We start from the raw sequence: 113719 nt of genomic DNA, 5'->3' as shown, positions 1-113719 counted from the left end.
GAGCACGCGACCGTGCAGGTCGAGGGAACGGTCGACGGCCGGCGCTGTGAGCAGGACGTGACCTGGTAGCGATTCATCCCAACCGCAGGTTCCAGCGACCGTCCCTCCCGTCGAGGCGGGTTACAGCGAGGGGACGGACATCGACGCGCCAGAACGCCGACGCGGGCGCACCGAGCGCGCACAGCGTCGCTGCCCGCACCACAGCGGCGTGCGTCACCGCGACGATGCGTTCCGGTGAATCCATGAGTGACGTGAGCCAGGTGCCGACACGCACGATCAGGTCGTGGATGGACTCTCCTCCGTGCGGGGCGGATTCCGGATCGCCGAGCCATACAGCGAGACCCGATTCGGAGACCTCGTCCATCGTCCTGCCGGTCCACCGCCCGAAATCCAGGTCGCGTAGTAGTGGTTCCACGGCTGCGGACAGGCCCAGTGCTGCCGCCGTTTCGATTGTCCGTAGTTCCGGCGCAGTGAGTGCGCGGTCGGTGACCGGCGCAGTTGACCTCGTCAGTTCCCGTCGTCCTCGGTCGGAGACGGGCGCGTCGCTGGGAAAGGCAACGACGCGTTGCGCCTCGGTGGACGCATGGGAGATCAGAAACAGGCGGGGCACGAGAGCCATTCTCGCGCACTCTTGACAGGATGTGTCGGTGATGCCAAGGTACCCCGGTACGCATGTGCCGAGGTGTAGGCAATCCGGTGGGATACCGGAGCGGTCGCGCCACTGTAACCGAGAGCATTACCTCTTTCGGAAGCCAGAAAACTCCCTCGGCGCATGGCTTTCGGATGGGACGCGAAATCCCAGGAGGTTGCCGTGGTTGTTCTTACCCATGCCCGGGTGACATGTTGAACTCGCGTTCTCGTGCGGTCACCGCGATCATCGTGGTCACGCTCCGGACGGCACTCGGACGGGTTTTCACGTTCCTGACCGAGCGCGCGCCGCGCCGCCTCGTGGTCACGGCGTGGTGAGCACGGCGTACGGCCTGCTGGTGGCCGGGACCACCTCGGACGCCGGAAAGTCGGTGGTCACCGCCGGGATCTGCCGGGCACTGTCGCGGCGCGGTCTGACGGTCGCGCCGTACAAAGCGCAGAACATGTCCAACAACTCCATGGTGACGATCGATCCCGACACCGGTGCGGGTGCCGAAATCGGCCGCGCGCAATGGGTTCAGGCGATCGCCGCCCGCGCGACTCCGGAACCGGCCATGAATCCGGTACTCCTCAAACCCGGCAGCGACCGTCGCAGCCACGTAGTGGTGCTGGGACAACCGGCGGGGACTCTCGAAGCCGGTGAATTCGCTGGTGGCCGTCAACACCTCGCCGATGCGGCATTCTCGGCACTGGACGACCTCCGCGCCAGGTTCGACGTGGTCGTGTGCGAGGGTGCGGGCAGTGCCGCCGAGATCAATCTCCGTGCGCACGATTACGTCAATATGGGTCTGGCGCAACACGGCTCACTTCCGACGATTCTCGTCGGTGACATCGACCGCGGTGGGGTCTTCGCGTCGATGTACGGCACGCTCGCGCTCCTCGATGCCGCCGATCAGCAGCTGGTACGCGGCTTCGTGATCAATAAGTTCCGCGGCGATGCCGCTCTGCTGAAACCGGGCCTGGACTCGTTGTCGGCGCTGACCGGGCGCCCGGTGCTCGGGGTGCTGCCGTGGCAGCGCGATCTGTGGCTGGACTCCGAAGATTCCCTCGCATTGACATCGCGTCCGAGCCACCCCGGCGACGGTGCGCTCACCATCGCTGTCGTGATGTTGCCGCGCATCAGTAATTTCACCGATGTCGACGCCTTGTGCCTCGAACCGGATGTACGAGTGCGGTTCGTCGACGATCCGCGCACGCTCGCGGGCGCGGACGTCGTGATCGTGCCCGGTACTCGCGCGACACTCGCCGATCTTGCCTGGCTGCGTGCGCGTGGCCTCGGCAGGGCCATCGTGGACCATGCGCAGCGGGGCGGCTCGGTCCTGGGCATCTGTGGGGGATTCCAGATGCTGGGCGATGACATCGTCGACCCGCACGGCATCGAAGGAACGCCGGGTGCGCGGGCCCGAGGACTCGGACTACTCGCTGCGAGCACGGAATTCGGCCGCCGTAAAGTGCTGCGGCTACCGGCCGGCTCGGCGCTCGGAGCAGAGGCGACAGGCTACGAGATCCATCACGGACGCATCTGTGCCGGTGGCGACGACGAGTTCCTCGGTGGTGCCCGGCGAGGCAACGTGTTCGGCACCATGTGGCACGGCACCATGGAGGGCGACGCACTGCGCGCGGCGTGGTTACGGGAGGTTGCCTGCGCGGCCGGCCGCGAGGTTAACACCGGCACAGTGAATTTCGCCGCACAACGCGAGGCGCGGCTCGACCTCCTCGCCGACATGATCGATGAGCACATCGACGTCGACGTGCTGCTCTCGATGATGGGGGACCGCCCCACGCTGCCGACCCTGACGGGAGCATTGGCATGACCGTGCTGGTCCTCGGCGGCACCGGCGAGGCGCGTGCACTCGCACAACTGTTGTGCGACAACGGAGTCGATGTCGTGTCCTCGCTCGCCGGGCGAGTGCGCAACCCGCGCCTGCCGGTCGGAGCAGTGCGTATCGGCGGGTTCGGCGGGGCCTCCGGGCTCGAAGCGTACCTGCGCACCCGCGGTGTCGACGCGGTCGTCGACGCGACCCATCCTTTCGCGGAGGGCATCAGCGCCAACGCGGCCGAAGCCTGCCGCGCAGCGAGAATCCCGTTGGTGCGCTTGCAGCGTCCGGGATGGACCGACAACACCGGTGGATGGATCCGGGTGGCCTGCCACGACGAGGCCGCTCGAGTCGCGGCAGGTGGATCCGGTGTCTTTCTGAGTACGGGCCGTCAGACGCTCGATCGTTTCGTCGAACCGCTCGGGAAGCATCGGGTGGTGGCGCGGATCGTCGACCCGCTCGACGGCGAGTTCCCTCCCGGCTGGACGGTGGTGCACGCCCGCGGCCCCTACACCTTCGACAGTGAACGCACGCTGATGCGGGAATACGACGTGGATACGCTGGTCACCAAGGATTCCGGGGGCGATCTCACGCGAGCGAAGCTCGACGCAGCTGCTGACCTCGGCGCGCGGGTGATCATGGTGAACCGGCCCGTGGGGCCGCCCGGCGTGCGCACCGTGGCGACCGTGGGCGACGCGGTCGCTTGGGTCCTCGAACCGGCGGTCTCTCGGATCTGAGTTCCCGGACTTTTCTTCCCCTTCCGCGGCGTGGCTCCCGTCGAGTGTGTGGGCCTGTTGCCGTGGCGTGCACCGCTGCGAAATGCCGCTGCCCGGAACGTCCTGTGGGACGAGTTCCGGCCGCGACCGTCAACGACGTCTGCGCACCGCGACCCGCACGGCGACGGACGGTGCAACGGTCGAGACGAGTGCTCCCGCACCTACCCGTGCTGCGAGACGCGCGGTTCTCGCGATATCCGCCGAGGCGGGTGCCGGGCCGTCGCCCAGGGTCCCGCGATCCTCGACGACCCCGTGATAGACGTTCGCTCTCCTCGAGTGTGAGGCGCGCCACAACGGGCAATGCATGATCTTGCTCCTGGCATGCGGCGCGCTGCCTGCCGTCGGTTCAGAGGGGGCGTGACGGTTCGGAACCGGCAGCCACACGGTTCTGCAGGTCGCCGAGGATGTGCTTGGTCCACCCTTGCGAGCACGCGTCGTAGCACTCGAAACGGGGAACCAAGCCTGCGTGCGTGAATTGCACTCGGGTGCCGCCGTTTTCCTCCGTGATATCGAAGTCGACGGTGGTTCCCGTCCACTCGTCTGTGCTGTCGACGAACGAAAGGTGACTGTCGAGGACGAGCCAGGCCACCTTGTACGCCGGAGTCAGTTCGGTGATTCCGAACTTCGAGTAGTGGGCATCTGCCACGCTGTGGGTGAATTCGGCGCCGAGTCGGTCGGTCGTACCCTCGGTCTCACCCGGCCACCAACCCCGTACGTCGTTGATTGCCGCGAATACCTGCTCGGGTGTGCGGTCCGTCGAAAAGGTCAGTGTGAAATCGCCGTCCATGATCGCTCCTCCTGTTGTGCCGGTCGGATGATTTGCCCGGCCGGGCCAGCGAACTTGCGTGATGCAAGTCACGGTACGCACGGAACTATCATGATGCAATCCCCCTGAGTAGACTTTCGGCATGCTCGGCAGGACATACGACACCCAGGTCTGTTCGATAGCGCGCGCCCTCGAAATCGTGGGTGAACGCTGGAGTCTTCTCATCGTTCGCGATGCGCTGTTCGCCGGCGTCACGCGGTTCACCGACCATCAGCACAACCTCGGGATCGCGCCGAACGTTCTCAAATCCCGCCTCGATACCCTCCTCGATGCCGGACTCATGGAGCGCCGGCTGTACTCCGAGAATCCGGAACAGTACGAATACCTGCTGACTGCCAAAGGTCGCGACCTCGCTCCCGCGCTGATCGCGCTCACGGAATGGGGAGACCGGTGGGCGAGTCCGGGTGAGCCGCCGATCCTGTACCGCCACAACGCGTGTGGCGCGGAGGTTCATCAGGAACTCGTCTGCGACGAATGCGGCCGCATCGGCCCAGGCGACGTCGCGGTCCGGCCCGGCGGCGGTATGCCCGCGGAGTATCTCGCGAATCGCAGACCGCGGCGCACTGCCTGAAGGTCGCGTCCTCGCGGCTTCTCGGCACTTCTGCACGGTTGCACCCGCACGGTTTGACATCCGAGGGGTGAACACCGTTCACTCACCGGGGTGAACAATGTTCACCCCGGTGGAAGGAGACGGATGGACGGCGTGGAGACAGAGCGGCGGAGGAAACCTGCGTCGAGCGGCACGATCACAGCGCTGCTGAGCCTGGCGGGACTCGTTGCGGCACTCCAGACCACACTGGTCATCCCGTTGTTGCCCGACTTTCCGGAACTTCTCGACGTCTCCGGTGGCGACGCGACCTGGCTGGTCACCATCACTCTGCTGACCGGCGCCGTGGCCACACCGATCGTCTCCCGGCTGGCCGACATGTACGGCAAGCGGCGAATGATGGTGCTGGCACTGTCGATGATGGTCGTGGGATCCTTGATCGCCGCGCTCGGCGGGAGCTATCTCGCCGTGCTCATCGGCCGTGCCCTGCAGGGATTCTCGTCCGCGTTGATTCCTGTCGCGATGGCCGTGCTCCGCGATGTGCTTCCGCGTGAGAAGGTTGCCGGCGCGGTCGCGCTGACGAGTTCGACGATGGGAATCGGTGGCGCACTGGGACTTCCTGCGGCGGGCGTACTGTACGACGCCTTCGGCTGGGCGTCGGTCTTCTGGGTGTCGGCAACCAGCGGTTGCCTGCTCCTGCTCGGAATCCTTTTCGTCGTCCCTGCGTCGGCCACCGGTACCCGCAAACGCTTCGACATCGTCGGCGCGATCCTGCTCTCTGCGGCGCTGACAGCATTTCTGCTCGGGATCTCCAAGGGCCCGGCCTGGGGGTGGTCGAGCCCGCAGACCGCCGCGAGTCTCGTCGTCGCTGTTGCCGTTCTGGCTCTCTGGGTACCGCACGAATTGCGCGTTCCCGCACCGATGGTCGACCTCCGGGTTTCCATGTATCGCCCCGTGCTGCTGACCAACATCGCCGGGTTGTTCGTCGGGTTCGCGGCCTACGCGAACACGCTGTCGACGACCCAGCAGTTGCAACTTCCCGAGATTACCGGCTTCGGATTCGGGCTCAGTGCGGCAGCGGCCGGGCTGTGTATGGTGCCGGGAGGTATCGCGATGCTGATCTTCTCGCCGCTGTCGGCGAGGATGACCACCCGGTTCGGTGGGCGCGCCACCCTTGTCACCGCGACTCTCGTCATGACGGCGTCCTACGCATTCCGTATCGCGTTCGACGACACGGTGTTTCTGATCATCGTCGGTTCCGTCCTGGTCAGCATCGGCAACGCCATGGCCTACGCGACAATGCCGGCGCTGATCATGGCGGCGGTTCCTCTGACGGAGACGGCCGCAGCCAACGGTCTCAACAGTCTGCTCCGGACGATCGGATCGTCGGGTATGAGTGCGGTGGTCGCCGCGCTGCTGACCGGGCTCACCGTCGAACTGGCGGGACGGTCCTTCCCCTCGCACGGTGCCATTGTGGCGATGTTCGTGATCGCCGGTGGCTCGACGTTCTTGGCTACGCTGGCTGCTGTGTTCCTTCCGAAGCAGCGATCCGCGCGCCCCACACCGGTGGAGCCTGTGCCGACCTCGGCCGGATCATGACTTCCGGGCACATCGGAGTTCCCCGCCCGGGATCCGGCACCGGTGAACGAAGCACCCGTGAGGTCATCCTCGATACCGCCAGAACCTTGTTCGCGGAACGTGGTTTCAGTGGAACCACGATCAGAGATGTTGCCCAAGCTTCGGGCGTCTCACCGGCGCTCGTGATGAAGCTGACCGGCAGCAAGGCCGAACTGTTCCAGGCTGCTGCGCCGGACACGCCGGGCCTCGGGGATCTCGCACATCCGGACGAATCGCTCGGCTGCAGTATGGTGCGTGCCCTCGTCGAGCGACGCGACTCCGGGGACTACGAATTCTGGGCAGTGGCAACGTCTCTCGTTCAGGAAGCACCGGATCCGGAGGTCGCCCGTCGAGAACTGGTAGCGCGCGTCGTGCCGCGGATCGCGAAGACGATCGGCGAGCATTCGGAGGGGCTGGTGCGGTCGCGGCTCATCGTGACGCTTCTGCTCGGACTTGCCAACGGACTGCGCACCTTCGAGGTGCTCACCGCGGATGTGATGGGCAGCGAAGAACTCATCGAGACCTACGGTGCACTCGTCCAGGAAGTCATCGACTCCGTCCGGTGAGCCGCAGCAGTAACGACGAGATGGGCTCGAGCACTTCTTCGCCCGACCCCACCGCCCAATCCACATCGGTGGCAACGAGCCGATAGCCCTTCAGCTTTCGCTTCGCATGGAACGGGAAGCCCATCGACCAGACGTGGTCGGCGCCGGCACGTGCCGCGCCGACGGGCATCGGGTGATCGATGCCGAGTGGTATCGCGATGTCCTGTTCGTGTACCAGGACATCGACGAGGGTGTTCCGGTGATCGGTGAATGCGGGCAGTCGGTGCGAGTCGGCATGCTCGCGTAGTTCCGTCACGAGCTGAGCGTTTGTGCGGTTCTCGGCGTAACGCACCGCCAGGTCGTGATTCATCCGATCGAAACTGCCCCGCGCACGGATTCCTTCTCGGAACATCGTGGGAACGGAAGGCGGTTGCGGTGCCAGGGCGAGATGTGCCGCGACATCCCGGATGCGCCACCCGTCGGCGAGAGACGATGTTCTCCATTGTTCTTCGGTGAGTGTTGCGAGCATATCCGCGGTTGCGCGGCGTTCGTCGGCGATGACGTTCCAAGATTGTTCGGCGTCCATGACACACCTCGAATTGGTAAGATTCTCATACTATTGTGCGTCTGCCGTAATGGTGCGTCAAGGGGTTCCATGAACGAAAAGAAAGCCGGGAGAGCACCCGCCGACAATCTGGGACTGCTGCTCTTCATTCCGTACCGGGCGCTCGAGAACCGCGTCCTCGCTGCTCTTCGGGACGGGGGCTTCGACGATCTCTCCCTGGCCCAGGCGCGCGTGTTCCAGCGCCTGCAACCCGAGGGCTCACGCATCACCGAGTTGGCGGTCGCAGCGCAGATCACCAAGCAGACCGCCGGATTTCTCGTGGACGGACTCGAACGGGCGGGTTATGTCACGCGGGTGCCCGACCCGCGGGATGCCCGGGCCAAACTCGTCCGGATCGCCGAACGGGGACACCGTGCCGTCGTCGTCGCGTCGCGCGCGGTCGCCGACGTCGAGGAGGAATGGAAAACCCACCTCGGCGAAGACCGCACAGCCCGACTACGCGAAATCCTGACGGACCTCCGGGAGATCACCGACCTCCGAGGGCGGTGACGCACCGACCGCCGCGACGAACCGACCGCCGCGACGAACCACGTGCAGGTGCTGTCAGGGTGCGCTCGGCGACTGGGCGGCCCTGGCGCGGCCCGTCAGATCCGCGAGCGTCAAACGGTGCCGCGGTTCCTGCTCGGCGATCATCGTTCGAGACACCTCCTGATGGGGGCCGACGTGCAGGAGTTCTCCCGACGCCAGCGATTCCCACCCGGGGTCCTCGTCCATCCGCTCGGTGGCGACCACGACCGCGGGTGCGGACGACAGGTCGCCCGACCGGGCGCGCACGGTCCCGGCGGCACTCGCGTGCTCGAGATGACGACCTCCGCTCGGGCCGCCCGACTGCCGCTGCAGAACCAGCAGGTCGTGGGTGTCGGGATACCGGAACGCCCACATCTCCTCTGCGCTGACCAGCACGAAGTTCAGCGACAGGATCCGCAGCCGGTCCGCCATCCATCCGACCGCCGAGGCGATCCCCGCGCCGACATCACCGTCGTGTTCGTCGATGTGCCGGGTGATCAGCGCGAAGTACCGTTCCGAATCGGTGTCACCGTGCACGAGTTGCCGGTAGTCGCCGAGTTCGGCCTCCAACACCGGCAGGTCTTCGATCACCCCGTTGTGAGCGAACAGCCGGCCGTTCTGCTCGAACGGATGAGTATTGGCCGGAACTGTCCCGCCGGTCGTCGCATACCGGACGTGGGCGACGAACGTCCGGGACACCCGTTCCTTGGCTTCGAGGGCGAACTGCCGGTCTTCGTAGGCGGCGATCGGTTGTTTCTCGACCAGCGGTGTGTCGTCGTCCGTGAAGCTACCGAGACCGGTTCCGTCGGGCATTCGGCGACTCTGCTGGGCCAGACTGTCCTCGGCGTCGATGAGCCAGAAAGTGGCGTGCACGCGGTGCGGCGCTGCGGACATCCCGAACAGTCGGCACATGCCGTCGTCCTCTCCCTCGAGGCAGGATCCTCACCCAGTATGACCACGACGAGAGCGCTCCCGGGCTCGTTCCACGCCGAAAAACCGGGGGTGCCGACGTAGGACCGCGCGTCCGGAACCGCGCCTCGCAGCCCGACGGGACTTCGGGATCGGGGCTACCGTGAGAGAAACGAAGGGGAGCAAATGCGTATACGCGACAAGGTATTCGTCGTCACCGGTGGCGGCAACGGAATCGGACGAGACGTCGTCCTCGAGCTTCTGGTGCGCGGGGCGCGAGTCGCGGCGGTCGATCTTCGCAGCGAGGGCCTCGACGGCACCCGGGTCCTCGCACCCGCGGCCGGCGACCGGCTGACCACGCACACGGTGGACGTGTCGGACCGGAACGCCGTCGAAGCGCTCGTCGGCGAGGTCACCGCCGCCCACGGGCAGGTGGACGGGATCGCCAATGTCGCCGGAATCATCCAGCACTTCGTGCCCTTCGCCGAACTGTCCTACGACGAGATGGCCAAGGTGATGGACGTGAACTACTGGGGTGTCGTGCACACCTGCAATGCGTTCCTCCCCGCGCTGCTGGAACGCCCCGAGGCAAGCGTGCTCAACGTGTCGAGCATGGGAGGTCTCGCACCGGTTCCGGGGCAGTCCGTGTACGGGGCCAGCAAAGCTGCGGTCAAGCTCCTGACGGAGGGGTTGTATGCCGAGCTTCGCACCACGAATGTGGCAGTGACTCTGGTCTTTCCGGGCGCGGTCCGTACCGGCATCGCCGAGAACTCGGGTGCGGCCATCCCCGGCCGCGACACCGATTCGGAGGCCGCAAAGATCACCACGTCCGCCGCGGCGGCGCTGCGCATCGCCGATGCCATCGAAAAGGGCACATTCCGCGTGTGCATCGGCAAGGACGCGACGATGATCGACTTGCTGTCCCGGCTGATGCCGCGCCGCACGATCGAAATGGTGGCGAAAAGAATGGCGTCGCTCGTCGATCACTGACCCAGTGGTCGCGGCGGGCCGGTCCCCGGAGTGCCGGTCCTAGGACTCTTCCTTGCCGGATTTTTCGGTCTCCGTGGCCGGACCCGCAGGCGTAGCCCCACCCTCGGTGGTCCACTCCGTCGACTCGCCCTCCGTGGAGCGCGCGGGATCGGACACGACGTCTGGCGCCGCGTCGTCACTGCCGTGTTCGGTCGACGTGGTTTCGGGGTCCTTGTGGTCGGCCACTGCATGCTCCTTCGTCGGGATGTTCGCGACGGGTACCCACATCGGTGGTGCTCAATCGCCGGTGTGGAACACGGCCGTGCCGGGTATCGAAGACAAGAGCCCGACGACGGACGGAGGCAACCGTGTCCGACCAGGACCCGAACCGGATGCAGCATCCCGGAGAACTACACCCGATTCCCCCGCTCGAGCAACAGCCCGAGGTCGGTTACCCCGGCGCCACCGACGAACTCGTGGCTGCTCCCGACCACGGTGAACAGAGCTACCGGGGTGCCGGAAAACTGCTCGGCCGCCGCGCATTGATCACCGGCGGGGACTCGGGTATCGGGCGCGCCGTAGCTCTCGCCTTCGCGCGAGAAGGCGCGGACGTCGTTTTCTGTCATCTCCCTGAAGAGGCTCAGGACGGCCGGGACACCGCCGACCTCATCGAAGCAGCGGGGCGGCGCTCCGTGGCTGTACCAGGGGACATCCGGGAAGAAGGCTTCTGCCGCCGACTTGTCGAGACGACCGTCTCCGAGTTCGGCGGGATCGACATCCTCGTCAACAATGCCGCATACCAGCACCTGGTGCCCGGGGGGATCGCGGACATCACCACGGAGCAGTTCGACCGGGTGATGAAGACGAACCTGTACGCACTGTTCTGGTTGTCGAAATACGCTGTGGCAGAGATGGATCCGGGATCGACGATCGTCAACACCACATCGATTCAGGCCGTCAATCCCTCGCCCGGCCTGCTCGACTACGCCACCACGAAAGCCGGCATCGTCGACTTCACCAAAGGTCTCGCGTCGGATGTCGCGAGCAAGGGAATTCGGGTCAATGCTGTTGCGCCCGGTCCCATCTGGACACCGCTGATTCCGGCGACCATGCCGAAGGGCGCTTACGCGCAGTTCGGCAAGGATGTTCCGCTGGGCCGTCCGGGACAGCCCGCGGAACTGGCTCCCGCATACGTCTTCCTCGCCTCGCAGGACTCGAGTTACATCACGGGCGAGACCATCGCGGTTACCGGAGGGGTGCCGTTCACCTGAGAAGAGGTACCCCGGCGTGCCGGGGTACCTCGCCTCCTGTTCGGTGAGACTGCCTATTCGGTGACACTGCGAGTTGGTGGCTGAGCATCGTCGTTGTGCAACTCCCCGACTTCCGATTTGAGGATCCGCAGCGACCTGCCGAGGCCCCGAGCCGCGTCGGGGAGTTTTTTCGATCCGAAGAGAACAAGCAGGACCACGGCCACGATCGCCCAGTGCGCCGGGCTCATCGCACCCATCAGCGAGCCGTCCCGTCTTCCGGGTACACCGCGTCGACCTCGACCTCGACGAGCCAGCCCGGAACGGGAAGGCTGCCGACCTCGAGCGCGAATCTCGTCGGCCGGGCCGCGTTCCGTTCGAGCGGCGCCGCCGGTTCGGCGGTTCCCAGCGGCACCAGTTCGGTGTCGCCCGTCTCCAGGTTGGTGTTCGCGAAGAACTGCCGGTAGGCACGATTCCAACCGGCGTAGTCCGCTCGGTCGGTTCCGGGAGCATTATCGAGGAACACCCGCATCGTCGTCACGTCCGCGAGGGTGAGGCCCTGAGCCTCCAGGTTGGCACGGATGTTCCGCAACACGTTGACTCCCTGAGCTTCCGTGAGAGTCACGCCCTCCGGCAAGACACCCTCGGAGAACTGCGAGTCGATATACGACTCGGGACTTCCCTGCGGTGCGGCCATGTTCGCCGCTGTCGGGCCCAGACCGCTGGACTTGTACATCGTCGCACCGGATCTGATGGTGACGCCTTGGGCGATCATGGGATTGGCTTCGCCCGGCTCGAGCACTGCCTGTGCGACAGCGGCCGGCTCGGTGGACGCTGCGGCCTCGTCGCCGCCGGACGAGCAGCCGGTAAGGACAGTCGCGGTGGTCGCCAGACTCGCGGCCAGCGCCGCGGCTCGGAAGGTGGTGCGTTTCATGACTGCTCCTGGTCGTGGGTGGGTCAGGCTGTGGCGACGCGCTGGTGCAGCGCGGTGACGACGTTGCGGGCGGACGTGAAGGCCCCGTGCTGCCATGCGATCGCATTCGACAGGTGGTCTCCTGCGAAGTAGATGCGGTCCACCGGTTCGAGTAGCAATTCGTATTCGGGTGTGGCGGAGCCGCCGTGGGAATCACCGGCACCACTCCAGTTGGTCCAGGCACCCTCGGAGTACTTCATCCGGCGCCAGCTACCGGAGAAGGACGAGGCGATATCGCGACCGTACTTCTCGCCGTGGATGGACATGCCCTCGGCCACCGCCTTGTCGAGACGTTGTTTGGGGGTAAGGGACTCGAAGGCGAGGTGCTTCCTGCCGCTCGTGTAGTACCCGACGACGACACCCCGGTCCGAGCCGTAATGGTCGTACGGGAACATGATCTGCGTGATGTCCTTGTCGGTGTTCGAGGCGCCGCCGTAGATGCGATCCTCGGTCTCCCACCAGCGTCGCGTGTACTCGATGCCGAGCTTGCCTGCCGACGCGGGGACGGCTGCCGACAGCGCTTTCAGGACCTCGGCGGGAAGATTGTTGTCGAATCGTCCGATCAGGTTGGGCGGGACGGTGCAGATGCAGTAGTCGGCGGTGATCGACTTCCGTGCGCCGTCCTGCGTGTATTCGACGGTGACTCCGTCGGGGACGTTCTTCATCGCCGTCACCTCGGCACCGAACTTGATCTTGTCGGTACCGATCTTGTCTCGGAAGGCGTAGTAGATCCGGTCCATACCGCCCACCGGGGTCATCATCATCGTCGCCTGGTCGTAGCCGAACTCGAAACTGAAGTTGCGCCCGAGTCCGGACCGGATGACGTCCGTCATTGCGAAAGGCTCGGTCTCGGTACCGAAATCCAGACCGCCGCCGGGTTCGGAGGAGTATCCCCGCCGGGACGAGCCGAGGTAGCGGCCGTCGCTGGACAGATCGCCGAAATCGCTCAGGAACTCGGACAGGGCAGCCTTGTCGTCGGGTGAGAGCACATCGTCGAGTGCTCCTCGCGACGCTGCCTTTTGGAGCAGTTCCGACATGTAGCCGTAGGTGTCTGCCTTCGCCGCCCGATACGTCACCGATTGCCCGGAGATCGGGGTGTCGCTCGTGTAGTTGACGAGGGTGTTCGCATTCTGGTTGCCGAACGGCTGGATCTCGACCCCGAGTTCACGGCAGTAGTCGAGGGTGATGTGACTCTGCGGGATGCGGGTGGCGCCCAGGTTGTAGTAGTGACCATCGGCGAACGTGCAGGTCTGAGGGTCTCCGCCGATCTCGATTTCCGTCGTGCCGCCGCGGATCGAGTAGACACGTCCACCCGGTCGGGTCCGCGCCTCGAGCACCGTGACGTTGTACCCACCCTTACCCAGCTCGTAGGCCGCACACAGACCCGCAGGCCCACCACCGAGCACCACCACCGACTGGTCACCAGGCGCTTTTCCGATGAGGTCGCCCATCGCCGGTGCCTGGAAACGGGTGGGTGTGGAGGCCACGGCGGGAGCCAGGCCGATCGTGGACATCGCTCCGTATGCCAGACCGACGCCACCGGTCATACCCAGACCTCGCATGAACGATCTTCTGGTGACGCTCAATTCACTGCTCCCCTCGCACTCGCGACCCGTCCTCCGGTTGCCGGGCGTCCTGTGCCCGCCGTCGTCGCTCGAGGAAATCGTGAAGTCGCCGTGCTTCCCCGTGGATACGGTTGGGCAAACGGTTCGGCTTCCACGAGTGAGAACGCCCGAACCGGGTTCTCTCACTCGATGAGACGGTGCGCGACCCGTGGCCGAAATATCCGGTTAACAGAGTGCGGGTACGGTCCTGCGCGGCCGGTCCGAGCGCGCCGGCGGGGTGGGAGGCATGATGGGGGAGACGTCGGCACTGGCGGATGCGATTGCGCGGTCGTTCGCGCACGGAGAGCCGGAACGCTCTGTGGTGTCGCCGCTTCGCGCGTTGGGTCGGAGACAACTCTCCGGGTGGGAGGTGCTCGCACAATCGGTTGCCACGACCGCTCCGGCGGCGTCGATGGTGTTGCTACCCGCGGCGATGCTGACTCATCATGCGCTCGTATCGGGTTTGGTCGCAGTGGTGGCCGCGACTGTCTTCATCACGATGATCGCTTGGTGCACCACGCAATTCACTCGGCGGATGGTTGCGTCGGGTGGGCTGTACGCGTTCGTCGCGAAAGGGCTCGGCCCGCGTGCCGCCCTCACCACAGGTGTCGCGATGGCGGTGAAATACCTCGGCAGCGGGGCATTGACCTTGTACCACGGAGGTCACGCGGTGATCGCGATCGCCGAACAATGCGGCGTCGAGATACGAGGTCCCGCGACCGCGGTCGTGTACCTCGGGATTGCCGCTGTCATCCTTGTGGCGTTGCTGCGAAGTGTCCGGTTCGCCGCCGTGGCGATTCTTGTGATCGAGGCGTCGTCACTGGTGTTCATCCTCGGAGTGATGACGATTCCCGGATCGGAAACTGTTTCCTTGGAACCGATTTCCGCAGGAGATGCCGGACTTCTCCTACCAATGGTCCTGTCTGCGCTCTTCGCGCTTGCCGGATTCGAGAGCGCCACCTTCGTCGCACCCGAGGCTCGGCGTCCAATGATCACCGTCACGCGCACGGTGATTGCGACGCCCGCGATCTGCGGAAGCTTGTTCGTCTTCGCGGGCTGGGCAGCGTGGAGCGGACACGCAGACACACTGGTCGGGGCCTACCTGCACGGAACCTCGACCGGGGTGAGCCCCGCAGTGGTTGCATTGCTGCACGTCGGGATGGCCTGCTCGTGGCTCGCATCCGCGATGGCGTCCTCGAATGCCGCATCGCGACTGCTGTATTCGATGGGCGTCGAAGGAGTACTCCCCCGTGCTCTCGGGGCGGTCCACCGACGGCACAGGACGCCGTGGCTGGCGCTGGGTACCACAGTCTCGGCCCTGGCTGTCGGCGCCGTGATCCTGGCGTTGCTGGGTGCAGTGCCTCACTGGGCAGGTGTCACCCTGCGTGTCGCTCTCCTCGTCGCCTACGTCATGGTTGCGGTGGCAGTCGTGGCGTTCCTCGCGCGCATTCGTGAGGCGACGGCCGCGGTCGCCTGGACGGCTCGGGTCGCGACCGTGCTCGGCACAGCGGTGACCGGATACATCGTGATCGGGCATGCTTTCGACGGACGGTTCGGGGCGGCGGGGGCACTGGTGGTCGTGCTCACCGTTCCGGCGTTCTGGTACCGGCATCTGCGCCGAAAGCGGCCGGCCAACCTCGCCGACGTCGGTCTGTTCGACAGTCCCGAATCGGAAGATGTGCTTCCCGGCGCGGGTGCGTTCGCCGAAACCGGCAGCGGGAGGGTTGCCCTTGTCGGATCAAATCACCCGAATGCGGTTCGGCGGTGAGCGGCCGCCCGGGCGTGCAGGGTGGGCACGAGCCCAGGGCCGTGCAGCGTGCCCTCGCCCTTCTCGAAGCCGTCGCAACTCTCGGTGCAGGTGCCTCGGCGCGGGATATCGCGGCGATGACCAAGACGCCGCCCGCGACCGCGTACCGCCTGCTCAATCTTCTCGTTGCCGACGGTTACCTCGTTCGGGTCGAGGATCTCTCGGGCTTCGCCCTCGGCCGGCGCACGCGTGAACTCGCATCGGCCGCGCCGGCGCCGGCCGAGAACGTCGATCCCGGCCCGGTTCTGGAAGAACTACGGGCGCAGGTCCGTTACGGCATCTACCTCGCGTCGTACACGGGTGGCCGAGTCCGCCTCGTCGACCGCGATCCCGACCACGAACTGTCCGGGGAGTCGACGTGGACGATGCACTTGCATGCCTCGGCGGTCGGCAAACTGCTCCTGGTCCAGCGACCCGAACTGATCGGAGATGGACCACTACGACGCATCACCGAGCGGACCAAGACAGAACCCGCCGAACTCATGGCGGAACTGGAAGAGGTGCGCGATGCCGATGCCGCCTGTGAGGTCGACGAAAGTCGAATAGGCCGGACGGCGCTCGCGGTTCCCCTACGTTCCGGGGACGGCCGACTGGCCGGTGCCCTGGTCGCGATCGGGCGCACCGGTCGACTCGGCGTGAACGATGCGACCGTCTGGGATCTTCTGCGGTCGTACGCCTCCCTGTTGCGGGCACCGCGGACGACCCCCTGAGATCCCGGCCGGGTGCCCGGACCTGCAATACCGCAGGCGCATTCTTGCTCCGTTCTGTGGGCCACGCTCACGTCGGGGGCGGGCCGGGGGAGTAGGGAACATTTCCCGCGCTGTTCTCGTCGATTCGGATGGCTCGACCGAGTTGCGGGAACGCGCGCTGCGCGCACGACGGCCGTTCGCAGACCTTGCACCCCGCCCCGATCGGCACAGTCGTGTCCGGGTCGTCGAGTCGAAGGCCGCGCGAATAGATCAGTTTGTCCGCATATGCGATGTCGCACCCGAGACCGATCGCGAAATCCCGCTTGGGTGCGAGATAGCCGGGAGTGCCCTCCTGTGTGGTGCGTGCGAGCCACAGGTACGTGCGTCCGTCCGGCATCTGCGCGACCTGCGTCATGATCCGTCCCGGCGCGGAGAACGCGTCGTGCACAACCCACAGGGGGCAACTTCCGCCGACACGTGAGAAGTGGAACGCGGTGGCGGACTGGCGTTTCGAGATGTTTCCGGCGCGGTCGGTGCGGACGAAGAAGAACGGGACGCCACGTCGGCCCGGCCGTTGGAGTGTCGAAAGCCGATGGCACACAGTTTCGAACCCCACCTCGAAGGTGGTGCCGAGCAGGTCGATGTCGTAGCGCAGCGATTCTGCGGCTTCCAGGAACGGTGTGTACGGCAGGATCAGGGCGCCTGCGAAGTAGTTCGCGAGCCCGATGCGGGCCAGGGCCCGGGACTGCTCGGGCAGTGAATCGGATTCCGCAACGATCGAGTCGATCGTCTCGGACTGGGTGAGGAATGCGAGTTGGGTGGCCAGTTGAAACGCGCGCCGGCCGGGGGACAAGCGGCGCGCCACCGTGAGAGTCCGTGTACCCGCGTCGAAGGAACGTTTCGGGCCGAGAAGATCGGGGGCGTCGGTTCGGATGTGGACGTCGATGCCGTGCTCGTCCCGCAGCAGTGCGGCGAGTTGCCGATCCAGGCTGCCGATGGTCAGGCGTCTCGACGTGAAGAGGTGCTCGGCGGCGTCGTCGAGTTGCGGGATGTGGTTGCGGCGATCGTAGAAGAAGTCGCGGACGTCCTCGTACGGCGTGCCGGAAGACGCCTCGGCGATGCCGCGGGAGGTGCCGGAGCCGAATTGTTCGAGTTGCTCGGTCACGCCGCGCAGTCGACGGTGCAAACCCACCAGCGTGCGCGCCGCCGCAGGATTTCGCGACAGCAACTCGTCGATCTCGGCTGCGGAAATGTCGGTGGTTTCAGGATTTTCGGTGAAGACCTCCTGGAGATCGGCGAGCAGGCGGGCGTCGCTGTCGGCGGCGAAGAACGCCATGTCGAGATCGAATGTGGCATTCAGGCGGAGCAGTACCGGAACGGTGAGCGGCCGTTGGTCGTTCTCGAGCTGGTTGACGTAGCTGGTCGACAGCCCGAGTGTCTTCGCGAGTGCAGTCTGGGTCAGGCTGCGTTCCTCCCGCAACCGTCGCAGACGGGCACCGGCGTACATCTTCTGCATGGCTGCAATGTAACAGCCGGACGTGTACGCAATTTACGCAAGTTTGCAACTTCGATTACGCAAAAGTATTCCTCTGCAAGGCATTTCGATTTTCCCCAACCGTGTGTAGCGTGCGAATAAACCAGCTCGCCACCGCTCGGAGGAAACACCGTGAAGTCTCATCTCGTACGCACCCACCGCTCGGCCGAAGACTTTCCGAAGGACCAGCACCTCGCGTGGAAGATCGCCGAAGTGGCCACCGATCCGGTGGAGGTGCCCGACGACACGACCGAGATGATCGTCAACCGGATCATCGACAACGCGGCCGTCGCGGCGGCGTCGGTCACTCGTCGTCCGGTCGCGAACGCTCGCGCGCAGGCGCTCGCCCATCCCTACTCGCCGGGCTCGACGGTATTCGGCGTCGGTACCAGTGTGTCGCCGGAGTGGGCGGCGTGGGCGAACGGTGTCGCCGTCCGTGAACTCGACTTTCACGACACGTTCCTGGCCGCCGAATACTCGCATCCCGGCGACAACATCCCGTCGATTCTCGCGGTTGCGCAGCACACCGGCAGGGGAGGCGCCGACCTGATCCGCGGCCTGGCGACCGGCTACGAGATCCAGGTGAACCTGGTGCGCGCAATCTGCCTGCACGAGCACAAGATCGACCACGTCGCACATCTCGGCCCGTCTGCGGCCGCAGGCATCGGTACGGTGCTCGGGCTGGGCACCGAGACCGTCTACCAGGCCATCGGACAGGCGTTGCACACCACGACTGCGACCCGCCAGTCCCGCAAGGGAGAGATCTCGAGCTGGAAGGCGTACGCACCCGCGTTCGCCGGCAAGATGGCGGTCGAAGCCGTCGACCGAGCCCTCCGCGGTGAGGGGGCCCCGGCACCGGTCTGGGAGGGTGAGGACGGCGTCATCGCGTGGTTGCTCGGCGGACCGGATGCCGAGTACCAGGTGCCGCTGCCGGGACCGGGCGAAGCCAAACGCGCGATCCTCGACACCTACACCAAGGAGCACTCCGCCGAGTATCAGAGCCAGGCGCCGATCGATCTCGCCCGCCGGATGCGGGACCGCATCGGCGATCTGGACCAGATCGCGTCGATCGTGCTGCATACGAGCCGCCACACGCACGTGGTGATCGGCACGGGTTCGGGTGATCCCCAGAAGTTCGATCCCGGTGCGAGCCGTGAGACCCTCGACCACTCGGTGATGTACATCTTCGCTGTCGCATTGCAGGACGGCACCTGGCACCACGAGCATTCCTATGCGGCCGAACGGGCGCAGCGTCCCGACACGGTCGAGCTGTGGAAGAAGATTTCGACAGCCGAGGACCCGGAGTGGACCCGGCGCTACCATTCCACGGATCCGAACGAGAAAGCGTTCGGTGCTCGTGCCGAGGTCACGCTGAAGAGCGGCGAAACGATTGTTGACGAACTCGCGATCGCGGACGCGCATCCGCTCGGCGCACGTCCCTTCGCGCGTGACCGATACATCGAGAAGTTCCGCACCCTCGCCGACGGCATCGTCGCGCCGGCAGAGCAGGAGCGCTTCCTCGAGGCCGCCCAGCGCACTCCCGAGCTGGCACCGGGAGAACTGGGCCGGCTCACCTTCACCGTCTCCCAGGATGTCCTCGCCCGCGCACCGAAGACGCCGAAGGGACTGTTCTGACATGACCGGACTCATCGCTGCGTCGACCTCGGCAGCCGACAAACGCGTCGCCCTTCGTGCCGCCCTGGAGTCGGACGCCATCACGCGACTCCCGGGTGCGGTCAACCCGCTGAGCGCCAAGCTGATCCAGGAGATCGGCTTCGAGGGTGTGTACGTCTCCGGCGGCGCGTTCGCTGCGGGACTCGGCCTGCCCGACATCGGGCTCACCACTCTCACCGAGGTCGTCGAACACGGCCGCCTGATCGCAGGTGTCACCGATCTGCCTGTGCTGATCGACGCCGACACCGGGTTCGGTGAACCCATGTCGGCGGCCCGCACCGTCCTTGCCGCCGAGGACGCCGGTCTCGCCGGACTGCATCTCGAGGACCAGGTCAACCCGAAACGCTGTGGGCATCTCGACGGCAAGGCCGTCGTGCCGACCGAAGAGATGGTGCGGCGCCTCCGCGCAGCGGTATCCGCGCGGCGAGACCCGAACTTCGTGATCTGTGCCCGCACGGACGCCGCAGGTATCGGGTTCGACGACGCCACCGGCAGGTCCGGCATCGATGCCGCGATCGAGCGAGCCGAGGCATACGCCGACGCCGGGGCGGACCTGATCTTCACCGAAGCCCTGCACAACGAAGGAGACTTCGCCAGATTCCGCGCCGCCGTGGATGTACCGCTGCTGGCCAACATGACGGAGTTCGGTAAGTCCGAACTGGTCCCGGCGCAGACCCTCGAGGATATCGGCTACAACGCCGTCATCTATCCCGTCACCACGCTGCGTCTGGCGATGGGGGCGATAGAAGCGGGCTTGCGCGAAATTCACGACAAGGGAACGCAGGAAGGGTTGCTCGACCGGATGCAGACCCGGTCCCGTCTGTACGAGGTGCTCGAGTATCAGCGCTACAACGAGTTCGATGCCGGAGTCTTCAGCTTCGCCCTGGGCAGGAGCCAATGATGTCCGAAACCGTAATCCCCACCATCCGCAAGGGTTTGGCGGGTGTCGTCGTCGACACCACGGCGATCTCCAAAGTTGTCCCGGAAACGAACTCGCTGACCTATCGCGGCTACGCAGTGCAGGATCTAGCGCAGCACTGCACGTTCGAGCAGGTCGCATATCTGCTGTGGAACGGGGAACTGCCCACTGACGCACAGCTCGAGCTGTTCAGTCAGCGCGAGCGCGCCAACCGCCGCGCGGATCGCTCCCTACTGTCGCTGGTGGCGAAGATGCCCGACAACTGTCACCCGATGGATGTGGTCCGCACCGCCATCAGCTGGCTGGGTGCGGAAGACCCCCAGGAGTGGGACAACGACCCGAAGGCCAATCGCGAGAAGGCACTTCGGATGATGGCACTGCTCCCGACCATCGTCGCGGCAGATCACCGGCGTCGCCGCGGCATGGACCCGATCATGCCGCACAGCCACCTCGGCTTCGCCGAGAACTTCCTGAACATGTGTTTCGGGAGAATTCCGGACCCGGAGATCGTGAAAGCGTTCGAGGTGTCCCTGATCCTCTACGCGGAGCACAGCTTCAACGCCTCGACGTTCGCGGCCCGCGTGGTCACCTCCACCCTGTCCGATATCTACAGCGCCGTCACCGCCGCGATCGGCACCCTCAAGGGCCCGCTGCACGGTGGTGCGAACGAAGCCGTCATGCACGACATGCTCGATATCGGTGAACCCGAGCGTGCCGAAGAGTGGCTGCGGGGCAAACTCGCCCGCAGGGAGAAGGCGATGGGTTTCGGCCACCGCGTGTACAAGAACGGTGATTCCAGGGTGCCGACGATGAAACAGGCATTCCTGGGCGTCGCGGGCAGGACCGGGGGTGAGAAGTGGGTGCGGATGTACGACGTCTTGGAGAAAACGATGGCCGACGCCACCGGCATCGAACCGAACCTCGACTTCCCCACCGGACCCACCTACTACCTCATGGGTTTCGACATCGAGATGTTCACGCCGATCTTCGTCATGAGCCGGATCACCGGATGGACCGCACACATCATCGAGCAGGGCCAGTCCAACGCTCTGATCCGGCCGCTCAGTGAATACACCGGCGTGCCACAACGCTCGGTGGTGGCCTGAGCTACTCCGTCTGGCGGGGACACTGCGTTTTCCGTCCCAGCATCAGTGCAGCCGGGGTGACGGCCCGGTCCGGTTCACGGACAGGAGCCGTCACCCCGCACGCAGGCTACGAATCCAGTTGGGTGCGTACCGAGACCGCCGCAGCGACGAGATTCCGCAGGGACGCGGTGACCTCCTCGTTGCGTCGAGTCTTGAGACCACAGTCCGGATTGACCCACAGGCGTTCTGCCGGAACAGCATCCAATGCCTCGCGCAGCGACCTCGTGATCTCGTCGACGGTCGGCACCCGCGGTGAGTGGATGTCGTACACACCCGGGCCGACACCGAGATCGAATCCGACCGCATCGAGGTCGTCGAGGATCTCCATGTGCGACCGCGCCGCCTCGATGGAGGTGACATCGGCATCGAGTTCGGCGATGGCACCGATCACCTCGCCGAACTCCGAATAGCACAGGTGCGTGTGGATCTGCGTGGAATCCGCGACCCCGGACGTGGCCAGACGGAACGCACCCACCGCCCAGTCCAGGTATTCCTTCTGCGCCGCGGCGCGTAGCGGCAGCAACTCGTGCAGTGCCGGCTCGTCGACCTGGATGATGCGGATGCCCGCTCTTTGGAGATCGACGGTTTCGTTGCGGATGGCGAGCGCGACCTGGTCTGCGGTGTCGGCGAGGGGCTGATCGTCGCGTACGAACGACCACGCCAGAATCGTCACCGGGCCGGTGAGCATGCCCTTGACCGGCTTGTCGGTCAGAGTCTGCGCGTACGTGATCCAGTCGACGGTCATCGGTGCCGGTCGGGCGACGTCTCCGTACAGGATCGGCGGGCGCACGCACCGGGATCCGTACGACTGCACCCAGCCCTGATCGGTGGCGAAGAATCCGTCGAGTTGCTCGGCGAAGTACTGCACCATGTCGTTTCGCTCGGGCTCGCCGTGTACCAGCACGTCGAGACCGAGTTCTTCTTGCAGAGTCACCACTTCGACGATTTCCTCACGCATCCGCCGAACGTATTCGGCACGGTCGATCTCGTCGTTGCGGAAAGCGGCGCGTGCCAGCCGGATTCTGCTCGTCTGCGGATACGACCCGATCGTGGTGGTCGGCAACAGCGGCAGGTCGAGGTGGGCGCGCTGGATCTCGCGCCGTCGGGCGGCAGGCGTGGTGCGCGCACGGTGTTCGGTGAGTGCGGACAGTGCGCCACGGCCGGCGTTGTTGTGCAGCCGTGGATCGGCACGGCGAGTGGCGGCGGCCGTACGGGACGCGGCGAGTTCGTCGGCGACGGCGCCGTGTCCCTCGCGCAGTGCTCGGGCGAGTGTTGCTACTTCACGCACCTTTTCGGTACCGAATGCCAGCCAGGACCGTAGGGCGTCGTCGAGGTGGGTCTCGGCGTCGACGGTGTACGGAACGTGGAGCAACGAACACGATGTGGACACCGCCAGTGCTCTCGCCGAGCCGAGCAGCGTGGCAAGCGTCGCGAGTGCTCCTTCGAGGTCGGTGCGCCACACGTTGCGGCCGTCGACGACACCGGCGACGAGCAACTTGTTCGCGAGACTCGGTAGTCCCGCGACCCCGGTCGCGGAACCGGCGACGAGATCGATGCCGATCCCCTCGACACCGGTGGCGGCCAGTCGGCCGAGAGCAGGACCGAGGTCCCCGAAGTAGGAGGCGACGAGAATTGCCGGGCGCTCTTCCGCAGCCGACAACGTGTCGTAGACGCGGGTTACGGCGCCGAGTGTTGCTTGATCGAGATCGCGCACGAGTGCGGGCTCGTCGAACTGCACCCACTCGACACCTGCCTCCGAGAGTTCTTCCAGCAGTCGGCGATACAGCGGAATCAACTCGTCCACCCGGTCGAGCAGTGGGCCCTGACCGTCGACAGGCTTCGAGAGAAGCAGGAACGTCAGCGGGCCGACGATCACGGGGCGTGCTGCGACGCCGAGGGCTGTCGCCTCGGCGACTTCACCGAGCACCTTGGATGGCTCGAGGGTGAAGGTGGTGCCGGGACCGATCTCCGGCACCAGGTAGTGGTAGTTGGTGTCGAACCACTTGGTCATCTCGAGGGGTACGACGTCATCGGTGCCGCGTGCGGCAGCGAAGTACCGATCGAGATCGTCGGTGATGTGCGCGGTTCGCGAGGGAAGTGCTCCCAGCATCGCTGCGGTATCGAGCACCTGATCGTAGAAAGAAAAGGTGTTGACGGGGATCGAGTCCAGCCCGGCGTCGCGTTGCGCGAGCCAGGTGGCGGAGCGCAATTGCTTTGCCACGCGCTCGAGTTCGGTTCGATCCGTCCGGCCGGACCAGAACGATTCCACGGCTTTCTTCAGCTCGCGTCGTGGGCCGATGCGCGCGGAACCGAGAACGGTGGCGGTGAAGGGGGATGCACTGTGTGTAGACACTGGGTACTCCGGTGGTGGTCGTGGATGGCCTACCGCCCAGTGGTGCACTAATCCGAGACGAGCCCCGTCGTCCCCGGCGCTGCCAGGGCGAATCGATGCCATCCGGGTTCGCGCGCCCAATCCTCGAGGCGGCATACCGCCGGGCGCGGTGCACCCGGCACAGATGGCAGGTCTTCGGACTCCCAGGCGCCCGAACCGTTCCGGTTCGTACCTACCGGCCGTCGCTTCCCGGAATCGCTTCCAGTGCTGGTGACGGCTTTCGTTCCTGTTTACCGCTGCGGGACAGTCCCGGATTCTCACCGGGTTCCCTCTTCACATTCCCTCGGCAGGAATGCGTCGACGCCGGATGCGGTCTTCGGGGCTCCTCACGACCGCGCCTGGCGAACCAACTGCACCGCGAAGTATAGCCTCGAAGTTCACCGTTGCGTAGCCGTCACATACCGGTATTCGCCCGGCGCCTGACGTTCGTTCTCCTCCGGTGCCGGCGGTCGCCGAATCGAAAGCTGTTGTCAGCGCGGACGATGCGGCGAATCCATCGGAGGGCTCGGGAACGGACAGTCGCCACACACTCCGCCGCCCGGCGTGCGGTAGAACAGGCAGCAACTACGACGCCGGCCTGTGGACGGGTCCAGAGCCGAACGAAGCCGCGGCTCGGCGAGCAGTGCCTCGACGTGCGATCGCGCCGGCTCCCCGGCGACCTGAGTGACACCGATCAGGGCGGACGCGGTGTTGCCCCACATCGCGCCGGGGGCGACGACGCTCCGCCACGACGCGATGAGTGGTTCGACCTGCCCGTCGAGCACCTCCGCGACGGGCGACGATCCGAATTGCGGATCGGCAAGATGCAGGAGCAGCGTGCCGCCCTCGGCCCGCCACAGCAGTCGTTCCGGATCCAGCCCGACGCATCGACCCGAGACGACAACCGAACCGACCGCGACGGACCACAGTCGCGCGGCATAACCGAAGTACACGGTCGACGCCGCGACCCGTGCCTCGGTGATCCCCATCCGTTCGGCGGTCTCGGCGATCAGAGCGTCGCGCGTGAGGGGATCGCGCAGTGTGGCCGTCGGTTGCCAGCGTTCGTCCGGAACAGGGCCGGTTCCGACGGCGAAGTACGGACTCAGGGCTGCGATCTGTCCGAGTACCCCGGCTGCGTCGGTCACGACGGTCTTCTCCTGGCTCACGGGTCCTCGCTCGTCGTCTTGCCGTCGGGAAGGTAGCACACGGTCCGAGCGCCGAAGCGTGGTCGTCACGAGGCCGACTATCGTGGATTCCACGGCAACCGATCGGAAGGACTGGCATGGGTGTGAGTTTGGCCAAGGGCGGAAATGTCTCGTTGTCGAAGGAGGCGCCGAACCTCACGGCGGTCACCATCGGCCTGGGCTGGGATGTCCGGGCGACGACAGGCGCCGATTTCGACCTCGACGCCAGCGCGCTCATGACGGGCGCGAACGGCAAGGTGCTCTCGGACCAGCACTTCGTCTTCTACAACAACCTGCGGTCGCCGGACGGGTCCGTCGAACACACCGGTGACAACCTGACCGGCGAGGGTGACGGTGACGACGAGTCGATCAATGTCGACCTCGTGGCGGTGCCCGCCGAAGTGCAGTCCGTCGTGTTTCCGGTGTCGATCCACGATGCCGATGCTCGTGGGCAGTCGTTCGGTCAGGTCCGCAACGCGTTCATCCGGGTGGTCGACCGCTCCGACGATCGTGAACTTGCGCGCTACGACCTGAGCGAGGATGCGTCGTCGGAGACGGCGATGGTGTTCGGCGAGCTGTACCGGCGCGGCACCGAATGGAAGTTCCGGGCGATCGGCCAGGGTTACGCGTCCGGTCTCGCCGGCATCGCTCGCGATTACGGGGTCAGCGTCGGCTGAGCCGGCCGCGCGCTGCGCGCCGCGGGTCCGGGATGACCGGGCCCGCGGCGCGCCCGCCTGATCTGCGCCGATCGTCTCCCGCCGGCCGACTCGCGGTGCGACACTGATGGAATGTGTAGATGGATGGCCTACTCCGGCGATCCGATCCTTGCCGAAGACTTGTTGTTCAGGCCGGAACATTCGTTGATCGATCAGAGCCTGCACTCTCATCTCGGTGCCACTACCACCAACGGCGACGGTTTCGGAATCGGCTGGTACGGACTGGGCGACGTGCCCGCAGTGTTCAAGGGCATCGACCCGGCGTGGAACGACGAAAATCTGCGCGAGATCGCCTCGCAGGTCAGTACCCCCCTTCTCTTCGCGCACATCCGGGCGTCGACCGGAAGCGCCGTCCAACGAAGTAACAGCCACCCGTTCCGACACGAGAACTGGCTGTGGATGCACAACGGATGCATCGAGGGGTTCGAGCGGATCAAGCGAGATCTGATGTTCGCCATCGACCCGGACCTCTATTCCGCCATCGAAGGATCCACCGACTCGGAGGTCCTCTTCTTCCTCGCACTGACGTTCGGTTTGCAGGAAGATCCGCTCGGCGCGGTGGGGCGGGCAGTCGGGTTGGTCGAACGCCTCGCCCGGCAATACGGCATCGAGGATCCGGTGCAGATGAGTGCGGCCACCACAGACGGCACCACGGTGTGGGCGTTCCGGTACTCGAGCGAGGGGAGAACGCGCTCGCTGTTCTATTCCACCGAGATCTCACGGCTGCGTTCGCTGCACCCGGAGGTCGAGGCGCTCCAGCGCTTCGGCATGACCGCGAGATTGGTCGTCTCGGAACCGATACGAGCGTTGCCCGGCGCGTGGAACGAAATGCCCGAAGGGTCTGCGGCCGTGGTCCGCGAAGGCCGCGACGACATCGTTCCTTTCGTCCCACTGGGCGTCGCATAACCCGCGCCTACGACATGACGATCGCGTCGAAAGCCCCGGCGTCCGGAACTCTCGGCGGTTCACGTGACTGACCGGGTAGCCCCCGGCGGGCGGGCCTCCCGCCGGTTGCTGTGGTGGGCCGCCGCGAGGCCGCTGCTGACTGCTGTCGTACTGCTGATCGTGTATTTCCTTGTGCCCCTTGACGGTATCGGCGACCTCAGGACAGTGACCCTGCTGATCGCCGGAGTTGTCGTCCTGGTCGCGGTGGCCGTCTGGCAGATCAGGAAGGTCATCGCGGCGCAGTACCCGGCCGTGCAAGCCCTCGAGGCGGCCTCCGCCACCGTCGCGCTGTATCTCGTCGGGTACTCCGCCCTCTACTACGTGCTCTCCGGAGCGGACGAGCAGAGCTTCAGTGAGGTGCTCTCCCGGGTCGATGCACTGTACTTCTGCCTCACCGTGTTCGCCACGGTCGGATTCGGCGACATCGTGGCCACCACCGATACGACACGGGCGGTCGTATCGATCCAGATCGTCGGCAATTTGATTCTCCTCGCGGTCGGCATCCGTGTACTGACCGGAGTGGTGCAGTGGCGTCGGAAGCAACGGGAGAGCTCTCCCGATACACCCTCGGGTTAGAACGGCAAGTTGGAAGGACCATGATCGTGGCTGAACCCGATTTCCCGACCGACAACAACGCGATGTACCTCGACAAGCCGGCACGGCGAGCGCGCGGTGAACGTGCGCGCCGCGCGGTGCCTCTCGAATCACTCGCCGAATGCGACAGTGCACCGGACCGCTCCCCCATCGACCTGCTCCTGAAACAAGCTGCGACCCGGGTGCCCCAACTCGTTCCGGTTCGGCACGGTCGTATGGCCGGGTCACCGTTCGCGTTCTTCCGCGGAGCCGCCCTGGTGATGGCCGACGATCTGTTCCGCGCTCCGTCCAGCGGGTTGATCACCCAACTGTGCGGTGATGCGCACCTGTCCAATTTCGGCATCTTCGCAACGCCCGAGCGGAAGCTCGCCTTCGACATCAACGATTTCGACGAGACCTACCCCGGCCCGTTCGAGTGGGACGTCAAGCGACTGGCAGCAAGCCTGGCGGTCGCCGCCCGGGACAACGAGTTCACGTCGCGGGAGCACCGGCGAATGACGAAGGAGTGCGCTTCCGAGTATCGGGAAGCGATGCTGCAACAGGCCGAGCAGGGCAACCTGGCTGTCTGGTATTCCCATATCGAGCCGACCACCGAGATGGTGGAACTGCGCGACGAACTCGACTCCTCGATGAAGAAACGCGTCCGCAAGTTGCTCGGCAAATCGGCACGCAACGACAGCCTGCAGGCGGCCGGAAAGCTCACGGCGGTCGTGGACGGCCGTCGCACGTTCATCAGCCGGCCACCGCTGATCGTGCCGATCGAAGAAGTGTTCGCCGACGCCGATGCCGCCGAGTTGTACGGCGAATTGCGCCGCCGCATCCGCGAATACGCTGCGACGTTGCAGTCGGATCGTCGCGTTCTGCTCGCGCAGTTCGAGTTCGTCCAGGCAGCCCGGAAAGTGGTCGGTGTCGGCAGCGTCGGTACCCGCGCATGGATCGTCCTGATGCGCGGCGCGGACGACGATCCGTTGATCCTGCAGGCAAAGGAGGCACAGAAATCGGTTCTCGCCGATTACGTCGACGGGCCGGTGTACGGGAACGAAGGCGAACGGGTGGTGCACGGTCAGCGGCTGATGCAGGCTGCCAGCGACATCTTCCTCGGATGGCAGCAGGGCCCCGGCGTCGACGGCGTCCGTCGGGACTTCTACGTCCGGCAACTGCGTGACGGCAAGGGTTCCGCAGTGGTGGAGGCGATGACTCCCACGGGAATGACCCTGTACGGACGGCTCTGCGCCCGAGCACTCGCGTACGCGCACGCACGCGCCGGCGACCGCACCGCGATCGCGGCGTATCTGGGATCCGGTACCGAATTCGACGACGCTATCGCCGAATTCGCGGAGGCATACGCGAAGAGGAACGTCCGGGATCACCAGGCGTTGCTCGACGCGATCGATTCCGGGCGCGTCGAGGCTCGGACGGGTCTGTGAGACGGAGGAAGGACCTAACGCACCAGCAGCCACTTCTTGTCGTGCCGATAGAACGTGGAACGCTTGAGTGCACGCGGATTGGCGACACCGTCGCGGGTGACGGTCGCGGCAGGGGAACCCAGTTGCATCGCGCGTCCCGCCAGCCACTTGTAGCCGCCGAACCAGCGCGGCCGGTCGACTGCGGCGCGCAGTCCGGGCATTGCCGGAGTCGGCTCGACGCGGATTCCCGGCACCGTGCCGGAGAACAAGCGGGTGTCGTCGACGTATGCCTCACCGACGAGGCCGGACTCGTCGCCGCAGATCAGCGCTCTGCCGACGATCGCGATACCGGCGTCGTCGCGGATGAGGGGGATCGCCGTCGCCTTGCCCTGGAGTGCGACGGACGCTGCCTTGGATCCGCTGCGCAGTCCGTAGGCCTCGGTGGCCGGGGTGCGCGATTCCGGCACGTAGGCGAGTTCGATGTCGAGGCGGTCGAGCCGCATCAGCCGGGTGAGTGTCGCGGCGAAGGCAGCATCGTTGCCGACGACGATGAGCCGGGGATTCTCCACCGAATCGACCTGGGCCAGGACGTCCTCGAAGTCGTCCTTTTCCGGAAGGGCGGGAGCAGACAGTGTCGTCTCCGGGGTGAGAGTCAGTGGCAGGGGTACCTCGCCACATCTGAACACTACCGGGGTCAACAGATCTCCTCGCGGATGTCGGGTTCGTGCGGTCTCGGCTCGGCTCCACTCTAAACGGAAGGGGGCCGGTGAGGGTGGACCAGCCGGGCCACCGCGCGCCCCTCCGGTTCGTGTCCGGTTCCGGCGAGAACGGTGCCGGGCCCGTCGGCGCGAGGGAAGTGGACTACACTGTGGTCCCGGCTGCTGTCCGGTTCGAGGGCAGGACCCTGCAGGGCGAGACCGCCCGCACGTACCACCTGCCTGAGGAGAGCGCGACATGCCGGCAATCGTCCTGATCGGAGCCCAGTGGGGCGACGAGGGTAAGGGCAAAGCTACGGACCTGTTCGGCGGACGTCTGCAATGGGTGGTGCGTTACCAGGGCGGAAACAACGCCGGGCACACGGTCGTGCTCCCCAACGGCGACAAGTTCGCCCTGCATCTGATTCCGTCGGGCATCCTGACGCCGGGTGTCACCAACGTCATCGGTAACGGTGTCGTCGTCGACCCGGGTGTGCTCCTCACTGAGCTCGCCGGTCTCGAAGAGCGCGATGTGGATACGTCCCGTCTGCTGCTCTCGGCCGACGCGCACCTGATCATGCCGTACCACGTGGCCATCGACAAGGTCACCGAACGCTTCCTCGGCAAGAGCAAGATCGGCACCACCGGCCGTGGAATCGGGCCGTGCTACCAGGACAAACTCGCTCGTGTGGGTGTCCGCGTCGCCGACGTTCTCGACGAGAAGATCTTCACCCAGAAGGTGGAGGCGGCGCTCGAGTTCAAGAACCAGGTGCTTGTCAAGATCTACAACCGCAAGGCGCTCGATCCCGAGCAGGTCGTCGAGGAAGTCCTCACCCAGGCCGAGGGATTCAAGCACCGCATCACCGACACCCGCCTCGAGTTGAACAACGCGCTCGATCGCGGCGAGACCGTCCTCCTCGAGGGGTCGCAGGGCACGTTGCTCGACGTCGACCATGGCACCTACCCGTACGTCACGTCGTCCAACCCGACCGCCGGCGGCGCGGCTGTCGGATCGGGCATCGGCCCGACGAAGATCACGACCGTCCTCGGAATCCTCAAGGCGTACACGACGCGCGTCGGATCGGGTCCGTTCCCGACCGAACTGTTCGACAACTACGGCGAATACCTGGCGAAGAAGGGCGGCGAGGTCGGTGTCACCACCGGTCGCGCGCGCCGCACCGGCTGGTTCGACGCCGTGATCGCCCGGTACGCCACCCGGGTCAACGGCATCACCGACTACTTCCTCACCAAGCTCGACGTGCTGTCCGGTCTCGACACCGTGCCGATCTGCGTCGGATACGACGTCGACGGGGTCCGTGTCGACGAGATGCCGATGACGCAGACCGACGTGCACCACGCCAAGCCGATCTACGAAGAGATGCCGGGCTGGTGGGAGGACATCTCCCACGCCCGCACCTTCGAGGAGCTTCCGAAGAACGCGCAGGATTACGTGCTGCGTCTCGAAGAGCTTTCCGGAGCGTTCATCTCGTGCATCGGTGTCGGTCCCGGCCGCGACGAGACGATCGTGCGCCGCGACGTCATTCGCTGACATAGGTCGGGCCGCAACTGAAGCCGGTTGCGCGGCTGAGCCTTGACGGTCCTCGGCGGACGTGCGGCTCGCAAGCGTCGGTGTGCAGCGGCCACCATGTGGTGCGGAACCGGATCAGGTCGTCGGTGGCGCGACAATGCGCACCGACCGCGGCGGGCTGGCAACCGTGAAGTCGCACCGTCGTGCAGCGGCCACGAACGGCTCGGGACTCGGATCGGTCGGCCAGTCGGCCTCTCCCGCGTTCCCGAACAGGCTGACCGCGTTGGGGTTCGGCCCGGTGGTGAACCGGGTTTGATACTGCAGCCCGGCGAAGGTGGTGGCGTCAAACTTCGCCGCCCACTCCTGAGGCACCGCGTATGGGGTCATGGTGACAAGTTCCCTGGTCAAACCGAAGTCCGCTGCCGTGTCCGCGCAGGTGTCGGCGAGCCGATGGTTGCGTGGCACGGTCAGGGTGGAGAGCTGGCGTTCGGCGGCGAATTCGTCGCTGATGATCCCGGTTGCCGCCAGCGCCTGGCCGACGGTCTCCCGGATCGCTGTGAGCTCGTCGTACGCGAGATAGCAGGTACCGCGTGGCGGGGTCAGATCGAAGCGGCCGCCGCCGTCGGAGGAGAACCACCAAGGGCCGTTCCCGGCGCGATGCCCGCGGTGCAGCGGCTGCGCCGCGGTGAGTTCGCAGGCGGGGAAGTTGCGCAGCGGCCGGGTCGGCGGCCCCAGAGCGACAGTGTCACGGCTGCTCACGCGGCCCACCGCTGCGCGTCGGCGCGGGCCAGATCCAGTGCCGCGTCCAGGGGATGACCGTCCACGATCCAGTCGGCTGCAGTGCGGTCATCGAGCTCAGGCTGAGGGCTGCGAAGCCAGACTGCGCAGGTCCACGGGTCGGCAGCGTCGCGCAGGGTCCTCCACAGAGTGAGCAGGTGTGGATGCACCGTTCCTGTGTCGGTGAACTGCCAGGTGGGGTAGACCCACCCGCCGCCGTCGAGTTGGCAGGCGATCACACTGCCCGTGGCTACAGCCTTGTTGACGGCTTGGCGGCTCACACCCCACCACTGTGTCAGCCCCGCGGTGTCGTAGAACGGGCCGATGAGCTGGTCGTAGACGTGGGGGAGTGCTGCAGTCATCGCGCGAGCGATCGACTTGACGTCTGCAAAGGCAGCGGGGGAGACGTGGGCTTCGCGTGCGCGGTCGAAGGTGTCCTGGACGCGGCGGGTGAGCTCGTCCATGAGCTCACGTTGTTGCTCGGCGAGGGTAACCATGCGAAAGCCTCCTGGTCGTCAACCGTGTCAACCCCAGCGTCCTCTTCTGCGTCAACCGTGTCAACGAACGAGGGTGGGTATTCTCATTCCACGCGCAGTGCTGAGGTTCGCCCCTGCGGGCCTGCCTCACTGACTGGCCTGCCTCGATCGGTCCACTTTCGGCGATACTGGACCGGTGATCACGCGTGCGATAGGGGCCGGTTCGCTTGTCCGGGATCTGGGCAACTGGCAGGACGCCGGGGACCGCAGGCCGGCATACCGTGCGCTCGCCGACGGCATCCGCCTGCTCGTGCACGACGGTCGGGTACCACTCGGGGTGGCGCTGCCCAGCGAACGCGAACTTGCGTCGGCCCTGTCGCTGAGCCGCACCACTGTCACCGCCGCGTACACCGCGCTCCGCGAGGCGGGGTACCTCCGCAGTCGGCAGGGAGCACGCAGCACGGTGGCGATGCCTGCCGAACGAACCACGGTCCCGGCGTCGGCGTCGGCGTCGGCGCCGGTTCTCGGTGAGGCGATCGACCTCCGAAACGCGTCGCTCGCGGCCCCGGCGGCAGCCATCGAAGCGGCGTACAGCGCGGCACTGGGATCGATGTCCGCGTATCTGGGCTCCCACGGCATGGAACCCGTGGGCGTCATGGCGCTCCGCGACGTGATCGCACGCCGGTACCGGGATCGTGGGCTGCCCACCACGCCCGATCAGATCATGGTGACTTCCGGTGCGCAGCACGCGATGCGATTACTGCTCGGCGTGCTCACCGATCCCGGCGACCGGGTGATCGTCGACCACCCCACCTATCCGAATGCGCTCGAAGCGATCCGTCGTCACGGCACCCGTCCGGTGCCGGTCCCGGTGCGACCGGAAGACGGACCCGCCGGCGGCTGGGATCTCGACGGACTCGCCGGTGCCGCCCGCCAGACCGGCGCGCGCACCGCGTTCCTGGTGCCGGACTTCCACAATCCGACCGGGCTGTGTCTCGACGCGGACGGGCGGGCAGAACTGACCCGCATCATGCGTGAAGCCCGGGTGACGCTCGTCGTGGACGAGACGATGGTGGACCTGTGGCTGGACTCCCCGCCACCGCCGCCCGTCGCCGCGACCTCGTTCGGAGGGCAGGTCGTCACCGTCGGGTCGACCGGCAAGTCGTTGTGGGGTGGGCTGCGAGTGGGGTGGATCCGTGCCGACCGGGACCTGATCGTGCGTCTCACCGGAGCGCGTATGGCAGTGGACCTCGGCACGCCGGTCATGGAACAACTTGCCGCCGCGCACCTGCTGTCGGATGTCGAGGATCTGCTCGATGCCCGCCGCCACGTGTTGCGGGAGCGCCGCGCCGCACTCGTCGACGCGCTCGCGGACCGGCTACCGGCGTGGCAGTACACGCTCGGGCAGGGCGGCATGTCGTTGTGGGCGCGGATGCCCGAACCGGTGTCGACGGCCCTCGCCGCGACCGGACCAGGTCACGGGGTGCTGCTGGCCGCCGGTCCCCGATTCGGAGTGCAGGGTGCGTTCGAACGATTCGTGCGACTGCCCTACACCCAGGAACCGGACACCCTGCGGCGTGGAATCGCCTCGGTCGCCGCGGCCTACAGCGCCGTCACCGCGGGATCGCCCATAGACGAGACCAGGATCGTCGTCTGAGAGACCACGAAAGCCGCTGCCCCGCCGGAAGATCCGTCGGGGCAGCGGTCGAGCTCTGAAAGAGTCAGACCCAGAGCGCGTCGATATCGGTCGCCTCACCGGCCGGCGCTGCGGGCTCACCCGACGGCGTACGCGAGAAGCGCGGAGCGGGCGCGTGCTGGACGACACCGTCGACCTCGATCAGCGATCCCCGAGCGGCGAGATGCGCGTTCTGCGGCGCCTCCGCGAAAGTGAGGACCGGCGTCACGCACGCATCGGTACCGAGGAACACCTCGGTCCACTCGTCGCGGGTCCTGCTGAGGAACTTCTCCGCGAACACCTTCTTCATCTCCGGCCACGAGGCCTTGTCGAGCTGGTGCGGCAGATCGGCCGGATCGAGTTCGAGACCCTTCAGCAGGAGCGCGTAGAACTGCGGTTCGATCGCACCGACGGCCATGTACTTGCCGTCCGAGGTCTCGTACACCTCGTAGAAGTGTGCACCGGTATCGAGCATGTTCACACCGCGCTCGTCGGACCACAGGCCGTTGCCGCGGAACGACCACATCATGTGCGACAGGGCGAGAGCACCGTCGACCATCGCCGTGTCGACGACCTGGCCGCGACCGGATGTCTGACGTTCGACCAGCGCCGCGAGAATGCCGAAGACTAGGAACATCGAACCGCCGCCGAAGTCACCGACCATGTTGAGCGGCGGGACGGGCCGCTCGCCCTCCCGGCCGATCGCGTGGAGCACACCGGTCAGCGAGATGTAGTTGATGTCGTGGCCGGCGGCGTTGGCGAGAGGACCGTCCTGTCCCCAGCCGGTCATGCGGCCGTACACGATCCGGGGATTGCGCTCGAGCACCACGTCCGGTCCGAGGCCGAGACGTTCTGTGACGCCCGGACGGAAGCCCTCGATCAGCACGTCGGCGCGCTCGAGCAGTGCGAGCACCTTCTCGATGTCCGCCGGGTCCTTGAGGTTCGCCTCGACGACGCGACGGTTGCGCTGGATCGGGTCGCGGTGGCCCGCGGGCGGGATCTCGCCGGGCCGCTGCACGATGACGACGTCCGCGCCGAGGTCGGCGAGCAGGGTCGCCGCGTGCGGTCCGGGACCGAGTCCCTTGAACTCGACGACGCGAATATCCGCGAGCGGGCCCTTCTTCTCAACAGCTTCAGCGGACACTCGTCGAACCTCACTCCGATGCGTAGGAACTCTCCGACCGGGACAGTACCTTAGCGATCGCTCGGGAATATGAGCGTGGTCACGGTGTCCCGGGTCACGCCTGGTACAGGTCGGCCTCGGACAATCCGGTGGCCTCGAAAGCCTCGCCGAGATCGGTGTGCCGCACCACCATGACGACCTGGTCGTCGACCACACGGAAGGCGTACGCCTCGTCGATCGGTGTGCCCGGGGTGTTCGCCCACGTCGCGCGCTCTTCGACCACGACGATGCCTTCGTGGACGAACATGCGGCCGGGCTCGAGGGTGACCCCGGACGTCGTCGCCCATTCCCGCAGTTCGTCGAGACCCTGATCGGCGTCGTCGTCGTCGGTGGGAAGCACGATGTCGTCGCTCGACAACTCGAGGAGCGTGTCGATGTCGTTGCTGTTGACAGCCTCGTGCCAGGCCAGGACGGTAGCGATCTCGGAGGTACTCATGATCGAAGCCTAGCGTCACGCCGCGCGGCCGACATCCTTCCCGGGCACCGAAAACCGGGCCGGAATCCACTGAATCGGCTGCCCTGCGGGTCGGTCGCGGGCACAGTGGAACCATGATGATCACAGGACAACTCGTGAGCTTCGTTCCGAGCACGGACCTCGACGTCTCGGAGATGTTCTACGTCGACACTCTGCAGTTCCCGAAGATCGACCGCGATGCGTTCGTCCTGGTGATCGACGGGGGAGGCGGAGCGCGCGTCAGGATCACGCTGGTGCAGTCGAGAGGGGAGACGGGTTACACCGCGCTGGGGTGGCGGGTGCCCGACCTCGACGGGACCGTCGAACGACTCCGCGACCAGGGCGTCGACTTCATTCGGTACAACGGGATGGATCAGGACGAGCACGATGCGTGGACCGCACCCGACGGCTCCCGCGTCGCATGGTTCCGTGATCCGCACGGAAACGTGCTCTCCCTCATGCAAGCCCGATCCGGCGCCGGTCAGGGCTGACCGGACCGGCGGAGGTCACGCGGCGAGGAACGTGCCCCACACGAACCCGGACAGCAACACCGCGAAGCCGACGATCTCCCCGACGATCAACGCCGCCATCGCCGCTCCTGTCCCGCGCACCGGATGGGCGAACTGGTTGGTGGTGTCGCGTGCTGCGCCGTGCCACACGTAGCCGGCGATCGCGCCGACGAAGAACACCACGACCACGGTGGCCGCAACCAGGTTCACCGGCGTGGGCCACACACTGAGTTCCACGAACACCGCGAGGAGCAGGGTCGCGAACGCGTAGAGCAGTGCGGAGCGGTGCGCGATATCGACGTACGGATGCGCGAGGTGATCCGCCGAGGTCGCCATCTGCCGGTACTTCCACACCCCCAGCCCCAGCGCGGCAAGAAAAATCAGTCCCGCCGCCAGCAACGTCAGTTCGGCGTCGACCCCCAAATTCATGGCGCCAGTATGGGGCACCCCTCAGCTGCACCCGCTCGTGCTCCCGCACGACGGGCAGGCGTGGCACGATCCGGCGCGTTGCATCCGCACCCCGCACTGCATGCAGTACGGCGCGTCCGGATTTCCCGGAGAGGGAGCGCTGAGACCACCGGGCGCCGACGGCGCCGCGGGTGCGTCTGCGTCGGTCGTCGGGGCCGTGGTGGTTGTCGCAGCCGTCGTTGTTTCAGCCGTCGTCGACGCGGCGGTCGTGCCCGTGTACGACGTGAGGGTCGGAGTGTCCGGGACGGTGCGTTCCTCGCTGGTCAGGATGCCCAGCTCGCTGCGCTCGTCGAAATCGAGGTAGTCCACCGCGAGCCGCCGGAAGATGTAGTCGAGGATCGAGGTGGCGATCCGCAGATCGGGATCGTCGGTGATCCCGGCCGGCTCGAACCGGGTACTCGTGAACGCCCGCACGAATGTGCGCAGCGGAACCCCGTACTGCAAGCCGTAACTGACCGACATCGAAAACGCGTCCATGATCCCGGCGAGGGTCGAACCCTGTTTCGAGACCCGCAGGAACATCTCGCCGGGCCTGCCGTCGCCGTACTCGCCGACCGTGACGAAACCCTTGCAATCGGCGACCCGGAACTCGAAGGTGCGTGACGTCCTCGTGCGCGGCATCCGCTCCCGGCGGGGTGCCGGCAGCACCGCAGCGTCCGCGACCCGTCCCCCCGACCGTGCCGTCGCCGACAACGGCTGACCCAGCTTGCAGTTGTCGCGATACACGGCAAGAGCTTTGAGTCCGAGCCGCCACGCGTCGACGTACAGGTCGGAGATGTCCTCGACCGTCGCGGATTCGGGAAGATTGACGGTCTTGGAGATCGCTCCCGACAGGAATGGCTGCACCGCGGCCATCATTCCCACGTGGCCGCGCGGTGCGATCACGTTGTCGCCCATGGACGTTGCGAACACGGGCCGGTGTTCGTCACGCACGTGCGGCGCACCGTCGATCGTGTGATGTAGATCCAGATACGCGACGATGTCGGCCACCTTCGCCGGGTCGTATCCGAGTCGCGACAGTGCCCGTGGCACAGTGCGATTGACGATGGACAGGGATCCACCGCCGACGAGTTTCTTCGTCTTGACCAGTGCCAGATCGGGTTCGATTCCGGTGGTGTCGCAATCCATCGCCAAGCCGATCGTGCCGGTCGGTGCCAGCACCGACACCTGGCTGTTGCGCACACCGTGCGCTTCACCGTCGGCCACCGCGCGGTCCCAGGACTCGCGGGCCGCGGACAGTACTTCCGGTGGCGCGAGGTCGGTGTCGATGTCGTCGAGCGCGCCCCGGTGCTTGGCGAGCACCCCGAGCATCGGCTCGCGGTTCTCGGCGAACCCGTCGAACGGTCCGAGGCGCTGCGCGAGTTGTGCGGAGACCTCGTAGGCGGCTCCCGTCATCAACGCGGTGACGGCCGCTCCCCACGCACGACCCGAATCGCCGTCGTACGGCAGGCCCGACGCCATCAGCATCGCCCCGAGGTTCGCATAACCGAGTCCGAGCTGACGGAACCGCCGTGACGTCTCTCCGATCTTGTCGGTGGGGTAGTCGGCGCGGCCCACGAGAATCTCCTGCGCGGTGAGCATCACCGCGACGGCATGCCGGAATCCGGCGACGTCGAAGGTGCCGTCGTCGCGCAGGAAGGTCAGGAGATTCAGGCTCGCGAGGTTGCAGGCCGAGTCGTCGAGGTGCATGTACTCCGAGCACGGATTCGAGGCATTGATCCGGCCGGTCGCCGGCGCGGTGTGCCAGGCGTTGATCGTCGAGTCGTACTGCATGCCGGGGTCGGCGCACTCCCAGGTCGCGGCGGCGATGCGCTGCAACAGATCCCGGGCCCGAACGGTGTGCACCACTTCGCCCGTGACCACGGCGCGCAGCGGCCACTCGGTATCGTCCACCACCGCGCGCATGAAGTCGTCGGTCACCCGCACGGAATTGTTGGCGTTCTGATACTGGACCGAATGGGTGTCGGCACCGTCGAGGCTCATGTCGAAACCGGCCTCGGCGAGCACCCGCGCCTTGCGCTCCTCGATCGCCTTGCAGTCGACGAATTCCTCGATGTCGGGATGACCCACGTCGAGGATCACCATCTTGGCTGCTCGCCTGGTCTTGCCGCCCGACCTGATGGTGCCCGCGGAGGCATCGGCGCCGCGCATGAAGCTCACCGGTCCCGACGCGATGCCCCCACCGGTCAGGGGTTCGGCCGACGACCTGATGTGCGACAGGTTGACCCCCGCACCGGAACCGCCCTTGAAGATCACCGCTTCCTGCCGGTACCACTCGAGAATCGAATCGATGCTGTCGTCGACCGACAGGATGAAACACGCACTGGCCTGCTGCGGTTTGTCGGGCACGCCGATGTTGAACCACACCGGGCTGTTGAACGACGCCCGCTGATGGAGCAGCAGGAAGGTCAGTTCGGCTGCGAACGCCTCGGGGTCGTCGAGGTGGCCGTCGGTGTGGCCCCACGCGGTGATCGTGTCGACGATCCGCGCCACGACATCGCGCAACGATTGTTCACGCTGGTCGCTGCCGAGCTGTCCCCGGAAGTACTTCTGCGTGACGATGTCGGTGGCGTTCTGGGACCAGAAAGCAGGGAACTCGACGCCTGTCTGCTCGAACACCACCTTGCCGGTGCCGTGGTGGACGATGCGGGCGTCGCGTCGCTGCCAGTCCACTTCGTCGGCCGGATCGACACCCGCTCGCGTGAAGAATCTGACGTCTCCGCGCGAGTCGGCGGGAGAGACGGACCCCGGCTTTCGGGTGCTGCTGTGAGGCACTGCACTGCACATCGCTTTCCTCCAGGGATGGCGATCGATGCCACATATAGTCCCACTATGGTCCCACCTCGTCTCGGCACTCCGCTGTCTCCGTCTGCCACCCGTGTTCTGCTCCTCGGATCCGGTGAACTCGGCAAGGAGGTGATCATCGCGCTGCAACGACTGGGCGTCGAGGTCATCGCCGTCGACCGCTACTCGAACGCGCCCGGCCAGCAGGTCGCGCACCGTGCCCACACGGTGGACATGAGTGATCCCGAGGCTCTCCTGGCGATCATCGAGGCCGAGCGTCCGCATCTGGTCGTGCCGGAGATCGAGGCCATCGCCACCGACGCGCTGGCTGTGGTCGAAGAGCGCGGGCTCGCCGAGGTCATCCCGACCGCGCGTGCGACCCAGCTGACCATGAACCGCGAGGGCATCCGCCGCCTCGCGGCCGAAGAACTCGGGCTGCCCACCTCGCCGTACCGGTTCGCCCAGTCCCTCGAGGAAGTCCGGGAAGCCGCCGAACAGGTCGGATTCCCGTGCGTGATCAAGCCCGTGATGTCCTCGTCGGGCAAGGGCCAGTCGACGGTGCGCTCCGCCGACGACCTCGCCGGTGCGTGGGAGTACGCGCTCGCCGGGGGCCGCATCAACCACGGCACTGTGATCGTGGAGGGCTTCGTCGATTTCGACTACGAGATCACGCAGCTCACCGTTCGGGCGATCGGTGAATCGGGCGAGGTCGAAACATACTTCTGCGACCCCATCGGGCATCTCCAGCGTGACGGCGACTACGTCGAGTCGTGGCAGCCGCAGCCGATGAGCGAGGCCGCTCTCGCACGTGCTCGGGAGGTCGCAGGGGCGGTGACGGCCGCACTCGGGGGTCGTGGCGTCTTCGGCGTGGAACTGTTCGTCAAGGGCGACGCCGTCTTCTTTTCCGAGGTCAGCCCGCGCCCGCACGACACCGGCCTGGTCACGTTGCGTACCCAGCGCCTCTCCGAATTCGAACTCCACGCCCGCGCGATCCTCGGGTTGCCGGTCGACACCACGTTGCTCACCCCCGGCGCGTCAGCGGTGATCTACGGCGGGGTCGACGCCACCGGTATCGCCTTCGACGGTGTGGCCGACGCGCTGCGGGTGCCGGAAACGGACCTGCGACTGTTCGGCAAGCCCGAATCTTTCCGGCGGCGCCGGATGGGTGTCGCGGTTTCGACCGCGCCGGACATCGAGACCGCGCGTGCACGCGCGACCGAAGCCGCATCGCGCGTACGACCCACTGCTTCGTGAGCGCAGGTGCGGAGGTCCTCGTCGGCCTCGTGATCCTCGTCGGACTGCTCGGTATCGTTCTGCCGATCCTGCCGGGCACGCTGCTCATCTTCGCGGCGATCGCGGTGTGGTCGTTCGTCACCGGAGGTGCGGTCGCGTGGACGGTATTCGCGATCTCTGCGCTGGCTCTCGTGGTCACCGCCGTCGTCAAATACACCTGGCCGGGACGGCGACTGCAGCAGGCCGGGGTGCCGAACCGCTCGCTGGTCATCGGCGGTCTCCTCGGCATCGTGGGCTTCTTCGTGATCCCGGTGATCGGTCTCGTACTCGGTTTCCTCCTGGGCGTGTACGCCTCGGAGGTGCAGCGGCACCGCACACACTCCGGGGCGTGGCGGTCCACCGTGGCAGCGACCAAGGCTGCGGGGTTGTCGATCCTCGTGGAACTGTTCGGGGCGCTCGTCGCGGCGGGAGCATGGCTCGCCGCGGTGCTGTTCTGGTAGCAGCGCGGCCTCGTGACCCGGTAGAGCCCGTGATGTTTACGCACTCGATCCGGTGGGTTACGCCGTTGAAATGTGCCGGGGCCTACCGTCGTTGCGGTAACAGGTTCAGCGTCGAACCCGCCGACCGTCACGTCGCTGCCACCCGGAGGTGGGATGTTCTCGTCACGATTGACAGAAGCCAGCGTGGTGCCCGAACGGATCGACACACCGGCACAGGCGCGGGCCGCCATCGAGGCGGACGGCGCTGCCGTCGTCGGAGGAGTACATACCGAGGAGCAAGCCCTCGACTTCGCGTCGAAAGTGATGGGGGACAAGATGCTCCGCCTCGGACGGCAGTTCGAGGCGAGCATGCGCAATCACGAGCGGGAAGCGGCCGTCGTCGATGCGCAACCGGTGGACGGGCGCGGACGGAAGCGGTCGTTCGGGATGCCGGGTGAACGGATGACGGCGCACAACGACGGCTTCGCTTTCGGTGACTTCGCCCCCGACTTTCTGTTCCTCTGGTGTAAGCGACCCGCGGAATCCGGCGGTGACTCCTTCCTGATCGATGCGTGGAAGCTGTCCGAATTGCTGGCAGCCGACTCCGCGACAGCGGATCTCGCCGAGTTCTGCCGGACCGTCGACATCGACCATTCGGAACCGAACTTCCCGCAGGGCACGTATTCACCCATCGTGCGCACCGTGTCCAGCGGGCGCGTCCAAGCCCGGTACCACCCGTATCTCGCGCCGGTTCCCGGTTCACCCCGGCCGGAGGACGCGGAGATGATCGCACGCTGGAGCGACACCGTGTTGCACGTCCGCGACACCGGGCCGATGTTCCGTGCCGGCGCGGGCGACATGATCTGTGTCGACAACTATCGGTTGCTGCACGGGCGGGACGGTTACACCGATCCGGCGCGTGAGCTGTACTCGATCTGGGGATGGACGACCGACGCGGTGGCGGTGCCGGCGCAGCAACTCGACATCGTCGAACCGGATCTCTCGGCGCTGGCCGGCTGAGCCCCGACGATGAGTGCCGCACTGCACCGCGGAACGTCGTACGCGGAGGATGCAGCGAAAGTTGCCGCCTGGCAACCTGCTCCGGCCATCGCGTTACAGGCTGTCTCCAAGGCGTACCCGCTCGGGCGCCGACGCGGCGAACTGACCGCCGTCGAAGCATTCGATCTCATCGTCGGACGCGGCGAATTCGTCGCGCTTCTCGGCCCGTCCGGTTGCGGTAAGTCCACCGTGCTGCGCCTGCTCGCCGGTCTCGAAGAACCCACTGCGGGAACGGTTCTGATCGAAGGCAAGGGACCGGCCGATCTCGTGGCGTCACGACGGCTCGGTGTCGCGTTCCAGGAACACGCGCTGATGCCGTGGTCGGACGTGTGGCACAACATCGCGCTGCCGTTCCGTGTCGCCGGACGGGCCGTCGACTCCGCTCGCGTCGACGAACTCGTCGAACTCGTCGGGCTCAGCGGTTTCGAGAAAACGCGACCGAAACAACTTTCCGGGGGTATGCGCCAACGTGTGGCCATCGCCCGGGCGCTGGCTCTGGAACCCGATGTACTGCTGCTCGACGAACCGTTCGGGGCGCTCGACGCGGTGACCCGCCGCCGGATGAACTTCGAACTCGCACGCATCTGGGCCGACGCCGGGTCCACGACCGTACTGGTGACCCACGACGTCGCCGAAGCGGTTCTGCTCGCCGACCGGATCGTCGTGCTCACCGGCAGGCCAGGCCGGGTACGGCACGTCGAGCAGGTCGATCTGCCCCGGCCCCGGTCGGCGGAAGTGACCCGCGACCCCCGTTTCCACGCGATTGTCGACCGGCTCACCGGATTGCTCGACGGATCCGCGACGTGACCGCGGTTCCCACCCGAGCGGTCGCCGTCCCGGCCGTCGTGTCGAACCTCGCGGGCGGGGTCGCGCTCCTCGTGCTGTTCGAGGTCATCGGCCGGTTGCAACTGTTCGGAAAGAACTGGCCGCCGCTCACCGATGTCGTCGCATATGTGGCAGGCAGCGACACCGTGCAAGCCACACTGGTGCGCGCGTTCGAAGCCACCGCCACGTCGGCGCTCACGGGATTCGCGCTGGGCGCGGTCGTGGGCGGGGCGCTCGCGTGCGTCACCGTGGTGGCGAAGTGGACCGCTCCGGGACTCGACCGCCTCGCGACGATCGTGCACGCGGTACCGCTCATCGCCATCGCGCCGCTCCTGGTCAGCACCGTCGGGCGCGTCCACACCGCGACCGTCGTCGCGGCGATGGGCGCCGGATTCGCGATCTTCGTCGCGACGTCCGCGGGACTGGCGTCGACGCCCGCAGCGCAATCGGATGTGCACAGCGCGCTCGGCTCGTCCCGATGGTCACGGTTGCGATACTTGCAACTGCCGCACACGGCCCCGCTGGTCACCGACGGCGCCGGACTCGCCGTGACGGCCGCCGTCCTCGGGGCTGTTCTCGGCGAATGGTTCGGCGCGCCCAAAGGACTCGGAGTGCTGCTGGTCAGCGCGATGAACAACTATCAGATTCCGCTGCTGTGGGCGGCCGCCATCGGATGTGTGGTGCTGTCTCTGACCGCCTACAGCATCGTCCGATTACTCGCCGTTCCCGTGCACCGGAGGTTTTCGTGAGTGCCGTCCGGGCCGCCGTGACGCGGTACTGGATTCTGCCCGTCCTGCTGGTCGTGTGGTGGGCCGTGGTCGCGGTCAACGACTACAACCAGATCGTGATGCCGTACCCGCAGGATGTCTTCGCCTCGATCCTGCGGGACCGGGACGCCTATGTCACCGCACTGCTTCCCACACTCGCGCTGTCGCTGGGCGGACTCGCCGCCGGCCTCCTCGCGGGAGGAACGTGCGCCGTGCTGGTGTGGTCGTCCCGGCTCGTCGCAGGGGTGCTCACGCCGATGGCGCTGCTGCTCAATTCGGTGCCTGTCGTGGCGATGATCCCGGTGCTCGCACGCGTCCTCGGGTACGGACAGGTCACGGTCTTCGTCGTCACCGCGATCATCTGCTTCCTTCCGGCGTTCGTGTTCGTCGGCGCCCGATTGGCCACGCCCCCGGTGTCGCTCGGCGACGTCTACACCGTCCTGGGGGCGACAAAACCGGTGCGGCTCAGGCGGTTGCTGCTTCCGCACGCCCTGCCTGGATTCCTCGTCGCCCTGCGAGTGAGCGCACCGACGGCGGTACTCGCGGTGCTGCTCGGTCAATACCTCATGGGCGCAGGGGGTCTCGGGAAGATGTTCTCCAGTTCCATCACCTACAGCCAGAACCAGCAGGCGTGGGGGGTCGCCGTGGTCGCCACGGTGGTCTCCACCAGTCTGTTCTTCGCGGCGCGTGCCGTTGCCGACCGGGCACTCGCCCGGCTGACCTGATCGATCACCCCGTCCTCACTTCGACCTGAATTCAGGAGCCTCGATGTCTGCTCATCTTTCGACAGGCCCCGGCCTGAGCCGGCGCACCTTCCTGCGTGGAACCGCCGTCGGCGCCCTCGGATTCGCTGCGGCGGGCACCCTTGCCGCGTGTGGATCGGGGGACTCCACGGCCGACTCCGACACTGTGCGAGTCGCTTTCGGCTGGATCCTCAACACCGAGTTCGGCGGATACTACGTCGCGGACGACAAGGGTTACTACGCCGAGGAAGGTCTCACCGTCGAATTCCAGGGAGGCGGCCCGAACGCGCCCACCCCGATGCAGGCCGTCGCCGCGGGGTCCGCAGACATCGGTATCGCGGCCGGCGCGCCCGACCTGTACACCGCGATCGGTCAGGGTAACGACTTCGTGGCGCTCGGCGCCCAGTTCCAGGTGTCACCCGCGGGTCTGTTGTCGTTGTCCGGCAAGCCGATTCGGACTCCACAGGAACTTGCGACTGCCCGCATCCTCGGGCAGGAAGGCATGCAGACCACGCTCGACGCGGTGCTCATCGGGGCCGGACTCGACCCGGTGTACGACTTCACCCCGGTCGGTTTCGACCCGAGCCCGCTGATCGAGGGCCAGGGTGACTGCTACACGTGCTTCGTCACCAACCAGCCGATCACCCTCGAACAGCAGTACGGCCTGAAGAAGGGCGACGGGTACGAGGTGGTCACCTTCTCCGAACTCGGCTCGACGCAATACGCCGACGTCGTGTTCGTCGAGCGCGCAACCCTCGACGCGAACCGCGACAGAATGGTGCGTTTCATGCGCGCGACGATGCGGGGCTGGGAGGACTACCTCGCCGACCCTGCGTCCGCGGCGAAACTGGCGGTCGCGAAGTACGGCGTCGATCTCGGGTTGGAGGAAGCGCAGCAGGTGCGCCAGGCCGAGCTACAGGTGCCGCTCATCGAGAGCCCGAGCGGACTGTTCGCGATGGACGTGGCGCAGATGGAAGGGCCGATGTGGGAGGCGCTCACCCGCGGCGGTTACGAGAACCTGCCCGAACCGGCGTCCTTCGTCGGACTCGGTGTGGTGGCGGAGGCACGCGCGCCCCAGTGAGGAACGGCGTGCTCCGCCGGCCACGCACCGAATGTCCGGCCGGATCTGTCAGATGTCAGACCTCTTGCAGGCGAGGGTAATCCGTGTATCCCTCGGCGCCGGGTCCGTAGAACAGTTCCGGCCGGAGCGCGTTCTCCGGGTGCTCGCCGCGCCAGCGCTCGACCAGATCGGGATTGGCGATCACGGCCCGGCCCACTGCGACCGCGTCGGCGTGGGAGTCCTCGATCAGGCGCACGGCTTCCTCGCGGGTGGTCGGCGACGCGAAGCCGCTGTTGGCGATGACCTTGCCGCCGAAGCGTCGCCGCAACTCCTGCACGAACTCCCCGGTCGGTTCCTTGTGCAGCACGGACAGATATGCCAGGCCGAGGGGCCGCAACCGGTCGACGAGGGCACCGTAGACCGCAGCCACGTCGTCGCGGTCGGTCTCGTAGGCGTCCTGGATGTTGTGCTCGGGGGAGATGCGCAGCCCGACCCGGCCCGCGCCGACGGCCTCCGCCACTGCCGTCACAGCCTCGACGACGATACGAATCCGGTTCTCGACCGAACCTCCGTACTCGTCGGTGCGCCGGTTCGACGCGGGGGACAGGAACTCGTGCAGCAGGTAGCCGTTGGCGCTGTGGACCTCGACGCCGTCGAGTCCCGCCTCGATCGACCGCCGTGCCGCCGCGACGATGTCGCCGACAGCGGCCTTCACCTCGTCGGTCGTCAGCGCGTGCGGCACAGGGTACGGCTGCTTGCCGTTCGTCGTGTGGACCTCACCGTCGATGGCGATCGCGCTCGGACCGACGACGCGCCGGCCGCCGTTCACGTCCGGGTGGGTGACCCGGCCGCCGTGCATCAACTGCAGCACGATGCAGCCTCCGCGGCTGTGCACCGCGTCGGCGACCCGCCGCCAGCCCGCCGCCTGCTCGTCGGTGACGATGCCGGGCTGCCCGACGAAGGCCTGCGACTCGAAGCTGACGTACGTGCCCTCCGCGATGATGAGTCCGACACCCGCCCGCTGCCGATAGTGCTCGGCGATCAGTTCGCCGGGAATACCGTCCGGGCCGCCGCGGAGGCGGGTCAGAGGAGCCATGACGATGCGGTTGCCGAGTTCGAGGTCGCCGAGTGTGACAGGTGTGAACAGATCCATTCGTTGCGCAACAGGGACGCTGCGGCCGGGATTCCCGATGCCGGACCGGTTATGAGAAGGGTCACCACCGATCTCGGCGGCCGGCGGGAGTTCGTCACGCCGGATCGTCGCGCATCACCGCAGTACGGACCGTGGACACGGCTCCGCCCGGCGGCGCTGTGCGCACACCGGGCGGAGTGGTCGGGCGATCAGGCCTTGTGCGGCTCCGACGCGCGGAACATGTCCTCGCGTTCGACGACCTTGACCCGCTCGCGGCCTTCGGCTTCGCCGAGGCTGCGTTCGTGGGCGTCGAGGCGGTACCAGCCCTGCCACGTGGTGTACGGCAACTGCTTGCCCTCGAGGAACTGCACGACCGCGTCCTCGGACGGCTCCTCGGGCGTGTTCAGACGACCCGCGGCGCGGTCCTCGAGCAGGTTCGCGACCGTCTCGTTGGCGTCACCCTTCGTGTGGCCGATGAGGCCGACGGGGCCGCGCTTGATCCAGCCGGTGACGTAGGTGTGCGGCATGAAGCGCTGCGGACCCTCGGCGCCCTCGTCCTCGAGAACGCGACCGGCCTCGTTGGGGACGGTGCCCGCCTGCTCGTCGAACGGCAGCTGGGCGATGTTCTGCGACAGGTAGCCGACCGCCCGGTACACGGCCTGCACGTCCCAGTCGCGGTACCGGCCGGTACCGCGGACGTTGCCCGTGCCGTCGAGTTCGGTGCGCTCGGTGCGCAGGCCGACGACCTTGCCGTCCTCGCCGAGAATCTCGTGCGGCGACTCGAAGAAGTGCAGGAACAGCTTGTGGGGACGATTGCCCGCGTCGCGGATCGCCCAGTCCTGGAGGGTGTTGGCGACCATGTCGACCTGCTTGGACGCACGGCGTGCCTGCTCGGAGCCCTGGTCGTAGTCGATGTCCTCGGGGTCGACGATGACTTCGATGGTCGGGGAGTGGTCGAGTTCGCGCAGTTCGAGCGGGGTGAACTTCGCCTGCGCCGGACCGCGGCGCCCGAAGACGTGCACCTCGACGGCCTTGTTGTTCTTGAGGCCCTCGTAGACGTTCGGCGGGATCTCGGTGGGCAGCAGTTCGTCGCCGGTCTTGGCGAGCACACGTGCGACGTCGAGTGCGACGTTGCCGACACCGAGCACCGCGACCTTCTCGGCCTCGAGCGGCCATTCGCGCGGCACATCCGGATGCCCGTCGTACCAGGAGACGAAGTCGGCGGCGCCGTAGCTGCCGTCGAGGTCGATTCCGGGGATGTCGAGCGCGCGGTCGGCGTTCGCGCCGGTGGAGAAGATCACCGCGTCGTAGAAGCGGTTGAGGTCGTCGAGCGTGAAGTCGGTGCCGTAGTCCAGGTTGCCGAGAAGGCGGATGTTCGGCTTGTCGAGCACCTTGTGCAGCGCCGTGACGATGCCCTTGATGCGCGGGTGATCCGGCGCGACTCCGTAGCGGATCAGACCGAACGGTGCCGGCATCCGCTCGAACAGGTCGATGCTGACTCCCGGATCCTGCGCGGTGTCGGACTTCATGAGCGCATCGGCGGCGTAGATACCGGCGGGACCGGCACCGACGATCGCGACGCGAAGGGGACGAGTCTGATCGGTCATCAGGGGATCAACTACCTCTTCGGTGAGGGGACGGACATACCCAGCTTAAGTTAAGGCTGCCCTCAGGGGGCGGGGCGCAGGGCGCGGGGAAGGACGGTATGGGTGAAATGAGAGAACCGTCGAGAGAATCGCTTCAGCGACAACACATGTGGGCACTCGTACGGCACAGGTCGACGGCGAGGCGTCGAACGAGTTGAGTGGTGGCCACGTCACAATTCCTACCTCGAGAGGGTTTATTCGGCAAATGTGTCGTGACCGGCTGCGATCGGGTCGGGGATACGATCGGGCATATGGCACAGAGTCGAACACCCGATCCCGAACCCGCCGCGGACGAACCCGAGAGCGGTACGCCCTGGCCGTTCATGGGCGCACTGCTGATCGTGGTGCTTCTCATCGTGGGGGTCGTGGGTGCCCAGATGCTCTCGCCTGCGCAGGACGAGCTGAGCGATGCCCAGCGCATCGACCGCACCGTGGCCGACTACATCAGCGCGCACAACGAGAACGACACGAACATCCTTGCGCGCCTGCGCTGTGAGGAGTTGCCGGAGCAAGAAGCGCCGCTCTCGGACGTCGAAGGCAACGTGCAGTTGCAGGCCACCCAGGACATCGCCGTGGACGGCGACCGCGCGACCGTGGATGTCCGGGCGACCGTCGACGGGACGTCGCAGATCGAGACCTGGCAGGTCGTCCGGGTCGACTCGGTCTGGCGGGTCTGCACGTTCTGATCCCCTCCCGCGTGTACGCCACGCCGTGACCTGTGAAAACATGTCCTGGTGAGCTACGCAGGTGATATAACGCCGCAGGAAGCTTGGGAGCTGCTGCGGGAAAACCCGGATGCCGTGCTCGTCGATGTACGTACCGACGCCGAATGGAAGTACGTCGGGGTCCCCGAGACCTCGTCGCTCGGCCGCCGAACCGTCTTCGTCGAATGGGTTCGCTACCCCGACGGTGCCCCGAACCGAACGTTCGTGGACGACCTGGCGAGAGCCGGAGTCTCCGGCGGTCCCGTCATGTTCCTGTGTCGCTCGGGCCAGCGTTCGATCGGTGCCGCAGAAGCGGCGACCGCAGCGGGCCTGACCCCTGCCTACAACATCCTCGAAGGGTTCGAAGGTGCGCTCGATGCCGACGGGCACCGCGGTGCGGAGGGTTGGCGGGCCGTAGGCCTGCCGTGGAGGCAATCGTGAGTTCCATCCCCAGGGGCGGCGCCTTCGAGCGTCGTCTTCCCGACGGCGTGCGCCCCGCCACTCTCTCGGTGCGCGGCGGGACCTTGCGCTCCGGTTTCGAGGAGACCTCCGAGGCGCTGTACCTCAATTCCGGATTCGTGTACGAATCGGCGGAGGCTGCCGAGGCGGCGTTCACCGGAGAAGTCGATCACTTCGTGTACTCGCGGTACGGCAACCCGACCGTGAAGATGTTCGAAGAACGCCTGCGGTTGCTCGACGGCGCCGAGGGTGCCTACGCGACGGCATCGGGCATGTCCGCCGTGTTCACGGCGCTTGCGGCTCTGCTCGGAAAGGGCGACCGTCTCGTCGCGGCGCGCAGCCTGTTCGGCTCGTGCTTCGTCGTCTGCAACGAGATCCTGCCCCGCTGGGGTGTGGAGACGGTGTTCGTCGACGGTGAAGACCTCGACCAGTGGGAACAGGCGCTGTCCGTACCCACCACCGCCGTGTTCTTCGAGACCCCGTCCAACCCCATGCAGACCCTCGTCGATGTGCGTGCCGTCTCCGAGATGGCTCACGCCGCGGGCGCAAAGGTAGTGCTGGACAACGTCTTTGCGACGCCGCTTCTGCAGCGCAGTATGGATCTCGGCGCGGATGTCGTCGTGTACTCGGGCACCAAGCACATCGACGGCCAGGGCAGGGTCCTCGGCGGCGCGATCCTCGGGCCCAAGGACTACATCGACGGTCCCGTGCAGCAACTCATCCGCCACACCGGTCCGGCGCTGAGCCCCTTCAACGCGTGGACCCTGCTCAAGGGCCTCGAAACGATGCCGATCCGGGTGCGCACCGCGGTCGATTCTGCTCTGCGCATCGGGAAGTTCCTCGAGTCGCAGGACAAGGTCCGCTGGGTCAAGTACCCGTACCTCGAATCGCACCCGCAGCACGACCTCGCGCGTTCGCAGATGAGCGGGGGCGGCACCATCCTCACCTTCGAACTCGACGCCCCCGAAGGCGAAGGCAAGAAGCGCGCCTTCGAGTTGCTCAACAAGTTGCGCATCGTCGACATCTCGAACAACCTCGGTGACTCGAAGTCGCTCATCACCCACCCGGCGACCACCACCCATCGCGCCATGGGCCCGGAGGGACGGGCCGCGATCGGCCTGACCGACGGCGTCGTGCGCCTCTCGGTCGGTCTCGAAGACCCCGAGGATCTGCTCGAAGACCTCGAGCAGGCACTCTCCTGATCGGACGGCTCTCTTCCGAGCCGAAAAGCATGTGGGTTACGCTGCGGGTGCTCTGCCAGTCGGGCAGGGCACCCGCAGCGTTACGGTGAAGCCGGTGCAAGACCGGCGCTGTCCCCGCAACTGTGAACCCCGGCGATCGACCGGGGAAGCCAGGTCAGCCGGCGCCGCGGGCACGTACTGATCCTCGGACGAAGGACGGTTGCGTGCCGCAACTGCCGATGTTGCAGCCGTACTGTTTTCGTCCTCCGAGCTACGGAGGATGGCTGTGCCCCTCGATTCCCCGCGGTTGCTTGCTGCCGCGATCACCGCATGTGCTCTGTTCGCCACGGCGTGCGGCGCCGGCGACGACACCCCAGATGCCGCGCCCACCGACGGCACTCCTCGTGCCATCGTGTCGCTCAGCCCGGTGAGTACCGAAATGCTCTACGCCGTCGGCGCCGGCGACCAGGTGATCGCCGTCGACGACCAATCCGACTACCCGGCCGGCATACCGGTCACCGAACTGTCCGGATACACCCCGAACGTCGAGGCGATCCTCGGCTACGAACCCGACCTGGTGGTCGCCAACGCCGACACCGCCGATCTCGTCGCCGGACTCGAACAGGCCGGAGTGGAGACCCTGATCCTTCCGGCAGCACAGAACCTCGACGACACGTACGCGCAGATCGAGCAGGTCGGTGCCGCGACCGGACATGTCGGGGACGCCGCCGAACTGGTCGCGCAGATGAGGGGCGAGGTCGACGAAATCCTCGCCGCTTTACCCGAACGTCAAGTGCCCCTGCGCTATTACCACGAACTCGACGACACGTACTACTCCGTCACCGACGACACCTACATCGGCGAGATCTTCTCGATGTTCGGTCTCACGTCGATCGCGACGGGCGACAACGGATATCCGCAACTGTCGGCCGAGTTCATCGTCGAAGAGAACCCCGACGTCGTGTTCCTCGCCGACGGGCAGTGCTGCGGGGTCACCCCCGAGAACGTGGCGCAACGTGCGGGGTGGAACGAACTCACCGCGGTCCGCGACGGGCACGTCTACGTCCTCGACGAGGACCTCGCCAGCCGGTGGGGTCCGCGCGTGGTGGACCTGATGCGTGAAGTGGCCGGGATCGTCGCCGGCATCCCCGCGGCACAGCCCGCGTCTTGATCTCGACGCCGCGTCGCCGCGCCCTCGTACTGGGCGGCGCGGCGATCGTCCTCCTCGCCGCGATGCTGGTGAGCATCCTCGTCGGCCCGGCCGGGCTCACGCCACGGGCGGTGCTGCTCGACATCGCGGACCGGTTGCCGTTCGTCGACGTCGAGTCCGGACTCTCGACGCGCCAGCAGGCGATCCTGTGGAACATCCGCATGCCGCGCGTCGTGCTGGGCGTACTCGTGGGGGCCATGCTCGCGGTTGCGGGAGCGGCCTACCAGGGCGTCTTCCGGAATCCGCTGGCCGATCCCTATCTGCTCGGCGTGTCGAGTGGGGCCGGACTCGGCGCGACACTCGCGATCGTCGTGGGTGGTGCTGCGGGCTTTGCCGGGGTACCCGTCGCGGCGTTCGCCGGTGGTCTGCTCGCCGTCGGCGCGACGTATGCGCTCGGCCGCTCGGTGGGTGGGGTGCGTTCCGAGGTCGTCATCATCCTCGCCGGTGTGGCCGTGGCGGCCTTCGCGAATGCGATCCAGACGTTCTTCATGCAGTTGCACGACGACACCCTCCGTCAGGTGTACTCCTGGATGCTCGGGCGGTTGTCCACCGACGGCTGGTCCGACGTCGTGGTGGTCCTCCCGTACGTCGCGGTCACGGTGGCGATCATCGCCCTGCACCGCCGCACCCTCGACGTGATGGCGGTCGGCGACGTGGAGGCGGCGAGCCTGGGGATCAACCCGGCTCGGGTCCGCCTGTTCCTCGTCTGCGTCGCGACCCTGGGCACGGCGGCCGTGGTGTCGGCCAGCGGCCTGATCGGCTTCGTCGGCATCGTGGTGCCGCACGCGGTCAGGCTGCTCGTCGGGCCGGGGCACCGCATGCTCCTGCCGCTCTCGCTCCTGGTCGGCGCCACGTTCCTGGTCCTTGCCGATGTGCTCGCCCGTACCGTGATGTCGCCGTCCGAACTGCCCATCGGCGTGGTCACCGCGGCGATCGGTGCACCGTTCTTCCTTTTCGTGCTGCGACGAAGCCGAGGTGCCTGATGCCTGTCGATCGTTCCGGCCCGGACCCCGCCGTGACGTGCCGGGGCGTGGGCGCCGCGCGGGGCGGCGTGCAAGTTCTGCACGACGTGGACCTCGTGGTGCCGTCCGGCGCGTGGGTCTCGCTCGTCGGGCCCAACGGGTCGGGCAAGACCACCTTGCTGCACGTCCTCGCAGGACTCGTGCCGTCCACCGGAGAGGTCCGGGTCGCGTCGGTGACTCCGGACAGGGCCGCGCGACGGACGACCGCTCGCGCGGTCGCGTTGATGCCGCAGCGACCGGTGGTTCCCGAGGGCGTCACCGTCGACGAACTCGTCCGGTTGGGCCGCACGCCGCACATCACGCGGTTCGGATCGGAAACGGAACGCGACCTCGCGATCGTGGACCGGGTCGTCGAACGTCTCGAACTCGGCGCGTTCCGGCGGCGGTTCGCCACCGATCTCTCCGGGGGTGAACTGCAACGGGTGGTGCTCGCTCGCGCGTTGGCGCAGGAACCTCGGGTGCTGCTGCTCGACGAACCCACCAGCGCGCTCGACATCGGTCATCAACAGCAGGTCCTCGAACTCGTGGACTCGATGCGCACCGAGAGCGACCTGACCGTGATTGCCGCGATGCACGATCTGACGTCGGCGGCGCAGTACGGCGACAGGCTCGTGCTCCTGGACCGCGGCCGGGTCGTCGCCGACGGTGCGCCGGCCGACGTGCTCACCGTCGACCGGATCGGGCAGGTCTACGGGGCGCGAGTCGAGATTCTGGGCCGACCCGCCGGCCCCGCGGTGCTCCCGCTTCGTGACGCATGGAAGGAGTGGTGATGGACGTACTGCTGCTCGGCACGGGGGCTGCGGACGGCTGGCCGAATCCGTTCTGCACCTGCGCGTCCTGCACGGACGCCGCGCAGAAAGGTGAGATTCGCGGACAGACCGCCGCGCTGATCGACGATGTCCTCATGCTCGACTGCGGACCCGAAGCCCCGCGAGCCGCGGTACGTTTCGGCCGGACGCTCGCCGGTATACGCCACATCCTGCTCACCCACGCACACGCCGATCACCTCGGACCTCAAGCCCTGTTGTTCCGCTCGTGGGTGGACGCGGGGCACGTCGTCGAGGTGGTGGGCCCGGCGGATGCGCTCGACGCATGCCGGCCCTGGGCCGGTCCGGACGATCCGGTGCGTTTCGTACCGGTTCAGGCTGGCGACACTCTCACCGTCGGTGACTATGCGGTGCGTGTTCTTCCTGCGCGGCACCGGGTGTTCCGTGAGGGCGACGCGGTGCTCTACGACGTCACCGGTCCGGACGGTTCCCGGATCCTGTGGGCATGCGACACCGGTCCGCTTCCCGCCGACTGGTTCGACGCGGTGCGCGACGCGCGTTTCGACGCGGTGTTCCTCGAGGAGACCTTCGGTGACCGTTCCGATCTCGGTGCGGGACACCATGGACTCCCCGAATTCGCCGGGACCGTGGCCGCGCTCCGCGAGTGCGGTGCCGCCGCGGAGAGGACGGACGTGGTCGCGGTGCACCTCGGTCACCACAATCCGCCGATCGCCCGGCTGCGGGAGCGACTGCGGGAGTGCGGGGCCCGGCCGGGCACCGACGGCGAGGTGGTGCGCGTCGGGGACGGCACACCGCCGGCGCACCGGACGCTGGTACTCGGGGGCGTGCGCTCCGGAAAGTCACAGCACGCGGAAGAACTGCTCTCGTCGTACCGTGCTGTGACCTACGTCGCGACCGGCGGGACCCGCGTAGGCGACGCCGAATGGGCGCAACGGGTCGCGCTGCATCGCGAGCGCCGGCCCGAATCGTGGTCCACGGTCGAAACTTCGGATGTCAGCGCCGTCCTGCGCGCGGCAACGGATCCGCTTCTGATCGATTGCCTCGGTACCTGGCTCACCGCGCGCATGGACCTGCACGACGTGTGGAACGGCGGCGACATGGGCGCAGTCGATGCAGACGTCGCCGACCTTCTCGACGCCTGGCGGCGATGCCGGGTGCCGGTGGTCGCGGTGAGCAACGAAGTGGGTAGCGGCGTCGTCCCGGCCAGCGCGTCGGGCAGGCTGTTCCGCGACACGCTGGGACGCCTGAATGCCTCGGTGGCGGCGGTGTCGGAGACGGTCACGCTCGTCGTGGCGGGCATACCGGTGGCATTGCGGTAACCCGGCCGACGCTGACGGATCGGCCTCGGCCTGTCCGATGAGGGCGCCGGGATCAGGCGAGCAACCGGTACAGGCCGATGAGCCCGACGACCACGATGACCGCGCGCAACACCGTGGGGGACATGCGCCTGCCGAACCGGGCCCCGAGGTACCCGCCGATCAGCGATCCCACGGCGATCAATGCGGCCACCGTCCAGTCGATCCGGTCGAACGCCACGAGAATGTACGCGCTGGCCGCGACGATGTTGACGAGCAGCGAGAGCAGATTCTTCGTGGCGTTCTGACGCTGGATGTGTTCGGTGAGCAGCGCACCGAACAGGCCCATCAGCAGAATCCCCTGCGCCGCGGTGAAGTACCCGCCGTAGATGCCGACAGCGAACGTGCCCACCACCAGCAGAGTCATCCGAACCGGGCCGATCCGCCCGTCCGAGCCCCCGTCGGTGCGCCGCAACACCCACTTCTGGATCTGCGGTTGCAGTACGACGAGGACGAGCGCCAGGATCAGCAGGACCGGCACGACGGTTTCGAACACCGTCTCCGGCAGATGCAGCAGCAGCCACGACCCGATCAGCGCACCGCAGATCGAGGCGGGAATCTGCCACCGCAACGTCGGCCACTGGCCGCGCAACTCGCGCCGATACCCCCATGTTCCCGACACGCCACCCGCGACGAGACCGATCGCGTTCGACATGGTCGCGGTGACCGGTGGGACGCCGAACGCGATGAGAGTCGGGAAGGTGATGAGGGTTCCGGAGCCGACGAGTGAGTTGATGGCGCCGGCGCCCAGCCCGGCGAGGGCGACGAGAAACAACTCCAACGGCGTCACTGCTCGGAGTCTACGGAGGGGCCGGCACGGGATCGAGGCGGCGCGGCGCTACGGCACGCCCACCGCCCGGCGTGCACTGCGCCGCAGGGCGAGAACGACAACGAGGGGCCAGAGGGTTTCGGGCGTGAGCCCTATCCGCTCCATGAGCCCGAACCACTTCCCGCCCTGAGCGGAGATCAGGAACGCCACGGTCAGCGCCACGAATACCGTGGTGGCGGCGATCGATCCCCGGACGCCGAGAACGAAGGAGTCGGAGCGGTCGGACGAGCCGACGAACGCGGGCCAGGCCGCGATCAGGACCGAGCCGATGACGACGAACGCGACATGTTCCGCGGCGGACCCGCCCGCCGGCTGCGGAAACGCCGCGAGTGCGAGACCCGAGACTCCCGCACCACCGAGGACCAGTCGTGCGGAGGGACGGAGAGATGTCAGACCGAGAGCCGTGACGACATGGCAGGCGCCGAGCACGAAAAGCGCGGTCGTCATGATCCAGCGTTCGGCCCCACCGTGCCCGGCGAGTGCGCTCAGGCTCTGCCGCACGGCGCTGTACTCCGGAGGCTGCACCGCACCCGCGACCACCCAGCCCACGGTCAGTGAAACCGGAGCGAGCGTGGCCGACACCACCGCCCACCAGGGTGCACCGAGACGCTCGCGGCTCGGCCCGGCTTCGCTGGTCGTTACTCGTTCGACGCTGCCCACGCGCTCCATGGTTGCAGCATCATCGCCTTCCTCACCGCCGATTCGAAAGTTCCGCGAACGGTTGAAATCACTTCGATTCCAATAGGTGCGCAATGCGATCCGCTGGTCCACAGTTCAGCACAACCGACGTGTGTCCGATTCCTCCTGTCACAGCGGTGCCGTTCGAGCTTCCCGGAGACCGGGTGCCGAGTCGTCGCAGGAACCCTCCCGGTATCGGACGCCGGTGCGTACGCCCGGACCGATCAAAAGTTGAGTGAACATGATGTCTCCTGCCCACAGTGGGCCGGCGTGAGTGCGCCGACCGAGATCCGCGCGACCGCGCCGGTCGCCGAGCATCTCGACGACTCGGATCTCACCGTCGCACCGACGCGGCATCCGTGGCGCTGGGTGACCAGCGCCGCGGTGCTGATCGTCCTTGCCCAGTTCGTGCACGGCCTGGCGACCAATCCGGGGTGGGACTGGCCCACTTTCGCCCAGTACTTCACCGCGCAGTCCGTGCTCGCCGCACTGTGGATGACGATCGAACTCACGTTGTGGGGGACGATCCTCGGGTTCGCGCTCGGCGCAGTCCTGGCGGTGGGGCGACTGTCGAACAATCCCGTGCTGCAGGTCGTTTCGTGGACCTACATCTGGGCATTCCGGTCGATACCGTTGATCGTCCAGTTGCTCTTCTGGTTCAACATCGCCTACCTGTACCGAACCTTGTCCGTCGGAGTGCCTTTCGGGCCGGGGTTCTTCTCGTTCGATGTCGGCGGGGTCATCTCCGGTTTCACGGCCGCAGTACTGGGCCTGGCGCTGCACCAGGCCGCCTACTCCGCCGAAATCATCCGTGCCGGCATCATCTCGGTGGACCACGGTCAGATCGAAGCCGCGAACGCACTCGGTATCCCGCGCGGCCGGCAGTTCTTCAGAATCGTGCTTCCACAGGCGATGCGCTCGATCCTGCCCAATGCGGCCAACGAGGTCATCAGCCTGTTCAAAGGCACGTCCATCGTCTCCACCATGGCGATCGCCGAGTTGTTCTACCAGGTCCAGGTCGTGTACGGGCGAAACGGCCGGGTCGTGCCGCTGCTCATGGTCGCGACCGTCTGGTACATCATCCTCACGACGTTGCTGTCGGTCGTGCAGTACTGCGTCGAGCGCCACTACGCGCGGGGCTCGGCCCGCGCGCTACCCCTCACGCCTTGGCAGAAGACCACCGCGAAGTATCGGGAGATCCGCGACAACGGCGTCGGCGCACCGAGGGGAGCGACCCGATGACCGCGGCGGAAACGCAGGTCCCGTACGCCGTCGACGTGCGCGGAGTCCACAAGTCCTTCGGGTCGGTCGAAGTGCTGCGGGGGGTGGACCTGAAGGTCCGCAGAGGCGAGGTCACCGTGATCCTGGGCCCGTCGGGCTCGGGCAAGTCCACGTTGCTGCGCACCCTCAACCACCTCGAGAAGGTCGACCGAGGCACCGTCCGCATCGACGGTGAGCTCATGGGCTACCGGCGTCGCGGCGACAAACTGCACGAACTACGGCCCCGCGACATCCTCCGCCAGCGGTCCAGGATCGGATTCGTGTTCCAGAGTTTCAATCTCTTCCCACACCTGACCGTGCTCGAAAACGTGGTTGAGGCACCACTGTCCGCGCAGCGCCGGGACCGCGGGGAAGTGGACGCGGAAGCGCGCCGGCTGCTCGATCGGGTCGGCGTCGGCGACAAGATCCACGAGTACCCCAAACAGTTGTCCGGCGGTCAGCAACAGCGTGTGGCGATCGCCCGTGCCCTCGCGCTCCGGCCTGCCGTCATCCTGTTCGACGAACCCACGTCCGCACTCGACCCCGAACTGGTCGGTGAGGTACTCGAAGTCATCCGGGACCTCGCGAACGGCGGATCCACCCTGGTGGTCGTGACCCACGAGATCGGCTTCGCACGCGAGATCGCCGACACCGTCGTCTTCATGGACGGCGGCGTGGTCGTCGAGCAGGGACCACCCGAGGACATCCTGGATCACCCGCGCCACGAACGCACACGGGCATTTCTGTCCAAGGTCCTCTGACCGGCCGCACCCTTTTTCCGTATCTCACCAAATTCGCCTGAAACCCCGGAAGGTACCGATGTTCGCCCCGACCCACCGTGCCAGATTCCTTGCTTCCGCCGTCACCGTCGCAGCCGTGCTCGGCGCCGCCGCCTGCAGCGCGGGCCCCGAACAGGCCGACGCCGCGAGCACTGCCGGCTACAACCTCACCGCCGAGCAGAATCGCATCACCACCGACAAGGTCGACGAGATCGCCGCGAAGGTGCCGCAGGCGATCCGTGACCGCGGCACCCTGGTCGTGACCGGTTCCGCCGGCACCGCCCCGCCGTTGCGCTTCTACGCCGACGACGACACCACAATCATCGGTTCCGAGACCGACTTCGCCCATCTGATCGGGGACGTGCTCGACCTCGACGTCGAGTTGACCGCTGCGGACTGGGCGCAGAACTTCGTACGCGTCGACTCGGGGGAGGCCGACGTGTTCATCTCCAACGTCACCGTGACCGAGGAGCGCAAGGAGAAGTACGACTTCGCGACCTACCGGCTCGACAGCCTCGCGGTGGAGGTGCAGAAGGACAGTGGCATCACCTTCGGTGGTCCGAAAGACATTGCCGCCCTGACGGTCGGTGTCGGTTCCGGCACCAACCAGGAGGCACTGCTCGTCGAATGGAACGAGCAGAACATCGCCGCGGGACTCGAGCCGGCCGAAATCCTCTACTACCAGAATGCCGTGGACTACTACCTGGCACTCGGATCGGGCCGCATCGACGCATACGTCGGCCCCAACCCGACCTCCGCGTTCCACGCCCTGCAGACAGGCGAGACCGAAGTGGCGGGGACGTTCTCCGGTGCGGGGTCGGAGTTGCAAGGCGAGATCGCGGTGCTGACGAAGATAGACAACGGGCTCATCCAGGCAATCAACGAGGCACTCGACCACATCATCGAGAACGGAACGTACGCAAAGGTTCTCGAGCGTTGGGGCATCACCAGCGAAGCCATCGACGACTCGCGGATCAACCCGCCGGGTCTGCCCAAGACTGCTTCCTGATTCCGGACGCGAAGGAGAGAACATGAGCCCGGTGAACACGGGGGTCGACGTGGTGGTGATCGGTGGCGGTGTCATCGGTTCGGCTGCCGCCTGGCGTCTCGCGGCCCGCGGCCGCACGGTCGCGTTGTTCGAGCAGTTCGAACAGGGGCATCGGCGGGGTGCCTCGCACGGAAGTTCGCGCATCTACCGGCAGGCGTACGACGGGCAGTTCTACACGGCGCTCGCCGCGTCGGCACTGCCGTTGTGGAGGCAACTCGAGGACGTGACCGGGAGCGAGTTGCTCACCGTCACCGGCGCCGTCGACCACGGACTGCCCGAGGCGGTCCTCGCTCGTGCACGTGTGCTCGATGCACTCGGTATCGAGGTCGCAGTCCTCGAGCCTGACGTGGCCGAGAAACGCTGGCCGGGAATTCGTTTCGACACGTCGGTGGTGCACCATCCCGGCGCCGGAAGATTGCATGCGGACAGGTCGGTCGTCGCACTCCAGCAGGCTGCCGCACTCGCGGGCGCCGACGTGCGGTTCGGCAGTGCGGTGCGTGCACTGCGCCGCGTCGCCTCGGGCTTCGAAGTGATCACCGACAGCGAGGTGGTGCGGGCGGGGCACGTCGTGATCGCTGCCGGCGCATGGTCGCGCCGACTCCTGTCCGAGGGTGGCATCGCACCGGTCCCTCATCTTCCCCGCTTGCGAACCACACAGGAACAACCCGCCCACTTCGCTCCCCGCACCGACGAGCAGTGGCCCGCTTTCGTGCATCATCCGGGCGCGCGCCTGACAACCGAGGGCATCTACGGTCTCGGATCCGACGACGGCATCAAGATCGGCGAACACGGCACCGGACCGGAAGTGGATCCGGACGCCCGCACCTTCGAACCCGATCCGGACGGTATCCGGCGACTCGTCGACTACGCGACGACGTGGCTTCCGGGAGTCGACCCCGACAGCGTCGCCGCCGACACGTGCCTCTACACCACCACGCCGGACAGCAACTTCGTCGTCGACCGGATCGGCGAAGTCACCGTCGCCGCAGGTTTTTCCGGACACGGATTCAAGTTCGCGCCCGCCATCGGAGAACTGGTGGCGGGACTTACCGACGGAACCGCCGCCACCCAGGACCCGTTCCGCCTCGGTATTCGTGACAGTGCGGTGGCCATATGAGCGATACCCGCCCGCTCGAGATCCACGCCGTCGCGCAGGACGACCCTCTCGCCGCGCCCCTGCTCGCCGAATTGGCGGTGGAATACAGCACCCGATACGAACGTCCGCTCGAGGAGCAACTCGAATCACTGACGACGCACCCGGGTGAGGAGTTCGCCCCACCCCACGGGGCGTTGCTCGTCGTCGTCGAAGACGGGGAACCGGTCGCGGGCGGAGCGTTCCGGCGATACGACGAGCACACCGCCGAACTCAAACGAATCTGGACCTCCCGGCGACATCGCCGACGGGGACTTGCGCGCGTCGTTCTCGCAGAACTGGAAAACGAAGCGTCGCTGCGTGGCTACACCCGGATCTACCTCACGACGGGGTGGCGCCAACCCGAAGCCGTCGGTCTCTATCTCGCCGCGGGATACACCGCCCTGTACGACGCGACGCGACCCGCCGAGGAGATCGGCCCTCACCCGTTCGAGAAGTTCCTGACCCGAAAGGCGGAGTACGCGTGAGATTCCTGTTGCTGAGCCTGATCACCCACCAACCCGACCCCGTGACCGGAGAAATACTCGGCATCGCCGAACGGCTGCGAGAGGTGGTGGACACGGCGGTGCTGGCCGAACAACTCGGGTTCGAAGGCTTCGCGGTGGGTGAGCGGCACGAACACCCGTTCCTGTCGTCGTCGCCGCCGGTCGTGCTCGCCAACATCGCCGCACGCACGTCGACGCTCGAACTGTGGACCGGCGTGACCACCCTGAGCCTGCTCGATCCGGTGCGCGCGTTCGAGGACTACTCGACACTCGACAATCTGTCCGGCGGTCGCCTGAACCTGATGATCGGCAAGGGCAACGGCACCGCACAGGCAGAACTGTTCCACGTGACCCCCGACGACCAATGGGATCGCAATCGCGAAGGCTACGAACTTTTCCGGCTGTTGTGGGAGAACGAGACCACGACATGGGAGGGACGCTTCCGCCCGTCGCTCACCGATGCGGTCACCGTGCCGCGTCCGTTCCAACGACGCCTGACGATTTGGCACGGCAGCGCAACGAGCCGTGAGTCGGTCGACCTGGCGGCGAAGTACGGCGACCCGGTGTTCTCGGCCAACGTGACCAACCCGATCGAGCCCTATGCCGAGCTGATCGACTATTACCGGGAGCGCTGGGCGGCGTACGGACACGATCCCGCTGCGGCGCGGGTGGGCGCGGGCACCGCCGGGTTGTATGTGGCACGGACATCGCAGGAAGCGGTCGACCGGTTCCGCCCGCTGTTCGAACAACGGCTGCGCCTCGCCCACGAGGCAGGCCATCCGATCGTGTTCGACACCGTCGAGGACTTCGCCGAGCGCAGTTCCGCCCTCATCGGCAGCCCACAGCAGGTGGTGGACAAGGTGTTGCGTTATCACGAGCGACTCGGACACGAGGTCATGCACGTCACCGCCGACCGGGGTGGGCTCACCGTCGCGGAGCAGCGCGCGAGTCTCGAACTGTTCCAGAGCGAGGTCGCCCCGGCCCTGCGTGCGGCGATCCCGGGCCGGCTGGTCGCGGGCTAGGGAGTTTCGATCACGCTGAGCGTAAGCGTGTGCCACCCGCTCCGAAATGCGTAGCGTCTGCCAGGACCATCCAGAGCGACCGAGAGACCCGGCTCGACGACGTCGCAGCAACCCCCTGCCCCGTAGGTGAGGGTGCTACCGCCGGAAACGATGGAGGACATCATGAGGAACCGGCACTCGGTGGGATCCTGGTCGCGCCGGCACGTCGACCTGTGCCGCAGCAGCGGCGCACTCTGTCGCCGTCGCGCGATCTCCGCGTCGTAAAGCATCCTCCCGCAGCACATCTACTACGGACCCGGCCGCCCCGCACCCGCGTGGCCACCGGTGCCGTGCCGAGTCATGGAGCCACAGGTGCCACTTTCGTCCATATCCGCTTCCCGCCGCGTCGTCGTCGCCGCCCTCACCGCTTCGGCACTCGCCGGCGGCTTGACCGCATGCGGGACCGATTCGTCGGCGGCCACACCCGGTGGTGGCACCCCGCAGCCCGGCGGAACACTGCGGTACGGCCTGTCACAGGCGCCCACCTGCGCGGATCCGGCCCAGGCCGGCACCAATCAGACCATCTACGTGGCGCGTCAGGTCGTCGACTCGCTCACCGATCAGAACCCCGAAACCGGCGAGATCGTGCCGTGGCTCGCCGAGAGCTGGGACGTCAACGAGGACGCCACCCAGTTCACGTTCCGGCTGAAGGACGGCGTCACGTTCAGCGACGGCACGCCGCTCACTGCGACCTCGGTCAAGAACAACTTCGATGCGATCGTGAACACCATCGGAGGAGTCAAGGCTCCGAGTGCCGTCGGTTACCTCGCCGGATACACCGGTACCACCGCGGTCGACGAAGCCACCGCACAGGTGAACTTCTCCGCACCCAATGCACCGTTCCTGCAAGCGACCGCGACGTTGCAACTCGGCCTGCTCTCCGACAACGACACCGCCAAGACCGCCGAGGAGCGTTGCGCCGGAGACCTTTCCGGAACCGGGCCGTTCGTGTACGAGGATTACCAGCAGGACAAGTCCGCGACACTCGTCAAACGCACCGGATACTCCTGGGGATCGGAAGCGTTCGCGCACGACGGCGAGGCCTATCTCGACCGCATCGAATTCTCGATCGTTCCCGAGTCGGGTGTCCGTACGGGTTCGCTCGCGTCGGGTCAGCTCGACGCGGTCTCGGACGCGCTGCCACAGGACGCGCCACAGATCGAGGGTGCCGGGGGACGAATCCTCACCACGTCGAATCCTGGGATTCCGTTCGGGTTCCAGCCCAACGTCAGCCGCGGGGTACTGACCGACCCCGCCGTCCGCGCCGCACTCGTCCCGGCGCTCGACCGCCAGGAACTCGTCGACACCGTCCTCGGACCCGACTTCCGTCCGGCGACGAGCACATTGGCGTCGGCGACCCCCGGCTACGTCGCGCTCGCCGAGGTCACCTACGATCCGGACAAGGCGGAAAAGATTCTCGACGAGGCCGGATGGATCCCCGGAGCCGACGGAATCCGGGTCAAGGACGGACAGCGGCTGAGCTTCCCGGTGCTGTTCAGCCCCGTGTTCGCCGGCAACCAGGCCATTCTCGAACTCGTTCAGCAACAGCTCCGTGCCGTGGGTGTGGACCTCCAGCTCGACCTGCAGTCCATGCCCGAGCAGACGGCGCGGCAGAATTCCGGCGAGTACGAGTCGTCGTACTACAACAGCACTCGCGCCGACGGGGACATCCTGCGCACGGCGTTCGGTCTCGAGGGCCGGAACATCAACCGGCGCGGACCGATCCCGCAGCTCGACGACGTGCTGGTCGCCCAGCTGACGACTGTCGATCCGGCAGCGCGCGGCGAGTTGATCGGTCAGGCCCAGCAACTCGTGCTCGACAACGGCTTGTGGATCCCCACCGTCGAACTGTCGCAGGCGATCGGGGTGGGTCCGACCGTCCAGGATCTCGCATTCGAGGCCTCGGCGCGACTGCAGTTCTTCGACGCCTGGCTGAGCGAGTAGATCGTGCTGCGCTATTTGGGACTTCGCGTGCTGCAGGCGATCGGCGTGTTGTGGGCTGCGTTCACCGTCTCCTTCGGTGTCCTCTACTTGCTGCCGTCCGACCCGGTGAGCATGGTCGCCTCGGCAGACAACGGCACGCCCGTCGATGCGGCGGCGATCGCGCAACTGCAGGCGAGATACGGGCTCGATCAGCCGGTGTGGGTCCAGTATTGGAATGCGCTGAGTAGTGCGGTCCGGGGTGACTTCGGCATCTCGATTTCGACCGGCCAGCCGGGGACCGAGGCGATCGGTGCGGCACTGCCCAGCACGTTGATGCTCGCGGCCACAGCGTTGGTGGTCGCGGTGACCGTGGGGACCACGGTCGCACTGCTCGCGACCTACACACGCATCGGATGGTTGCGCAGCGCCCTGTTGTCGCTGCCTCCGCTGGGTGTCGCGGTCCCGACCTTCTGGGTCGGCCTGATCCTGCTCCAGGTCTTCTCGTTCCGCTTGAAGCTGCTTCCGGCTTTCGGGGACCAGAGCATCGAGCACCTGATTCTGCCCGCGATCACGCTGGCACTGCCGACCTCCGCGGTCATCGCGCAGGTACTCGCCGCGAGCCTCACCTCGACCTGGCGGCAGCCCTTCATCGAAGCGGCTCGCGCCAAAGGTGTGTCCCGCCTGCGCGTCCAGTTGAGGCACGCCCTGCGGTTGTCGAGCATTCCGGCGTTCACCATCGCCGGCGTTCTCGTCGGCTCGTTGCTCGCGGGGTCGGTCGTCGTCGAGACGGTGTTCTCTCGCGCCGGTATCGGACGGCTGACACAGATGTCGGTCATGGCACAGGACATCCCCGTCGTGCAGGGGATCGTGGTGTTCTCCGCAGCCGTGTTCGTCGTCGTCAATCTCGTGGTGGACGTGCTGTATCCGCTGATCGACCCACGGATCGTCGGCGTCGGCGGGCGACGGGGCACCACGGTGGCCGCGCGACCCGCACCCGCAGGGCAGGAAGCCGACCCGGAGGTGAAAGCTCTTGTCTGACACTCTGATCAGAGACGAACTGGACGCAAGCCACTCGGCGTCCACGGAAACACATGTTCGCCGGAAGGCGCGGGGGCGTGCGGTGGCCGTTCAGGTGCGGCGGCACTGGGTGGTCGCGGTGTCGGCGGCGGTGTTGCTGCTCGCGGTGGGTTTCGCTCTCTTCCCCTCGGTGTTCGCCTCCGGCGATCCGCTGCTGGGGGTACCCGCGGAGAAACTGCAGGGCCCGAGCCCCACCCACTGGTTCGGCACCGACAACATCGGCCGCGACGTCTACACGCGGGTCGTGCACGGCGCGGGCCTGTCACTCACCGCAACGCTGCTCGCCGTCGGGATCGCACTCGTCACGGGCTCGACGATCGGTCTCCTCTCCGGCGCGGTGGGCGGTGTCCTCGACGCCGTACTCATGCGCATCGTCGATGTGCTGCTGTCGATTCCCGCGCTGCTGCTCTCGCTCGCACTCGTCACCGCGCTCGGGTTCGGGACGATCAACGTGGCGATCGCCGTGGGTGTCGGCCTCGTCGCCAACTTCGCGCGGGTGATGCGTTCGGAGGTGCTGCGAGTGCGGCGCGCACTGTACGTCGAAGCGGCGTTCGCCTCCGGTGCACGCTGGTATTCGGTGCTGCGCCGGCATGTGCTCCGCAATTCCTACGCACCGGTCCTCGCCCTCGCCGCGGTCGAATTCGGGATGGCCGTGCTCGCGGTGTCGTCGCTCAGCTTCCTCGGCTTCGGAGCGGTACCGCCCACACCCGAATGGGGATCGCTGATCGCCGAAGGACGCAACTACCTGGCGACGGCGTGGTGGATGACCACCCTGCCCGGGCTGGTGATCGTCGCCGTCGTGCTCGCCGCGCACCGCATCGGCCACGCCGTCGAGAATCGGGGAACCCGATGAGCACCAACTCTCCTCTCCTGGAAGTCGCCGGTTTGCAGGTCGCGTACGGCTCGGGGCGCAACACCGTCGCCGCAGTCGACGGAATCGACTTCACCGTCGACCGCGGCGAAGTCGTGGCTGTCGTGGGGGAATCGGGATCAGGGAAGTCGACGACCGCGCACGCGATCCTCGGCTTGTTGCCGGGTGGCGGGCGGGTCACCGCCGGAACCGTCACGTTCGACGGGCAGCGACTCGACGCACTTCCGGAACGAGCGTGGAACCGGCTTCGCGGCGCACGCATCGGACTGGTTCCACAGGATCCGGCCACCTCCCTGAACCCCGTCGTCCGGGTCGGTGACCAGATCGCCGAAGTGCTCCGAATCCACGGGCGTGCCGATCGGCGCACCGCGAAGATCGAAGCCCTGCGAATCCTCGACGAGGCGGGAATCGACAACCCCGCGCTACGAGCCCGGCAGTACCCGCAGGATCTCTCCGGGGGACAACGACAGCGAGTGCTCATCGGAATCGCACTCGCCTGCCGGCCCGACCTGGTCGTCGCCGACGAGCCGACCAGTGCACTCGACGTGACGGTGCAGCGCCGCATCCTCGACCACCTCGAAGAACGGATCGCGGAAACCGGTACCTCGGTCCTGCTGATCACCCACGACCTGGGTGTCGCCGCGGATCGTGCGGATCGCATCCTCGTGATGAAGGACGGACGGATCGTGGAGACCGGACCGGCGCTCCAGGTACTCGAGAACCCGCAGCACGACTACACGCGGTCGCTGATCGCCGCAGCGCCCAGCCTGGGGGAGTCCGGACGTGCCACCCGGGACGCCGCCGAACCGATCCTGTCCGTCTCCCACGTGTCGAAAACCTTCCGGATCGACCGGAAATCGTCGCTGCGGGCGGTGCGGGACGTCTCGTTCGAGGTGCAGCGCGGGCGGACGCTGGCGCTGGTGGGGGAGTCCGGGTCCGGAAAGTCGACGGTCGCGCGGATCGCGATCCGGCTCGAAACCGCAACCGAGGGAAGCGTGCTGTTCGGCGGGCGCGACATCACCGGCTTACGGGGCGGCGACCTGCGTGCATTGCGCCGCCGTGTGCAGATCGTCCACCAGAACCCGTACGCGTCGCTCGACCCGAAACTGCGGATCTCTGAGATCGTTGCGGAACCGCTCGACGCTTTCGGTATCGGGACGAGGGCCGAACGCCGCACCAGGGTGGCGCAACTTCTCGACCAGGTGGCGCTCACGTCGTCCCACCTCGACCGGAAACCCTCCGAATTGTCCGGCGGACAACGTCAGCGCGTCGCGATCGCACGCGCTCTGGCATTGCGTCCGGAACTCGTGGTGCTCGACGAACCGGTGTCCGCGCTGGACGTGTCGGTACAGGCTCAGATCCTCGACCTGCTCACCGACTTGCAGGACGAACTCGGCGTCGGTTACCTCTTCATCTCCCACGACCTGGCGGTCGTTCGTCGCATCAGCGACACCGTCGCGGTGATGCGCTCCGGCTCTATCGTCGAATCCGGCACCACCACAGACATTTTCGATAATCCACAGCACGAGTACAGCAGGATGCTGCTCGATGCCATCCCGGGGAAGGTCAGTCATGTCCGATAGTTCAGAGTTGCTGCTCGGCGTGGAATTCGCGGGCACCGGTCTCCACCCTTCGTCCTGGCGGCGCAACGATTCGCGTGCCGAAGACCTGTTCACAGCGCGTTATTGGACCGACCTCGTCGGGAGCGCCGACCGGGCAGGCGCCGACTTCGCCTTCCTGCCCGACGACTTCGGTGTCACCACCGCCGAGAACACGGTGCGCGGCCGTCTCGAAGCGGTGGGCATCGCCGCGCGGTTGTCCGCCGTCACCACGCGCATCGGGTTGATCCCGGCCGCGACCGTCACCCATACCGAACCGTTCCACGTGGCCAAGGCGATCCAGACGGTCGATCACACCACCCTCGGCCGCGCCGGGTGGGAGGTCGCGGTGACGGAGGGCGCCGGTCCGGCACGACTGTTCGGGCGCAAGGACGCCCAGGACGAGGCGTCGTTGTGGGCCGAAGCCCACGAGGCGGCGGAGGTCGCCGCCCGGTTGTGGGACAGCTGGGAGGACGACGCGGAGATCCGCGATGTCGACACCGGCCGGTTCATCGACCGTGACAAGCTGCACTACATCGACTTCGAAGGTGAATTCTTCTCCGTCAAGGGGCCGTCGATCACGCCGCGCTCCCCGCAGGGACAACCGCTCGTGGCTGTCACGGTCACCGGCGACCACTCGTTGGGCTTCGCCACGGCGCGAGCGGATCTCGTGCGGATCCGGGCGGCCGACCCGCAGGCTGCGGCAGACCTCGCAGGACGCGTGCGCAGCGCTGCGAACGGCCGTCGCGTCCACATCCTCCTCGACGTCGACCTGCTGCTCGCCGCGAACGAGAACGACGCTGCGACAGACCTCGCTCAGCTCGAAGGCTGGGCAGGGCGGCCGTACCACCCCGACACCGTGTTCCACCGGGGAGCGCCGGCGGGGCTCGTGGACCTGCTCGGGCGGGTGCACGGAGTGGACGGCGTCGTTCTCCGTCCCCTCGCGCTGGCGTCGACCGTGCACCACCTCGTCGGCGACGCGCTGCCCGTGCTGCGACCCACGGTCGAACCCGCCGCGGGCACCCTGCGCGACCGACTCGGTCTCGCCCGACCCGTCAACCGCTTCGCTTCCGCTCACTGAAGGGCTGCATCAGTGTCACGCAACACGATTCGCAAACAGATACACCTCGGAGCTCACTTCCCGGGTGTCAACAACACGACCGTCTGGGCCGACCCGGCGTCGAAGAGCCAGATCGACTTCGCATCGTTCCTGCACCTTGCACGCACCGCCGAGCGCGGCAAGTTCGACTTCTTCTTCCTCGCCGAAGGACTGCGCCTGCGCGAGCACCGCGGCCGCATCCACGACCTCGACGTGGTGGGCAGACCCGACACTCTCACCGTGCTCGAAGCGCTCGCCGGCGCAACCACGCACCTGGGCCTGGCCGGCACCATCAACACCACGTTCAACGAGCCGTACGAACTGGCCAAGCAGTTCGCGACCCTCGACCACCTCTCCGATGGTCGTGCCGCCTGGAATCTCGTGACGTCCTCCGATGCCTTCACGGGCGAGAACTTCCGCCGCGGTGGCTATCTCGATCATTCGCAGCGCTACGTCCGGGCGCACGAGGTGGTCGAGGCGGTGCGCCGGCTGTGGGACAGCTGGAACGGCAGCGCTCCCGTGATCGACCGCGACAGCGGCATTTTCGCGTCCGACGACACGATCACTCCCTTCGACATCCATTCGACACAGTTCGATATCAGCGGACGCTTCGAGATACCGCGCAGCCCCCAGGGGCACCCCGTGCTGCTGCAGGCCGGGGACTCCGACGAAGGCCGCGAATTCGGCGCAGCCCGCGCCGACGCGATCTTCAGCCGACACGGCACGCTCGAGGAAGGCCGCGCGTTCTACACGGACGTCAAGAGCAGGCTCGCCAAGTACGGTCGCAGTCACGACGACCTGAAGATCCTCCCCGCCGCCACGTTCGTCGTCGGCGACTCGGCCGAGGACGCGCAGGAACGGGCTCGGCAGATCCGGTTGCAGCAGGTCGGGCCGCAGACCGCACTTGCGTTCCTCGAACAGATCTGGGGTAAGGATCTCTCGTCCTACGATCCCGACGGACCGCTGCCCGACGTGGAACCCGAGGACAACGTCACCATCACGCGCGGCCGGGTGCGGCACGTCAAGGACCCGCTCGCGGTCGCCCGAGTCTGGAAGGCAAAGGCGGACGCCGAGAATCTGAGCATCCGCGAACTGGTCATCGAGACCACCGCGCGGCAGCAGTTCGTGGGGACGCCGCAGCAGGTCGCCGACGAGATCGACCTCTACGTGCAGACCGACGCGAGCGACGGGTTCATCCTCGTGCCCCACCTGACACCCGGAGGGCTCGACGAGTTCGTCGACCGGGTCGTGCCACTTCTCCAGGAGCGCGGCAGCTTCCGCGCCGACTACGAGACCACCACGTTGCGGGGCCACCTCGGGCTGACCGACCCCCACACCGTCACCGAAGGAGTCCGGGCATCGTGACCACGACACTCGACCGGTTCGTCACCGACTGGCAGCAATGGCACATCGAGCGCAACGAAACGCTGCACCGGCCACTGGGCTGGCTGAGCCTGACCGCTCTGCACTGGCTCGACGAGACCCCGACCGACTTCGAGGAAGCCCCCGGACGCTGGTACGTCGCAGACGCGGCCGTCGTCCGGGAACTCGACGGGGTGACCACCCGGTTCGAACCTGCCGAAGGCGCCCCCGGCATCGAAGTGGAGTTCGACCGCGGATATGTCGAGGTCATCGCTCGTACCGGGCGATTCGGAATCCGCATCCACGACCGCGAGGCTCCCGCCTTCGCATCGTTCACACACATCCCGGCATACGACCCGGATCCGGCGTGGCTCCTGACGGGACGGTTCAGCCCGTTCGACGAGGAACGTGTCGTCACCACCGGCGCTGTCGTCGACGGACTCGAACACCACCACCGGGCGGCAGGTGTCGTCCGTTTCCGGCACAACGGTGCCGAACACGAACTCGTCGCGTTCGGTGATCCCGAAGGACCGCTGCAGATCCTGTTCACCGACGCCACCAGTGGCGTCACCACCTATCCGGCTGCACGGACGCTCCGAGTGGAACGGAAGGGGAACGCCGGCGTCGTATTGGATTTCAACCGTGCCGCCAACCTGCCGTGCGCCTTCACCGACGCGGCGACCTGCCCGATCGCACCGGCGGAGAACCGTCTGCCGTTCGCGGTCGAAGCAGGCGAACGCAATCCGCGCACCGGGAAGGCCACGGCATGAGCGCATCGAACCCGGTGCCACTGTCGGTCCTGGACCTGTCTCCGGTCAGTGAGGGGTCGACCGTTCCGCAGGCGCTGCGCAACAGCGTCGATCTGGCACGTCACGCCGAAGCATGGGGTTACCGCCGGTACTGGGTCGCCGAGCATCACTTCGTCGCGGTCGCCTCGTCGTCGCCGGCCGTGCTGATCGGCGCCCTGGCCGCCGCCACCGAAACGATCCGGGTGGGCGCCGCCGCAGTGCAACTCGGCCACAACACCGCCATCGGGATCGTCGAGGCGTTCGGCACCCTCGACGCGCTGTACCCGGGACGGATCGATCTCGGACTCGGCAGGTCGGGACAGCGACGCGTCGAGGCACTCGCCGCTGTTGCCTCCGGAGCGCCCGAACCCCGAACACGCTCGCTCGAGGTCCGGGACGGGCTCGTCATCCCGCCGCCCTTCTCGGCGGCGAAACTGCTGTCGTCGTCGCGACTGGCCGCGAGCTTCGGGGTACTGCAGCAACCGGGAGCGCAGGCACCGGACTTCGACGAGCAGGTCCAAGACATCCTGGCGTTTCTCGACGGCACGTTCACCGCGCCGGACGGGACGGACCTGCATGCGAGCCCCGGGGAGGGCGCCGACACCGAGGTGTGGATCTTCGGTTCCAGCGCGGGACCGTCGGCAGAACTGGCCGGGCGTCTCGGGTTGCCGTTCGGCGCCAACTATCACGTGAGCCCGGGGACCACGGTCGAAGCGGTCGACGCGTACCGGGCTGCGTTCCGGCCGTCGGCGACCCTGCCGGAACCGTACGTCGTGGTGTCCGCGGATGCGGTGGTCGCCGAAGACGACGCGACCGCGTCCGAACTGGCGTCGACCTACGGGCACTGGACGCACAGCATCCGCAGCGGCCACGGCGCCGTGCCCTACCCCGATCCTTCGACCACACCGCCCCTCACCGACGAGCAGCGCGCCGTCGTCGACGATCGCCTGATCACCCAGTTCGTCGGCTCCCCGTCGGTGGTCGCCGAGCGCCTCGAGACGTTGCGGCGCGTGACCGAGGCGGACGAACTGGTCGTCACATCCGTGACGCACCGGCACGAAGACCGGTTGCGGTCGTACGAACTGCTGGCGCAGGAATGGGGATTGCAGAGACTGCGCGCCGCTTGACCCCGTTGTTCCGGACCTGTCCGTCCCGAACGTTTCGGGGATGCCAACGGTCTCGACCGGAGGGGCATACTCGGGGAAGTTGCCCTACGACGGTCGGAGGAATCGGTGGCTCAGGAATTGAAGTTGGGATACAAGGCGTCGGCGGAGCAGTTCGGGCCGCGTGAGCTGGTCGAACTCGGGGTGCTCGCGGAGGCGCACGGGATGGATTCGGCGACGGTGTCGGATCATTTCCAGCCGTGGCGGCACAACGGTGGGCATGCCCCGTTCTCGCTGGCGTGGATGACCGCGGTGGGCGAGCGGACGGAGCGGTTGCAGTTGGGAACGTCGGTGCTGACTCCGACGTTTCGGTACAACCCGGCGGTGATTGCGCAGGCGTTCGCGACGATGGGGTGTCTGTATCCGGGTCGCGTGTTCCTGGGTGTGGGAACGGGGGAGGCGCTCAACGAGATCGCGACCGGGTATTCGGGGGAGTGGCCGGAATTCAAGGAGCGGTTTGCGCGGTTGCGTGAGTCGGTGGCGTTGATGCGGCAGTTGTGGGTCGGAGACCGGGTGGACTTCGAGGGGGAGTTCTACTCGACGAAGGGGGCATCGATCTATGACGTGCCCGAAGGCGGGATTCCCGTGTACGTGGCGGCGGGCGGTCCCGTGGTGGCGCGGTATGCCGGGCGTGCGGGAGACGGGTTCATCTGCACGTCGGGCAAGGGCATGGAGTTGTATACCGAGAAGTTGTTGCCGGCGGTCGCGGAGGGTGCTGAGAAGGCCGGTCGGGATGTGGCCGGGATCGACAAGATGATCGAGATCAAGATTTCGTACGACACCGATCCGGACAAGGCGCTGGAGAACACCCGATTCTGGGCGCCGTTGTCCTTGTCGGCGGAGCAGAAGCACAGCATCGACGACCCGATCGAGATGGAGGCGGCGGCGGACGCCTTGCCGATCGAGCAGGTAGCGAAGCGGTGGATCGTGGCGTCGGATCCGGATGAAGCCGTGGAGTTGGTGCGGTCGTACGTGGATGCGGGAATGAATCACTTGGTGTTCCACGCGCCCGGTCATGATCAGCGGCGGTTTCTGGAGTTGTTCGAACGGGATCTCGCGCCGCGTCTGCGCGCGCTCGCCTGAACGATCTCCACGTGATCGATGCGGGGTGTCCTCCTCGACGGGGCACCCCGCATTAGGGTGGCAGTCATGAGTGCTGCTGGAGATTCCGTGTCGAGCATCTACATCGCAGCCCCGGAAGGTGACACCGGGAAGTCGACGGTCGCCCTGGGGTTGCTGCAGACGCTGTGCGCTTCCACCGCCCGTGTCGGCGTCTTCCGCCCCATCGCCCGATCCGACAGCGACACCGACCACATCCTCGAACTGCTGCTCGAGCGCACCACCGCGGATCTCGGCTACGACGACTGCGTCGGCGTGACCTACGACGAGGTGCACGCCGACCCCGAGGCGGCGCTCAGCGACATCGTGACCAAGTACCACGGCGTCGCCGACCGGTGCGACGCCGTGGTGATCGTCGGTAGCGACTTCACCGAAATCGCCAACCCGAGCGAACTCGCCTACAACGCACGCGTCGCCGCCAACCTCGACGCGCCCGTGCTGCTGGTGCTGCGTGGTGCGCGCCGGACTCCGGAGGAGATCGCCCATCTCGCCGACCTGTGCGCGTCGGAACTGGCGTTCCATCACGCGCACCTGAGCGCTGTCGTCGTGAACCGGTGTCCCCCGGACGCGCTCGAGGAGGTCGCTGCCGCACTGTCCGGCCGGAAGGAACCGGTGTGGACCCTGCCGGAAGTGCCGATTCTCAACGCACCGACCGTCGCAGAACTGCAGACGGCGATCGGCGGCAAGCTCTACAGCGGCGACCCCGACCTGCTGCAGCGGGAAGCGCTGCGCATCATGGTCGGGGGCATGACCGCCGAGCGGATCCTCGAACGCATCACCGAGGGTGTCGTGGTCATCGCACCGGCAGACCGGTCCGACGTCATCCTGACTCTCGTCAATGCCAATGCGGCAGAGGGTTTTCCGACGCTGTCCGGCATCATCATGAACGGCGGGCTGCTTCCGCACCCCGCCATCGCACAGCTCCTGTCCGGTCTCGGCTCGAACCTGCCGATCCTCACCACCGATCTCGGTACGTTCGACACCGCCTCCGCAGCGGACCGCACCCGCGGACGCATGGCGCTCGGCGCGCAGCGGAAGATCGACACCGCGCTCGCCCTCGTCGAACAGCATGTCGACACCGCCGCGCTGCTCGAGCGCTTGCGGCTGCCCCGGTTGTCGGTGACCACCCCTCAGATGTTCGAGTACCAACTCATCGACCGGGCTCGCAGCGCGCCCCGGCACATCGTGCTGCCCGAGGGTGAAGACGACCGCATCCTTCGGGCCGCGGGACGAGTTCTTCAGCGGCACATCGCGGAACTGACCATCCTCGGTGACGAGCCCGCGATCCGGCAACGCGCAGCGCAACTGGGAGTCGATCTCTCCCGCGCCCAGATCGTCGACCCCCGCACCTCCGACCTCGGTGAGCGTTTCGCCGCGGAGTACCACCGGCTCCGCGAACACAAGGGCATGACTCTCGACCGCGCAACCGAGATCATGCGGGACGTCTCGTATTTCGGAACGATGATGGTCCATCTCGGACTGGCCGACGGAATGGTGTCCGGCGCTGCGCACACCACGGCGCACACCATCCGCCCGTCCTTCGAGATCATCAAGACCGAGCCCGGAGTCTCGACGGTCTCGAGCATCTTCCTGATGTGCCTGTCCGACCGGGTCCTCGCGTACGGCGATTGCGCGGTCGTGCCGCTACCCACCGCCGATCAACTCGCCGACATCGCCATCTCGTCGTCCGCAACGGCCGCGAAGTTCGGGATCGAACCGCGCATCGCAATGCTGTCGTATTCGACCGGAGAATCCGGTTCGGGCGCAGGTGTCGACAAGGTGCGAGAAGCCACGAGGCTCGTCCGGGAACGCCGTCCCGACCTCGCGGTGGAAGGACCTATCCAGTACGACGCCGCGATCGAACCGACGGTCGCCAGCGCCAAACTCCCGGACTCCGAGGTGGCCGGACGCGCCACGGTGTTCATCTTCCCCGACCTCAACACCGGGAACAACACGTACAAGGCGGTGCAGCGCAGTGCCGGCGCCGTGGCGATCGGCCCGGTACTTCAGGGACTGAACAAGCCGGTCAACGACCTGTCGCGCGGCGCGCTGGTCCAGGACATCGTCAACACGATCGCGATCACCGCGATCCAGGCACAGGGAGACGAATCGTGAGCACCCCCACCCCTGAGACCGCAGGCACCGTCCTGGTACTCAACTCGGGTTCGTCGTCGATCAAGTTCCGGCTCATCCACCCCGAAACCGGGGAAGCCGTCGCGTACGGGCTCATCGAGCGCATCGGCGAGCCCGAGGGGCGGATCGTCTTCCACCACACCACCGGAACCGAAGAAGTGAACGGCGAGATCACCGACCACAGGGCCGGTTTGCGCACCGTGCTCGAGATGCTCGAACAACTCGGCCGCCCGCTGCACGATGCAGGCATCGTCGCGGTCGGGCATCGGGTCGTCCACGGCGGCACCGTGTTCAACGAGCCCGTCCTCGTCGACGACGACGTGGTGAAGGCCGTTGCCGAACTGGCAATCCTCGCTCCCCTGCACAATCCCGCGAACGCCGTCGGCATGGAGGTCGCGCGGGAGGAGTTGTCCGACATTCCCCATGTCGCCGTTTTCGACACCGCGTTCTTCCATGCGCTGCCGGCAGCGGCCGCCACGTACGCGCTCGAGCGGAACATCGCTCGCGAGCACGACATCCGGAAATACGGCTTCCACGGAACGTCGCACGAATTCGTCTCACAGCGCGCAGCGGCGTTCGCAGGTCGCGACCAGGCAGATCTGAACCAGGTCGTGCTGCACCTCGGTAACGGAGCCTCCGCATCGGCAATCGAGAGAGGTCGTCCGATCGACACGTCGATGGGACTGACCCCTCTCGAGGGACTCGTCATGGGCACGCGGACCGGCGACATCGACGCCGGCGTGGTCATGCACCTCAATCGTGTCGCGGGGATGAAGGTCGACGCGATCGACGACCTGCTCAACAGAAGGTCCGGTCTGCGCGGACTCTCGGGCGTCAACGACTTCCGTGCCCTCCTGAGCCTCATCGAGGAAGGCGACGAAGACGCGAAGGTCGCGTACGACGTCTATGTGCACCGACTGCGGAAGTACATCGGTGCGTACGTCTTCGAGTTGGGCGGAGCGGATCAGATCATCTTCACCGCAGGGGTGGGGGAGAACAATGCCGACGTCCGGCGCGACGCGCTCGCGGGCCTCGAACGGCTCGGTATCGTCGTCGATCCCGAACGCAACGAAAGCTCCGGCGGTGGGGAGCGACGGATCTCCGCCGACGATTCGGCCGTCGAAGTGCTCGTGATCCCGACGAACGAGGAGCTCGCAATCGCCCGTGCTGCAGCACAATTCGCGTAGTGATCCGCGGTGTCTGTTCGCTAGACGGGCACCGTGGATTGCCGCACGACGAGCCGGGGCGTCAGCGCGACCGAGGACGCCGGTAGTCCGTGAGTGACCGCGAGGAGCATCTCGGCCGCGTGCGCACCTATCTCCCGGTGAGGGCTGTGTACGGTCGTGAGCGGAATCGTCAGTTCGCTGCAGATGGGAATGTCGTTGTAGCCCACGACCGCTATGTCTCGCCCCGGTCGCAGCGAACGTTCGCGCAGAACCCCGAGTACGCCGATCGCGCTGAAGTCGTTGGCTGCGAAGATCGCGGTCGGCGGCTCGGGTAGCCACACCTGATGCCCAAGGGCATCGATCCGGGCTTGTCCGCGACGGCAAGCTTCGACGTGTTCAACGACGGAACGTTCTCCAACGCGACGCACGGTGTCGTGGTGGAACTGCACGAGGGCACCGGGAAAGTCGAGATCCTCAGGTACTTCTGCGCGGAGGATTGCGGCGTTGCGATCAACCCGAAGGTCGTCGAAGGACAGTGCCGCGGTGGCATCGCCCAAGGCATCGCGGGAGCATTGTTCGAGCAGGTCTCCTACGACGACAACGGGAACCCGTTGTGCGCAAGCTTCATCGACTACAAGGTTCCGACGGCCTGTGAAATCCCCGAGATCGGGATCCACCATCTCGAAACTCCCTGTCTGTTCACCGAATCCGGTGCAAAGGGCGCCGGTGAGGGTGGCACGATCGGCGCACCCGCCGCCGTGCTCAATGCCGTCAACGACGGACTGCGCGCAACCGGTGTCGAGTTGAACAACACGCCGATCACGCCGGTAGCCGTGCAACGCGCCCTGCGGAAGGAAATCGCATGAGCCACAAACAATTGATCGAATTGACCGTCAACGGTGTCGAGCACGAGGTGATCACCGAACCACGCCGCACCCTCGTCGACGTGTTGCGGCACGACCTGCGATTGACGGGTACGCACGTGGGCTGCGAACACGGAGTGTGCGGAGCCTGCACCGTTCTCATCGACGGCAAGCCCGCCCGGGCGTGCCTCACCTTCGCAGCGCAGGTCGAGAACACGGAGATCCGCACCGTCGAGTCGCTGAGCCCCGACGGCACGCTGAGCGATATGCAACAGGCGTTCGCCGATCACCACGGTCTGCAGTGCGGTTTCTGTACTCCGGGATTCCTGATGCTCGCCGAGGGTTATCTCGCCGAGAACCCGGACGCAACCAAGGACGAGATCCGCGAGGTCGTCGCCTCGAACTACTGCCGCTGCACCGGCTATCAGACCATCGTGGAGGCAATCGACTCGTGCGCCGAGCAACGTCGGTGCGCCGCCTGCCCGAAATCCTGATACCTGCCCCCGAAACGGAGAACTGCTGTGTTACTGACCAATACGCTCGACATCGACGCTTCCGCGGACGACGTGTTCCGGTTGATCAACGACGATGTCGAAAGAGTCGCCACCTGTGTGCCGGGCGCTGCGATCACCGGCAAGGACGGCGACACCTTTCTCGGGGGAGTGAAGGTCAAGGTCGGGCCTATCAGTGCGTCGTACTCGGGCACGATCCGCTTTCTCGAGATCGATCCCGATGCGAAGACGTTGAGGCTGGCGGCGAAGGGCGCCGACTCGCACGGCAACGGGGACGCCGAAGCCGAAGTCGCGATCACCATCGAGCCGAGGGGCGCGGGTTCGCGCTTGACGCTCCGGACAGACCTGGTGATCAGCGGCAAGATCGTCTCCTTCGGTAAGGGTGCGATCGTGGCCGTGTCGAACAAGGTGCTGCAGCAGTTCGCCGTGAACCTCGGTGCCATGCTGGCGGGCGGTCCCCAGGCGACACCTGTCGTGGCGGGAACCGCCCCGGTCCCCGGCACTCCCGCCGGCGTGCACACCGCTCCGGCGGCGGCTCCTCTCGCGGCCGGCGAGTTCGACGCGATGGCACTGCTTCCCGCTCCCGCACGCAAGTACGGGCTCGTCACCGCCGTGTTCCTCGCCGGGATGGTGGAGGGCTGGCTGGTCACCCGCGCCTTCGGCCGGCGGTAGGCATCAGATCAGACTGCGGGGGCGGATGGCATTCGCGAGATCGACCAGGGTGTAGCGGTGGGTGCGCGAGGGACACTTGCGGGCAAGTTCCCGCAGTGCGGCCTCGGTACCGCGGCGCAGTCCGTTCTCCGTGAAGCGGCTGCCGAGGATGCGATCGTGGTCCCGCCGCGGGGAGTGCCCGGTGCGCACCCACTCGAGCGCGGTCCCGAGAACCAGAGCGCGCATCTGGAGGGCGCGGCCCTCGTCCGTGGGAAGCGACGACACTCGGTGAGCGGCGTCGAGAAGGTCGGCATCCGTCAGCTCGTCGATCTTGCCGTCGCGCAGAAGGATCAGGGCTGCGGTCATGTTCGCGACGTTGTGGTGTCGTGACGTGTGCGGGACCTGGTCGAGGACGTCGACGGCGTCACCGATCTCCCCTCGCCGTGCGAGCTGACGCGCGAGGCCGAACGCGGCGCTGAGCACACTGTGGTCGGTGCGCCACACCGTTCGGTAGAAGTTCTCGCAGAAGACCCGCCACGCCGCGGGATCGTCGCTCTCCCAATGTTCGAGGGTGAGTTCTGCGGTGGCGGCCAACGCGAGTTTGGGCGCCAGTTCGCCCGGAAGCGCTTGCAGAACACGGTCGAAACGCGTGAATGCCGTCTCGTAATCCTCTTGCAGCAGCGCGGCATTGCCCGCGTACCAGTCGATGCGCCAGTCCGCGCCGACGTCCCGTTCGAGCCGGGCGAGGATCTCGATGGCCTGTTCTCCCCGTCCCAGATCCAGATTCGCGCGCACTTCGGCGAGGGTGATCTCACGGGAGAAGGCGACATCCGTGGTCCCCGCGACACGCTCGAGTCCGTTGTCGCGGGCGTGCCGCAACGAATCGAGCGTCTGCTGAGGTTCGCTGTGCACGGCGGCGGTGAGCAGCGCGGCACTCGGATCGGCGGGATCGAGCAGCGGGACGGGCAGCGCGGCCGTGACATCGCGGGAAGAGAGCATCACCACCCGGTCGACGCCGTCGGCGAGTACGTCGGTGCGGGCCACGGCTTCGTCGGTACCGAAAGTGGTGCGCTGCGGGCTGAACACCGTGGAGAAACCGGGATGTTCGGTGCGGGTCTGCTGCGACAGGATCTCGCGGAGCACCCCCGTCAACTGGCCGGCGACCTCGTCGGCCGACGAGAAACGCTGCGTGGGGTCCTCGTTCGTCGCGCGTAGCAGCAGACGATGGAAGGAGTCGCATTCGGTGAGGAGCGGGGCCTTCGCCGGGGCAGGTAGTCCGTCGAGGTAGCGGCCCTTCTCCGACGGCATCTCCAGTGTCAGCACCGCGAGTGTCCGGCCCACGGTGTAGATGTCGCTCGCGACGGTCGGGCCGGTCCGCACTATTTCGGGTGCCTGATAGCCCGGGGTGCCGTACAGGTAGCCGTAGTCCTCGATGCCTGCGACCGCGCCGAGGTCGATGAGTTCGATTTTCTCGTCGGTCACCATGATGTTCTCGGGTTTGAGATCGTTGTAGACGAGACCGATGTCGTGCAGATACTGCAGTGCCGGAAGGACTTCCAGCATGTAGGCGATAGCTTGCTCCACCGGCATGCGTTGCGGCTTGATGTACGTGTCGAGTACTTCGCGCAGCGTGTGCCCGCCGACGTACTCCATGACGATGTAACCCATGGGTGTGCCGTCGGGGAGAGGGTGCTCCACGAAGTTGTAGATCCTGACGATGTTCGGGTGGCTGACTTCCGCGAGGAAGTGCTGCTCGGCCACGGCAACCGCCTGCGCTTCGGCGTCACCCGAATGCAGCAACCCTTTGAGCACCACCCACCGATCGCTGACGTTGCGGTCCACGGCGAGATAGATCCAGCCGAGTCCGCCGTGGGCCAGGCACCCCTGGATCTCGTACTGGCCCGCCACGAGATCCCCGCGTGTCAGCGCCGGAGTGAACGAGTAGGGCGATCCACAGTGCGGGCACGTGCCGGTCGCCGGCGCCGGCCCGGACGGGGTGGTGCGGCCCACCGGTTCCCCGCACTTCCAGCAGAACCGTTTGCCCTCGGCGACATGCGGATTGCGCAGAACGGCTTGCATCGGATCCTGCGGGGCGGCGACCGGGACATCGACGAGCCCTGCGATCCGGCGACGTCCGGTGGCGCGCGTCCGGCTGCGGCGGCTCGCCGTCCGCTGCGAGGGGACCGATCGCTCGGACGGGCCGGTGACCGGCAGCGGGGCCCGTTGCGTGCCCTGGCCCGGTGCCGTGTCGCCCGGCGCGTTCGCCGCAGCGGCTTCGGCGTCGTCGGGCGTGCGGTTACCGGACATCACTTCCTCAATCCACGTACGTGGGGGCCGGAGGCTCCGGCGCAGGCCCCAATACCGAAAGGTACCTGTCGTACAACTCGGTCCACGTGCCGTCGGCGCGGATACGCTCGAGCGTGCCGTTGACGAAGCGGACGAGATCGTCGTTACCGCGGGTGATGCCGATTCCGTACGACTCCGTGCCGAGCGATTCACCGACGACTTCGAGGTACGGGTCCTGGGCGGCGAAACCCGCGAGGATCGTGTCGTCGGTGCTCACGGCGTCGACCTGCCCCTGCTGCAGAACGACGAGGCAGTCCGCCCACGACGGGACCGTCAGAATCGGGGCGGAGGGCTGCACGTTGCGCATCCGTTCCAGCGACGTGGTGCCGTCGACGATGCACACCCGTCGCCCGACGAGATCCGAGACATCGCGTATGCCGGAATTCCTCACCACCAGCACTCGCTGGTCTGCACGCAGGTACGTCGTCGAGAAATCCACCAGTTCGCGTCGCGCACACGTGATGCTCATCGTCTTCGCGACGATGTCGACCGTCGAACTCTGCAGCGCCTCCTCACGTTCCGCGGAACTGAGGATCCGGAAATCGACGAGGTCGGGGTTGCCCAGGAGATCACGGGCGATTTCGCGAGCGATGTCGACGTCGAATCCGGTGATCTCCCCCGTCGCGGGGTCGCGATAACTGAGCAGGTTGCTCCCGGCGTCGAGTCCGACGATCAGGCGTCCCCGCGCGCGGATCGCGTCGAGGGTCGGCCCGGTGGTGACGCCGTCCGGACGCAGACTCGCGGTGGGGTCACCGCAGGACGGGGAGGCCGGTGATCCGGCAGACGGGTCGGCGATTTCGGCACCCTCCGGAAGCGGAAAGGTGTTCTCGCTCGTCTCGACCACGGATGTCGCAGCGGGAGGCTGGGTGGCACATGCGGACAGCACTGCCGCGACAGCGCAGAGTGCAACGCAGAGTACGGATGCGCGCCGGACGATCATTGGTACTCCTTGATCCGTCGCCACAGACCGATACCTGTGCCCGCGAGCGCGACGACCACCAGGATCACCGCCGCGGGCACGAGCCCGGACAACGTACGCGAAGCACGCGATTCGTTGTCGCGGAGTTCGGCCCGGGACTCCTCGATCGCGGTCGACAGGGCATCGTCGAGCGCGGTGAACTGTGCCGCCGATTCGTCCGGTCCCGGCCCGATCGCGAGGACGACCGCCGCCGCATAATCGCCGCGCTCGAGCGCGTCCGTCGTTCGAGCATGCGAGTTGATCCACGCCTCGCGGGCGGCCTGGGCCCGGTCCACCGCCGCGGCCCCCGCGTCGCTCGTGCCGGGCCCGCCGTACCGCTCGAGAAGATCGCCGAGGCGGGTGATCCTCTCCTCGTACGTCCCGTCGTACGCGCTGGTGATGTGGCGCTGGGCGAGCAGCAGCGTTTCGGCGGTGCGCGACTGCTGGGCGAGGATCCGGCTCTCCGTGAGGACGGCGAGAGGTTCGGCGCCCTGTTCGAGCGCACGTGCCGTCGCACCGGAGGACACCAACCCCGCGACCAGCAACCAGATGAGCAACGACCCGGCGCCCGCGCTGGCCACGAGCAACCCGGGGTTGAACGTGCGGCGGGTCTTGCGGCTGACGAGAACGTGGACCGCGACGAGCGCGGCGACGGTCACGAGCAACAGTCCGATCGCCACCCACGGGGGCCGGACCGCCGCGCGCTGGGTGGCCTCCACCGCGGCGACACCTTCGGTCTGAAGCTCCTGGGCCGCGGGAAGCAACACCGATTGCATCATGTACGACGCCTCGGCGAGATACGCGGAGCCGACCGGATTGCCGATGCGGGAGTTCGTGCGCGCAGTCTCGATCAGCCCGGTGTAGACCGGCAGCATTCGCCCGATCTCGGTGAGGTTCCGGGTGCTGTCGGCATCGTTCGCGGTCAGACCGGTCGCTGCGACCACCAGATGGTCGGAGGCCTCGGCGACCGCTGAGAGATAGCGTTCCCGGACGTCGGCCGGCTCGATCCCACCCGAGATGAAGCCGGTCACGGCGGCGGCGTCCGCGACGGACAGCGCGCTGTACAGATTCTGCGAGGCGTTCGCGAGAGGCTCGATGGTCGCGAGCAATCGGCCGTGGGTGTCCTGACGCGCATCCACGAGCTGCACTGTCACCACACAGGACGCGACGAGCAGGAACGCGAGCACACCCGCGAGGACCACGAAGAGGACGGGAGTGGTCCGGAGCATGCCCCGCCACCGGGCCGCGCGCACAACCGGATTCTTCCGATCCTCGGTACGCTTGGCGTGGCTCTCGACCGGCAGGATAGTGGGGGTCAGGCGAATATCCACCGCATAACCCTCCTTCTCGAGGTTGCCAGTTTGTGGAGCATATAAGCAGTACGCGAAAGAATGTTGCCGACCACGGACACGGGATCTCGGTGCCCCGACCACCTCCGTGACGGCCGGGAGCAGGGAGACGGACACGATGCGCGGTGACGGGGACGGCTGGGCCGTCGGGCCCGACGGTGACAAGCGGTGGGGGCGGCACGGTGCCGCCGGATTGCTGCTGCGCGCGCCGCTCCCCGACGGGACACCCGCGGTTCTCCTCCAGCACCGCGCGGCCTGGAGCCATCAGGGCGGAACGTGGGCGCTGCCCGGCGGTGCCCGCGACTCGCACGAGAGCACGGTCGACGCGGCGGTCCGCGAAGCCCACGAGGAAGCCGGTATCGAGGTGGCCGCACTCGCCGTCCGCGCCGTGCGTATCACCTCCGGGACGACCGACGGCTGGACCTACACCACGGTGGTCGCCGATGCCGCCGCGCCGCTCGCGACCACCCTCAACGGGGAGAGCACGGAACTGCGGTGGGTGCCCGAACACCAGGTCGAGGAGATGCCGTTGCACGCCGGTTTCGCCGAAGCCTGGCCGGCGCTGCGCACCCGGCCCGTCCGGATGTTCCTCGACACCGCCAACGTCCTCGGTTCGACCGGCCCGACGGGCTGGTGGCGGGATCGTCCGGGCGCGACCACTGCTCTGCTGGCAGATCTCGCGGCGGCGCTCCCTCGCACCGTCGAGCTTCCGGACGGTCTGTTCGGATGGGTACCGCGGGTCGAGGTGGTCCTCGAAGGAGCTGCCCGCGCGGCGACGACGGACGACGCCCGCATCCCCGTGCACACCGCGGACGGCAGCGGCGACGACGAACTGGCCCGCCTCGCGGCAAGCACCGCGACCGCGGTCGATCCTTCGGTGACGGTCGTGGTGACCGCCGATCGCGGGTTGCGAGACAGGCTGCCGGACGACGCGGTGGCACTGCCCCCGTCGGCCGTGCTGGCCTGGCTCCGATAGGTCGCTACTCGGGCAGCGCGGCCTTCAACGCGGCGGCGGCGGCGCGCGGATCGGGGGCCTCGGTGATCGCCCGCACGACCGCGATCCGGGTGGCGCCCGCCTCGAGCACCTGCGGGAGACGTTCGAGGTCGATGCCACCGATCGCGAACCAGGGCCTGCGGGGATGCGAGTTGTGGACCTCCCGGAGCACGGTCAGGCCGGCAGCGGGACGTCCCGGTTTGGTCGGGGTGTCCCACACCGGACCCGACGCGAAGTAGTCGACGCCTTCCTCCATGTCGGCCAGCGACGCCTGGCCACGGGTCCCCGTCGAGCGACCGATCACGATGTCGTCGCCGAGGATGCTCCGCGCGTGCTCGACCGGCAGGTCGCCCTGGCCGAGGTGCAGAATGTCGGCCCCGGCAGCGAGCGCGATGTCTGCCCGGTCGTTGACCGCGAGCAGCGCACCGTGCCGCGCGCACGCGTCGGCCAGGATCGAGAGGGCGGCGAGTTCGTCGCGAGCCTCGAGCCGCCCGAACTTCTTCTCACCCGCCGAACCCTTGTCACGCAACTGGACGATGTCGACACCGCCGCTCAGCGCCTCGTCGATGAATCGGGCGAGGTCGCCGGTGTCGCGACGAGCGTCGGTGCACAGATACAGCCGGGCAGTCGCGAGACGGGCGCGAGGATCGGGATGGTTGCCGCGGTAGGTGGTCACGGTCAAGACGGTAACCTCTCGGGTAGACGAGATACGACACGGGAGTCCCGAGGTACACGGGGCTGAGAGGGGGCCTGCCGGCCCCGACCGTTATGACCTGAACCGGATCATGCCGGCGCAGGGAGTGAGGTGGACCGATGACAACAGTGGCAGTCGTGGGTGGCGGCGTGATCGGCCTGTCGATCGCGTGGCGCGCGGCCCGCTCGGGATACACCGTCACCGTCCACGACCCCGATCCCGGCGCGGGTGCGTCCTGGGTGGCCGGCGGCATGCTCGCTCCGCTGTCGGAGGGGTGGCCCGGCGAAGGTGACGTCCTCGAACTCGGTGCCGCGTCGCTTCAACGATGGTCGCGGTTCGCCGCGCTCCTGCGCGACGAGACCGGCGCCGACCTGGTGACCTCCACGGCCTCCATGACCGTCGCTCTCGACGCGGCAGACGCCGCGGACCTGCGCACGGTCGCCGAATGGGTGCAGGCACAGGGACACGAGATGCGGGTGCTCTCCCGCGCCGAAGTGCGCGAACTCGAACCGTCGCTGGGACCGCGCATCCGGCTCGGGTTGCTGGCATCTGCGGAACTGTCCGTGGACAACCGGGCTCTCGTCGTCGCGCTTCGCGGTGCGGCCGCCGACGCCGGTGTCCGGTTCTCCGCGGCGCCGGTCGCCGACCTCACCGATCTCGCTGACGACCGCGTGATTCTCGCTGCCGGGTCCGCGTCGTCGCGGCTGTGGCCGGGACTGCCGGTGCGGCCCGTCAAGGGCGAGATCCTGCGGTTGCGGATGCGTCCCGGTGCGACTCCTCTGCCGCAGCGCACGATTCGGGGCAGCATCCACGGCCGGCCCGCCTATCTCGTGCCGCGACGCGACGGTCTCGTCGTCGGTGCCACCCAGTACGAGGCGGCGGACACCCAGGTGACCGTCGCGGGAGTGCGGGACCTGATCGCCGACGCCGAGGCGCTGCTGCCCGCGATCGGCGAATACGAACTGCACGAGGCGAGCGCGGGGCTGCGTCCCATGACGCCGGACAACCTGCCCTTGATCGGCCGGTTGTCGGAGCGGGTGATCGCCGCGACCGGGCACGGCCGCAACGGTGTGCTGCTCACGCCGCTCACCGTCGACGCGGTGCTCGCAGAGTTGTCCGAAGATCCCTTGACCGAGGTGAAGTCCGCTTCCCCTCGACGATTCACGGAAGTGAGTGCGCAATGACGAAGAGTGTCGGCGTCGGTATCACCGTCAACGGCGAGGACAAGGAATTCGCGGTCGCACCGACGATGGCGGAGCTTCTGGCGGACATGGGGTTGCCGGAGAAGGGCATCGCGGTCGCTGTCGACGGTGTGGTGTTCCCGCGCAGTCGCTGGGCCGAGCAGGTCCCCGCAGGCGCCCGCATCGAGATCCTCACGGCGGTCCAGGGTGGGTGAGTTCCACGGGGGTGCGTCCGGTGATCCGGCGGACCTGCCGCCGTTGACCATCGCGGGTCGTTCCTTCGGGTCGCGTCTGATCACCGGAACCGGCGGGGCTTCGAGCCTGTCGGCGCTCGAGGAGTCGCTGGTCGCCTCCGGTACCGAACTGACGACGGTCGCGATGCGACGGGTGGACGCGACATCGGGCACCGGCGTGCTCGATCTGGTGCGCCGCCTGGGGATCGCGCTGCTGCCGAACACCGCCGGCTGCCGCGGCGCGAACGAGGCGGTGCTCACCGCCCAACTCGGTCGCGAGGCACTCGAAACCGACTGGGTCAAGCTCGAAGTCATCGCCGACGAACGCACCCTGCTACCCGACGCGATCGAGTTGGTCGCGGCGGCAGAGCAACTCGTGGACGACGGCTTCGTGGTGCTGCCGTACACCACCGACGACCCCGTGCTCGCCCGTCGTCTCGAGGACATCGGTTGTGCCGCGGTGATGCCGCTCGGCTCTCCCATCGGGACGGGGCTGGGCATTGCGAACCCGCATCACATCGAGATGATCGTCGAGGCCGCCGGGGTGCCGGTGATCCTCGACGCCGGTATCGGCACCGCATCCGACGCTGCGCTCGCGATGGAATTGGGTTGCGACGCGGTGCTGCTCGCTACCGCCGTCACACGCGCGAAGGACCCTGCGCTGATGGCTTCGGCGATGCGGCACGCGGTCGAGGCGGGCTTCCGCGCGCGACATGCCGGCCGCATCCCGAAACGATTCTGGGCACAGGCATCGTCACCTCTCGAGCCCTGACACGGGGCGGCAGCTGCACAGATGATCGTGATCGGGCAGAGTAGGGCCCATGATCGAAGTGACCGGACTGACGAAGACCTTCGGGTCCACTACCGCGGTCGACGATGTGACGTTCACGGTCCGCCCGGGAATTGTCACCGGATTTCTCGGGCCCAACGGCGCCGGGAAATCGACGACGATGCGCATGATCCTGGGGCTGGACCGGCCGACGTCGGGCAGCGCCCTCATCGGCGGCAAGCCGTACCGGAGTCTGACGCGGCCCCTGCAGACGGTGGGCGCACTCCTCGACGCCAAATGGGTCCACCCCAACCGGACGGCGCGCGCGCACCTGCGGTGGATGGCGGCGGCCAACGGGCTGCCCGCCTCGCGCGTGGACGAGGTGCTGCGCCAGGTCGGCCTGACCGAGGTCGCCGGAAAACGCGCCGGGGGCTTCTCCCTCGGCATGTCGCAACGGCTCGGTCTCGCCGCGGCGTTGCTGGGTGATCCGCAGGTCCTGCTCTTCGACGAACCCGTCAACGGGCTCGACCCCGAGGGCATCATGTGGATCCGGCGTTTCATGCACGCGCTGGCCGCTGAGGGCCGGACCGTGCTGGTGTCGAGCCACCTGCTGTCGGAGATGGCGCAGACCGCCGACCATCTGATCGTCATCGGGCGGGGACGCCTGATCGCCGACACCTCGGTGAAGGACTTCGTCGACCGTGCCTCCGAGTCGGTCGTCGTGGTGCGCAGCCCGTCGGCGGACGAGTTGCGCGGTGCGCTCACCGAGCGCGGGCACACCGTCCGCGAGGAGGACGGTGCGCTGCTGGTGGCAGGTGTGGGCATCGCGGAGATCGGTGAACTCGCCGCGTCGCGCTCGATCGTGCTGCACGAACTGTCCAGCCGTAACGCGTCCCTAGAGGACGCATTCATGAAACTTACCGGTGGAGACGTGGAGTTCCACGGCAGCGGAATCGACGACGTCATGAAAGGCGGACTGTGATGGCCGTGCTGGACACTTTGCGGGCGGAACGTATCAAGCTCACCTCGGTGCAATCGCCGCTGTGGTGCACCGTGGCGATCATCGCGCTCGGGCTGGGACTGTCCGCGATTCTCGGATCGGTCGCCCGCAGTTCGCTGACCATGCAGGACGAAGTGGGGCAGTTCTATCCCACCGTCGACGTCGCGGTCAGCGGGATCACCGGCTTCGGCGTGTTGGTGCTGATGATCCTGGCGGCTTTGTCGGTCACCAGCGAGTACCGGTTCGGGGTCATTCGCACGACCTTCCAGGCCACTCCCAACCGGACGTTGCTTCTCATCGTCAAAGCGGGATTGATCGGGGTGCTGGGCGCGATCCTCACGGGCGTCCTCGGTATCGCATCGTTCCTGCTGGCGAAGGCCCTTGCGGGACCGGATGCGGGACGCGAACTCGTCCTCAGTGGTGAGGCGGCATGGCGGGCGCTCTACGGCATTCCGATCTATGCGTTCTTCTGTGTCGTGCTCGCGGTGGGTGTGGGCACATTGCTGCGCCAGTCCGCCGGGACGATCGCCCTGCTGCTCCTGTGGCCTCTGCTGATCGAGTCGTTGTTCGGACTGTTCGGATCGGTCGGGCGGGAGATCCAGCCGTTCCTGCCGTTCGCCAACGCCAACAACTTCCTCAGCCTGGAACAGGGCATCGAATTCCACTGGGGACCATGGGGTTCCATGATCTATTTCGCGGTCTTCACCGTGGTGGTGTTCGCGCTGTCGCTGGTGGTGGTGAACAGGCGCGACGCCTGACCGACGCGCGCGGTCGTAGTCGGTGGATTACCCTCTGGCCATGATGCGGGGACTGTGGGGGCAGGCGGGGGCGGCGATCGTGGTTGCGCTGGCGCTGGTGACGGGATGTGCGGCGGAAGGCAATTCGCAAAGCGTCGAACCCGACGGGTCGGGGGAGTCTTCCCTCGACCCGTCCGCGTTCGCGGACACGGTGCAGATCGACGCGGTCACGGCACATCTGACCGAACTCGAACGGATCGCCGGCGAGCACGACGGCAACCGCGCGCTCGGAACCTCCGGGTACGACGCGAGTGTGGACTATGTCGCGGGCCTGCTCCGCGACTCCGGATTCGACGTGCAGACACCCGAATTCGAGGTGAACGCATTCGAGGTGGTGACGGAGAGCCTCGATGCGGGCGGCCGCTCCCGGACGTGCGCGCACTGGGCTTCTCGCCGTCGACCGGGCCGGACGGACTGACCGCACGGCCCGTGCGGGTTCCGGCCGACGAGACGCCCGGGTGCGAGCCGGAGGACTACGACGGCGTCGAAGGAGTTGCCGGATCGGTGGTGCTCGTCGACCGCGGTGCGTGCACCTTCACGGTGAAGGAGCAGGTCGCCGCGGATCGCGGAGCGGCGGCACTGCTGGTCGTCAACAACGAAGACGGACCGCTCGCCGACGCAGGACTGTCCGAAGGCGACGATCCGCGAATCCCCGTGGGCGGACTGGCCACCGCGGACGCCGACACGGTCGCGCAGGCACCGACGCTCACACTCGTCCTCGACACCACGATCGAGAGTCGCACGTCGCGCAATGTGATCGCCGAGACCACCACCGGATCGTCCGACAACGTGGTGGTCGTCGGCGCGCACCTCGACAGCGTGCCGGAGGGGCCGGGCATCAACGACAACGGCACCGGGGTCGCAGCGGTGCTCGAAACCGCCCGGCAACTCGGTGCGGACCCGGCCGTCACGAACAAGGTGCGCTTCGCGTTCTGGGGTGCGGAAGAAGTCGGGCTCGTCGGGTCCACCCGGTACGTCGAAGGATTGTCCGACGACGAACGTCGCGCCATCGCGTTGTACCTCAACTTCGACATGCTCGGCTCCCCCAATCCTGGGTACCTCGTCTTCGACGGCGACGACTCCGACGGCGAGGGAGAAGGACCGGGACCGGAGGGCTCGGCCGGGATCGAGCGGACGTTCGCCCGATTCTTCGACGAACGTGGCATCGCCGTCTCCGGCACCGACTTCGACGGCAGGTCCGACTACGGGCCGTTCGTCGCCGCCGGTATTCCCGCCGGCGGTGTGTTCAGCGGGGCCGACGAGGTCAAGAGCGACGAACAGGCCGAACTGTGGGGTGGTACGGCCGGGGAGACCTTCGATCCGAACTACCACACCGCGCAGGACGACACCGCGAACGTGGACCGCGCCGCGCTAGCCGCGGCCGCCGCGGCGGTGGGCTACGGCACGGCGTTCTACGCGCAGTCGGTCGAAGGGCCGGACGGAGTGCCCGTCGGCGACGCGCGAGTGCAGGCACGCGCGCCCTTCACCGAGTGACGACGATCCACGCGGGGGAGGTCACTTCTCCTGAAGTCGCCACAAGGGATTGACCGGTCCGTGGCCGTGCCCCAGGTCGTAGGACCATTCGAGACACTTGGTGATCCATTCCTTCGCGAACGCCACCGCGTCGGGCACCGAACGGCCGTGCGCGAGGGCGGAGGCGATCGCGGCGGCCAGCGTGTCGCCACCGCCGTGGTCGTTGCCCGTGTCGATCCGGGGAGTGCTGAATTCCAGGAAGCGGTCGCCGTCGAACAGCAGATCGGTGCTCGCCGAGGACGTGCGCAGATGCCCGCCCTTGACGATGGACCACTGCGCGCCGAGCGCGTGGAGTGCTTCGGCCGCGCGTCGTGCCGACGGGTCGTCCACGACCTCGATCCCGGTGATGAGGCGGATCTCGTCGAGGTTGGGGGTGACGACGGTGGCCCGCGGGATCAGCACGGTGCGGATCGCGTCGAGAGCGTCGGCGTGGACCAGCGGGTCGCCGTGCATCGAGGCGCACACCGGATCGACGACGAGCGGTACCGGCAGTCCACGTCCGATACCCACCTCGGTGCACACCTCGGCGACGGCCTCGATGATCGCGGTGGAGGCGAGCATCCCGGTCTTGGCGGCGGAGACACCGATGTCGGTGACGACGCACCGGACCTGCGCGGCGACGGTCTCCGGAGGGATCTCGTGAAACCCTTCGACTCCGACCGAGTTCTGAACCGTGACGGCGGCGACGGCGACACAGGCGTGCACGCCGCACATCGCCATGGTGCGGGAGTCGGCCTGGATTCCGGCGCCTCCGCCGGAGTCGGTGCCTGCGATGGTGAGCGCGCGAACCGGGGTTTCACCGGCACGTGACAAGGGCAGAAGTTCCACGCGCTCACCCTACCGAGGCTGTGGAGACTCACCCCCGGCAGCGGCTCCGAGGCGGGCGCGTCACGAAAAGGCGGGAGCCGCGAAGTTCTGTCAGGAACGTGTTCTATAGTGTTCCAGGTCACAGTTCGATCAGGAAAAGCCGCTTGGAGATGCTCTTGGACACCAGTACGCCGAGCGCCGATGTGTCCGACAATGCCGATCAGAACCGCTTCGAGTTGCGGCTCAACGGAGATCTCGTCGGCATACTCGGCTACTACGACACCAACTGTCCCTCCGGAGTGCCCGGTCCGTGCGATCCGATCGTGGACTTCATGCACACCGTGATCGTGGAGGACTTCGGTCACCGCGGACTCGCGGCCGTCCTCGTGGGCGGCTCCCTCGATATCGCCCGGCGCCGCGGTTGGCGGGTCCGGCCCATCTGCACCTATGTGCAGCGCTACCTCGACTCCCACACCGGTTACGAGAACGTCGTGGTGAAGCCCGGCCCTGTCGCGCGCAGGCCGGTCGCGCGCAGGGCAGGTGCCTGACCGCGCCACCGCCCCCGGTTACGCCGTGTCGTCCGCGAGATCGACGATGACGGGCGCGTGGTCGCTCGCGCCCTTGCCCTTGCGTTCGTTGCGATCGATCTCGGCGCCGGTGACCCGTGCGGCGAACGCCGGCGAACCCAGCACGAAGTCGATGCGCATGCCCTGCTTCTTGGGGAACCGCAACTGGGTGTAGTCCCAGTAGGTGTACACACCGGGACCGGGCGCGTGCGGCCGCACCACGTCGGTGAAGCCGGCTTCGGCGAACGCATCGAAGGCGTCGCGCTCGGGTCGCGACGTGTGCGTCTTACCCTCGAAGAACGCGGGATCCCAGACGTCGTCGTCGGTGGGCGCGACATTCCAGTCGCCGACCAGGGCGATCTGCTGATCAGGGTTCGCGGAGAGCCAGGTCTGGGCGTCGGCGCGAAGTTTCGCGAGCCAGTCGAGCTTGTAGGCGTAATGGGGATCGTCGAGCGCGCGGCCGTTGGGGACGTACAGGCTCCACACCCGCACGCCGCCGCACGTCGCGCCGATGGCGCGCGCTTCCAGTGCGGGCGTGATCTCGGGATCCTTCGAGAAGCCGGGCTGGTCCTCGAAGCCGATCTGCACGTCCTCCAGGCCGACGCGGGACACGATGGCGACACCGTTCCACTGGCTCAGCCCGACGTGCGCAACTTGGTATCCCAGTTCTTCGAACCGCTCGTGCGGGAACTGTTCGTCCTTGCACTTCGTCTCCTGCATGGCGAGCACATCGGTGTCCGTCCGCTGCATCCAGTCGACGATCCGGTCGGTCCGGGCCCGGACCGAGTTCACATTCCACGTTGCCAATCGCACGACCACAACTCTAGGCGAGGGGTCCGACGGCGATCGGACCCGATCTCGTCCGGCTACTCCGCCGGTTCGGTCGCGTAGGTGTAGTGGTGGTGGTCGACGAAGCCGAGTTCGCGGTACATCGCGCGTGCGCCCGCGTTCTCCTCGTGGACCTGAAGATATGCGTGGGTCGCGCCTGCTCCGCGCGCCCAGCCCAGCAGCGCGCCGCACAGCAGGGTGCCGAGGCCGTTGCGGCGGTGCTCGGGCGCGACCTCGACGGCCGACAACCCCACCCAGCGCCGGCCGTCCGGAGCGTGGGTCACCGCGGCCCGCCCGATGGCGAGAGGCGGTTGCCCGGGCGCGCCGATCCGGCCGAACCCGAGATTTCCGGCGGCGACGGCGCCTATGACCGCCCGCGCGACCGGCGGCAGCGTTCCGGCCCGGTACAGCGACAGCCACTCGTCGTCCGGTTCCGCAGTGATGCCGACGGGGACCGGTCCCTCCGGCAGGGGCACGTTGTCGAGGTCCGCGCCCATCACCACGACGCGCTCCCCGGTGGGCCAGCCCTGCGGGATCCGGGCCAGCCGGTCGGGGACGAGGAGGCGCAGCGGCAGGCCGCGGGCGGCGAACCAGTCGCGCAGGCGGGCCCGCACCTCGGGGTCGGCCGGGTCGGCAACGGTGCCCGGTTCCCCGATCGGGGACGCCGAATTCGCGCGGCCGGTGAACCCACCACCCGCTCGTACGAACCAGCCGTCGATCCAACCCTGTTCCAGCCCGGGCCATCCCGCGGCCGCAGCGTGTTCCAGCGAGCGGATCTCGGAGGTGCGGATCGGACGGGTTCCGATCGGCTTCAGGGCCACGACCGCACTCGGCGAGACCTGCACGAGCCGGTCGTCGGCGGTGCGCACCGCGACGACCGGGTCGACGGAGACGAGTTCGCCGAGCACGTCCGTCATGGGATGGCTGTACCCCGCGGGCAAGCGGTACCGCAGCACCACCCGGCTCCCGAGCGGTACTCCGGTTGCGACGGGTCCGTCAGTCGTCATCGTCGTCATCGTCGTGCCCGAACGGATCCTCGACCGTTCCGGGCAGCCACGTCAGACCGGGGACTCCCCATCCGGCGCGCTTGATGGTCTTCTTGGCGGCACGCGCGTTGCGGCCGATCAGCATGTCGACGTAGAGGAAGCCGTCGAGGTGTCCGACCTCGTGCTGCAGCATCCGCGCGAAGAAGCCGTGGCCTTCGATCTCGACGGGGTTGCCGTCGGCGTCGGTGCCGGTGACCTTGGCCCACTCGGCGCGGCCCGTCGGGAAGTTCTCGCCGGGGACCGACAGGCAACCCTCGAGGTCGTCCTCGGGGTCGGGCATGGTCTCGGGGATCTCCGAGGTCTCCAGCACCGGGTTGACGACGGCGCCGCGGCGGCGGGCCACCTTCCCGGATGCGTCCCGATCGGGGCAGTCGTAGACGAAGAGGCGCTTTGCGACGCCCACCTGATTGGCCGCGAGGCCGACCCCGTTCGCGGCATCCATCGTCTCGTACATGTCGGCGATCAACTCGGCGAGTTCGGCGGGTGATTCGGTCACCGGTTCGGTCGGGTTGTGCAGGACGGGGTCGCCGACGATGACGATCGGAAGAATGGCCATGGTGGAACAGGATAGTGCGCGACCGAGGTGCTCGGCGGGCCGGTGTGTGTCCGGCCCGCGTGGTTCAATAACGATCGGAAACACACGGGTGTAATTGTCAGCCGGGTGATTCGACGCTTCGAGGAGTGACATGGACGGCGCAGCAGCGCACGATGGGGGCCGGTCCGGTGCAGAGCCCCAGCGCACTGACGACGAGATCGTCGGCGGGGCGAATCCGAACGCGGTCGGAGACGACGGCCTGAGCCGTCGCGACCACGACGTACTGGCCTTCGAGCGGCAGTGGTGGAAATACGCCGGTGCCAAGGAAGAAGCCATCAAGGAGCTGTTCGGGCTCTCCGCAACCCGCTACTACCAGGTGCTCAACGCGCTCATCGACCGGCCGGAGGCCCTCGCCGCCGACCCCATGCTGGTCAAACGTCTCCGGCGGCTGCGTGCCAGCCGGCAGAAGGCGCGCGCCGCCCGACGCCTCGGATTCGAAACGACGCGCTAGCCGAGCGTCAGCGATCGCACCGTCGGCCAACTATGGTCGAACGCGTGAGCAGAACCGCCGAGAAATCGAACCGAGCACCCGCCAACTCGGGGCCACCCCTGCGGGCCTTGGCAATGCTGCTGATCTCCCTCGCGATCCTGTTCGCCGGGATCGGGATGGCGTCGCTCGGCGGCTCCGACGAGGACGCGGCCACCACCGCGTCGAGCAGCGAGCCCGCCGAAGCGGCCACGGAGGCGGGATCGGGCGCCGGCATGCTCGGCAGTGGCGCGGCGTCGGCAGCACCGAACGCAGCACAGACGCCCCCCGCCACGTCGCGTGCCGCCACGGCGTCGGCCACCCCCACGTCGGCGGCCGCCGCGCCCGCGACCCCGGCGCCCGTCCGCGTCCTCAACAACAGCAACGTCGCCGGGCTTGCCGCCCAGACGGCCAGTCTGCTCGAGGACGAAGGCTTCTCGATCGAGGAGACGGGCAACTACAGCGACGGCACCGTCGGCCAGACCACCGTCTACTACGGCACGACACCCGGCGAGGAGGAAACCGCACTCGAGGTCGCCGACGCACTCGGCGTCTCCGCGCAACCGCGCCTCCCGGGACTCGCCGATGCGGCTCCGGGCGTGATCGTCATCGTCGCTGCGTCGTAGGCGAACGGACCGTGCCGGGCGCAACGGATGGGCGTTCCGGCAGCAGGGCAGGAGCAGCGTGCGCGGTCCCGGCTATGATCGGTTTACTTTTCGGCACTTCGAAGGAGCGGTTTGATGGTCTCCAGTTCCACCCGTCGCATGTCTTGGCGTGCTCTGGCCCCGATTGTCGCGATCGCTGCAGTCGGCCTGACCGCGTGCTCGAACAACGAGGAACCGACCGATGTGCCGGGTACGACACCGCCCGTGTGGACCGGATCGGCGGCGCCCGAGAGTTCCGACCACGGTGACTCCCACGGCAGCGAATCCGAGTCGGGCGCCGCGCAGGCGGGTGCCGCCCAGGGTGGCGCCTCCGCAGGCTCGTCCGCTCTCACGGCGGACCTGAAGACGGTCGACGGCGCTTCGGCCGGCACCGTCTCCTTCTCCGAGCAGGACGGCGACGTCCAGGTCACGATCGACGTCGAGGGCCTCGAGCCCGGCTACCACGGAGTCCACGTCCACGCGGTCGGCAAGTGCGAACCGCAGTCGGCCGCTCCCACGGGCGGCGCGCCGGGTGCATTCCTGTCCGCAGGCCCGCACCTGCAGGTCGAGGGCAGCACGTCGGTTCCGGAGAGCGGCGACCTGGTTTCCGTCGTCGTCCACGAAGACGGAACGGCCACCACCACCGTCACGACGACCGCGTTCACCCTCGAGGATCTCCAGGGCGAGGAGGGCACCTCGGTGGTCGTGCACCAGGACAACCTCGGCGCGCGCCTCGCGTGCGGCGTGATCGAGTGACGTTCCCCCGGACACCGCACACGCGGTAATTCCACTCACAGGGCCCCGCGGGCATGATCGGTTCGCGGGGCCCTTGTGGTTGGATCGAATCGTGGCAGTCGAGTTTCCGGGTTCTCCCCGTCCGACAGTAGGTGTGGAGTGGGAGATCGCCCTGGTCGACAAGACCACCCGCGATCTGTCGAACAGTGCGTCGGACGTGTTCGACACCGTCGGCACGATTGCCGGTGAGACACCGCGCCTGACGAAAGAGTTCCTGCGGAACACGGTCGAACTCGTCACCGACGTCCACGACACGGTCGCCGAAGCGGTCGACGACCTCTCCGAATCGCTGTCGCTGCTGCGCCGCGCCGCCGACCCGCACGGCGTCGACCTGATGTGCGCGGGCACCCACCCGTTCGCCCAGTGGACGGACCAGATCGTCACGAGCGCCCCGCACTACGACGAAATGATCGATCGCACCCGCTGGTGGGGCCGGCAGATGCTCATCTGGGGTGTCCACGTGCACGTCGGCGTGTCCTCACCGCACAAGGTCATTCCGATCCTCAACGCGCTGCTCGTCAAGTACCCGCACATGCTCGCGTTGTCGGCGTCGTCGCCGATCTGGGCGGGATACGACACCGGTTACGCCAGCAACCGGGCGCTGATGTTCCAGCAGTTGCCCACCGCCGGTCTGCCCTACCACTTCTCCGACTGGGCGCAGTACGAACGCTTCATCGAGGATCAACTCAAGTCCGGGGTCATCAACACGCCCGGAGGGATGCACTGGGACATCCGGCCCGCTCCCAAGTGGGGCACGATCGAAGTGCGGGTGTTCGACGGCATCACCAACCGCGCCGAACTCGGCGCACTCGTCGCGTTCGTCCACTCGCTCGTCGTCTACTTCGACGAGTGCCTCGAGCGCGGCGAAGACCTTCCGATCCTGCAACCGTGGCACGTCAAGGAGAACAAGTGGCGCGCCGCCCGCTACGGGCTGGACGCGGAGGTCATCCTGGACCCCGACTGCCACGAACGTCTCGTCACCGACGATCTGCACGACCTGCTCGAGCAGATCGCGCCGACCGCCGCCCGACTCGGGTGCGCCGACGAATTGGCGAAGGTCGCCGACATTCCGGTGCGCGGAGCGTCGTACCAGCGGCAGCGTCGTCTCGCCGAGGCTTCCGGAGGCGACCTCGTCGCCGTCGTCGACTCGCTGGTCGGCGAACTGCGCGCCTGAGCGCGCCCCCGGGTCAGACGCTGTCGCCGGGGAATTCCTCCTCGAGCAGGCCGTCGCGACCGAGTTGTTCCCGGTATGCGATGCGTCCCACCCGATGGGCGATCACCGGTGCGGTGAGCACCATGAACATGCCCGCGAGCGCCATCATCCAGATGTCCACCGAACTGCGGAGAATCAGCATCGCCCCGCCCAGGACGAACAGAAGCCCGATCACCTGAGGTTTCGTCGCCGGGTGCATTCGCGACAGGGTGTCGCGGAAACGGACCACGCCGATCGCCGCGGTGAACGAGATGACCGCTCCGATGAGAATGAAGATGTGACCGATCAGGTCGAAGACTGTGCTCATTGTTCGTCACGCACCCGGAAACGAGCGACGGACACCGAGCCGATGAACCCGACGAGCGCCAGCGCGACGATCGCGGGAGCCACGGTGGTGTCGCGGCTGTAGACGGCCCAGACCGCGAGACCGCAGATCGCGATCGCCAGCAGCGCGTCGACGCCGACAAGACGGTCGAGGGAATTCGGGCCGCCGAACGCCCGATAACAGATCAGTACTGCCGAGACGAACAACAGCACGCCGGAAATCACCAGCAGCACGGTCATCAGATACCCTCCGTTCCGCTTCGCCAGGGGCTCGGTTGCCATTCGGAATCGCGCTCGAACGTCCTGATGAGGAGACGTTCGATCAGACGCGCCGAACGGTAGAAGTCCGCCACGGCGCGGTCGGTGCTCACGTCGAGGACGTGGACGTACACGATGCGGCGCACCTGATCGATCTCGAGGACCATCGTGCCGGGAATGTTGTTCATGATGTCCGTCCACAGCGTGAGCACCAGGTCGGACTTGATGGTCAGACGGCAGCGCAGGACACCGGTCACCGGCGGCGGTGCCGGACGGATCGCCAGCCAACCGACGGAGATCGTCGAGCGCATCGACTCGATGAAGATGTACACACCCAGCCGGACCGCCGAGAGCAGATGCACCCGGCCTTCGACGGGGACGCGGGGGAGCGGCAGCAACACCATGACGATGATCGACACGACGAGTCCGCCGAGGATGTTGGCGATACTGAACGTTCCCCACAGCAGCACCCACACGATGGTCATCCAGCCGAGTACGAACAGCCGGACGACATTGGCGCGTTTCATCACCGCCCATCACCTCCCAGCACGGCCTCGATGTACACCGAACGGTCGAGCAGGTTGGCGGAGGCGCGGTGGCTGATGTCGAGGAGCGGGCCTGCGAACACCGTCAGCGACACACCGATCGCCACGAGCCAGATGGTGGGCACGAGCATCGCGCGGGGCATCTTGCCCACGTCCTCTCGCTCCTCGAGAAGGATGTCCGTTTCGGATTCGTCGATCAGCGCGGACGGGCCGATATCGGCGAGTTCGCCTTCGGGAGCGTCGGCGCGGGCACGCCAGAACGCCTTCGTCCAGATCCGCGCCACGACGTACAAGGTCAGAAGACTCGTCAGCACACTGCCGCCGACGAGCAGCCACGCGAGCACCGAACCGTCCTCGGCACCGGCCTGCAACAGCGCGACCTTGCCGATGAACCCGGAGAACGGCGGAATTCCGCCGAGATTGAGCGCGGGGACCAGGAACAGCACTGCGAGCAGTGGGCTGGCGAGCGCGAGTCCGCCGAGGCGGCGCAGCGACGCCGAACCGGCCTGCCGCTCGATGAGCCCGACCACGAGGAACAAGGTCGTCTGGACGAGAATGTGGTGGCCCACGTAGAACACCGCGCCGGCCAGTCCCGCCTCGGACGACAGCGCGATACCGAAGATCATGTAGCCGATGTGGCTGACCAGGGTGAACGACAGCAGACGCTTGATGTCGTTCTGGGCGATCGCGCCGAGAATGCCGACGACCATCGTCAGCAGGCCCGCCACCATCAGAACCCCGTCGAGTTCACCCCCGGGGAACAGCAGGGTGTGGGCACGGATGATCGCGTAGACACCCACCTTGGTGAGCAACCCGGCGAACACGGCGGTGACGGGTGCGGGAGCGGTGGGATACGAGTCGGGAAGCCACGACGACAGTGGGAACACCGCCGCCTTGATGCCGAACGCGACGAGCAGGACGCCGAAGATCGCCGCACGGGTGCCTTCGGGCACGTCGTCCATCCGGACCGCCATCTGGGCGAGGTTCAAGGTGCCCGTCGCGGCGTACGCGAACCCCATGCCGGCGAGGAACACCATCGACGACACCATCGACACCATCACGTACGAGACGCCGGCCCGGACGCGGTCTGCGCTCGCCCCGATGGTCAACAGCACAAACGAAGCCGCGAGGAGTACCTCGAATCCGACGAACAGGTTGAAGAGGTCGCCGGCGAGGAACGCGATGTTGACGCCTGCGGTGAGGACGAGATAGGTCGGCAGGAAGATCGAGACCGGTTGTTGTTCGTCCCCGTCGTGGATGCCCTGCCCGACGGCGAAGAGCATGACCGAGAGCAACACGATCGCCGAAACGACCAGCATCAGGGCGGCAAGACGATCGACCACCAGCGAGATACCGATCGGTGCTTCCCACCCGCCGACCTGCATCACTTCGATGCCGTCGCGGTCGGCGAAGTACAGCAGCGCAGCCGCGACCGCGAGGGTCGCGACCAGAGCGAAGACGGTGATCGCCCGTTGCGCCCGCGGCCGGCGGCCGAGGATCAGGGTGACTGCGGCAGCGAGCAGCGGAATGAGGACAGGCAGCGGGATGAGGGCAGCCGAACTGAGTGTCATCGGCGATCTCCCTTCCCGTGCGTGTCGTCGTGCTGGTCGGTGCCTTCGCCGGAACCGTCGCGATCCGGTTCCGCGCCCGTGTGGACCGGGTCGTAGGCGGAGTCTGTGGGGTCGTCGAAGTCTCCGTCGTGGAGGTCCTCGTACACCTCGAGGTCCTCGATGTTGGTGAGTGCTTCGAGCGGGATCGGGTTGCCTTCGGCGTCGAAGGCGTCGCCGCTCTTGCTGGGCTCGCCGGTGAGCGGGTCGTCGGAGCGGTCGCGGATGGGGGCTTCGGCCGGGCTGCGCCGCCGCGACACCAAGGTGTCCTCGGGGTCGTTCTCGATCTCGTCGCGTGCACGGAACGTGTACGACCGGTAGGTCAGGGCCAGCACGAATGCCGCGATACCCATCGTGATCACGATGGACGTCAGGATCATCGCCTGTCCCAGCGGGTCGGCCATGTCCTCGTGCAAGTCGCTCTCGGTGCCGACGATCGGTGCCTTGCCCGAGGGTCCGGCGAGCGTGAGGATGAGCAGGTTGATGCCGTTGCCGATGAGCAGCAGGCCGAGCAGCATCTTGATGATGCTGCGTTCGAGGAGCAGGTAGACACCGCACGCGACGAGCACCCCGACGATGCCCATGAGGGTGAGGTTCGCGGCCATCATCGCTTCGCCCCCACGACCTCGGCGTCGAGTCGCGCGCCGAGACTGCGCAACACGTCCAGGATGAGCCCGACGACGATCAGGTACACGCCGAGATCGAAGAACAGCGCGGTCACGATCTTGATGTCGCCGAGGACCGGCAGGGTGAACTGCAGGGTCGCCGACGACAGCGCCGGGGCGCCGAGCAGCACGGACACCAGGGCCGTGCCCGCGGCGAGGGTGAGACCGAGGCCGAGGATCTTTCCGGCGTCGATGGGAACCGCCTCTCCGAGCTCGTAGCGTCCTCCGGCCAGATAGCGCAGGACGAGCGCCAAGCCTGCGACGAGCCCGCCGGCGAAACCACCACCGGGGGCGTTGTGGCCGGAGAAGTAGAAGTAGATCGAGAGCACCATCATGGTGGGGAACACCAGACGGGTCGTGACCTCGAGGACGAGCGACCGGTACCGCGGGTCGATGAGATCCCCGCCCAGCAACCAGGTCGTCTCGTTGTTCGCCGACGCCGCGTCGAGCTGGGCTGCCGGAGCGTCCGAGACGCGGGGAGCGGTACCGAAGCGCCGGGTCCGGAACACCAGGCTGGCGACGCCGGTCGCTGCCACCAGCAGCACCGAGATCTCTCCGAGGGTGTCCCAGGCGCGGATGTCGACGAGAAGCACGTTGACGACGTTCTTGCCGTCGCCCAGGTTGTACGCGGCGTCGGGAAGCAGCAACGAGATGGGGTCGGCACTGCGCGCGGCGACCGCGTACACGCCGATGCCGGTCACGACGAGGCCGACCGCGATGCCCAGCAACGCGCGCGGCAGCCGATTCTTGACGTCGGTCGACGGGTCGGATTCCGGGGGCAGCTTCCGCAGCACCAGCACGAACATCACGAGGGTGACGGTTTCGACGAGGAACTGCGTCAACGCGAGGTCGGGTGCTCCGTGCATCGCGAAGAGCAGACCGAGACCGTAGCCGGTGACGCCGACCACCAGCACCCCGCCGAGCCGGTTCCGGAGCACGGTCGCGGTGATCGCCGCACCGGCGATTATCACGCCGACCGCGAGTTCCCAGGGCGTGTCCCACAGGCGTGTCGCGGGCATCGTGCCCACTCCGAACACGAACATGAGCACGGTCGGGAGCAGCGCCAGCGTGACGAGGATCGTCGCCTGGGTGAGCGGCAGCGAACCGCGCTGGAGGAAACCGGTCAGGCGCAGCGACAGGGTGTCCATGCCGCGCAGCGTCTGGTCGTACATCCGGTCGGCGTTGCCGAGGGGCGGATGTTCGAACTTGAGTCGCGCGATGGTGCGGTGCGCGAGGAACAGTGCCGTACCGCCGACGATCACCACCGCCGTGAGACCCAGCGGCAACGTCGGGCCGTGCCACAGCGCGAGGTGGTAGGGCTTCGAGAGCCCGGACGGCAGCGTATCGGCGTACGGGGCGACCAGATGATCGATCCACGACGAGCCGAACCCGGCGGCGAGACCGGCGACGGCGAGCACGCTGGGCGCCGACATCAGCAGCCAACCGGGAGCGTGCACGTTCTGCACCGCCGGGCTCGGGCGCTTGAGCTGCTTGCGGCCGAACGCGCCCCAGATGAACCGGATGCTGTAGGCGAGCGTGAGGATCGAACCGACCACGATTCCGGCGGTGGTCGCCGTCCTCGCCCAGTCGGGCAGGACGTCGGCGACGAGTGCGCCCTCCAGCGCCGCTTCCTTCGCGACGAACCCGATGAGGGGTGGCAGACCCGCCATGCTGGCGGCGGCGAGTACCGCGATGCCGGCGAGCACCGGCGTGGCCTTGCCGAGGTGCGCGAGCTTCCGGATGTCGCGGGTGCCCGTCGAATGGTCGATGATGCCGACCACCATGAACAGGCACGCTTTGAACATCGCGTGCGCGATGACCATGGTCAGTCCGGCGAGCGCTGCCTCCCGGCTACCGATACCGACGAGGGCGGTGAGGAATCCCAGCTGGCTGACCGTGCCGAACGCGAGGATGAGTTTGAGGTCGAACGCCCGGAACGCCCGCCAGCCGGCGAGGATCATCGACGCGAGGCCGAGACCGATCACGATCGGACGCCATGCCGCACTGTCGGCGAACCCGGGTGCCAACCGGGCGACGAGGTAGATGCCGGCCTTGACCATGGCGGCGGCATGCAGGTAACCGGAGACCGGGGTCGGTGCCGCCATCGCGCCGGGCAACCAGAAGTGCAGCGGTACGACGGCAGATTTCGACAGCGCGCCGATGAGGACGAGCACCACGGCGACGCCCGCGAGCCACCCGTGCGGGGCCGCATCCACGACCGCCGACAGGTTGTAGCTGCCCACCATCTGCCCGAGGATGATGATGCCGACGAGCATCGCGAGACCACCCGCGGTGGTGACCAGCAGAGCCTGCGTCGCGGCACGGCGGCTCGACGCTCGTTCGGCGTAGTGCCCCACCAGCAGGAACGACAGCACCGTCGTCAGTTCCCAGAAGATGTAGAGCAGAAGCATGTTGTCGCTGACGACCAGGCCGAACATCACACCGGCGAAGGCGACCATCTCGGCGGCGAACAACCCGAGGCGGGGCTCGTCGTCTTCGAAGTAGCGGGAGCAGTAGAGCAGGATCAGCGATCCGATGCCGAGCACCAGCAGGCACATGATCGAGGCGAGCGCATCGAACCTGAGGTCGATATCCATCGACAGTGAGGTCGCCCACGGGATCTGTACCCGCTGCTCGGTTCCCCAGTTTGCGATGACCCAGCCGAGGCTGCCCAGCGGCACGAGTGCCAACGGCAGGAAGGCATTTCTCCCCATGACTCTGACCAGAGACGGTGCCAGCAGTGCGGCTACCGCGTGAGCGAAGAGTATGGCGAGCAAAAGGCACTCCGTCGGGGTCAGGCCAGGCGGCGGTGTCTGACTGATTTACGGCGTAACAGGTTTGTCAAGAAATACGGCACATTGCCGAAACGCGGGACGCCCCGACATGCGTTCCTTTGCCCTAGATGGGCGAAAGGGAATGAGTCCATCTTAACGGCTGTCTTCGCACGCTTGCGAATCGGGGTGCAAGCCTTCTTCGCAATACCTCCCGGTCGGATACATCCAATTGGACGTGCCTGACATGGAATTGGGCCCCGGAGGCCGGACTCTCACAGCGGTCTAGCGCACCTGCCATGCGCATGCCCCGACCGTCGCGGCGAGCGCGAGCACGATCCACCGCGGGTCGGCCGGCAACACCCATACCGCACCGATCACGGCCGCCGCCGGCACCGGTAACGACAGTCCCAGCGCCGCGATCGACACCGATCCCGGTATCGACGCGCCGAGCGCGACACCGGTCCCCGCGGCGACAAGTGCGGCACGTACCCAGAGGGGGATCCCCGCACCGATCTCGTCCGGAAACCACACCGCGGCCACGGACACGACCACCGCGACGAGGAATCCGGCGAGAGCGTAGGGGAAGCACCGCGCGAGACGGACCCCGGCGAGCACCGCACCGACCGTGACGAGGAGAACCCACCACGGCGCACCCGCCCACAGTTCGACGACGATGGGGTATCCGGCCGCGACCGCCCCGATGGCGGCGAGCACGAACCGCGCATCACCGGGCGGGACGAGTCGTGCGACGAGTTCCGCTCCGATCACGATCGCAAGGAGAGCCGCCCCGGCGACGAGCCACATCCGGACCGCCCCTGCGGCGGCCTGCGAGGTCACCAGATCTCCGAGAAGCAGGTAACCGAGCGTCAGGGCGGCGGCGCCCGCGACCGCGATGACGGACAACCGCGGGTCCGGGCGTTGGACCCGCATCCCGGGCCGGGCGGTGATCGCGGCCGCGACGAGCGCGACGAGTGCGAGGACGAGCAACCACTGGGGCACGGTCCAGCGCATTGCCGTGAGCGGAACCACCGCGCCGACCGCTGCGGCGGTGAGGAAGGCCGACCACGCCCCGATGATCAGCGCGCCCTGGCTGCTCACCGAACCCCATGCTCCCGCGACGGCCGCACCGAGCAGCACCCCGGTGGTGGCGGCCGCGACGAATCCCACGACGGCGAGAGTCTCGGAGGACGCGTCCACCGGCACGATGTACCGCACCGAGCCGAGAACCAGAACGGCGCCCGCCCCGATCGCCCAGGCGGTCCGCCGAGACCCCGACCGCTGCAACCCGGTCGCCGCCAGCACGGCGAGCACGGCGGTGATCAGCGGCGCGTAGTCGCTGCGGGTGCCGGCGGGCAGGACGGAGTCGCCGACGGCGAGCACCATCACGGCGGCTGCCGCGGCAGCGGCCCCCGCGAGGGTCGACACGGGATCGGCGAGCCGGACCGCCGTCGAGACGGGAGACACTCAGCGGCCCTCGGCGTAGGTGCGCAGATGCTCCACCTGCACCGGGTCGAGCGACGGCCGGACCTTGTCGCGCGCCACCTGCATGTCGGCCGAGGTCACCACGGCGGCGTCGACGTTGCGGCGCATGGCCGCCAGTGCTGCCTCGCGCAGCAGCGCGGAACAGTCCGCTGCGGAGTACCCGTCGAGTTGTTCCGCGAGTTCGCCGAGGTCCACGTCGTCGGCCAGGGGGACCGAGCGGGCGGCGGTGTCGAGGATGGCGGCGCGGGCGTCGGCGTCGGGCGGCGGCACGAACACGAGACGCTCGAGCCTGCCCGGACGCAGCAGCGCCGGGTCGATCAGATCCGGCCGGTTGGTCGCCGCCACCACGACGACGTCGCGGAGCGGTTCGACGCCGTCGAGTTCGGTCAGCAGCGCCGCGACGACCCGATCGGATACGCCCGAATCGGAACTCTGCCCGCGCCGGGGTGCGAGGGCGTCGACCTCGTCGAGGAATACGAGCGCGGGGGCCGAGTTGCGTGCCCGCTGGAAAAGCTCACGCACGGCTTTCTCGGAGGCACCGACCCACTTGTCCATCAATTCGGCGCCCTTGACGGCGTGCACGCTCAACTGGCCGCTGCCCGCGAGCGCCCGAACCAGGTAGGTCTTGCCGCACCCGGGCGGACCGTAGAGCAGTACTCCTCGCGGCGGATCGACCCCGAGTCGGGCGAACGAGTCGGGATGCTGCAACGGCCAGAGCACCGCCTCGGTCAGTGCCTGCTTGGTTTCCACCATGTCCCCAACGTCGTCGAGGCTGACGGTGCCGATCGCGAGTTCTTCGGTTCCCGAGCGCGACAGCGGGCGGATGACCTCGAGCGCGCCCATCAGGTCTTCCTGGGTGAGTTTCGGCTCGTCGGCCTCGCGACTCGCGCGCGACGCCGCCCGGAGCGCGGCTTCGCGGCACAGCGCGGCGAGGTCCGCGGCGACGAAACCGGGGGTGCGACCGGCGACGGCCGACAGGTCGAGTGGTGCCGCGGGCACGGTGCGCAGCAGCACGTCCAGCAGCGCGCGTCGGGTGGCGCCGTCGGGGAGGGGCAGCGACAGTTCGCGGTCGCAGATTTCGGGGGCGCGGACCCGCGCGTCGAGATCGTCCGGATGCGCTGTGGTGACCACGAGCGCGACACCGGGCGTGTCCACCGCGCGCCGCAGTTCGTCCAGGATCAACGTCGCGACAGGTTCGGCGTCGGCGGGCAGCAGCGCATCGGCATCGGTGACCACCAGGACGCCGCCCGACCGGACTTCTCCGGTGGCGGTGGACACCCGACGCAGGCGCTCGTCGGCGGCGAGCGCACCGATGCCGGGACCATCGAGCGCGACGACGCGCCTGTCTGCGAGTACCGAACGCACGAAGGTCGCCTTGCCGACACCGGCGGGGCCCGTCACCAGGACTCCGAGGTGCGGCGACGCGCCGAGCGTGCGGAGCAGTTCCGGCTCGTCGAGTGAGAGCGTGAGCCATTCGGAGAGCTTGGCGGCCTGGCTCTGGACGCCCACGAGGTCCTCGACCGGGGGCGGCGGTGGTCCCGGGGGAGTCGCAGGGGACGACGGGTGGGTGGCATTCGCGTCGGAACGGACCACGGCAGCGGAGACCCTGCCGGGGACGTCTCCGCCGCGCCACGTGACGGCACTGTTGGGCTGCACGCTCACCGGCCCGGGTGGATCCACCGTGGCGACGGTGAGCAGTTCGGACGTCCATGCGACGCCGAAGGTGCGCGACAACGTCCGTGTGGTGTCGGCGTTGCTCGTTCCCGGGCCCAGATCGCGGGGGAGCAGCGACACGGCGTCACCGACGGTGAGGACCTTGCCGAGCAGCGCCTGCCGCAACGTCGAATCGGAGATCGACTGCCGCGCGAGCACGGATCCGGTGACCGTCACGCTGCGCGCGCCGTAGACGGTGACGGGCTCGACGACCACCCTGGCGTCCTCACGCAGACCGGTGTTCGAGAGCGAGACATCGTCGAGCAGGATCGTCCCGGTGGGCGTGCCGGCGGGGGCGAGGCCCGCGACGGCGGCGGTGCGCCGCGCCCCCACCAGGGCGATGGCGTCCCACTCCCGCAACCCCAGCGCCGCGAGCGCCTCCGCGTGGAGGCGGACGACGCCACGGCGCGCGTCGGCGGCGGAGGTGTTGAGTCGGACGGTCAGCGCGAGTTGTGGAGAAGTCACGCGCCGAGCCTAGAACGTGCTCAGTCTCCGCGTGGGCGACGCAGGCCCAGGCGAGTCGCCGACCGTGCCGTCGTGGTGACCCGGCGGGCGCCCGAGCGGTGGGGGCGTGCCGCGCGGGTGCGGGCACGGATCGCGCGTCGTTCCGAAGGCTTGATGTCCCATGTCTCCGGCCGTGCCGCGACCCACCGCTTGGACCGGATGGCGAACGGAATGTGCAGGAGATAGACGCCCACGAGGACCAGCATCAGCACGAACGGGTACGTGACGAGCGCGGCGGCCGCGACGGCGATGAGTGCCAGGAGCACCACCGCGAGACGGGCGGGCACCGACGCCGACTTCATCGCGAGTGTGGGCACGCGGCTCACGATCAGTGCCGCCGATATCAAGGTCCACACGGCGACCAGCGGCATCGACGACCACCAGCCGTCACCCCACTGGATGTAGGCGGCGACCGGAGCGAGCGCGACGAGCGCTCCCGCAGGAGAGGGCACGCCGACGAAGTACTCGCGTGCGTACGCGGGCACGCTGTCGTCCTCGAGCAAGGTGTTGAATCGGGCGAGTCGCAGCACGATGCTCACCGCGTAGAGCAGCGCGACGATCCAGCCGAAGGCACTGCCGTCGAGCAACGTCACGTACAGCACCAGGGCGGGGGCGACTCCGAAGGCGATCGCGTCGGACAGCGAATCGAGTTCGGCGCCGATCTTGCTGGTCGCGTCGAGCAGGCGTGCGATACGGCCGTCCAGCGAATCGAGGACGGCGGCAGCGCCGATGAGACCGATCGCGATGCCGAGTTGCCCGTCGAGCGCGAACTTCACCGCCGACAAGCCGGCGGACAACGCGAGGATCGTGATGCCACTGGGAAGGAGACGCACCACCTGCGGCCGGTTACGGGTCTTCCTGACGGCGGCCGGGCGAGCTGCTGAGACGGGCGGGTTCACGACAGCGGCGAAGTCGGCAACTGCGCAATCACCGTCTCGGCGCCGATCGTGCGCTGGCCCCGCTCGACGAGCAGCGTGGTACCGGGAGGGAAGTAGGTGTCGACGCGCGAGCCGAACCGGATGAGGCCGTAGGTGTCGCCGATGGGAAGGGTGTCGCCGATCTGTGCGTCGCACACGATCCGACGGGCGAGCAGGCCGGCGATCTGCACGACCGCGACCTCGCACCCGTCCCGTGTTTCGAGCAGCATGCTGTTGCGCTCGTTCACTTCGCTCGCATCGGCGAGATCGGCGGAGAGGAACTTGCCCGGCGTGTGCACGACCTTCCGTACCGTGCCGCCGACGGGGCTGCGCTGTACATGCACGTCCAGCACCGACAGGAAGATGCTCACCCGCGGGCGGGGCTCTGTGCCGATACCGAGTTCGGCGGGAGGCGGTGCGGTATCGACGAGCGCGACCTCGCCGTCGGCCGGAGCCACGACAACGCCGACCCGGTTCGGCGGCACCCGATGCGGATGCCGGAAAAAGGTGGCTGTGGCAGCCGCCGACGCCAGGCCGGCGCGCCGCACCCACTTGTGGCGGCGACCGAGAGCGGCCACCGCCAGGGGCGCGGCGACGAACGGGACGCCTCCGGGGTGGAGCGGCGGAATCGCGTGCCGGACCAGATCGACGACGTGGGCTACACCGCTGGTGGGGGGTTCTCCGGCGGGGGACGGCTTACGTGCCACGGCTCCTCTTATGTGTCGCGTTCGGTGTGTCGCCCGGACCACGAGGGCGCGGGCAGCCCCGGCCGCGGGGCCGAGGGCTACCACAGAGTACGTGAGCGATGTCGGGGATGCCCGGAACCGAAGCGTCAGACGGTGGCTCCGGCTTCGACCTCGTTCTTGATGCGCGCGAGGGTCGCGTTCATTCCCTGGATCATGTCGTCGTCAAACGGTTCGCTGCCCCCCAGAACGTATTTGATGAGGGTCTGCGACACCTTGCTGGTGCCCTGCGGTGCTTCGCGACGCTGCACGATCCGCGTTCCGGTAGCCGTGGGCTCGAGGGTGAACGACCAGATCGAGCGGTTCTCGTTGATGCGGAACCGCAGCTCGCGTCCGGGTTCGAAGGTGATGACCTTGGAGGTGGTGGGCCACACGAGCAGGCCCTTCTTGTTGATGTTGATCGTTTTGGTGCCGCGTGCGACCGAACCGCCACGGATGATCATCTTCCGGCACTGCGGGCTCCACTCGCCCATGCGCTTCAGGTCGGAGATCACGGCCCACACGCGCTCCGGAGGTGCGGCGATCTCGACGGTCGCTTCGAGGGTTTTCGACACTGGTTGGCTCCTATTCGTCGGGTTCCATCCGGGTGTACCCCAGGAATCGGTACCTGATACCTCCGGTTACAGAAGGTCCGATCGTAGCGGAGATTGTGTTACGGGTCACCGGCGCAGCCCGAGCGTGGCGTCGGTGCTGTGGTGGTCGAGGTCGATCAGCAATTGGTCGGAGCGGGTTCCCCGCGGAATCGGGCGTCGAGCCAGTCGAGCGCGGGCGGGAGTCCGAGGGCCGCCGCCGACAGGTGGTCGGGACTCGCCGTGAGCAGTGACTGCACCGGAACGCCGGCGCCGCAATAGCGCCTCAGCGTGTTCTCGAGCGAGTCGACGGGGATCAGCACGTCGGTGGGACTGTGCCATTCGAACAGGGGAGCGGCCGGAACGCGTGGGTACAGTTCGAGACTGTTCTCCTCCAGCACCTTCCTGGCTTCGGGCAGGTCCATGAAGTTCTGCTGGTTGTCGGTCATCTCGGCCGCACTCCGGCCGGCACCCCAGAACATGATCCGTTGGTGCAGCTGTTGCCGATCAGTCCGCGCATCCGGCGACCGTTCTCGTTGAGGTGGTCGGTGACCTCGACACGCTCGGGATATTCCCGTTCGAGGCCGAGCGCCGCGGCCATCGCGAGGCCGAACGCCGGGTGCGGTTCGGTCCCGAGTGCTTCGCCCATCTTGACCAGGTTCATCGGAGTTCCGCCTGCGGCGGCTCCGATGATGTCCAATTCCGGAGCGTAGGTCGGGGCCAGCGCTGCCGCCCATGCCGTCGCCATCCCGCCGCCGGAGTAGCCGCCCAGGCCGACCTTGCTGTTCGTGACCTGGAGTTCGGGCACGTTCTGCACTGCCCGGATGCCGCCCAGGGTGACCTGACCGCCGAGTTTCCCTGCGCCGTAGGCCATCCGGGGGCCGAGTTGGTCCGGCAGTGCCACGGCCCACCCGCGCCCGAGCGCGATGTTCAAGCCCGCAGCCTCGCGGATCTGGTTCAACGGCTCGGTGGTGTACAACTCGGTGGCGATCTTGCACTTGTGGCCGAGCGAATTGATGATGTGCTGATACGAGAGCAACGGGCCGTCCTGCACATGATTCGCGGGCAGGACATAGTAGTACTTTGTTATGTTGGGAAGGTGTGATGGCAGGTCGGGCAGGTACCGATCCAATAGGCCAGTGCGCGTTGGAGTTCGCGCACAATGCCGTAGAGGGTCAGTCCCGCCCGACCGCTTTTGGGTCGGTCAGCCGCAGGGTGGTGAGAAACAGGTGTGCGGCGGTGACGAGGGTGACGTGGTGGTGCCAGCCGAGCCAGGAGCGGCCCTCGAAGTGGTCGAGTCCGAGACCGGTTTTCAGTTCCCGGTAGTCGTGTTCGATGCGCCAGCGGATCTTCGCCAGGCGCACCAACTCCGACAGCGGGGTGTCCTCGGGCAGGGTGGCCAGCCAGAAGTCGGTGGGCTGCGCCGCGCCCGCCGGCCATTCGGCGAGCAGCCACGCCTGCGGCAGGGTTCCGTCCTCGTCGCGGGGAATGGTGCGGTTCGCGGGGCGGATCCGCAGCGCCACGAACCGTGAGCGCATCACCGCGGTCGGGTTGCCCGGACCGGTCTTGGTTCCGCGGCGCCAGGTGACCTCGGTCAGCGCGCCTACTCCGGCCGCCAGAACGAGATCCCTGCAGGTCACGGCCGGTGGGTAGCGTCGGGTCGGAGGCCGCCCGCGCCCGGAGTGCGCGGCGGCGGCCGGGACTGCATCGGCGGGGTGCGCGAGGGTGGCGCCCTTGACCGCGACGACGTAGGCCAGGTCGCGGTCGGTCAGGCCCTGCCGGAAGGTCGCCGAGTCGCCGTAGCCGGCGTCGGCGACGATCACCGGTGGGGTCCGGCCCCACGAGATCAGCTCGTCGAGCATCTCGAGAGCCATCACTGCCTTGGTGCGATAGCGCTCCTCGGTCGGGATCGCGTTGCGTCGCCGGCGAGCGGTGATCGCCGAGGCCGTCTCCGGATCGTCGCACCGCTGATCGTCCCAGCTCTCAGGCAGATACAGCCGCCAATCCAAGGGTGCGGACGCGGTATCGGTGGCGGCGTGCACACTGACCGCGACCTGGCAGTTTCCGACCTTGCCGAGGGTGCCCGAATACTGCCGGGCCACACACGGCGAGGCGTCACCGTCCTTGGCGAATCCGGTGTCGTCGATCACCCACGCATCCGGGGAGATCAAATCACACGCTTTGCGGGACAGTGTTTTCCGGACCGGTACCGGATCCCACGGTGAGGTGGTGACGAACTGCTGCAGGCGTTGGTGATCGATCCCGAGGCGGTCGGCCATCGGCTGCATCGACTTGCGGCGCCCGTCGAGCATCAACCCTCGCGCATATACCCCGGCCGTTACTCGCTGGTCCTTGCGTTTGAGCGAGGAGAACACCTCGCCGATGAACGCATCGAGACGTTCACCGACATCGGTCAGGGCTGCGGCATCCACCTGGTTATCGTCTCGGACATCTCGCCGAATCTCGAGGCCTCACACCAGGAAGTGGTGAACCTAACAAAGTCCTAATAGGTCGTGTTCGCGGCGATCGGGCGCCCCTGGGAATCCGTGGTGCGGAAGAGAAGTTCCCACAGCACACTGCCCGGGAAGTAGTAGGACGGCGGGAGTCGCCGGATCTTCAGCACATCCCCGGGCCGGTGTGCCGCGAGATCGTCGGGCTCGGCATGGAAGGGGTCGGGGTCCGGCAGCGGAAACACCTCGGATGCCTGGGGCGGAGGAATCGGAAAAGGCTGTGCGGCAGCCGTTCCCACGCTCGAACACATGCCGATCGATACCACCGCCACAGTGAGTGCGGCCCCCATCGAATATCGAAAAGCTTTACTCATAACGCCCTCGCGTTTCCCTGGAAGGGATCAGGGAACACATTTTGCCAGAATTGGCCGAATTCGCGACTCGTAGCGAATTCGCACGCCGGGCGGCGCTCAGAAGAAATGCGCGTCCGAGATCTCGGCGCGAAAGAACTCACCGTCCGAGCCGTCACCGGTACCCCATTCCGCCCGGATTCGCGAGGCGATGGTGATGCCGCCGAAGTTGCGCTCGGCGTCGACGGTCACCGTGAACGGGTGGCGGGCGAAGGTGCCACCATTCGGATTGCCCCACCGTTGCATCCGCAGCCCGCGCAGCGCTCCGTTCTCGGCGACGTCCAGGTGCACGGTGTCCTCGTGGCCTGCCACAGTCCAGGTGGCGGAGGCGACGTCCTCGTCGCCGGCCCACTGTGCGAGGGAGAATGCGGTGGGTACGAAGATGCTCTCCCCGGCAAGTCGGCCGGCCGCACTGTCACCGACATCGCGACCGTGTGCAGACACCACCGGAATGATTCCGCCCGTACGCCAGCGCATCTCGCCGCTTCCGGGTGAACCGGTCGTAACCCGATACCGGTACCGGCCCGATCCTCGTCGTCGCGGCCCAGATGAATCCTGTTGCCGGGACGAGGAGTTGCACGGCACTGAACTGTCGCCACGATCCGAGACGGATCTGTCCGGACATGTCCAGGCGGACCGAACGCGCCAGCGGTGTGCCCTCGGCAACCGCATGGGTGATCCAGCGGCGGGCCGCGCGGGGGAGGCGCTCGGCGAGGGCGGGGGCGAACCGCTCTCCGCTGCCCCGTTCCTCGGCGAGCGCCCGCCACTGCTCACGGACGGGACGCGCGGCGCGTGGAACAAGGGGTGATGGGGGCATCGGACGTGTCCTCCTGTCCTGGGCGTTGTGCCGCTAGCGCCTCGATGAGAGCATCTATCTCAAAATGAAGAATAATATTCTCCAAGGAGGTTCGGGTGACGTCAGGGCAAATGGTCCGGAAGCAGCGGCGAGGTCGCGCGATCGCCATGACTTCGGAGGAGATCGACGCTTTCCTCGCCGAGCAGCGGACGTGCCGAGTGGCCACCGTCGGGAAGGACGGCAGCCCTCATGTGGCACCGCTGTGGTTCGTGTGGGAGTGGCAGGTCCCCGATAGTCGGTCCGGTCGGTTCTAGAGCCGATTCCTACTTGCAGTCGATCAGTCGATCTCACACGCCACCGGCTGGTGCCGGTGAGTGCATCCGGCAGCGTACTCGGCAGGAGTTCGGTACCCCAGCGCCGAATGACGGTGCCGGTGATTGTGGTCGTCCTTGAAGTCCTCGATCACCACCCGGGCCTCGAGCAGAGTGGGCCAGTAGTTTCGGTTGAGACACTCATCGCGCAACCGGTTGTTGAACGACTCGATGAACCCGTTGTTCCACGGCGTGCCCGGCGGAATGTAGGACATCCCCACCGACCCAGCACAGAAGTCCCGCAGCGCTTCCGAGATGAACTCAGGCCCATTGTCCATCCGCAGCACCAGCGGCGGCCCACCCCACATCGCGAACGCCTTCTCCAAGCCCTCGATCAACCGGTCGGCGGTGAT

Annotated in this window: 113 protein-coding genes, 4 pseudogenes and 5 riboswitches (1 of these 122 cut by a window edge); of the genes and pseudogenes, 70 read left to right on the top strand and 47 right to left on the bottom strand. The window is 67.2% G+C overall.

Annotated features, from left to right (window positions below; genetic code table 11):
* Positions 1 to 69: the 3' portion of a cation diffusion facilitator family transporter gene (locus AC0B44_RS09465; protein ID WP_471902643.1), read on the top strand. Its footprint begins 861 nt before the window's first position; the window shows 69 of its 930 coding nt (coding positions 862-930); its start codon lies beyond the left edge, outside the window; the stop codon is at positions 67 to 69.
* Between the two features lie 4 nt (positions 70 to 73).
* On the opposite strand, the gene AC0B44_RS09460 is transcribed toward AC0B44_RS09465, so the two are convergent.
* A complete protein-coding gene (locus tag AC0B44_RS09460) occupies positions 74 to 619 on the bottom strand; it encodes a histidine phosphatase family protein (RefSeq protein WP_471902642.1) in 546 nt (181 codons plus the stop codon).
* Between the two features lie 44 nt (positions 620 to 663).
* Positions 664 to 782, top strand: a riboswitch (cobalamin riboswitch).
* Between the two features lie 58 nt (positions 783 to 840).
* Between AC0B44_RS09460 and AC0B44_RS09455 the strand changes: the two genes are divergently transcribed.
* The 3 genes from AC0B44_RS09455 to AC0B44_RS09445 are packed head-to-tail and all read left to right on the top strand — an operon-like array spanning position 841 to position 3202.
* Positions 841 to 966, top strand: coding sequence for a hypothetical protein (locus tag AC0B44_RS09455; protein ID WP_471902641.1), 126 nt, complete (start codon positions 841 to 843; stop codon positions 964 to 966).
* Positions 963 to 2462: a cobyric acid synthase gene (locus AC0B44_RS09450; RefSeq protein ID WP_471902640.1), complete on the top strand. Its 1500-nt coding sequence runs from the start codon at positions 963 to 965 to the stop codon at positions 2460 to 2462. The genes AC0B44_RS09455 and AC0B44_RS09450 overlap by 4 nt, the downstream gene beginning before the upstream one ends.
* Positions 2459 to 3202, top strand: a complete 744-nt coding sequence (locus tag AC0B44_RS09445; protein WP_471902639.1) for a cobalt-precorrin-6A reductase — start codon at positions 2459 to 2461, stop codon at positions 3200 to 3202. The genes AC0B44_RS09450 and AC0B44_RS09445 overlap by 4 nt, the downstream gene beginning before the upstream one ends.
* Before the next feature lie 385 nt (positions 3203 to 3587).
* Here AC0B44_RS09445 and AC0B44_RS09440 read toward each other — a convergent pair whose 3' ends face one another.
* Positions 3588 to 4028: an SRPBCC family protein gene (locus AC0B44_RS09440; RefSeq protein WP_471902638.1), complete on the bottom strand. Its 441-nt coding sequence runs from the start codon at positions 4026 to 4028 to the stop codon at positions 3588 to 3590.
* Positions 4029 to 4149: 121 nt separating this feature from the next.
* On the opposite strand from AC0B44_RS09440, the gene AC0B44_RS09435 reads away from it, so the two are divergent.
* The 3 genes from AC0B44_RS09435 (at position 4150) to AC0B44_RS09425 (ending at position 6797) form a co-directional block, all read left to right on the top strand.
* A complete protein-coding gene (locus tag AC0B44_RS09435) occupies positions 4150 to 4638 on the top strand; it encodes a winged helix-turn-helix transcriptional regulator (RefSeq protein WP_471902637.1) in 489 nt (162 codons plus the stop codon).
* A 123-nt stretch (positions 4639 to 4761) separates the two neighbouring features.
* A complete protein-coding gene (locus AC0B44_RS09430) occupies positions 4762 to 6213 on the top strand; it encodes an MFS transporter (protein WP_471902636.1) in 1452 nt (483 codons plus the stop codon).
* Entirely contained in the window at positions 6210 to 6797 is a 588-nt protein-coding gene (locus AC0B44_RS09425; protein ID WP_471902635.1) for a TetR/AcrR family transcriptional regulator, read from the top strand. The genes AC0B44_RS09430 and AC0B44_RS09425 overlap by 4 nt, the downstream gene beginning before the upstream one ends.
* On the opposite strand, the gene AC0B44_RS09420 is transcribed toward AC0B44_RS09425, so the two are convergent.
* Entirely contained in the window at positions 6778 to 7362 is a 585-nt protein-coding gene (locus AC0B44_RS09420; RefSeq protein WP_471902634.1) for a maleylpyruvate isomerase family mycothiol-dependent enzyme, read from the bottom strand. The genes AC0B44_RS09425 and AC0B44_RS09420 overlap by 20 nt on opposite strands.
* Positions 7363 to 7431: 69 nt before the next feature.
* On the opposite strand from AC0B44_RS09420, the gene AC0B44_RS09415 reads away from it, so the two are divergent.
* A complete protein-coding gene (locus AC0B44_RS09415; RefSeq protein WP_471902633.1) occupies positions 7432 to 7890 on the top strand; it encodes a MarR family winged helix-turn-helix transcriptional regulator in 459 nt (152 codons plus the stop codon).
* A 54-nt stretch (positions 7891 to 7944) separates the two neighbouring features.
* Here the strand turns inward: AC0B44_RS09415 and AC0B44_RS09410 are convergent, their stop codons facing one another.
* On the bottom strand, positions 7945 to 8820 hold the full coding sequence (locus AC0B44_RS09410) for a class II glutamine amidotransferase (protein ID WP_471902632.1): 876 nt from the start codon (positions 8818 to 8820) through the stop codon (positions 7945 to 7947).
* A gap of 183 nt (positions 8821 to 9003) precedes the next feature.
* On the opposite strand from AC0B44_RS09410, the gene AC0B44_RS09405 reads away from it, so the two are divergent.
* Positions 9004 to 9807, top strand: coding sequence for an SDR family NAD(P)-dependent oxidoreductase (locus tag AC0B44_RS09405; RefSeq protein ID WP_471902631.1), 804 nt, complete (start codon positions 9004 to 9006; stop codon positions 9805 to 9807).
* Between the two features lie 39 nt (positions 9808 to 9846).
* Here AC0B44_RS09405 and AC0B44_RS09400 read toward each other — a convergent pair whose 3' ends face one another.
* Positions 9847 to 10032 (bottom strand): hypothetical protein, encoded by a 186-nt coding sequence (locus tag AC0B44_RS09400; protein ID WP_471902630.1) that lies wholly within the window; start codon positions 10030 to 10032, stop codon positions 9847 to 9849.
* 146 nt (positions 10033 to 10178) lie between these two features.
* On the opposite strand from AC0B44_RS09400, the gene AC0B44_RS09395 reads away from it, so the two are divergent.
* Positions 10179 to 11057 carry an SDR family oxidoreductase gene (locus AC0B44_RS09395; protein WP_471902703.1) on the top strand — a complete coding sequence of 293 codons (879 nt, stop codon included), beginning with the start codon at positions 10179 to 10181 and terminating at the stop codon, positions 11055 to 11057.
* Between the two features lie 56 nt (positions 11058 to 11113).
* Here AC0B44_RS09395 and tatA read toward each other — a convergent pair.
* The 3 genes and pseudogenes from tatA to AC0B44_RS09380 form a co-directional block, all read right to left on the bottom strand.
* Positions 11114 to 11293, bottom strand: a pseudogene (gene tatA / locus AC0B44_RS09390) (Sec-independent protein translocase subunit TatA); the annotation flags it as partial.
* Positions 11293 to 11967, bottom strand: a complete 675-nt coding sequence (locus tag AC0B44_RS09385; RefSeq protein WP_471902629.1) for a Rid family hydrolase — start codon at positions 11965 to 11967, stop codon at positions 11293 to 11295. The gene AC0B44_RS09385 and the pseudogene tatA, both read right to left, overlap by 1 nt.
* A 23-nt stretch (positions 11968 to 11990) precedes the next feature.
* Entirely contained in the window at positions 11991 to 13568 is a 1578-nt protein-coding gene (locus tag AC0B44_RS09380; protein WP_471902628.1) for a flavin monoamine oxidase family protein, read from the bottom strand.
* A gap of 289 nt (positions 13569 to 13857) precedes the next feature.
* Here AC0B44_RS09380 and AC0B44_RS09375 point away from each other — a divergent pair, with 289 nt between their 5' ends.
* Together AC0B44_RS09375 and AC0B44_RS09370 are read left to right on the top strand one after the other, a co-directional pair.
* Complete coding sequence (locus tag AC0B44_RS09375) at positions 13858 to 15378, top strand: APC family permease (RefSeq protein WP_471902627.1); 1521 nt, start codon at positions 13858 to 13860, stop codon at positions 15376 to 15378.
* A complete protein-coding gene (locus AC0B44_RS09370; protein WP_471902626.1) occupies positions 15375 to 16127 on the top strand; it encodes an IclR family transcriptional regulator in 753 nt (250 codons plus the stop codon). The genes AC0B44_RS09375 and AC0B44_RS09370 overlap by 4 nt, the downstream gene beginning before the upstream one ends.
* Before the next feature lie 67 nt (positions 16128 to 16194).
* Here AC0B44_RS09370 and AC0B44_RS09365 read toward each other — a convergent pair whose 3' ends face one another.
* Positions 16195 to 17622: a short-chain fatty acyl-CoA regulator family protein gene (locus AC0B44_RS09365; RefSeq protein WP_471902625.1), complete on the bottom strand. Its 1428-nt coding sequence runs from the start codon at positions 17620 to 17622 to the stop codon at positions 16195 to 16197.
* Between the two features lie 150 nt (positions 17623 to 17772).
* On the opposite strand from AC0B44_RS09365, the gene prpD reads away from it, so the two are divergent.
* From prpD to AC0B44_RS09350, 3 genes are read left to right on the top strand one after another with little or no spacing between them, the layout of a single operon-like run.
* Positions 17773 to 19275: a 2-methylcitrate dehydratase PrpD gene (gene prpD, locus AC0B44_RS09360; RefSeq protein WP_471902624.1), complete on the top strand. Its 1503-nt coding sequence runs from the start codon at positions 17773 to 17775 to the stop codon at positions 19273 to 19275.
* A 1-nt stretch (position 19276) separates the two neighbouring features.
* Positions 19277 to 20215, top strand: coding sequence for a methylisocitrate lyase (prpB, locus tag AC0B44_RS09355; RefSeq protein WP_471902623.1), 939 nt, complete (start codon positions 19277 to 19279; stop codon positions 20213 to 20215).
* Positions 20215 to 21339 carry a bifunctional 2-methylcitrate synthase/citrate synthase gene (locus AC0B44_RS09350; RefSeq protein ID WP_471902622.1) on the top strand — a complete coding sequence of 375 codons (1125 nt, stop codon included), beginning with the start codon at positions 20215 to 20217 and terminating at the stop codon, positions 21337 to 21339. Before prpB ends, AC0B44_RS09350 begins: the two co-directional genes overlap by 1 nt.
* A 106-nt stretch (positions 21340 to 21445) precedes the next feature.
* Here AC0B44_RS09350 and metE read toward each other — a convergent pair whose 3' ends face one another.
* Positions 21446 to 23731 (bottom strand): 5-methyltetrahydropteroyltriglutamate--homocysteine S-methyltransferase, encoded by a 2286-nt coding sequence (gene metE, locus AC0B44_RS09345; protein WP_471902621.1) that lies wholly within the window; start codon positions 23729 to 23731, stop codon positions 21446 to 21448.
* 148 nt (positions 23732 to 23879) lie between these two features.
* Positions 23880 to 24084: riboswitch (cobalamin riboswitch) on the bottom strand.
* A gap of 156 nt (positions 24085 to 24240) precedes the next feature.
* Positions 24241 to 24915, bottom strand: coding sequence for a (2Fe-2S)-binding protein (locus AC0B44_RS09340; RefSeq protein ID WP_471902620.1), 675 nt, complete (start codon positions 24913 to 24915; stop codon positions 24241 to 24243).
* Positions 24916 to 25031: 116 nt separating this feature from the next.
* On the opposite strand from AC0B44_RS09340, the gene AC0B44_RS09335 reads away from it, so the two are divergent.
* The 4 genes from AC0B44_RS09335 (at position 25032) to AC0B44_RS09320 (ending at position 28615) form a co-directional block, all read left to right on the top strand.
* A complete protein-coding gene (locus AC0B44_RS09335; RefSeq protein ID WP_471902619.1) occupies positions 25032 to 25610 on the top strand; it encodes a TerD family protein in 579 nt (192 codons plus the stop codon).
* Positions 25611 to 25721: 111 nt separating this feature from the next.
* Complete coding sequence (locus tag AC0B44_RS09330; RefSeq protein WP_471902618.1) at positions 25722 to 26555, top strand: class II glutamine amidotransferase; 834 nt, start codon at positions 25722 to 25724, stop codon at positions 26553 to 26555.
* 63 nt (positions 26556 to 26618) lie between these two features.
* Entirely contained in the window at positions 26619 to 27170 is a 552-nt protein-coding gene (locus tag AC0B44_RS09325; protein ID WP_471902617.1) for a potassium channel family protein, read from the top strand.
* A gap of 62 nt (positions 27171 to 27232) precedes the next feature.
* A complete protein-coding gene (locus tag AC0B44_RS09320; RefSeq protein ID WP_471902702.1) occupies positions 27233 to 28615 on the top strand; it encodes a DUF2252 domain-containing protein in 1383 nt (460 codons plus the stop codon).
* Positions 28616 to 28629: 14 nt separating this feature from the next.
* Here the strand turns inward: AC0B44_RS09320 and AC0B44_RS09315 are convergent, their stop codons facing one another.
* Positions 28630 to 29292, bottom strand: coding sequence for a hypothetical protein (locus tag AC0B44_RS09315; protein ID WP_471902616.1), 663 nt, complete (start codon positions 29290 to 29292; stop codon positions 28630 to 28632).
* 256 nt (positions 29293 to 29548) lie between these two features.
* Here AC0B44_RS09315 and AC0B44_RS09310 point away from each other — a divergent pair, with 256 nt between their 5' ends.
* On the top strand, positions 29549 to 30838 hold the full coding sequence (locus tag AC0B44_RS09310; protein ID WP_471902615.1) for an adenylosuccinate synthase: 1290 nt from the start codon (positions 29549 to 29551) through the stop codon (positions 30836 to 30838).
* 114 nt (positions 30839 to 30952) lie between these two features.
* On the opposite strand, the gene AC0B44_RS09305 is transcribed toward AC0B44_RS09310, so the two are convergent.
* Positions 30953 to 31576 (bottom strand): RES family NAD+ phosphorylase, encoded by a 624-nt coding sequence (locus AC0B44_RS09305; protein WP_471902614.1) that lies wholly within the window; start codon positions 31574 to 31576, stop codon positions 30953 to 30955.
* Complete coding sequence (locus tag AC0B44_RS09300; RefSeq protein ID WP_471902613.1) at positions 31573 to 32091, bottom strand: hypothetical protein; 519 nt, start codon at positions 32089 to 32091, stop codon at positions 31573 to 31575. Before AC0B44_RS09300 ends, AC0B44_RS09305 begins: the two co-directional genes overlap by 4 nt.
* A 175-nt stretch (positions 32092 to 32266) precedes the next feature.
* Here AC0B44_RS09300 and yczR point away from each other — a divergent pair, with 175 nt between their 5' ends.
* Positions 32267 to 33727, top strand: a complete 1461-nt coding sequence (gene yczR, locus AC0B44_RS09295) for a MocR-like transcription factor YczR (protein ID WP_471902612.1) — start codon at positions 32267 to 32269, stop codon at positions 33725 to 33727.
* A gap of 64 nt (positions 33728 to 33791) precedes the next feature.
* Here the strand turns inward: yczR and AC0B44_RS09290 are convergent, their stop codons facing one another.
* Together AC0B44_RS09290 and AC0B44_RS09285 are read right to left on the bottom strand one after the other, a co-directional pair.
* Entirely contained in the window at positions 33792 to 34889 is a 1098-nt protein-coding gene (locus AC0B44_RS09290; RefSeq protein ID WP_471902611.1) for a CaiB/BaiF CoA transferase family protein, read from the bottom strand.
* A gap of 94 nt (positions 34890 to 34983) precedes the next feature.
* Entirely contained in the window at positions 34984 to 35364 is a 381-nt protein-coding gene (locus tag AC0B44_RS09285; RefSeq protein ID WP_471902610.1) for a nuclear transport factor 2 family protein, read from the bottom strand.
* Between the two features lie 113 nt (positions 35365 to 35477).
* On the opposite strand from AC0B44_RS09285, the gene AC0B44_RS09280 reads away from it, so the two are divergent.
* Positions 35478 to 35873 carry a VOC family protein gene (locus tag AC0B44_RS09280; protein WP_471902609.1) on the top strand — a complete coding sequence of 132 codons (396 nt, stop codon included), beginning with the start codon at positions 35478 to 35480 and terminating at the stop codon, positions 35871 to 35873.
* Between the two features lie 15 nt (positions 35874 to 35888).
* Here AC0B44_RS09280 and AC0B44_RS09275 read toward each other — a convergent pair whose 3' ends face one another.
* Entirely contained in the window at positions 35889 to 36320 is a 432-nt protein-coding gene (locus tag AC0B44_RS09275) for a hypothetical protein (protein WP_471902608.1), read from the bottom strand.
* A gap of 21 nt (positions 36321 to 36341) precedes the next feature.
* Entirely contained in the window at positions 36342 to 39146 is a 2805-nt protein-coding gene (locus AC0B44_RS09270) for a vitamin B12-dependent ribonucleotide reductase (RefSeq protein WP_471902607.1), read from the bottom strand.
* A 45-nt stretch (positions 39147 to 39191) separates the two neighbouring features.
* On the opposite strand from AC0B44_RS09270, the gene purT reads away from it, so the two are divergent.
* The 7 genes from purT to AC0B44_RS09235 all read left to right on the top strand — a co-directional run bounded on the left by purT (position 39192) and on the right by AC0B44_RS09235 (position 45330).
* On the top strand, positions 39192 to 40397 hold the full coding sequence (purT, locus tag AC0B44_RS09265) for a formate-dependent phosphoribosylglycinamide formyltransferase (RefSeq protein WP_471902606.1): 1206 nt from the start codon (positions 39192 to 39194) through the stop codon (positions 40395 to 40397).
* On the top strand, positions 40394 to 40876 hold the full coding sequence (locus AC0B44_RS09260) for a DUF456 domain-containing protein (protein WP_471902605.1): 483 nt from the start codon (positions 40394 to 40396) through the stop codon (positions 40874 to 40876). The genes purT and AC0B44_RS09260 overlap by 4 nt, the downstream gene beginning before the upstream one ends.
* Positions 40877 to 41044: 168 nt before the next feature.
* Positions 41045 to 41875, top strand: a complete 831-nt coding sequence (locus tag AC0B44_RS09255) for a TauD/TfdA family dioxygenase (protein ID WP_471902604.1) — start codon at positions 41045 to 41047, stop codon at positions 41873 to 41875.
* A gap of 9 nt (positions 41876 to 41884) precedes the next feature.
* Positions 41885 to 42721 carry an ABC transporter ATP-binding protein gene (locus AC0B44_RS09250; protein ID WP_471902603.1) on the top strand — a complete coding sequence of 279 codons (837 nt, stop codon included), beginning with the start codon at positions 41885 to 41887 and terminating at the stop codon, positions 42719 to 42721.
* Complete coding sequence (locus AC0B44_RS09245) at positions 42718 to 43488, top strand: ABC transporter permease (protein WP_471902602.1); 771 nt, start codon at positions 42718 to 42720, stop codon at positions 43486 to 43488. Before AC0B44_RS09250 ends, AC0B44_RS09245 begins: the two co-directional genes overlap by 4 nt.
* Complete coding sequence (locus tag AC0B44_RS09240) at positions 43485 to 44231, top strand: ABC transporter permease (RefSeq protein WP_471902601.1); 747 nt, start codon at positions 43485 to 43487, stop codon at positions 44229 to 44231. The genes AC0B44_RS09245 and AC0B44_RS09240 overlap by 4 nt, the downstream gene beginning before the upstream one ends.
* Before the next feature lie 43 nt (positions 44232 to 44274).
* A complete protein-coding gene (locus AC0B44_RS09235; RefSeq protein WP_471902600.1) occupies positions 44275 to 45330 on the top strand; it encodes an ABC transporter substrate-binding protein in 1056 nt (351 codons plus the stop codon).
* 55 nt (positions 45331 to 45385) lie between these two features.
* On the opposite strand, the gene AC0B44_RS09230 is transcribed toward AC0B44_RS09235, so the two are convergent.
* Positions 45386 to 46462 (bottom strand): alkene reductase, encoded by a 1077-nt coding sequence (locus AC0B44_RS09230; protein WP_471902599.1) that lies wholly within the window; start codon positions 46460 to 46462, stop codon positions 45386 to 45388.
* A gap of 188 nt (positions 46463 to 46650) precedes the next feature.
* Positions 46651 to 48048: an FAD-dependent oxidoreductase gene (locus tag AC0B44_RS09225; RefSeq protein ID WP_471902598.1), complete on the bottom strand. Its 1398-nt coding sequence runs from the start codon at positions 48046 to 48048 to the stop codon at positions 46651 to 46653.
* A gap of 290 nt (positions 48049 to 48338) precedes the next feature.
* On the opposite strand from AC0B44_RS09225, the gene AC0B44_RS09220 reads away from it, so the two are divergent.
* The 7 genes from AC0B44_RS09220 to cobU all read left to right on the top strand — a co-directional run bounded on the left by AC0B44_RS09220 (position 48339) and on the right by cobU (position 54770).
* On the top strand, positions 48339 to 48773 hold the full coding sequence (locus AC0B44_RS09220; RefSeq protein WP_471902597.1) for an Rv0361 family membrane protein: 435 nt from the start codon (positions 48339 to 48341) through the stop codon (positions 48771 to 48773).
* Positions 48774 to 48821: 48 nt separating this feature from the next.
* On the top strand, positions 48822 to 49232 hold the full coding sequence (locus AC0B44_RS09215) for a rhodanese-like domain-containing protein (protein ID WP_471902596.1): 411 nt from the start codon (positions 48822 to 48824) through the stop codon (positions 49230 to 49232).
* Positions 49229 to 50452: an O-succinylhomoserine sulfhydrylase gene (locus AC0B44_RS09210; protein WP_471902595.1), complete on the top strand. Its 1224-nt coding sequence runs from the start codon at positions 49229 to 49231 to the stop codon at positions 50450 to 50452. The genes AC0B44_RS09215 and AC0B44_RS09210 overlap by 4 nt, the downstream gene beginning before the upstream one ends.
* Positions 50453 to 50480: 28 nt before the next feature.
* A riboswitch (cobalamin riboswitch) is annotated at positions 50481 to 50629 on the top strand.
* 82 nt (positions 50630 to 50711) lie between these two features.
* Positions 50712 to 51602, top strand: a complete 891-nt coding sequence (locus tag AC0B44_RS09205; RefSeq protein WP_471902594.1) for an ABC transporter substrate-binding protein — start codon at positions 50712 to 50714, stop codon at positions 51600 to 51602.
* Positions 51603 to 51664: 62 nt separating this feature from the next.
* Positions 51665 to 52624: a FecCD family ABC transporter permease gene (locus tag AC0B44_RS09200; RefSeq protein WP_471902701.1), complete on the top strand. Its 960-nt coding sequence runs from the start codon at positions 51665 to 51667 to the stop codon at positions 52622 to 52624.
* Positions 52624 to 53433, top strand: a complete 810-nt coding sequence (locus AC0B44_RS09195) for an ABC transporter ATP-binding protein (RefSeq protein WP_471902593.1) — start codon at positions 52624 to 52626, stop codon at positions 53431 to 53433. Before AC0B44_RS09200 ends, AC0B44_RS09195 begins: the two co-directional genes overlap by 1 nt.
* The gene (gene cobU, locus AC0B44_RS09190; RefSeq protein ID WP_471902592.1) at positions 53433 to 54770 is read left to right on the top strand and encodes a bifunctional adenosylcobinamide kinase/adenosylcobinamide-phosphate guanylyltransferase; all 1338 of its coding nucleotides are present in this window, start codon (positions 53433 to 53435) and stop codon (positions 54768 to 54770) included. Before AC0B44_RS09195 ends, cobU begins: the two co-directional genes overlap by 1 nt.
* A 52-nt stretch (positions 54771 to 54822) precedes the next feature.
* Here cobU and AC0B44_RS09185 read toward each other — a convergent pair whose 3' ends face one another.
* Both AC0B44_RS09185 and AC0B44_RS09180 read right to left on the bottom strand, forming a co-directional pair.
* Entirely contained in the window at positions 54823 to 55596 is a 774-nt protein-coding gene (locus AC0B44_RS09185; RefSeq protein WP_471902591.1) for a sulfite exporter TauE/SafE family protein, read from the bottom strand.
* A gap of 48 nt (positions 55597 to 55644) precedes the next feature.
* Complete coding sequence (locus AC0B44_RS09180; RefSeq protein ID WP_471902590.1) at positions 55645 to 56304, bottom strand: DUF998 domain-containing protein; 660 nt, start codon at positions 56302 to 56304, stop codon at positions 55645 to 55647.
* Between the two features lie 279 nt (positions 56305 to 56583).
* On the opposite strand from AC0B44_RS09180, the gene AC0B44_RS09175 reads away from it, so the two are divergent.
* The 18 genes from AC0B44_RS09175 (at position 56584) to AC0B44_RS09090 (ending at position 76419) form a co-directional block, all read left to right on the top strand.
* Positions 56584 to 57555, top strand: a complete 972-nt coding sequence (locus AC0B44_RS09175; protein ID WP_471902589.1) for an amino acid ABC transporter permease — start codon at positions 56584 to 56586, stop codon at positions 57553 to 57555.
* A complete protein-coding gene (locus AC0B44_RS09170) occupies positions 57552 to 58334 on the top strand; it encodes an amino acid ABC transporter ATP-binding protein (protein WP_471902588.1) in 783 nt (260 codons plus the stop codon). Before AC0B44_RS09175 ends, AC0B44_RS09170 begins: the two co-directional genes overlap by 4 nt.
* 58 nt (positions 58335 to 58392) lie before the next feature.
* Positions 58393 to 59361, top strand: coding sequence for an ABC transporter substrate-binding protein (locus tag AC0B44_RS09165; protein WP_471902587.1), 969 nt, complete (start codon positions 58393 to 58395; stop codon positions 59359 to 59361).
* Between the two features lie 22 nt (positions 59362 to 59383).
* Positions 59384 to 60517: an FAD-dependent oxidoreductase gene (locus tag AC0B44_RS09160; RefSeq protein WP_471902586.1), complete on the top strand. Its 1134-nt coding sequence runs from the start codon at positions 59384 to 59386 to the stop codon at positions 60515 to 60517.
* Complete coding sequence (locus tag AC0B44_RS09155) at positions 60514 to 61020, top strand: GNAT family N-acetyltransferase (RefSeq protein WP_471902585.1); 507 nt, start codon at positions 60514 to 60516, stop codon at positions 61018 to 61020. The genes AC0B44_RS09160 and AC0B44_RS09155 overlap by 4 nt, the downstream gene beginning before the upstream one ends.
* The gene (locus tag AC0B44_RS09150) at positions 61017 to 62060 is read left to right on the top strand and encodes an LLM class flavin-dependent oxidoreductase (protein ID WP_471902584.1); all 1044 of its coding nucleotides are present in this window, start codon (positions 61017 to 61019) and stop codon (positions 62058 to 62060) included. The genes AC0B44_RS09155 and AC0B44_RS09150 overlap by 4 nt, the downstream gene beginning before the upstream one ends.
* A 63-nt stretch (positions 62061 to 62123) precedes the next feature.
* A riboswitch (SAM riboswitch) is annotated at positions 62124 to 62217 on the top strand.
* A complete protein-coding gene (locus AC0B44_RS09145) occupies positions 62211 to 62324 on the top strand; it encodes a putative leader peptide (RefSeq protein WP_471902583.1) in 114 nt (37 codons plus the stop codon). (Overlaps the previous riboswitch by 7 nt.)
* A 75-nt stretch (positions 62325 to 62399) precedes the next feature.
* Complete coding sequence (locus AC0B44_RS09140; RefSeq protein WP_471902582.1) at positions 62400 to 64043, top strand: ABC transporter substrate-binding protein; 1644 nt, start codon at positions 62400 to 62402, stop codon at positions 64041 to 64043.
* A 3-nt stretch (positions 64044 to 64046) separates the two neighbouring features.
* Positions 64047 to 65060, top strand: coding sequence for an ABC transporter permease (locus tag AC0B44_RS09135; protein WP_471902581.1), 1014 nt, complete (start codon positions 64047 to 64049; stop codon positions 65058 to 65060).
* Positions 65053 to 65952 carry an ABC transporter permease gene (locus AC0B44_RS09130; RefSeq protein ID WP_471902580.1) on the top strand — a complete coding sequence of 300 codons (900 nt, stop codon included), beginning with the start codon at positions 65053 to 65055 and terminating at the stop codon, positions 65950 to 65952. The genes AC0B44_RS09135 and AC0B44_RS09130 overlap by 8 nt, the downstream gene beginning before the upstream one ends.
* Entirely contained in the window at positions 65949 to 67553 is a 1605-nt protein-coding gene (locus tag AC0B44_RS09125) for an ABC transporter ATP-binding protein (protein ID WP_471902579.1), read from the top strand. Before AC0B44_RS09130 ends, AC0B44_RS09125 begins: the two co-directional genes overlap by 4 nt.
* Positions 67543 to 68649 carry an LLM class flavin-dependent oxidoreductase gene (locus AC0B44_RS09120; protein WP_471902578.1) on the top strand — a complete coding sequence of 369 codons (1107 nt, stop codon included), beginning with the start codon at positions 67543 to 67545 and terminating at the stop codon, positions 68647 to 68649. Before AC0B44_RS09125 ends, AC0B44_RS09120 begins: the two co-directional genes overlap by 11 nt.
* 12 nt (positions 68650 to 68661) lie before the next feature.
* Positions 68662 to 70032 carry an NtaA/DmoA family FMN-dependent monooxygenase gene (locus tag AC0B44_RS09115; protein ID WP_471902577.1) on the top strand — a complete coding sequence of 457 codons (1371 nt, stop codon included), beginning with the start codon at positions 68662 to 68664 and terminating at the stop codon, positions 70030 to 70032.
* On the top strand, positions 70029 to 70799 hold the full coding sequence (locus AC0B44_RS09110; RefSeq protein WP_471902576.1) for a DUF1684 domain-containing protein: 771 nt from the start codon (positions 70029 to 70031) through the stop codon (positions 70797 to 70799). The genes AC0B44_RS09115 and AC0B44_RS09110 overlap by 4 nt, the downstream gene beginning before the upstream one ends.
* A complete protein-coding gene (locus AC0B44_RS09105; protein ID WP_471902575.1) occupies positions 70796 to 71944 on the top strand; it encodes an LLM class flavin-dependent oxidoreductase in 1149 nt (382 codons plus the stop codon). Before AC0B44_RS09110 ends, AC0B44_RS09105 begins: the two co-directional genes overlap by 4 nt.
* A 105-nt stretch (positions 71945 to 72049) precedes the next feature.
* Positions 72050 to 73063, top strand: coding sequence for a glucose-6-phosphate dehydrogenase (coenzyme-F420) (gene fgd, locus AC0B44_RS09100; protein ID WP_471902574.1), 1014 nt, complete (start codon positions 72050 to 72052; stop codon positions 73061 to 73063).
* A gap of 66 nt (positions 73064 to 73129) precedes the next feature.
* Positions 73130 to 75214, top strand: a complete 2085-nt coding sequence (gene pta / locus AC0B44_RS09095) for a phosphate acetyltransferase (RefSeq protein WP_471902573.1) — start codon at positions 73130 to 73132, stop codon at positions 75212 to 75214.
* Positions 75211 to 76419, top strand: a complete 1209-nt coding sequence (locus tag AC0B44_RS09090) for an acetate kinase (RefSeq protein ID WP_471902572.1) — start codon at positions 75211 to 75213, stop codon at positions 76417 to 76419. Before pta ends, AC0B44_RS09090 begins: the two co-directional genes overlap by 4 nt.
* A gap of 20 nt (positions 76420 to 76439) precedes the next feature.
* Here AC0B44_RS09090 and AC0B44_RS09085 read toward each other — a convergent pair whose 3' ends face one another.
* A complete protein-coding gene (locus AC0B44_RS09085; RefSeq protein ID WP_471902571.1) occupies positions 76440 to 76739 on the bottom strand; it encodes a substrate-binding domain-containing protein in 300 nt (99 codons plus the stop codon).
* Between the two features lie 3 nt (positions 76740 to 76742).
* On the opposite strand from AC0B44_RS09085, the gene AC0B44_RS09080 reads away from it, so the two are divergent.
* From AC0B44_RS09080 to AC0B44_RS09070, 3 genes are read left to right on the top strand one after another with little or no spacing between them, the layout of a single operon-like run.
* On the top strand, positions 76743 to 77264 hold the full coding sequence (locus tag AC0B44_RS09080; RefSeq protein ID WP_471902570.1) for a xanthine dehydrogenase family protein molybdopterin-binding subunit: 522 nt from the start codon (positions 76743 to 76745) through the stop codon (positions 77262 to 77264).
* Positions 77261 to 77755: a (2Fe-2S)-binding protein gene (locus tag AC0B44_RS09075; protein ID WP_471902569.1), complete on the top strand. Its 495-nt coding sequence runs from the start codon at positions 77261 to 77263 to the stop codon at positions 77753 to 77755. The genes AC0B44_RS09080 and AC0B44_RS09075 overlap by 4 nt, the downstream gene beginning before the upstream one ends.
* 27 nt (positions 77756 to 77782) lie before the next feature.
* Positions 77783 to 78445: an SRPBCC family protein gene (locus tag AC0B44_RS09070; RefSeq protein ID WP_471902568.1), complete on the top strand. Its 663-nt coding sequence runs from the start codon at positions 77783 to 77785 to the stop codon at positions 78443 to 78445.
* Positions 78446 to 78448: 3 nt separating this feature from the next.
* Here AC0B44_RS09070 and AC0B44_RS09065 read toward each other — a convergent pair whose 3' ends face one another.
* The 3 genes from AC0B44_RS09065 to AC0B44_RS09055 are packed head-to-tail and all read right to left on the bottom strand — an operon-like array spanning position 78449 to position 83059.
* Positions 78449 to 80731 carry a serine/threonine-protein kinase gene (locus AC0B44_RS09065; RefSeq protein WP_471902567.1) on the bottom strand — a complete coding sequence of 761 codons (2283 nt, stop codon included), beginning with the start codon at positions 80729 to 80731 and terminating at the stop codon, positions 78449 to 78451.
* A 7-nt stretch (positions 80732 to 80738) separates the two neighbouring features.
* Positions 80739 to 81710: a glutamate ABC transporter substrate-binding protein gene (locus AC0B44_RS09060; protein ID WP_471902566.1), complete on the bottom strand. Its 972-nt coding sequence runs from the start codon at positions 81708 to 81710 to the stop codon at positions 80739 to 80741.
* Positions 81707 to 83059 (bottom strand): hypothetical protein, encoded by a 1353-nt coding sequence (locus AC0B44_RS09055; RefSeq protein ID WP_471902565.1) that lies wholly within the window; start codon positions 83057 to 83059, stop codon positions 81707 to 81709. Before AC0B44_RS09055 ends, AC0B44_RS09060 begins: the two co-directional genes overlap by 4 nt.
* Positions 83060 to 83195: 136 nt before the next feature.
* Between AC0B44_RS09055 and AC0B44_RS09050 the strand changes: the two genes are divergently transcribed.
* On the top strand, positions 83196 to 84053 hold the full coding sequence (locus AC0B44_RS09050; protein WP_471902564.1) for an NUDIX hydrolase: 858 nt from the start codon (positions 83196 to 83198) through the stop codon (positions 84051 to 84053).
* A gap of 4 nt (positions 84054 to 84057) precedes the next feature.
* Here AC0B44_RS09050 and thiE read toward each other — a convergent pair whose 3' ends face one another.
* Positions 84058 to 84747, bottom strand: a complete 690-nt coding sequence (gene thiE, locus AC0B44_RS09045; protein WP_471902563.1) for a thiamine phosphate synthase — start codon at positions 84745 to 84747, stop codon at positions 84058 to 84060.
* A 28-nt stretch (positions 84748 to 84775) separates the two neighbouring features.
* Positions 84776 to 84888, top strand: a riboswitch (TPP riboswitch).
* Here thiE and thiO point away from each other — a divergent pair.
* From thiO to AC0B44_RS09015, 6 genes and pseudogenes are all read left to right on the top strand, one after another.
* Positions 84885 to 85949: a glycine oxidase ThiO gene (gene thiO, locus AC0B44_RS09040; protein WP_471902562.1), complete on the top strand. Its 1065-nt coding sequence runs from the start codon at positions 84885 to 84887 to the stop codon at positions 85947 to 85949. (Overlaps the previous riboswitch by 4 nt.)
* On the top strand, positions 85946 to 86161 hold the full coding sequence (gene thiS, locus AC0B44_RS09035; protein WP_471902561.1) for a sulfur carrier protein ThiS: 216 nt from the start codon (positions 85946 to 85948) through the stop codon (positions 86159 to 86161). The genes thiO and thiS overlap by 4 nt, the downstream gene beginning before the upstream one ends.
* The gene (gene thiG / locus AC0B44_RS09030) at positions 86154 to 86951 is read left to right on the top strand and encodes a thiazole synthase (RefSeq protein ID WP_471902560.1); all 798 of its coding nucleotides are present in this window, start codon (positions 86154 to 86156) and stop codon (positions 86949 to 86951) included. The genes thiS and thiG overlap by 8 nt, the downstream gene beginning before the upstream one ends.
* A gap of 49 nt (positions 86952 to 87000) precedes the next feature.
* Positions 87001 to 87930 carry an ABC transporter ATP-binding protein gene (locus AC0B44_RS09025; RefSeq protein ID WP_471902559.1) on the top strand — a complete coding sequence of 310 codons (930 nt, stop codon included), beginning with the start codon at positions 87001 to 87003 and terminating at the stop codon, positions 87928 to 87930.
* Between the two features lie 8 nt (positions 87931 to 87938).
* Positions 87939 to 88706 carry an ABC transporter permease gene (locus tag AC0B44_RS09020; protein WP_471902700.1) on the top strand — a complete coding sequence of 256 codons (768 nt, stop codon included), beginning with the start codon at positions 87939 to 87941 and terminating at the stop codon, positions 88704 to 88706.
* Between the two features lie 40 nt (positions 88707 to 88746).
* Positions 88747 to 90239: pseudogene (locus AC0B44_RS09015) on the top strand (M20/M25/M40 family metallo-hydrolase).
* A 21-nt stretch (positions 90240 to 90260) separates the two neighbouring features.
* Here the strand turns inward: AC0B44_RS09015 and thiD are convergent.
* Positions 90261 to 91106 carry a bifunctional hydroxymethylpyrimidine kinase/phosphomethylpyrimidine kinase gene (thiD, locus tag AC0B44_RS09010; protein WP_471902558.1) on the bottom strand — a complete coding sequence of 282 codons (846 nt, stop codon included), beginning with the start codon at positions 91104 to 91106 and terminating at the stop codon, positions 90261 to 90263.
* Positions 91107 to 91261: 155 nt separating this feature from the next.
* Here thiD and AC0B44_RS09005 point away from each other — a divergent pair, with 155 nt between their 5' ends.
* Positions 91262 to 91633 carry a GNAT family N-acetyltransferase gene (locus tag AC0B44_RS09005; protein ID WP_471902699.1) on the top strand — a complete coding sequence of 124 codons (372 nt, stop codon included), beginning with the start codon at positions 91262 to 91264 and terminating at the stop codon, positions 91631 to 91633.
* Positions 91634 to 91651: 18 nt separating this feature from the next.
* Here the strand turns inward: AC0B44_RS09005 and AC0B44_RS09000 are convergent, their stop codons facing one another.
* Genes AC0B44_RS09000 through AC0B44_RS08990 form a run of 3 tightly spaced genes read right to left on the bottom strand, consistent with a single transcriptional unit; the run spans position 91652 to position 94081 of the window.
* A complete protein-coding gene (locus tag AC0B44_RS09000) occupies positions 91652 to 92464 on the bottom strand; it encodes an exodeoxyribonuclease III (RefSeq protein WP_471902557.1) in 813 nt (270 codons plus the stop codon).
* A 53-nt stretch (positions 92465 to 92517) separates the two neighbouring features.
* Positions 92518 to 93486, bottom strand: coding sequence for an N-acetylglutamate synthase, CG3035 family (locus AC0B44_RS08995; protein WP_471902556.1), 969 nt, complete (start codon positions 93484 to 93486; stop codon positions 92518 to 92520).
* Positions 93476 to 94081 carry a peptide deformylase gene (locus AC0B44_RS08990; protein ID WP_471902555.1) on the bottom strand — a complete coding sequence of 202 codons (606 nt, stop codon included), beginning with the start codon at positions 94079 to 94081 and terminating at the stop codon, positions 93476 to 93478. Before AC0B44_RS08990 ends, AC0B44_RS08995 begins: the two co-directional genes overlap by 11 nt.
* Before the next feature lie 130 nt (positions 94082 to 94211).
* Between AC0B44_RS08990 and AC0B44_RS08985 the strand changes: the two genes are divergently transcribed.
* The 4 genes from AC0B44_RS08985 to AC0B44_RS08970 all read left to right on the top strand — a co-directional run bounded on the left by AC0B44_RS08985 (position 94212) and on the right by AC0B44_RS08970 (position 97199).
* The gene (locus AC0B44_RS08985; protein ID WP_471902554.1) at positions 94212 to 94571 is read left to right on the top strand and encodes a DUF3263 domain-containing protein; all 360 of its coding nucleotides are present in this window, start codon (positions 94212 to 94214) and stop codon (positions 94569 to 94571) included.
* A gap of 32 nt (positions 94572 to 94603) precedes the next feature.
* The gene (locus tag AC0B44_RS08980) at positions 94604 to 95212 is read left to right on the top strand and encodes a LytR C-terminal domain-containing protein (protein WP_471902553.1); all 609 of its coding nucleotides are present in this window, start codon (positions 94604 to 94606) and stop codon (positions 95210 to 95212) included.
* 114 nt (positions 95213 to 95326) lie between these two features.
* Positions 95327 to 95986 carry a superoxide dismutase family protein gene (locus AC0B44_RS08975; RefSeq protein WP_471902552.1) on the top strand — a complete coding sequence of 220 codons (660 nt, stop codon included), beginning with the start codon at positions 95327 to 95329 and terminating at the stop codon, positions 95984 to 95986.
* Positions 95987 to 96077: 91 nt separating this feature from the next.
* Positions 96078 to 97199, top strand: coding sequence for a glutamate--cysteine ligase (locus AC0B44_RS08970; RefSeq protein ID WP_471902551.1), 1122 nt, complete (start codon positions 96078 to 96080; stop codon positions 97197 to 97199).
* A gap of 13 nt (positions 97200 to 97212) precedes the next feature.
* Here the strand turns inward: AC0B44_RS08970 and mnhG are convergent, their stop codons facing one another.
* The 15 genes and pseudogenes from mnhG to AC0B44_RS08895 all read right to left on the bottom strand — a co-directional run bounded on the left by mnhG (position 97213) and on the right by AC0B44_RS08895 (position 113016).
* Complete coding sequence (gene mnhG / locus AC0B44_RS08965) at positions 97213 to 97545, bottom strand: monovalent cation/H(+) antiporter subunit G (protein ID WP_471902550.1); 333 nt, start codon at positions 97543 to 97545, stop codon at positions 97213 to 97215.
* Complete coding sequence (locus AC0B44_RS08960) at positions 97542 to 97802, bottom strand: monovalent cation/H+ antiporter complex subunit F (protein WP_471902549.1); 261 nt, start codon at positions 97800 to 97802, stop codon at positions 97542 to 97544. The genes mnhG and AC0B44_RS08960 overlap by 4 nt, the downstream gene beginning before the upstream one ends.
* Positions 97802 to 98347, bottom strand: coding sequence for a Na+/H+ antiporter subunit E (locus AC0B44_RS08955; RefSeq protein ID WP_471902548.1), 546 nt, complete (start codon positions 98345 to 98347; stop codon positions 97802 to 97804). The genes AC0B44_RS08960 and AC0B44_RS08955 overlap by 1 nt, the downstream gene beginning before the upstream one ends.
* Positions 98347 to 99936, bottom strand: coding sequence for a Na+/H+ antiporter subunit D (locus AC0B44_RS08950; protein ID WP_471902547.1), 1590 nt, complete (start codon positions 99934 to 99936; stop codon positions 98347 to 98349). The genes AC0B44_RS08955 and AC0B44_RS08950 overlap by 1 nt, the downstream gene beginning before the upstream one ends.
* Entirely contained in the window at positions 99933 to 100577 is a 645-nt protein-coding gene (locus tag AC0B44_RS08945; RefSeq protein WP_471902698.1) for a Na(+)/H(+) antiporter subunit C, read from the bottom strand. Before AC0B44_RS08945 ends, AC0B44_RS08950 begins: the two co-directional genes overlap by 4 nt.
* Positions 100577 to 103414, bottom strand: coding sequence for a Na+/H+ antiporter subunit A (locus AC0B44_RS08940; RefSeq protein ID WP_471902546.1), 2838 nt, complete (start codon positions 103412 to 103414; stop codon positions 100577 to 100579). Before AC0B44_RS08940 ends, AC0B44_RS08945 begins: the two co-directional genes overlap by 1 nt.
* Before the next feature lie 279 nt (positions 103415 to 103693).
* Entirely contained in the window at positions 103694 to 104875 is a 1182-nt protein-coding gene (locus AC0B44_RS08935; protein WP_471902545.1) for a hypothetical protein, read from the bottom strand.
* Positions 104876 to 107071 (bottom strand): AAA family ATPase, encoded by a 2196-nt coding sequence (locus AC0B44_RS08930; RefSeq protein ID WP_471902544.1) that lies wholly within the window; start codon positions 107069 to 107071, stop codon positions 104876 to 104878. It abuts the gene before it with no gap.
* A gap of 20 nt (positions 107072 to 107091) precedes the next feature.
* A complete protein-coding gene (locus tag AC0B44_RS08925) occupies positions 107092 to 107943 on the bottom strand; it encodes a CDP-alcohol phosphatidyltransferase family protein (protein ID WP_471902697.1) in 852 nt (283 codons plus the stop codon).
* A gap of 62 nt (positions 107944 to 108005) precedes the next feature.
* Positions 108006 to 108734 (bottom strand): phosphatidylserine decarboxylase, encoded by a 729-nt coding sequence (locus AC0B44_RS08920; RefSeq protein WP_471902543.1) that lies wholly within the window; start codon positions 108732 to 108734, stop codon positions 108006 to 108008.
* Between the two features lie 125 nt (positions 108735 to 108859).
* Positions 108860 to 109324 (bottom strand): SRPBCC family protein, encoded by a 465-nt coding sequence (locus AC0B44_RS08915; protein ID WP_471902542.1) that lies wholly within the window; start codon positions 109322 to 109324, stop codon positions 108860 to 108862.
* 155 nt (positions 109325 to 109479) lie between these two features.
* Positions 109480 to 110411 (bottom strand): annotated as a pseudogene (locus AC0B44_RS08910) (lipase family protein); the annotation flags it as partial.
* 103 nt (positions 110412 to 110514) lie between these two features.
* Positions 110515 to 111771 (bottom strand): IS701 family transposase, encoded by a 1257-nt coding sequence (locus tag AC0B44_RS08905; RefSeq protein WP_471902541.1) that lies wholly within the window; start codon positions 111769 to 111771, stop codon positions 110515 to 110517.
* Between the two features lie 71 nt (positions 111772 to 111842).
* The gene (locus AC0B44_RS08900; protein WP_471902540.1) at positions 111843 to 112163 is read right to left on the bottom strand and encodes a hypothetical protein; all 321 of its coding nucleotides are present in this window, start codon (positions 112161 to 112163) and stop codon (positions 111843 to 111845) included.
* Between the two features lie 96 nt (positions 112164 to 112259).
* Positions 112260 to 113016, bottom strand: a pseudogene (locus tag AC0B44_RS08895) (DUF6544 family protein).
* 95 nt (positions 113017 to 113111) lie between these two features.
* Here AC0B44_RS08895 and AC0B44_RS08890 point away from each other — a divergent pair.
* Positions 113112 to 113309, top strand: coding sequence for a pyridoxamine 5'-phosphate oxidase family protein (locus tag AC0B44_RS08890; RefSeq protein WP_471902539.1), 198 nt, complete (start codon positions 113112 to 113114; stop codon positions 113307 to 113309).
* 23 nt (positions 113310 to 113332) lie between these two features.
* Here AC0B44_RS08890 and AC0B44_RS08885 read toward each other — a convergent pair.
* The coding region (locus AC0B44_RS08885; RefSeq protein WP_471902538.1) for an integrase core domain-containing protein at positions 113333 to 113719 on the bottom strand (387 nt) is incomplete at its 5' end.

This window comes from Rhodococcus sp. NPDC019050, assembly GCF_055664235.1.
This window is presented reverse-complemented; position numbering and strand designations above follow the sequence as displayed.

What these genes read in the sequence shown, in the direction of transcription:
- AC0B44_RS09460 (WP_471902642.1), bottom strand. Translation starts at nt 619, where the DNA reads ATGGCTCTCGTGCCCCGCCTGTTTCTGATCTCCCATGCGTCCACCGAG.
- AC0B44_RS09455 (WP_471902641.1), top strand. Translation starts at nt 841, where the DNA reads ATGTTGAACTCGCGTTCTCGTGCGGTCACCGCGATCATCGTGGTCACG.
- AC0B44_RS09445 (WP_471902639.1), top strand. Translation starts at nt 2,459, where the DNA reads ATGACCGTGCTGGTCCTCGGCGGCACCGGCGAGGCGCGTGCACTCGCA.
- AC0B44_RS09440 (WP_471902638.1), bottom strand. Translation starts at nt 4,028, where the DNA reads ATGGACGGCGATTTCACACTGACCTTTTCGACGGACCGCACACCCGAG.
- AC0B44_RS09435 (WP_471902637.1), top strand. Translation starts at nt 4,150, where the DNA reads ATGCTCGGCAGGACATACGACACCCAGGTCTGTTCGATAGCGCGCGCC.
- AC0B44_RS09430 (WP_471902636.1), top strand. Translation starts at nt 4,762, where the DNA reads ATGGACGGCGTGGAGACAGAGCGGCGGAGGAAACCTGCGTCGAGCGGC.
- AC0B44_RS09425 (WP_471902635.1), top strand. Translation starts at nt 6,210, where the DNA reads ATGACTTCCGGGCACATCGGAGTTCCCCGCCCGGGATCCGGCACCGGT.
- AC0B44_RS09420 (WP_471902634.1), bottom strand. Translation starts at nt 7,362, where the DNA reads ATGGACGCCGAACAATCTTGGAACGTCATCGCCGACGAACGCCGCGCA.
- AC0B44_RS09415 (WP_471902633.1), top strand. Translation starts at nt 7,432, where the DNA reads ATGAACGAAAAGAAAGCCGGGAGAGCACCCGCCGACAATCTGGGACTG.
- AC0B44_RS09410 (WP_471902632.1), bottom strand. Translation starts at nt 8,820, where the DNA reads ATGTGCCGACTGTTCGGGATGTCCGCAGCGCCGCACCGCGTGCACGCC.
- AC0B44_RS09405 (WP_471902631.1), top strand. Translation starts at nt 9,004, where the DNA reads ATGCGTATACGCGACAAGGTATTCGTCGTCACCGGTGGCGGCAACGGA.
- AC0B44_RS09395 (WP_471902703.1), top strand. Translation starts at nt 10,179, where the DNA reads ATGCAGCATCCCGGAGAACTACACCCGATTCCCCCGCTCGAGCAACAG.
- AC0B44_RS09385 (WP_471902629.1), bottom strand. Translation starts at nt 11,967, where the DNA reads ATGAAACGCACCACCTTCCGAGCCGCGGCGCTGGCCGCGAGTCTGGCG.
- AC0B44_RS09380 (WP_471902628.1), bottom strand. Translation starts at nt 13,568, where the DNA reads ATGCGAGGTCTGGGTATGACCGGTGGCGTCGGTCTGGCATACGGAGCG.
- AC0B44_RS09375 (WP_471902627.1), top strand. Translation starts at nt 13,858, where the DNA reads ATGATGGGGGAGACGTCGGCACTGGCGGATGCGATTGCGCGGTCGTTC.
- AC0B44_RS09365 (WP_471902625.1), bottom strand. Translation starts at nt 17,622, where the DNA reads ATGCAGAAGATGTACGCCGGTGCCCGTCTGCGACGGTTGCGGGAGGAA.
- prpB (WP_471902623.1), top strand. Translation starts at nt 19,277, where the DNA reads ATGACCGGACTCATCGCTGCGTCGACCTCGGCAGCCGACAAACGCGTC.
- AC0B44_RS09350 (WP_471902622.1), top strand. Translation starts at nt 20,215, where the DNA reads ATGTCCGAAACCGTAATCCCCACCATCCGCAAGGGTTTGGCGGGTGTC.
- AC0B44_RS09335 (WP_471902619.1), top strand. Translation starts at nt 25,032, where the DNA reads ATGGGTGTGAGTTTGGCCAAGGGCGGAAATGTCTCGTTGTCGAAGGAG.
- AC0B44_RS09330 (WP_471902618.1), top strand. Translation starts at nt 25,722, where the DNA reads ATGTGTAGATGGATGGCCTACTCCGGCGATCCGATCCTTGCCGAAGAC.
- AC0B44_RS09320 (WP_471902702.1), top strand. Translation starts at nt 27,233, where the DNA reads ATGTACCTCGACAAGCCGGCACGGCGAGCGCGCGGTGAACGTGCGCGC.
- AC0B44_RS09310 (WP_471902615.1), top strand. Translation starts at nt 29,549, where the DNA reads ATGCCGGCAATCGTCCTGATCGGAGCCCAGTGGGGCGACGAGGGTAAG.
- AC0B44_RS09300 (WP_471902613.1), bottom strand. Translation starts at nt 32,091, where the DNA reads ATGGTTACCCTCGCCGAGCAACAACGTGAGCTCATGGACGAGCTCACC.
- AC0B44_RS09285 (WP_471902610.1), bottom strand. Translation starts at nt 35,364, where the DNA reads ATGAGTACCTCCGAGATCGCTACCGTCCTGGCCTGGCACGAGGCTGTC.
- AC0B44_RS09280 (WP_471902609.1), top strand. Translation starts at nt 35,478, where the DNA reads ATGATGATCACAGGACAACTCGTGAGCTTCGTTCCGAGCACGGACCTC.
- AC0B44_RS09275 (WP_471902608.1), bottom strand. Translation starts at nt 36,320, where the DNA reads ATGAATTTGGGGGTCGACGCCGAACTGACGTTGCTGGCGGCGGGACTG.
- AC0B44_RS09270 (WP_471902607.1), bottom strand. Translation starts at nt 39,146, where the DNA reads ATGTGCAGTGCAGTGCCTCACAGCAGCACCCGAAAGCCGGGGTCCGTC.
- purT (WP_471902606.1), top strand. Translation starts at nt 39,192, where the DNA reads ATGGTCCCACCTCGTCTCGGCACTCCGCTGTCTCCGTCTGCCACCCGT.
- AC0B44_RS09250 (WP_471902603.1), top strand. Translation starts at nt 41,885, where the DNA reads ATGAGTGCCGCACTGCACCGCGGAACGTCGTACGCGGAGGATGCAGCG.
- AC0B44_RS09235 (WP_471902600.1), top strand. Translation starts at nt 44,275, where the DNA reads ATGTCTGCTCATCTTTCGACAGGCCCCGGCCTGAGCCGGCGCACCTTC.
- AC0B44_RS09230 (WP_471902599.1), bottom strand. Translation starts at nt 46,462, where the DNA reads ATGGATCTGTTCACACCTGTCACACTCGGCGACCTCGAACTCGGCAAC.
- AC0B44_RS09225 (WP_471902598.1), bottom strand. Translation starts at nt 48,048, where the DNA reads ATGACCGATCAGACTCGTCCCCTTCGCGTCGCGATCGTCGGTGCCGGT.
- AC0B44_RS09220 (WP_471902597.1), top strand. Translation starts at nt 48,339, where the DNA reads ATGGCACAGAGTCGAACACCCGATCCCGAACCCGCCGCGGACGAACCC.
- AC0B44_RS09205 (WP_471902594.1), top strand. Translation starts at nt 50,712, where the DNA reads ATGGCTGTGCCCCTCGATTCCCCGCGGTTGCTTGCTGCCGCGATCACC.
- AC0B44_RS09200 (WP_471902701.1), top strand. Translation starts at nt 51,665, where the DNA reads ATGCTGGTGAGCATCCTCGTCGGCCCGGCCGGGCTCACGCCACGGGCG.
- AC0B44_RS09195 (WP_471902593.1), top strand. Translation starts at nt 52,624, where the DNA reads ATGCCTGTCGATCGTTCCGGCCCGGACCCCGCCGTGACGTGCCGGGGC.
- cobU (WP_471902592.1), top strand. Translation starts at nt 53,433, where the DNA reads ATGGACGTACTGCTGCTCGGCACGGGGGCTGCGGACGGCTGGCCGAAT.
- AC0B44_RS09180 (WP_471902590.1), bottom strand. Translation starts at nt 56,304, where the DNA reads ATGGAGCGCGTGGGCAGCGTCGAACGAGTAACGACCAGCGAAGCCGGG.
- AC0B44_RS09170 (WP_471902588.1), top strand. Translation starts at nt 57,552, where the DNA reads ATGACCGCGGCGGAAACGCAGGTCCCGTACGCCGTCGACGTGCGCGGA.
- AC0B44_RS09165 (WP_471902587.1), top strand. Translation starts at nt 58,393, where the DNA reads ATGTTCGCCCCGACCCACCGTGCCAGATTCCTTGCTTCCGCCGTCACC.
- AC0B44_RS09160 (WP_471902586.1), top strand. Translation starts at nt 59,384, where the DNA reads ATGAGCCCGGTGAACACGGGGGTCGACGTGGTGGTGATCGGTGGCGGT.
- AC0B44_RS09155 (WP_471902585.1), top strand. Translation starts at nt 60,514, where the DNA reads ATGAGCGATACCCGCCCGCTCGAGATCCACGCCGTCGCGCAGGACGAC.
- AC0B44_RS09145 (WP_471902583.1), top strand. Translation starts at nt 62,211, where the DNA reads ATGGAGGACATCATGAGGAACCGGCACTCGGTGGGATCCTGGTCGCGC.
- AC0B44_RS09140 (WP_471902582.1), top strand. Translation starts at nt 62,400, where the DNA reads ATGGAGCCACAGGTGCCACTTTCGTCCATATCCGCTTCCCGCCGCGTC.
- AC0B44_RS09125 (WP_471902579.1), top strand. Translation starts at nt 65,949, where the DNA reads ATGAGCACCAACTCTCCTCTCCTGGAAGTCGCCGGTTTGCAGGTCGCG.
- AC0B44_RS09120 (WP_471902578.1), top strand. Translation starts at nt 67,543, where the DNA reads ATGTCCGATAGTTCAGAGTTGCTGCTCGGCGTGGAATTCGCGGGCACC.
- AC0B44_RS09105 (WP_471902575.1), top strand. Translation starts at nt 70,796, where the DNA reads ATGAGCGCATCGAACCCGGTGCCACTGTCGGTCCTGGACCTGTCTCCG.
- pta (WP_471902573.1), top strand. Translation starts at nt 73,130, where the DNA reads ATGAGTGCTGCTGGAGATTCCGTGTCGAGCATCTACATCGCAGCCCCG.
- AC0B44_RS09080 (WP_471902570.1), top strand. Translation starts at nt 76,743, where the DNA reads ATGCCCAAGGGCATCGATCCGGGCTTGTCCGCGACGGCAAGCTTCGAC.
- AC0B44_RS09075 (WP_471902569.1), top strand. Translation starts at nt 77,261, where the DNA reads ATGAGCCACAAACAATTGATCGAATTGACCGTCAACGGTGTCGAGCAC.
- AC0B44_RS09065 (WP_471902567.1), bottom strand. Translation starts at nt 80,731, where the DNA reads ATGTCCGGTAACCGCACGCCCGACGACGCCGAAGCCGCTGCGGCGAAC.
- AC0B44_RS09060 (WP_471902566.1), bottom strand. Translation starts at nt 81,710, where the DNA reads ATGATCGTCCGGCGCGCATCCGTACTCTGCGTTGCACTCTGCGCTGTC.
- AC0B44_RS09050 (WP_471902564.1), top strand. Translation starts at nt 83,196, where the DNA reads ATGCGCGGTGACGGGGACGGCTGGGCCGTCGGGCCCGACGGTGACAAG.
- thiO (WP_471902562.1), top strand. Translation starts at nt 84,885, where the DNA reads ATGACAACAGTGGCAGTCGTGGGTGGCGGCGTGATCGGCCTGTCGATC.
- thiS (WP_471902561.1), top strand. Translation starts at nt 85,946, where the DNA reads ATGACGAAGAGTGTCGGCGTCGGTATCACCGTCAACGGCGAGGACAAG.
- AC0B44_RS09025 (WP_471902559.1), top strand. Translation starts at nt 87,001, where the DNA reads ATGATCGAAGTGACCGGACTGACGAAGACCTTCGGGTCCACTACCGCG.
- AC0B44_RS08995 (WP_471902556.1), bottom strand. Translation starts at nt 93,486, where the DNA reads ATGACGACTGACGGACCCGTCGCAACCGGAGTACCGCTCGGGAGCCGG.
- AC0B44_RS08990 (WP_471902555.1), bottom strand. Translation starts at nt 94,081, where the DNA reads ATGGCCATTCTTCCGATCGTCATCGTCGGCGACCCCGTCCTGCACAAC.
- AC0B44_RS08985 (WP_471902554.1), top strand. Translation starts at nt 94,212, where the DNA reads ATGGACGGCGCAGCAGCGCACGATGGGGGCCGGTCCGGTGCAGAGCCC.
- AC0B44_RS08980 (WP_471902553.1), top strand. Translation starts at nt 94,604, where the DNA reads ATGGTCGAACGCGTGAGCAGAACCGCCGAGAAATCGAACCGAGCACCC.
- AC0B44_RS08975 (WP_471902552.1), top strand. Translation starts at nt 95,327, where the DNA reads ATGGTCTCCAGTTCCACCCGTCGCATGTCTTGGCGTGCTCTGGCCCCG.
- mnhG (WP_471902550.1), bottom strand. Translation starts at nt 97,545, where the DNA reads ATGAGCACAGTCTTCGACCTGATCGGTCACATCTTCATTCTCATCGGA.
- AC0B44_RS08960 (WP_471902549.1), bottom strand. Translation starts at nt 97,802, where the DNA reads ATGACCGTGCTGCTGGTGATTTCCGGCGTGCTGTTGTTCGTCTCGGCA.
- AC0B44_RS08955 (WP_471902548.1), bottom strand. Translation starts at nt 98,347, where the DNA reads ATGAAACGCGCCAATGTCGTCCGGCTGTTCGTACTCGGCTGGATGACC.
- AC0B44_RS08950 (WP_471902547.1), bottom strand. Translation starts at nt 99,936, where the DNA reads ATGACACTCAGTTCGGCTGCCCTCATCCCGCTGCCTGTCCTCATTCCG.
- AC0B44_RS08945 (WP_471902698.1), bottom strand. Translation starts at nt 100,577, where the DNA reads ATGGCCGCGAACCTCACCCTCATGGGCATCGTCGGGGTGCTCGTCGCG.
- AC0B44_RS08900 (WP_471902540.1), bottom strand. Translation starts at nt 112,163, where the DNA reads ATGAGTAAAGCTTTTCGATATTCGATGGGGGCCGCACTCACTGTGGCG.